At 60.1% G+C, this 92,305-nt stretch carries 79 protein-coding genes and 4 pseudogenes; 48 read left to right on the top strand and 35 right to left on the bottom strand.

The window, feature by feature from the left end; genetic code table 11:
- Positions 1–611: 611 nt before the first annotated feature.
- Positions 612–764 (bottom strand): annotated as a pseudogene (locus tag ACM5SV_RS34115) (MarR family transcriptional regulator); the annotation flags it as partial.
- Here ACM5SV_RS34115 and repC point away from each other — a divergent pair.
- Positions 764–955, top strand: a pseudogene (gene repC, locus ACM5SV_RS34110) (replication initiation protein RepC); the annotation flags it as partial. The pseudogenes ACM5SV_RS34115 and repC overlap by 1 nt on opposite strands.
- Before the next feature lie 469 nt (positions 956–1,424).
- On the opposite strand, the gene ACM5SV_RS34105 reads toward repC, so the two are convergent.
- The 4 genes and pseudogenes from ACM5SV_RS34105 to ACM5SV_RS34090 all read right to left on the bottom strand — a co-directional run bounded on the left by ACM5SV_RS34105 (position 1,425) and on the right by ACM5SV_RS34090 (position 4,105).
- The gene (locus ACM5SV_RS34105) at positions 1,425–1,721 is read right to left on the bottom strand and encodes a hypothetical protein (RefSeq protein ID WP_128450365.1); all 297 of its coding nucleotides are present in this window, start codon (positions 1,719–1,721) and stop codon (positions 1,425–1,427) included.
- Positions 1,722–1,849: 128 nt separating this feature from the next.
- Positions 1,850–2,185, bottom strand: a complete 336-nt coding sequence (locus ACM5SV_RS34100; protein WP_017997001.1) for a hypothetical protein — start codon at positions 2,183–2,185, stop codon at positions 1,850–1,852.
- A 243-nt stretch (positions 2,186–2,428) separates the two neighbouring features.
- Positions 2,429–2,605, bottom strand: a pseudogene (locus tag ACM5SV_RS34095) (IS630 family transposase); the annotation flags it as partial.
- A gap of 360 nt (positions 2,606–2,965) precedes the next feature.
- A complete protein-coding gene (locus ACM5SV_RS34090) occupies positions 2,966–4,105 on the bottom strand; it encodes a calcium:proton antiporter (protein ID WP_128450367.1) in 1,140 nt (379 codons plus the stop codon).
- Positions 4,106–5,073: 968 nt separating this feature from the next.
- On the opposite strand from ACM5SV_RS34090, the gene ACM5SV_RS34085 reads away from it, so the two are divergent.
- Positions 5,074–6,327 carry an MFS transporter gene (locus ACM5SV_RS34085; RefSeq protein ID WP_017997006.1) on the top strand — a complete coding sequence of 418 codons (1,254 nt, stop codon included), beginning with the start codon at positions 5,074–5,076 and terminating at the stop codon, positions 6,325–6,327.
- A 574-nt stretch (positions 6,328–6,901) separates the two neighbouring features.
- On the opposite strand, the gene ACM5SV_RS34080 is transcribed toward ACM5SV_RS34085, so the two are convergent.
- From ACM5SV_RS34080 to ACM5SV_RS34050, 7 genes are all read right to left on the bottom strand, one after another.
- Positions 6,902–7,066: a hypothetical protein gene (locus ACM5SV_RS34080; RefSeq protein WP_164902269.1), complete on the bottom strand. Its 165-nt coding sequence runs from the start codon at positions 7,064–7,066 to the stop codon at positions 6,902–6,904.
- A 318-nt stretch (positions 7,067–7,384) separates the two neighbouring features.
- Entirely contained in the window at positions 7,385–7,867 is a 483-nt protein-coding gene (locus ACM5SV_RS34075) for a MarR family winged helix-turn-helix transcriptional regulator (RefSeq protein ID WP_128450369.1), read from the bottom strand.
- Positions 7,868–7,995: 128 nt separating this feature from the next.
- Entirely contained in the window at positions 7,996–9,030 is a 1,035-nt protein-coding gene (locus ACM5SV_RS34070; protein WP_128402196.1) for a leucyl aminopeptidase, read from the bottom strand.
- A gap of 45 nt (positions 9,031–9,075) precedes the next feature.
- A complete protein-coding gene (locus tag ACM5SV_RS34065; RefSeq protein WP_128402195.1) occupies positions 9,076–9,717 on the bottom strand; it encodes an N-carbamoylsarcosine amidohydrolase in 642 nt (213 codons plus the stop codon).
- Between the two features lie 55 nt (positions 9,718–9,772).
- Positions 9,773–10,525, bottom strand: coding sequence for a hypothetical protein (locus ACM5SV_RS34060; RefSeq protein WP_003554953.1), 753 nt, complete (start codon positions 10,523–10,525; stop codon positions 9,773–9,775).
- Positions 10,526–10,614: 89 nt separating this feature from the next.
- Complete coding sequence (locus ACM5SV_RS34055) at positions 10,615–11,412, bottom strand: alpha/beta fold hydrolase (RefSeq protein WP_128450371.1); 798 nt, start codon at positions 11,410–11,412, stop codon at positions 10,615–10,617.
- The gene (locus tag ACM5SV_RS34050; RefSeq protein WP_222018123.1) at positions 11,409–12,545 is read right to left on the bottom strand and encodes an FAD-dependent monooxygenase; all 1,137 of its coding nucleotides are present in this window, start codon (positions 12,543–12,545) and stop codon (positions 11,409–11,411) included. Before ACM5SV_RS34050 ends, ACM5SV_RS34055 begins: the two co-directional genes overlap by 4 nt.
- 352 nt (positions 12,546–12,897) lie before the next feature.
- Here ACM5SV_RS34050 and ACM5SV_RS34045 point away from each other — a divergent pair, with 352 nt between their 5' ends.
- The 17 genes from ACM5SV_RS34045 (at position 12,898) to ACM5SV_RS33965 (ending at position 35,579) form a co-directional block, all read left to right on the top strand.
- On the top strand, positions 12,898–13,422 hold the full coding sequence (locus tag ACM5SV_RS34045) for a (2Fe-2S)-binding protein (protein WP_128450373.1): 525 nt from the start codon (positions 12,898–12,900) through the stop codon (positions 13,420–13,422).
- Positions 13,419–16,958: a molybdopterin cofactor-binding domain-containing protein gene (locus ACM5SV_RS34040; protein WP_419425490.1), complete on the top strand. Its 3,540-nt coding sequence runs from the start codon at positions 13,419–13,421 to the stop codon at positions 16,956–16,958. Before ACM5SV_RS34045 ends, ACM5SV_RS34040 begins: the two co-directional genes overlap by 4 nt.
- Positions 16,959–16,969: 11 nt before the next feature.
- A complete protein-coding gene (locus tag ACM5SV_RS34035; RefSeq protein ID WP_128450375.1) occupies positions 16,970–19,654 on the top strand; it encodes a carbohydrate-binding protein in 2,685 nt (894 codons plus the stop codon).
- 17 nt (positions 19,655–19,671) lie between these two features.
- Positions 19,672–21,909, top strand: a complete 2,238-nt coding sequence (locus tag ACM5SV_RS34030; protein WP_128450376.1) for an MGH1-like glycoside hydrolase domain-containing protein — start codon at positions 19,672–19,674, stop codon at positions 21,907–21,909.
- A gap of 364 nt (positions 21,910–22,273) precedes the next feature.
- Positions 22,274–23,350: an ABC transporter substrate-binding protein gene (locus ACM5SV_RS34025; protein ID WP_003554938.1), complete on the top strand. Its 1,077-nt coding sequence runs from the start codon at positions 22,274–22,276 to the stop codon at positions 23,348–23,350.
- Positions 23,340–24,254 carry an ABC transporter permease gene (locus ACM5SV_RS34020; protein WP_222018118.1) on the top strand — a complete coding sequence of 305 codons (915 nt, stop codon included), beginning with the start codon at positions 23,340–23,342 and terminating at the stop codon, positions 24,252–24,254. Before ACM5SV_RS34025 ends, ACM5SV_RS34020 begins: the two co-directional genes overlap by 11 nt.
- Before the next feature lie 10 nt (positions 24,255–24,264).
- Positions 24,265–25,044 carry an ABC transporter permease gene (locus ACM5SV_RS34015; protein WP_003554934.1) on the top strand — a complete coding sequence of 260 codons (780 nt, stop codon included), beginning with the start codon at positions 24,265–24,267 and terminating at the stop codon, positions 25,042–25,044.
- Positions 25,031–26,080: an ABC transporter ATP-binding protein gene (locus tag ACM5SV_RS34010; protein ID WP_113548372.1), complete on the top strand. Its 1,050-nt coding sequence runs from the start codon at positions 25,031–25,033 to the stop codon at positions 26,078–26,080. Before ACM5SV_RS34015 ends, ACM5SV_RS34010 begins: the two co-directional genes overlap by 14 nt.
- Positions 26,080–26,679 (top strand): cysteine hydrolase family protein, encoded by a 600-nt coding sequence (locus ACM5SV_RS34005; protein ID WP_128450377.1) that lies wholly within the window; start codon positions 26,080–26,082, stop codon positions 26,677–26,679. The genes ACM5SV_RS34010 and ACM5SV_RS34005 overlap by 1 nt, the downstream gene beginning before the upstream one ends.
- Positions 26,680–26,734: 55 nt before the next feature.
- Positions 26,735–27,214: a MarR family winged helix-turn-helix transcriptional regulator gene (locus ACM5SV_RS34000; protein WP_128450378.1), complete on the top strand. Its 480-nt coding sequence runs from the start codon at positions 26,735–26,737 to the stop codon at positions 27,212–27,214.
- A 33-nt stretch (positions 27,215–27,247) separates the two neighbouring features.
- Positions 27,248–29,590, top strand: coding sequence for a beta-glucosidase family protein (locus ACM5SV_RS33995; RefSeq protein ID WP_128450379.1), 2,343 nt, complete (start codon positions 27,248–27,250; stop codon positions 29,588–29,590).
- Between the two features lie 16 nt (positions 29,591–29,606).
- Positions 29,607–29,936 carry an XdhC family protein gene (locus tag ACM5SV_RS33990; RefSeq protein WP_012759937.1) on the top strand — a complete coding sequence of 110 codons (330 nt, stop codon included), beginning with the start codon at positions 29,607–29,609 and terminating at the stop codon, positions 29,934–29,936.
- Positions 29,936–30,631, top strand: a complete 696-nt coding sequence (locus tag ACM5SV_RS33985) for an XdhC family protein (RefSeq protein WP_128450380.1) — start codon at positions 29,936–29,938, stop codon at positions 30,629–30,631. Before ACM5SV_RS33990 ends, ACM5SV_RS33985 begins: the two co-directional genes overlap by 1 nt.
- A 142-nt stretch (positions 30,632–30,773) precedes the next feature.
- The gene (locus ACM5SV_RS33980) at positions 30,774–31,397 is read left to right on the top strand and encodes a nucleotidyltransferase family protein (protein WP_113548367.1); all 624 of its coding nucleotides are present in this window, start codon (positions 30,774–30,776) and stop codon (positions 31,395–31,397) included.
- Between the two features lie 534 nt (positions 31,398–31,931).
- Complete coding sequence (gene htpG, locus ACM5SV_RS33975; RefSeq protein WP_128450381.1) at positions 31,932–33,824, top strand: molecular chaperone HtpG; 1,893 nt, start codon at positions 31,932–31,934, stop codon at positions 33,822–33,824.
- Between the two features lie 409 nt (positions 33,825–34,233).
- Entirely contained in the window at positions 34,234–34,896 is a 663-nt protein-coding gene (locus tag ACM5SV_RS33970) for a transcriptional regulator (protein WP_128450382.1), read from the top strand.
- Between the two features lie 131 nt (positions 34,897–35,027).
- Positions 35,028–35,579 (top strand): hypothetical protein, encoded by a 552-nt coding sequence (locus ACM5SV_RS33965; RefSeq protein ID WP_128450383.1) that lies wholly within the window; start codon positions 35,028–35,030, stop codon positions 35,577–35,579.
- A 93-nt stretch (positions 35,580–35,672) separates the two neighbouring features.
- Here ACM5SV_RS33965 and ACM5SV_RS33960 read toward each other — a convergent pair whose 3' ends face one another.
- Complete coding sequence (locus tag ACM5SV_RS33960) at positions 35,673–36,395, bottom strand: GntR family transcriptional regulator (protein WP_128450384.1); 723 nt, start codon at positions 36,393–36,395, stop codon at positions 35,673–35,675.
- Positions 36,396–36,551: 156 nt separating this feature from the next.
- Here ACM5SV_RS33960 and ACM5SV_RS33955 point away from each other — a divergent pair, with 156 nt between their 5' ends.
- The 8 genes from ACM5SV_RS33955 to ACM5SV_RS33920 all read left to right on the top strand — a co-directional run bounded on the left by ACM5SV_RS33955 (position 36,552) and on the right by ACM5SV_RS33920 (position 46,141).
- Positions 36,552–37,367: an ABC transporter ATP-binding protein gene (locus ACM5SV_RS33955; RefSeq protein WP_128450385.1), complete on the top strand. Its 816-nt coding sequence runs from the start codon at positions 36,552–36,554 to the stop codon at positions 37,365–37,367.
- 13 nt (positions 37,368–37,380) lie between these two features.
- Positions 37,381–38,376, top strand: a complete 996-nt coding sequence (locus tag ACM5SV_RS33950) for an ABC transporter substrate-binding protein (protein WP_222018116.1) — start codon at positions 37,381–37,383, stop codon at positions 38,374–38,376.
- A 10-nt stretch (positions 38,377–38,386) separates the two neighbouring features.
- Positions 38,387–39,157, top strand: a complete 771-nt coding sequence (locus tag ACM5SV_RS33945; RefSeq protein WP_128450387.1) for an ABC transporter permease — start codon at positions 38,387–38,389, stop codon at positions 39,155–39,157.
- A 12-nt stretch (positions 39,158–39,169) separates the two neighbouring features.
- A complete protein-coding gene (locus ACM5SV_RS33940; protein ID WP_128450388.1) occupies positions 39,170–41,539 on the top strand; it encodes a hypothetical protein in 2,370 nt (789 codons plus the stop codon).
- A gap of 125 nt (positions 41,540–41,664) precedes the next feature.
- On the top strand, positions 41,665–42,324 hold the full coding sequence (locus tag ACM5SV_RS33935) for an ABC transporter ATP-binding protein (protein ID WP_026157679.1): 660 nt from the start codon (positions 41,665–41,667) through the stop codon (positions 42,322–42,324).
- The gene (locus tag ACM5SV_RS33930) at positions 42,321–44,723 is read left to right on the top strand and encodes an ABC transporter permease (protein ID WP_128450389.1); all 2,403 of its coding nucleotides are present in this window, start codon (positions 42,321–42,323) and stop codon (positions 44,721–44,723) included. Before ACM5SV_RS33935 ends, ACM5SV_RS33930 begins: the two co-directional genes overlap by 4 nt.
- The gene (locus ACM5SV_RS33925) at positions 44,713–45,783 is read left to right on the top strand and encodes a lipocalin-like domain-containing protein (RefSeq protein ID WP_128450390.1); all 1,071 of its coding nucleotides are present in this window, start codon (positions 44,713–44,715) and stop codon (positions 45,781–45,783) included. Before ACM5SV_RS33930 ends, ACM5SV_RS33925 begins: the two co-directional genes overlap by 11 nt.
- A gap of 139 nt (positions 45,784–45,922) precedes the next feature.
- Positions 45,923–46,141: a helix-turn-helix domain-containing protein gene (locus ACM5SV_RS33920; protein ID WP_128449644.1), complete on the top strand. Its 219-nt coding sequence runs from the start codon at positions 45,923–45,925 to the stop codon at positions 46,139–46,141.
- A 75-nt stretch (positions 46,142–46,216) separates the two neighbouring features.
- Here ACM5SV_RS33920 and ACM5SV_RS33915 read toward each other — a convergent pair whose 3' ends face one another.
- Positions 46,217–46,825: a J domain-containing protein gene (locus ACM5SV_RS33915; protein ID WP_419425489.1), complete on the bottom strand. Its 609-nt coding sequence runs from the start codon at positions 46,823–46,825 to the stop codon at positions 46,217–46,219.
- 391 nt (positions 46,826–47,216) lie between these two features.
- Here ACM5SV_RS33915 and rpsU point away from each other — a divergent pair, with 391 nt between their 5' ends.
- On the top strand, positions 47,217–47,456 hold the full coding sequence (rpsU, locus tag ACM5SV_RS33910) for a 30S ribosomal protein S21 (RefSeq protein WP_113546788.1): 240 nt from the start codon (positions 47,217–47,219) through the stop codon (positions 47,454–47,456).
- A 238-nt stretch (positions 47,457–47,694) separates the two neighbouring features.
- On the opposite strand, the gene hpaI is transcribed toward rpsU, so the two are convergent.
- The 8 genes from hpaI to ACM5SV_RS33870 form a co-directional block, all read right to left on the bottom strand.
- Positions 47,695–48,507: a 4-hydroxy-2-oxoheptanedioate aldolase gene (hpaI, locus tag ACM5SV_RS33905; protein WP_113546789.1), complete on the bottom strand. Its 813-nt coding sequence runs from the start codon at positions 48,505–48,507 to the stop codon at positions 47,695–47,697.
- A gap of 11 nt (positions 48,508–48,518) precedes the next feature.
- A complete protein-coding gene (hpaH, locus tag ACM5SV_RS33900; protein ID WP_003554880.1) occupies positions 48,519–49,322 on the bottom strand; it encodes a 2-oxo-hept-4-ene-1,7-dioate hydratase in 804 nt (267 codons plus the stop codon).
- 1 nt (position 49,323) lies between these two features.
- On the bottom strand, positions 49,324–50,193 hold the full coding sequence (locus ACM5SV_RS33895) for a fumarylacetoacetate hydrolase family protein (RefSeq protein WP_113546790.1): 870 nt from the start codon (positions 50,191–50,193) through the stop codon (positions 49,324–49,326).
- A gap of 20 nt (positions 50,194–50,213) precedes the next feature.
- A complete protein-coding gene (gabD, locus tag ACM5SV_RS33890) occupies positions 50,214–51,668 on the bottom strand; it encodes an NADP-dependent succinate-semialdehyde dehydrogenase (RefSeq protein WP_113546791.1) in 1,455 nt (484 codons plus the stop codon).
- Between the two features lie 23 nt (positions 51,669–51,691).
- On the bottom strand, positions 51,692–53,107 hold the full coding sequence (locus tag ACM5SV_RS33885; RefSeq protein ID WP_419425488.1) for a pyridoxal phosphate-dependent decarboxylase family protein: 1,416 nt from the start codon (positions 53,105–53,107) through the stop codon (positions 51,692–51,694).
- Between the two features lie 81 nt (positions 53,108–53,188).
- A complete protein-coding gene (gene hpaD, locus ACM5SV_RS33880; protein ID WP_222018140.1) occupies positions 53,189–54,169 on the bottom strand; it encodes a 3,4-dihydroxyphenylacetate 2,3-dioxygenase in 981 nt (326 codons plus the stop codon).
- Positions 54,170–54,207: 38 nt separating this feature from the next.
- Positions 54,208–55,725: a 5-carboxymethyl-2-hydroxymuconate semialdehyde dehydrogenase gene (gene hpaE / locus ACM5SV_RS33875; RefSeq protein ID WP_222018138.1), complete on the bottom strand. Its 1,518-nt coding sequence runs from the start codon at positions 55,723–55,725 to the stop codon at positions 54,208–54,210.
- A 43-nt stretch (positions 55,726–55,768) separates the two neighbouring features.
- Positions 55,769–56,161: a 5-carboxymethyl-2-hydroxymuconate Delta-isomerase gene (locus ACM5SV_RS33870; RefSeq protein WP_128449638.1), complete on the bottom strand. Its 393-nt coding sequence runs from the start codon at positions 56,159–56,161 to the stop codon at positions 55,769–55,771.
- A 122-nt stretch (positions 56,162–56,283) separates the two neighbouring features.
- Here ACM5SV_RS33870 and hpaR point away from each other — a divergent pair, with 122 nt between their 5' ends.
- Positions 56,284–56,757, top strand: coding sequence for a homoprotocatechuate degradation operon regulator HpaR (gene hpaR, locus ACM5SV_RS33865; protein WP_130677057.1), 474 nt, complete (start codon positions 56,284–56,286; stop codon positions 56,755–56,757).
- Positions 56,758–56,770: 13 nt separating this feature from the next.
- On the opposite strand, the gene ACM5SV_RS33860 is transcribed toward hpaR, so the two are convergent.
- Genes ACM5SV_RS33860 through ACM5SV_RS33835 form a run of 6 tightly spaced genes read right to left on the bottom strand, consistent with a single transcriptional unit; the run spans position 56,771 to position 63,155 of the window.
- Entirely contained in the window at positions 56,771–57,778 is a 1,008-nt protein-coding gene (locus ACM5SV_RS33860; RefSeq protein ID WP_222018136.1) for a phosphotransferase enzyme family protein, read from the bottom strand.
- Positions 57,779–57,786: 8 nt separating this feature from the next.
- Complete coding sequence (locus ACM5SV_RS33855) at positions 57,787–59,070, bottom strand: aspartate aminotransferase family protein (protein WP_222005547.1); 1,284 nt, start codon at positions 59,068–59,070, stop codon at positions 57,787–57,789.
- 1 nt (position 59,071) lies between these two features.
- A complete protein-coding gene (locus ACM5SV_RS33850) occupies positions 59,072–60,433 on the bottom strand; it encodes an aspartate aminotransferase family protein (protein ID WP_222005546.1) in 1,362 nt (453 codons plus the stop codon).
- A gap of 17 nt (positions 60,434–60,450) precedes the next feature.
- Positions 60,451–61,101, bottom strand: a complete 651-nt coding sequence (locus ACM5SV_RS33845; RefSeq protein ID WP_222018134.1) for an HAD family hydrolase — start codon at positions 61,099–61,101, stop codon at positions 60,451–60,453.
- On the bottom strand, positions 61,098–62,369 hold the full coding sequence (locus ACM5SV_RS33840; RefSeq protein ID WP_113546800.1) for a Tm-1-like ATP-binding domain-containing protein: 1,272 nt from the start codon (positions 62,367–62,369) through the stop codon (positions 61,098–61,100). Before ACM5SV_RS33840 ends, ACM5SV_RS33845 begins: the two co-directional genes overlap by 4 nt.
- Positions 62,370–63,155 carry an IclR family transcriptional regulator gene (locus tag ACM5SV_RS33835; RefSeq protein WP_221964928.1) on the bottom strand — a complete coding sequence of 262 codons (786 nt, stop codon included), beginning with the start codon at positions 63,153–63,155 and terminating at the stop codon, positions 62,370–62,372. It abuts the gene before it with no gap.
- 322 nt (positions 63,156–63,477) lie between these two features.
- Here ACM5SV_RS33835 and ACM5SV_RS33830 point away from each other — a divergent pair, with 322 nt between their 5' ends.
- Both ACM5SV_RS33830 and ACM5SV_RS33825 read left to right on the top strand, forming a co-directional pair.
- On the top strand, positions 63,478–64,929 hold the full coding sequence (locus ACM5SV_RS33830; protein ID WP_222018133.1) for an APC family permease: 1,452 nt from the start codon (positions 63,478–63,480) through the stop codon (positions 64,927–64,929).
- Positions 64,930–64,987: 58 nt separating this feature from the next.
- Complete coding sequence (locus tag ACM5SV_RS33825; RefSeq protein ID WP_222018131.1) at positions 64,988–66,466, top strand: aldehyde dehydrogenase; 1,479 nt, start codon at positions 64,988–64,990, stop codon at positions 66,464–66,466.
- A gap of 121 nt (positions 66,467–66,587) precedes the next feature.
- Here ACM5SV_RS33825 and ACM5SV_RS33820 read toward each other — a convergent pair whose 3' ends face one another.
- The gene (locus ACM5SV_RS33820) at positions 66,588–67,100 is read right to left on the bottom strand and encodes a flavin reductase (RefSeq protein ID WP_003550320.1); all 513 of its coding nucleotides are present in this window, start codon (positions 67,098–67,100) and stop codon (positions 66,588–66,590) included.
- A 9-nt stretch (positions 67,101–67,109) separates the two neighbouring features.
- Positions 67,110–68,672: a 4-hydroxyphenylacetate 3-hydroxylase N-terminal domain-containing protein gene (locus tag ACM5SV_RS33815; RefSeq protein WP_128406066.1), complete on the bottom strand. Its 1,563-nt coding sequence runs from the start codon at positions 68,670–68,672 to the stop codon at positions 67,110–67,112.
- A gap of 53 nt (positions 68,673–68,725) precedes the next feature.
- On the opposite strand from ACM5SV_RS33815, the gene ACM5SV_RS33810 reads away from it, so the two are divergent.
- The 11 genes from ACM5SV_RS33810 (at position 68,726) to ACM5SV_RS33760 (ending at position 80,323) form a co-directional block, all read left to right on the top strand.
- Positions 68,726–69,661, top strand: coding sequence for a helix-turn-helix domain-containing protein (locus tag ACM5SV_RS33810; RefSeq protein ID WP_113546804.1), 936 nt, complete (start codon positions 68,726–68,728; stop codon positions 69,659–69,661).
- Positions 69,662–69,831: 170 nt separating this feature from the next.
- Positions 69,832–70,776, top strand: a complete 945-nt coding sequence (locus tag ACM5SV_RS33805) for a helix-turn-helix domain-containing protein (RefSeq protein WP_409565786.1) — start codon at positions 69,832–69,834, stop codon at positions 70,774–70,776.
- 126 nt (positions 70,777–70,902) lie between these two features.
- Positions 70,903–72,309 (top strand): aldehyde dehydrogenase family protein, encoded by a 1,407-nt coding sequence (locus tag ACM5SV_RS33800; protein ID WP_113546806.1) that lies wholly within the window; start codon positions 70,903–70,905, stop codon positions 72,307–72,309.
- Between the two features lie 3 nt (positions 72,310–72,312).
- On the top strand, positions 72,313–73,908 hold the full coding sequence (locus ACM5SV_RS33795) for a GMC family oxidoreductase (RefSeq protein WP_128406065.1): 1,596 nt from the start codon (positions 72,313–72,315) through the stop codon (positions 73,906–73,908).
- A 69-nt stretch (positions 73,909–73,977) separates the two neighbouring features.
- The gene (locus ACM5SV_RS33790) at positions 73,978–75,234 is read left to right on the top strand and encodes an ABC transporter substrate-binding protein (RefSeq protein ID WP_113546808.1); all 1,257 of its coding nucleotides are present in this window, start codon (positions 73,978–73,980) and stop codon (positions 75,232–75,234) included.
- 84 nt (positions 75,235–75,318) lie between these two features.
- Entirely contained in the window at positions 75,319–76,185 is an 867-nt protein-coding gene (locus tag ACM5SV_RS33785) for a branched-chain amino acid ABC transporter permease (protein ID WP_113546809.1), read from the top strand.
- The gene (locus ACM5SV_RS33780) at positions 76,182–77,219 is read left to right on the top strand and encodes a branched-chain amino acid ABC transporter permease (RefSeq protein ID WP_197727276.1); all 1,038 of its coding nucleotides are present in this window, start codon (positions 76,182–76,184) and stop codon (positions 77,217–77,219) included. The genes ACM5SV_RS33785 and ACM5SV_RS33780 overlap by 4 nt, the downstream gene beginning before the upstream one ends.
- Positions 77,216–77,920: an ABC transporter ATP-binding protein gene (locus ACM5SV_RS33775; RefSeq protein ID WP_113546810.1), complete on the top strand. Its 705-nt coding sequence runs from the start codon at positions 77,216–77,218 to the stop codon at positions 77,918–77,920. The genes ACM5SV_RS33780 and ACM5SV_RS33775 overlap by 4 nt, the downstream gene beginning before the upstream one ends.
- Positions 77,920–78,639: an ABC transporter ATP-binding protein gene (locus ACM5SV_RS33770; protein ID WP_105008696.1), complete on the top strand. Its 720-nt coding sequence runs from the start codon at positions 77,920–77,922 to the stop codon at positions 78,637–78,639. The genes ACM5SV_RS33775 and ACM5SV_RS33770 overlap by 1 nt, the downstream gene beginning before the upstream one ends.
- A 15-nt stretch (positions 78,640–78,654) precedes the next feature.
- Positions 78,655–79,371, top strand: coding sequence for an SDR family NAD(P)-dependent oxidoreductase (locus ACM5SV_RS33765; RefSeq protein WP_222018127.1), 717 nt, complete (start codon positions 78,655–78,657; stop codon positions 79,369–79,371).
- A 10-nt stretch (positions 79,372–79,381) separates the two neighbouring features.
- Positions 79,382–80,323 (top strand): helix-turn-helix domain-containing protein, encoded by a 942-nt coding sequence (locus tag ACM5SV_RS33760; protein ID WP_221964949.1) that lies wholly within the window; start codon positions 79,382–79,384, stop codon positions 80,321–80,323.
- A gap of 21 nt (positions 80,324–80,344) precedes the next feature.
- On the opposite strand, the gene ACM5SV_RS33755 is transcribed toward ACM5SV_RS33760, so the two are convergent.
- The 4 genes from ACM5SV_RS33755 to ACM5SV_RS33740 form a co-directional block, all read right to left on the bottom strand.
- Complete coding sequence (locus tag ACM5SV_RS33755) at positions 80,345–80,734, bottom strand: nuclear transport factor 2 family protein (RefSeq protein ID WP_113546813.1); 390 nt, start codon at positions 80,732–80,734, stop codon at positions 80,345–80,347.
- A gap of 9 nt (positions 80,735–80,743) precedes the next feature.
- Positions 80,744–81,523 (bottom strand): MoaF C-terminal domain-containing protein, encoded by a 780-nt coding sequence (locus ACM5SV_RS33750; protein ID WP_024323626.1) that lies wholly within the window; start codon positions 81,521–81,523, stop codon positions 80,744–80,746.
- A 13-nt stretch (positions 81,524–81,536) separates the two neighbouring features.
- Positions 81,537–82,322, bottom strand: coding sequence for an SDR family NAD(P)-dependent oxidoreductase (locus ACM5SV_RS33745; protein ID WP_113546871.1), 786 nt, complete (start codon positions 82,320–82,322; stop codon positions 81,537–81,539).
- A gap of 500 nt (positions 82,323–82,822) precedes the next feature.
- Positions 82,823–84,055, bottom strand: coding sequence for an ROK family transcriptional regulator (locus ACM5SV_RS33740; protein WP_128406060.1), 1,233 nt, complete (start codon positions 84,053–84,055; stop codon positions 82,823–82,825).
- 283 nt (positions 84,056–84,338) lie between these two features.
- Between ACM5SV_RS33740 and ACM5SV_RS33735 the strand changes: the two genes are divergently transcribed.
- The 4 genes from ACM5SV_RS33735 (at position 84,339) to ACM5SV_RS33720 (ending at position 89,822) form a co-directional block, all read left to right on the top strand.
- Positions 84,339–86,927 (top strand): ATP-binding cassette domain-containing protein, encoded by a 2,589-nt coding sequence (locus tag ACM5SV_RS33735; RefSeq protein ID WP_221964951.1) that lies wholly within the window; start codon positions 84,339–84,341, stop codon positions 86,925–86,927.
- Positions 86,924–87,934, top strand: coding sequence for an ABC transporter permease (locus tag ACM5SV_RS33730; protein WP_128449624.1), 1,011 nt, complete (start codon positions 86,924–86,926; stop codon positions 87,932–87,934). The genes ACM5SV_RS33735 and ACM5SV_RS33730 overlap by 4 nt, the downstream gene beginning before the upstream one ends.
- A 51-nt stretch (positions 87,935–87,985) precedes the next feature.
- A complete protein-coding gene (locus tag ACM5SV_RS33725) occupies positions 87,986–88,990 on the top strand; it encodes a rhamnose ABC transporter substrate-binding protein (RefSeq protein ID WP_012759921.1) in 1,005 nt (334 codons plus the stop codon).
- A gap of 67 nt (positions 88,991–89,057) precedes the next feature.
- Complete coding sequence (locus ACM5SV_RS33720) at positions 89,058–89,822, top strand: glutamine amidotransferase (protein ID WP_128449623.1); 765 nt, start codon at positions 89,058–89,060, stop codon at positions 89,820–89,822.
- A 334-nt stretch (positions 89,823–90,156) separates the two neighbouring features.
- Here the strand turns inward: ACM5SV_RS33720 and ACM5SV_RS33715 are convergent, their stop codons facing one another.
- On the bottom strand, positions 90,157–90,402 hold the full coding sequence (locus ACM5SV_RS33715) for a hypothetical protein (RefSeq protein WP_012759919.1): 246 nt from the start codon (positions 90,400–90,402) through the stop codon (positions 90,157–90,159).
- A 723-nt stretch (positions 90,403–91,125) separates the two neighbouring features.
- On the opposite strand from ACM5SV_RS33715, the gene ACM5SV_RS33710 reads away from it, so the two are divergent.
- The gene (locus ACM5SV_RS33710) at positions 91,126–91,692 is read left to right on the top strand and encodes a sugar transferase (protein WP_113546817.1); all 567 of its coding nucleotides are present in this window, start codon (positions 91,126–91,128) and stop codon (positions 91,690–91,692) included.
- A 123-nt stretch (positions 91,693–91,815) separates the two neighbouring features.
- Positions 91,816–92,305 (top strand): annotated as a pseudogene (locus ACM5SV_RS33705) (polysaccharide biosynthesis protein); the annotation flags it as partial.

Here is a 92,305-nt window from a genome sequence, read left to right as displayed (position 1 = left end):
CAGAATCGAATCATGATTTGCCCCGGCTTGAGAATCCCCAGACTAGCAATCACTTCTCAAAGCGCGCGGTTATGCACACTTCTATGACCGCTCACCAAAACGCCGCCATGGATTTTGCCCCACGTACGGCGCGGTAGGCATAAGGGTGGCGGTCATCATTGTTACAGTTGGCGGGGACAGCTTTGACGGATTGTGGGCGCAGCATCGGCGCCGCGCCGTACGGGACGCGCGGGTGCTGTTTGCCAAGGCGGCGCACGCCCGATTTCCTCCTGTCCCATGAAAGGAACCGACCCTCGGTTCAGCAGGTAGAGGCGCTGTAGTCTGGTGGGAATGCGTCGGCCGGTCGGCGGGCTAGTCGAAGAGCTGCACGCGCTCAAGACCGAGGGAGAAATGCTGCGATCCGAGAACGAAGTGTCTTGCGGGAGGGCAATGCGCAGCTGCGCCTGGCTATCGTTCCGGTAATGCTGGCCAATTCCCTATCGGTAAGCATGACTCATATTGGGTCCACTGCTGGAGAAGCGTAACGCATCCTCTACCCGAAGATGGAGGATCAACAATCCACGACACACAAGAATCGACGACTCTGAAAACTCGTCATTCTAATTCGGTGGTCACTCAACTCCGAACGAGCTTAGCTTCTTTAGAAGAGCCTCCGAAATCTCGAACTGGCGCGCCGCTTCGCGTCCCATCGAGTTCTTGACGATCGTCTCGCTTAACATTCCACTTCTCACCAGAAGATCCACCGTCTCCTTGACGCCGCTGCGCCTGCGATGCATTGGGGCCGGAGAATGCCGCAGTGGCGATGGCGTGCATTCCCGAGCGATCAAACTTCATAAACTCGGCCGGCGGATATCTGCGCGATCTTACGAAGCGCGCGGAGCTCGGAGAGTTTTCGCTTGGGCCGATGCTCATGGCTCTGTCGAAGGCAAATGGCGAGGGGACGCGGAATGCGGGGGTAACGGAGGCCGAGACTATTTCTACTACAAGGGGCCACTTCAACGGTCGAAGCGTTCTGCTTGTCAAAATACCGGGCTCGCGGGCATCGCTCGTTCTGCATAGCCGCTGATTTCTCCTGCGAAATGCAGGAGGATACGCAACTGGATATGTGGATAGACGGCGGGAGCCGGATGAAGATGAAATGTCAAACATTATCAGCTGGTAGTTTCTTGAGAAACGAGGCGCTTCCGATGACGAAATACCAAACATCCGCTGTTCAGACCCTTTTGGGGGACATGATTTACTCATCCCCAGGTGTTCATCGAAGCTTCTCGGGCGATGTTTTTAGATGTGGAGGGGCGGCTGGTTCATCCAGGGGAATTTGGCGTTTGCCGTGAGGCCGTAGCCAAGCAGTTCATTCGCGCGTTTGTCCCTAGCAAACGGTCCGGACGATTTACAACGCCGCTCTTATTCTGGCCCCAAGCGGGCTATCCACGCTGAACCGCCAGAAAAAAAGCAACGATCAAGATCACGAAGAGCCCGGCCGCAGCCGCCGCTATCCCCACAAGAGCAAACCATGTCCGCATATCGAGAAAGCTTGGTCGCCGACCGTCAGCCGCCTTTGTGCCGAGAAATGCCAAAGCTCCGAGGACAACCGGCGTACCCCCTCCAATGACCATCGCTACTGCACCTTCCGGGGCAGTGGTTCGCCAGATCATCCCGAATACGCAAATGCCGGCAATCGTTCCAACGATGAGGGAGCCAAGAATGAGAAGAATGCGCATTGTGTGTCTTTCGCCAATGAAGGCGCTATTATTCACCGGGCAATTTTACATTCATATCGTAGGAGCAGCCAATGAGTGTTTGACGGTCCAGCCGAATGATTCCGACAAGTAGCCTTCTGACGCAGGGCTCAATAATGCAATCGTGGAATCGATATCATTATCAAAAGGAAAGCAATTGCGGCTGCGATTGTCACCGCAGCACTACAAAGAATAGAGCCCGCAATAACGCTCGGGCTATAATATCCCGGCATGAAAACCAACGCCACAATGAGCGCGCACGCTGTTGGGGCGAGAAAAATCCAAGGCTTGTATTGAAAATTCCCAATCCCCTCCAAAAGAACAAAAACGGAAGGGGCAAAAACTTGTGTCATGAAAGTCAGCGGGATAACCAGCAGCCATATGATCAGCGCGAGGAAGACTCCGTCTCTAAATGTCTTTTTGCGGGGTATGAGTGAATCGCGCATATTGTTTTAGGTTTAGCCTTGGTTTCCTCGAGCCGCGCGTGTCCTTTAAAAGGACCATTCGCGGTGTAGGGTTTGCTGGAGACGCGTCAAATACTCACCCGCTTGGTCCCGCATAACCGATAAGCAGGAACGGTATGAGGAGAGCCAATTGAATAGCACGTTTGGTCGATCTTAGAGGAGCTAGCCAGGCCGCACGATCACCACTTTGTCGCTCTGGGCAGGTCTCATACCAATCTGCATTGATCAGAACCGATGCACCCAGTCGCGCATTCCGATTGAGATGATCTTCCAGGGTTGGTCGATGAGCTTCTTTCAGGCCTTGCAGCGGTGACCGACGATGTCGTCATAGGACGTGAAGACCCGGTTTGATAGCCAGTTGTCGCGCATGAACTGCCAGACATTTTCGACGACGATCATCTCACCGTTCGCGATCGCTGCGTTTGGAGCACTTTTGGAGAGCTTCGTGGTTTCCGAGCTTCTGAAACTCGCGTCCTGGTCGGAGCGGCGGCCTAACCTTCTAGCACTACCGGACCAAGGATCAGGACGAGCTGGACGGGGTAATCGAGGACCGTCGCGGGCGGATCGTCGGAATTGAAGAGAAAGCATCAGTCACGGTCAAATCGGACGGCTTCAAAGGGTTGAGGCAACTACAGGAAGCTGGTGGGGAGCGCTTTATCCGTGGCCTGGTGCTTCACGATCATGATCGCGTGACCCCGTTCGGAGAGAAGTTGCACGCCGCCGTCCGGACCCTGATCGCGCAGCAAAGCTCGCGAAGCAGCCCTAGGGGATCGCCGAAACCAGCAGGAACACGGCAAATATCACTAGATGGATCGCCCCTTGTAGCACCGTCGTGCGGCCGGTCCCCAGGGTCAGGGTGCTCACGAACAAGGTAAGCACCAGCAGCGTCGTGTTCGCGGCCGAGATGCCTAGGGCCAGTTGCTGGTCAAGAACAAGCGAGACTACCGCGACAGAGGGTATGGTCAACCCTATACTCGCGATGGCCGATCCGAGAGCTAGGTTGATGCTATTCTGAAGCTGGTTCTTGAGGGCGGATTTCGCTGCGGCAATCCCTTCCGGCAAAAGCACGATCGCGGCGATGACCACGCCGACAAAGGTGTGCGGCAGTCCGGCAAGATCGATGGCCGCATCGAGGGAGGGCGACAAGGTCTTCGCTAGAAGAACGACGGCGACTAGCGAAACCAGCAACAGACCCAGGCATGCCAGGGCTTCCCGGTCTGAAGGCTTCGGGTGGTAGACCTCCGTCATGTCCTCACCGATCACATCTTCAGCGGGGCCATCCAAGAAGTAGGCGCGATGCTTGACCGTTTGCACGAAGACGAAGACGCCCCAAAGCATCAGAGAAACGATGCCGATGAACATCGCCTGGAGTGGAGAATAAGACGGGCCGAGAACTGTCAGCGTGTGATTTGGCAGGATCAACGCCAAGGCGGCGAGGGTGCCGAGCACCGCCAGGGCGGAGGACGCACCCTTAAGCTGGAACGACTGCTCGAAGTGCCGGCTTCCTCCCATGATCAGACAAAGCCCGACGACGCCATTGAGCACGATCATCACGGCGGCGAACACGGTATCCCGCGCGACGGAGCCGCTGCCTTCAGCCCCGGACACCATAATCGAGACGATCAATGCGACTTCGATGACCGTGACAGCGATTGCCAACAGGATCGAACCAAATGGCTCGCCGAGCTTAAGCGCGAGGACTTCCGCGTGGTGAACTGCGCTAAAGACGGTGGCGGCAAGCATGATACCGGCAAGAACAAGGACCACCGGACCGTCGGAGGGAACGAAGTGGAGAAACTTCACAGCGAGAAGCTGGGATGCCAAGAGCGGGGAGAGCCACGTCCACGTCGGGATTGCCGGGTGATGTGTCTCGCTTGCGACGCCGGCTTTCAGTACGTTCATGTGTGTTCCTGACTGGCGATTGAACGCGTGGCAGAAAGCCGGCGTGTCGGAAAATCAATGGCGCTCGAAATCATGTCATAAGCAAGCCTGGATCCTGAAATCGTGTTACCGTGCATGAAGCGATCCGTCCGAACCTTGCCCATACTCGTGACCGTGGAGACTGAGTTGGGTTCGATGGGCGTCGGTGTATAGTGTTCGCATGCCTGTTTGGAGCGGGTCTTGTCGGAATGTATAGCCGCAGCAAGCCGGGTCACGACCTCGAGTAGGACTCGCGAGACACGTCCTGGTTTCGACAGCCGTCGTTGGAACTCTCTCGCAGATTACCTACACCCTATGATCAACTGGGAGGTTGGCCGCCCGCGAACCATCGGCGCCGAGGGCTAATGGGGACTGCGGAAAGCGAGTTTGAAAAGGGTGCTCCGGATCAGGGGCAGACACCCTTTTCGTGCTGAGTTTTGCAGTCTCAGCGGAACGGAAATTAGCAGAGAGATTGCTGTCTACCATCGGACCGAAGTCCGACTCACCCGCAATAATTCGTCGATGGCAGTGCCGAGGGGACATCATCGATCAATGCGCCCCTCGATCCGAGGTGATTGCGGACGAGCAACTCGCCAGGGCGGGCTCTCGGTTGGCGGACGCGTGGAACAAGGCCTTTACATCGTATCCTTGAGGCGAGATTTGACCTTCGATCTCGGCCTCAGCCAGACGGAACTGGCGAGCCTGCAGCGCCTCTTTTTTAATGCTAAACCGTATAGCCCCGATACTGCTCGACGCGGAGCTCAAGCGGCTCGATGCCTCGCCGCCGGAGATTGCGACGATTGCGGCGCGATTTGATGGCGGGAGCTTGAGGATGGGCTCGTCAATCAGGTATTCAACGCACCGAAGCTCGTCATACGAGACGAATGCACTTGGCATTGGTCGAGAGCGTTCAGTTCATAATCGGACCCTGAGGAGTTCTCGCCGTGGCCATGTTTGAAAAGCGGATGACTGCGGCAGGTGGGCCCGATTCTGGCGACGTCGACTCTGGGTATGCCTGGTGGCGGCTGGTACTCACGTTGATCCTCGGCACCGTTGCCTGCGTCGGCAATTGGTCCGTCGTGGTGCTTCTTCCAACCCTGCAAGTCGAGTTCGACACGGTGCGTGGCGGTGCCTCGCTTCCCTATACCTGCACCATGCTTGGCTTTGCCTTTGGCGGGGTTGTAATGGGGCGTCTGGCCGATCGGGTCGGCATCGTCGTGCCAGTACTGATCGGCGCGTTCCTGCTTTGCGTTGGCTACATCCTGGCTGCTCTTACCACCAATATTTGGCAGTTCGCAGCCTTCTCGCTGGTAATCGGCCTTGGATCAGCTGCCGGCTTCGCGCCGCTGATATCCGACCTCTCTCTTTGGTTTAGCAGGCACCGGGCGCTCGCAGTCGCCTTTGCGGCCTCGGGCAGCTATCTTTCCGGGGCGGTTTGGCCGATGGCTATCGAGCATTTCCAGACGACCCAGGGCTGGCGCGCAACCCATGTCGGAATCGGCATTTTCATCCCACTGGTGATGGTGCCCATCGGTCTGCTGTTGAAGCGGCGTCTACAGACCGTAACCTATGTCCAGGCCGAGGCGGTAACCGAAGCAGCACGCAACGAACTGGGCCTAAGCCCGAACGCGTTGCAGGTCGTCCTTGTCGTCGCGGGCTTTGCGTGCTGCATGGCAATGTCAATGCCGCAGGTCCATATCGTCGCATATTGCGGGGATCTCGGCTACGGTGTGGCGGTGGGCACGCAGATCATCGCCTTGATGCTTGGACTGGGTGTCGTCAGCCGATTGGCGTCCGGGGCGGTCGCCGATCGGATCGGTGCCGGGCCGATGTTGATCCTCGGTTCCTCGATGCAGGCGGCAGCGCTGCTGCTATATCTGTATTTCAACAGCAAGTCGTCGCTCTATGTGATCTCCGGCCTGTTCGGGCTATTTCAGGGTGGCATAGTTCCGATGTATGCCGTGATCATTCGGAAATATCTGCCGCCACGTGAGGCGGGTATCCGCATCAGCCTGGTGTTGATGGCGACTGTTCTTGGCATGGCTTGTGGGGGCTTGGCCGCTGGTTATATTTTCGACGCCACCGGCTCTTACCGCCTGGCTTTCCTGCATGGCTTCCTTTGGAACTGCGTCAACCTTGCTTTGGTGAGCTGGTTGATCCTGTGGCCCAGGCTGCGGCGGAGGCAGCAGGCGTTGGCGACGTGAACAGGGGCGCTTTCTCGCCCCGAGACAAGCTCTCGATTTACTGCCCAACGCGCTAACCAAAGTTTCTCGATTCCACACTTTAAAACCCCACCCCCCTGATTTGTGGACACCGGACCCGCCCCGTAATCAAAGGGATGGTCAGATCACTAAGAGACACCTACTACCAAGGCCAGCATCATCCCGCTCCGAAGAGCGGCGCGAGATCGAATTGGGCACTGGCACTTACGGCCGTCTTCATCAGTCGGTGGGCGCTTGGCATCTATGACGGGATGGTGGCACCAATGCTGAAAGTGGGTTGGTTGACGGTACCACGAAATGGCCCCGACCGGCGACAATAGCTCGCGGCACTCCGATGACGGTCTCTTAGAGCAAGGGACTGGCAGTCCCGCGACGCTCGCAACCGTTCAGCTCCTCGGCGATTTCATCTGCGTCCGGCTTTCGAAGTTGCACCAGATCCTTGCCGTTCGTGGCGGCCGGAAGTCCTGTCAAGGTGTCCATGACTGTCCACGAGCCGCCATCGGGCTCGACCCGATAGCGGTCGCCACTCGTGACGCCACTGTGACGTGAATGGTGGTTAGAGCACATGGGATGAAAACAGGGCTATGACCACCAGCACGGTCATGCAGATGACAATAGACCAGAGGATCGCCTTGACGCGCGGGTTGGTGCGGATGCGCGTTGCAATGTCGGGCGTAGGTGGTAGCGGGCGTCCATGGGCAGAGCCGAGATATCGAGCCATCGCAATCTCCTTGTGTGCCGGGTGAACGCCGCCCACCTCCGCTTGTTCCCCGGCGGAGCTGAGCGACATGCGATTCATGTTAGAAAATGCTTAACTACATTTGGAAGACTTCTTCCGCGCTGTTTATCCTCTGATCACGGCGAAATCGGTCGGGATGCGGCGCGTGCGCATAGCAGACGGTCCTTGTTGGGCATACGCCCAGTGACTGAAGGACGCGGCCGTACCCCAGATCAAAGTTGTGAAGAAGGTCAACCACGATGATGCCGGTCATGAGGTCGATATTCCACGACACGCCATCATGGCAGGGCGCCAATCTCGTCACCGCTCTCCAACCTCATCGTCCGCGATTTTGCGAAGAAGATACAGCAGCGCAATTCTCTCGGCCGGATTGAGGGGAGAGATGGTTTTCTCGCTGATGAGATATGCGCGAGGATACATGTCCTGAAGCAGCGCCTCACCCTTCGGCAGGAGAGAAATGACGACCTTGCGGGCGTCGGCTCTGTCTTTGGACAGGTCGATCAATCCACGTGCTTTCAGACGCTCGACAATCCCGCGGATGGTCGCCTGATCGACCGACGTGGCCTTCACCAATTCGACCTGAGAGCTCGGTCCGAGATCGTGTAGCGCGCAGAGCGTGACGAACTGGACGGATGTCAGGTCTGGGTCACTGGCGTTGGCCTGGAAGATCGAGAGATGCCGCTGATAGGCTTTTCGCAGCAAGTGACCCACCTGCTCGGTAACATCATAGGCGGTTTCAGACACCGCGGCTTCACGTGGGCGTTCGATGTCTTTGACAGTCATGTTAGCGGGTCCATCGGTTGCGGCGTCTAGTGCGTCCATGCAGGAAACACCACAGCATGTTTCACCGGTCAAGGCATACGAGGCTCGGGCTGCTTGGCGTGTTTTCACGCCAAGCAGGTTGGTTGCGATTACGATTTGACGGTGTGCTTCATTTCCTTGACGGCGATATCGCCTTTCAGGACCATCGGCTCATCGTCGAGAAAGAGCGAGCAATTGCGCATCGGGATATCGAGATGGCAGGCCGTGTCGTTCGGGCCGCCCAATTCATTGTTCGGGCCGGTCGAGAACATGACATTGCCGTAGAACGAGCGGGCCTCCATGCCCATGCCGCCCGGAAATTCGCCGGGCACCATGCGATGCCACTTGGCGTTTTGATTAAGACCCCAGCCGACATGGCTCATGCCCATGCCACGCGGATCGTTGAAACCGTCCATGTAGGATTTGACTAGCTCGGCGTCGAGGCCACCGCGAATGTCGGTGATCCAACCGTTTTCAATGGTGTAGTAGATCGGATCGCGCACGTAGATGTTCTGCGGCAGCAGAATATCGCCCGGAGCAACGACGATCGTACCGTCGACGCCGTCATCGTCACCACCGGTGAAGACAAAGCCGGATGGCCAATGATCCCAGCGGCCCGGTTCGTCCGTGCACGCATATTCCGTGACGGCCGGATAGGTGTTGAGCTTGTAGGTGACATCCGTGCCATGGTCCGAGGTGATCCGCATCACCTTCGCCTTGGACAGCAGGTCTCCTGCAAATTCGACGCGCTCGCGCAGTTCCTTTGTCGGCAACATGCGGGCAAGAATTTCCGGCGGTTCGACGGCGGTCAGGATGCGCGTTCCGGCCGCCTGGATCGCCATCTGTTCCGGGCTGAAGAGCAGGAAGATGCAATCGATCAGCATGTCGGCGGCCTTCAGGGCCTCGACCGCGTCAGGCATGGCCGCTAGGCCTGTCTGGCCGACGGCCCATGCACCCGCCGGTGGCACCGGCGGTAAACGCATGTGATACATCTTGGCCCCAAGACGCATGCCCGCCGCCATGAAGGCGTCGGCATAATCGAGGCGCTCGTTGCCCTGGGTCAGGACGATGAGTTTTTCGCCCTCGTGGACGCCCGACATCTTCAACTGATGCAGGCAGATTTCGGTGAAGCTGAATTGATCCATGCTCGTTCCCCTATCTTACGTGAAGGCTTGGCTGTTTTTGCAAAGTTACGGACGGTCGGACTTGATCTTGGCGATTTCGGCAATGGCATCCTCCCTCGAAACGACATCGCCATACTTGCTGTCGATATCGAAGAGGTTGGCATTGTGCGGATCGGGGTGCCGGTCGCCGACGCAATCGCGCACGACGATCGTCCGAAAGCCGTGCTGGACGGCATCCACCGCACTTGCGCGAATGCAGCCGCTTGTCGAGCATCCAGCAAGAACGACGGTATCGATACCCTGCGTGTGAAGCAGAGAGGCGAGACTGGTGCCGAAAAAGGCGCTGGCATATTGCTTGACGATGACCAGCTCGCCCTTTTCCGGCTCGACGCCGTCGCAGAATTCGGCCAGCACGTTGCCCTCGACCATGGCCATCATGACCGGAGCCTTTTTCACCCACATGCCGCCATCGGCGCAGTTCTCGGCGAGATAGAGAATGCGGGTGTGGATGACAGGAATGCCTGCGGCGCGCGCCGCAGCCAGAAGTGCCGGTGTTTGTGCGACGGCATCGACGACACCCGGCGCATAGAGCGGCGCGCCTTCCACCGTATAGGCTTTCAGGAAGTCGATCACCAGAAGGGCCGGCCGCTGGCCGAAACCGATGCGGTTGCCCCAAACGCCCTGATAGTTGGTTTCAGCACTCTGCATAGGGCACTCCTTGTTTTCCTCCGCCGCAATGCGGCCGGAAACGACAAATTCAGGTTCAATAAGCGCCGGACAGAAGGGCACCGGCACCCGGCACGACGGCTTCCAGTCCTAGTGATTTCAGCATGCAATAGGTGGTTGCCACGGCAGCGGTGAGCACCGGTTTGCCGGTCATGGCCTCGACCTTGGCGATGACGGGCAGCGACGGCATCTGCACGCACGCCGAAAGCACGATGACATCGACATCAGAAAGATCGAGCGTCTGGACGATGGCCGGCAGGTTTTCCGGATCGTGGCGGGCAACATCCAGATTGTCGGGAATTTCAAGCGCCCGCCAATCCATCACTTCGAAGCCTTCCTCGCGAATATAGTTCACGACGAGTTCGGTCAGCGGCTTCATATAGGGCGCGACGACGGCGATCTTCTTCGCCTTCATCACCTTCAGGCCCTCGATCAGCGCGCCGGCGCTGGTGACGACCGGGATGTTCGTGTCGTTTTCCTGCGTGCGGCCGGTCAGGCGCTTTTCCGACTGGCGATGGTAGCCGAGGCCCATCGCCATGATGGCGACGAGGCAGGCATATCCCAGCACGTCGACGCGCGCATCGGACAGTTCGATGGCGCACCGATCGGATTCGGCGTCCATGGCGGCCAGTTCTTCCTTGACCACCTTCTTCATGCGCATGCGGCTGGAGTGGAAGGTGAAGCGCTCCGGGCGGATCAGTTGGCGAGCCATCAGCATCGCCGGAATTTCCGTCTCCATCGTTGTGTTGGAACTCGGCACGATCTGGCCGATACGATAGGGTTTCTGCACGGACGGCTCCTTTGATGAGTGAGCGGGCGCACATTGGGCGCTCTCGCTGCGGCAATAAAAATGGCGGGCCAAAGACCCGCCATTGGCGTTTATCGGGAGAGGAAATCTCCAAGCGCCTCGAAGAAGCCGTCGAGATCGTCCCAAGGGATCATGTGGCCGGCATTCGGGACGCGGCTGATCTCGATAGCGGGATTGAGCCCACGGATTTCCGCTACATCTTCCGGCGCAATCACGCCACCACGTCCCGCGACCATCAGCATCGACGGCTGCTTCAGTGTGGCGAAATCCGGGAAGATGTCGTCCTTGTGGAAGTCCTCGAAGGCGGTGACGATGGCAGGCTCGAAGCAGGTGTGCAACCATTCGGCACGCAACTGCAGCTGGCTTTCCGTCCATGTCGGGCAAAACGCCTTCATGCCCTCGGCATCGATGCCTGCCAGCGCGAGGCGAATGCTATCGACATACCACGGCAGCTTGCTCGGATAAGGCCGGCGGCCCGGCCCGGAGACGGGGGGATCGATAAGGGCGAGGCGGGAGAACTCGCCGCCGGTATTTGCCGCCCGCATGGCGATGCGCGCACCCATCGAATGGCCAAGCAGCGCAGGAGCGCCAACACCGAGCGCCTGGGCAAGGCCGATGACGTCGGCGGCCATGGCATCGAGACCGTAGTCGAGATCCGGACCGGTCGAGGACAGGCCGCGTCCCCGGACATCGAGAACGTAGACGTCATGGCGTTCGGCAAGGCGTTCGGCAACGAAGCCCCAGGTGATCGCCGGGCTGGTGATGCCGGGAATGAGGATGACCGGCCGACCCTTGCCGCCATAGCGGAGGTAATGCTGGCGAATGCCGTTGGCAGAGACATTCGCGCCGTAGAGAAGGGCCGCGCTCATGCGACGCTCTTGTCGAGGATAGGCTCGGCATAGACGTCGTAGCCGTAGACCCATGAAGGATCTTCCTGCGTCTGCAGGAACGTATTGGCGTTGGACACGGTCTGAACCTGCGTCGCGCGATCGCGTCGGCTGGCCTCATAGAGGCGGAAGGCGGTCGCGTAATCCTGCGATCCGGTTTCCTCCAGGCATCGCGCCAGCATGGCCGCATCCTCGATCGCCATGGCGGCACCCTGAGCCATATGCGGCTTCATCGGGTGGCAGGCATCGCCGAGCAGGACCAAGCGGCCCTGGCTCCAGAGCGGTAGCGGGTTACGGTTGAACAGTGGCCACTTGGTGACGTCGTCAGTGGCTTCGATCAGCGCCTGGATGACCGGATGGTATCCGGCAAAGGCTTCCAACATTTCTTCGCGGCTGCTCTGCACGAAAGCGCCGTCGAATTCCCAGGCGGGGTGCGGGACGCCGGTCACGTAGTAATATTCGTCGCGGCGGCTGGTGGTGTAATAGACCATCATGTGGCGATCCGGCCCCCACCACTTGACGCAATCCTCGAAGGTCAGGTCGAACTTCTTCAGCTTTTCCGCCGAGATCATCGCGCGATGACCGACCCAGCCGCTATAGTTCGGCTTTTCGGCGCCCAGCAATGTCTCGCGGACGCGCGAATTGATGCCGTCGGCACCTATCACGATCGTGGCGCGCGCCGAGGTGCCGTCCTGGAATTCGAGGTAGACATCCGAGCCATTGTCTTCGAGGCGGGTCAATCGCTTGTTGAACTGGACGGTGCCGGGAGTCATGGTGTCCATCTGCAAGGCAGAGAGATCGCCGCGATGGACGGTACAATAGGTCGCGCCATAACCTTCGAGCGGAATGCGGGAGAGATAGTCTCCCGTCAGGCCATCCCGGCTGAACCAATAGGCCGGCGTGCTGCTGATATCGATCAGCTTCTGGTCCATGCCGATGCGCTGGAAGATCTTCAGGACATTCGGTCCCATGTGGATGCCGGCGCCGAGGCGGGAAAAGCTCGGGGCCTGTTCAAAGATCTGGACGTTGAAGCCGGCATGCTGGAGCAGCGCCCCCGCTGCCGCGCCGCCGAGGCCGGCACCGATGATCGCGATCTTTTCATTTCCGGTGGACATGGCGACCCCTTTTTTCCGTTTTTCAACGTATCGCTCTGGCGATAGGCGAATTGGCTTACTTATAGCGTATACGCTTTAAAATGCAAGAGCGAGACAAGCATTCGTGGCGGGCTGGTTTAGTTGAATACTCCAGCGTAACGCGTTTTTCGACGTTTGCAACAACGAAATTCGACTTGCCAGCGGCCCATATGAAGCGTATACGCTATTTATATAAAAATGAGGGGCAGTAGATGCGTAATGTCGGTGACAGTCGCATCGTTATGATGCGCACGCGCCGCCAAGGCGCCCGCCGTATAGCGATCCGTCCAGTAGCAAAAGGCCTGGCTATTTGCGCGATGCTGGAGGAATTCCCGTGAAGCCTCCCGTTTCCGTTTCACTGAATGTCAACGACGCTCTTTGGCGCGTTAGCGCGAAACCGGAAACACCGCTTCTTTACATCTTGCGTAACGACCTGTGCCTGAATGGACCGAAATATGGCTGTGGCCTGGGCGAATGCGGCGCCTGCGCGGTTCTGGTTGACGGCCGTCCGGTGCGCTCTTGTACTGTGCCGCTTGGCGCGATCGGCAAACGACGCGTGATCACGCTTGAGGGGCTGGCGGTGGATGGGCTTCTGCACCCGGTACAGCAGGCTTTCATCGAAGAGGCGGCGGCGCAATGCGGGTATTGCCTCAACGGCATGATCATCGCCACGGTTGGACTGCTTCAGCGAAATACGGATCCCGACGAGAGCGATATTCGCGATGCTCTGCGGCACCATCTCTGCCGGTGCGGAACGCATGTTGAGATACTGGCCGCTGTGCGGCGCGCCGTAACCCTCACCAAAGCCGGCCGGCCAGTCGACCCGATGACCGACGACATGACGGAGGTTTCGCGATGAACCACCGCGAAGCACCCAAGTCCGCCTACATGGCAGCCGCGAGCACGCTTCTCATTGTCAATGACGCGTCGATGGGCGACGCCGCCGAGCTTTATATCGCTGTCGGGGTCGATAGCCGGGTGACAGCGTTCAACGGCCACGTCGATCTCGGGACAGGCATCCGCACGTCGCTGGCGCAAATCGTCGCCGAAGAGCTCAGCGTGCCGTTCGAACAGGTGGACATGGTTCTCGGCACGACGACCGCCGCGCCCAATCAGGGGGCGACCATTGCCAGCGAAACCATCCAGATCACCGCAGTGCCGCTGCGCCAGGCCGCCGCGACCGCCCGTCACCATCTTCTCGTCAAGGCCGCCGAGAAGGTCGGCGTGCCGATTGAGCGGCTGCGGCTGGAGGACGGCATTATCCGTGCCGACGGCGGCGAGAACTGGCAGCTGAACTTCGGCGATGTTGTCGTCGGCAGCCATGTCAGGCTGTCGATCGACAGCAATGCGGCGCTGAAGCCGGCGTCGGACTATAAACTGGTTGGCTCGTCGCGCCCGCGCGTAGATATTCCCGAGAAGGCAACCGGGCGCTGGACCTATGTCCACGATGTGCGCGTGCCTGGCATGCTGCACGGCCGCGTTATCCGCCCGCCATATGCCGGATTCGATCATGGCGAGCATGTCGGAAACAGCTTGATCTCGATCGACGAGACCTCGGTCGCGCATATCGACGGGCTGGTCGGCGTGGTCGCCATCGGTGATTTCGTCGGTGTTGTCGCGACCCGCGAGGAAATCGCCATCGAGGCGTCCGGGAGCCTGAAGGTCGTGTGGCGCGCGCCGCCCGAGTGGCCGGATCTGAACATGCCGGAGAAGGCGCTGCGTGCCAATCCGTCGACGCCACGCAAGCTTGCCGATCGCGGCAATGTCGACATGGCATTGGCCGGTAGCGCCCAGCCGATGAACCGCACCTATGTCTGGCCTTACCAGATGCACGGTTCGATCGGCCCGTCCTGCGCGGTGGCCGATTACAATGACGCCGGGCTGACCGTCTGGTCGGGAACCCAGAACCCTTATCCCATGCGCCGCGATCTGGCGCTGCTGCTCGACATGCCGGAAGAGCAGATTAGGGTCGAGCGGCTGGAGGCGGCCGGCTGTTACGGCCGCAACTGCGCCGATGACGTAACAGCCGACGCGGCGCTGCTGTCGCGGGCCGTCAAGGCACCCGTCCGGGTCCAGCTGACGCGCGAACAGGAACATGCCTGGGAGCCGAAGGGCGCCGCCCAGATCATGGATGTGCGCGGCGGTCTCGACCTGGAGGGCGGTCCGTCCGCCTATGATTTCGAAACGCGCTATCCCTCCAATCTGGCGCCAACCCTTCCCCTGATCCTCACCGGCAAGCTGCCGCCCGTTTCCGACGTCGTGCAGATGGGCGATCGTACCGCCATCCCACCCTATGCCTACGGCAACCTGCGCGTAACCGTGCACGACATGCCGCCGATCGCACGCGCCTCCTGGTTCCGTGGCGTGTCGGCGATGCCGAATACATTCGCCCACGAATGCTACGTCGACGAGCTGGCCGCCGCCGCCGGCGTCGATCCGGTCGAGTACCGGCTCCGTTATCTCCACGACCCACGCGCCGTCGACCTGGTGCACGCGCTTGCCGAACGGGCGAAGTGGGTGCCGCATACGACGTGGGGCACGCTCAGCGGCGAAGGCGATCTGCTCTACGGCCGTGGATTTGCCTATGCCGTCTACGTCCACGGGCCGTTTCCGGGCAAGGCCGCCGCCTGGGCGGCATGGGTTGCCGATGTCGCCGTCAACAAGAAGACCGGCGAGATCGCGGTTACCAAGGTGACATGCGCGCAGGACTCGGGAATGATGATCAATCCCGACGGAGTGCGCCACCAGATCCACGGCAACATCATTCAGTCCACCAGCCGGGTGCTGAAGGAAAAGGTCGAATTTTCCTCGACCGCGGTGCAGTCGAAGGAATGGGGCGGCTATCCGCTGATTACCTTCCCCGAGGTACCTGATATCGACGTGCTGATGGTGCCGCGCCAGGACGAGCCGCCGCTCGGCGTCGGAGAGTCCGCATCCGTTCCCAGCGCCTCGGCCATCGCCAATGCCGTCTACGATGCCACCGGCATTCGTTTCCGCGAACTGCCGCTGACGCCGGAACTGGTCCTTGCCGCGCTGAACGGCAAGACGAACGAAACGCCGGCCACCCCGGTCGCGAAAAAGCGGAGGTGGTGGAACGTCGGCCTGTCGGCGATCGGCGCCGTCGCCGCTCTGTCCGGTATCGTGACCATGGCATCGCCATGGCGCCCGGCGATCGGCACCATCCAGCAGCCGGACGCCAATGTCTACAGCGCCGCCACCATCGAGCGCGGCCGGCTGGCGGCGGCGGCCGGCGCCTGCAATGTCTGCCATGTCGGAAACGACGGAACACCCTTTGCCGGTGGCCGGCGCTTCGACACGCCATTCGGCGCAGTTTATGCCACCAACATCACGCCCGATGTCCAAAGCGGCATCGGCGCTTGGTCCTACCCGGCCTTCGAACGTGCCATGCGCGAGGGCATCAGCCGCGACGGCCATCACCTCTATCCCGCGCACCCCTACACCTCGTTCGCCGGCGCCGAGGATGCCGATCTTCAGGCGCTCTACGCCTACATGATGACGCAGGCGCCGGTCGCCGAAAAGGCGCCTGAGACGAAGCTCAAATTCCCCTACAGCATACGCGCGATGATGGCGGGCTGGAACGCGCTGTTCCTGAAGGCGCAGCCGTTCAAATATGTCGAGACCCGCGATGCGCAGTGGAACAGGGGGGCCTATCTCGTCGAGACCCTGGGCCACTGTTCGGCCTGCCACACGGACCGAAATGCGCTCGGCGCGGAAAAGAGCGGCAGCGCCCGGCTTTCCGGCGGCTTTGCCGATGGCTGGGAGGCGCCCGCCCTGAATGCGTTCGCCAACGGCCCGGTCGGCTGGACGGCAGACGCCTTCTATGACTACCTGCGCACCGGACATTCGCGCGATCACGGCAGTGCCGCCGGCCCGATGGCGCATGTCGTCGAGGTCATGCAGCCGCTGCCGGACAGTGATATCCGCGCCATGGCCACATATCTCGCAAGCCTCAACGAGGCCCCCGCCGATAGCAAGGTGCAGAGCCAGGCTGCCCTTTCCGCGAGCGAAGCGGCCAAGGCTTCCGCCGCGCGCATATCGCCGAAGGGCGAGCCGCTGTTTAATGGCGCCTGCGCCACATGCCACACTGGAAACACGATCCTGTCGTCGCTGGCGCTCAACAGCAATCTTCATGCGGAGACCCCGGACAATCTCATCCAGGCAATCCTGAAGGGTGTCGAGGCGCCGGCAATCCTGGCGCAGAACACCGGCCGTCAAGCCCCTGAAGTGATGTCGATGCCGGCTTTCCGCCAGACGCTGAACGACGGCCAGATCAAGGATCTCGCCGATTATCTGAGAGCGCGCTTCGCCCCCGACAAGCCGGCCTGGACGGAAACGACCAAAGCCATGCAACGCGTAACGGCAGCAAGCCACTAGGGAGAGACGAGTTGGAGCAGATCCGAACCGGACAGGATATCGGCCGCCGCGACTTGTTCGAGAACCCGACAGCCGCGTTTCGCCCGTCGGCCTACTGGTTCTGGCATTCGATCCCGACAGAGGACGTTTGCCATGCGCAGCTCGCCGATTTCAAACAGAAGGGGATCGGCACGATCCTGATCCAGGCCCGTCTCGCAATGTCGCGCGATGACTACCTGTCGCCGGCCTATCTGGACGCCTATCGTGTTGCGGCTGGGATTGCCGGCAAGCTGCGGCTGAAGCTCGGAATCTACGACGATTACAACTGGATCAGCGGTCACGCCGGCGGCCGGACGGTCGTGGACCGCGATGACCTGCGCGAGCGCCACCTGTTCTGGTCGTCCTCGGGAGAGGCGCGGGGCGACATCAGCGGCGTCCATCCGCCGTTCACCCGGACGATGGGCCCCGATATCGTCGCGTGGCAGTATGAGGGCAGCATCGTCGAGTGGTGCGAATGGACCGTCGAGGCAGCGCTACTGCATCCGTCGGCCGGCATCGACAGTCTCGATCAGGTGGTCGACGTCACGGCGCGGACATTCGTCGTCGAAAGCGACCGAACGTCGTGCACCTACCTGTTTGACGGCGTGCCCGATGGGGGGCAGGTGCTCACGGTGTTCGTCAGCGCCCGGTCGAGGACCTCGCGGCTGATCAATTATCTCCTGCCGGAGGCTGCGGAGCGGTTCGTCGAAGTCGGACTCGATCCGCTGATCGAGGCGCTTGGTGATCTCGTGCCCGATCCCGTCGGCTTCGTGTTCTACGACCAGCCGGCGGCGGGTTTCTACAAGTGGAGCCAGATCTCCGGTGACCTTGGCAACAGCCTGCTCTATGCGCCGACCCTGCCGGACGTCGTGTCGCGCGGCACAGGCGAAACCTTCGCCAGGGCCCTGCTGGCGCTGGTGCGTGGCGTCGGACCTGAAACCCTGCGGCTGCGCGCCCAATTCTACGCCGCCTATTCGGCCCTGATGAACGAGGCCTTCTCCGGCACGTTGCGCCGATGGGCCGAGGGTAGGGGGATCGTCCTTACCGGGCACGAGATCCTGCCGCATATCAGTTCCTGGTCGCTGAACGGCGGTTTTACCAGCATCGACCCCAGGGTGGCGCTTGCCGTGGATTTCTTCGGCATCGATGCCTACCGGCACGAGACGGCCGTTGATTGCAACAATTTCGTGGCGCAGCTGGCGCCGAAGCTCGGCGACTCCGTTGCCCGTTCGAATGGTCGCAGCCGATGCGTCGTCGAAACTTATGCCAGCGCCGAGCGAACGCCCGTGCGTGCCGCCGGGCAATGGGAACTGACGCTGGAGACGATGCGGGCGCAGGCCATCCGGCTTCACTGCCTCGGGACCCGGCAATTCCTCTGGCACGGCGTCTACCAGACGGACGGGCGCGACAACGATCCGACGCCGTTTTCCAATCCACGTTTCGATTTCGGGCCGGGCATCAATTTCGAGCCGTGGTGGAGCTACCACGATCTGTTTGCCGAGGAGACGGCACGGATTTCCGCCTTCATCGAGGGGGCCACGCCCCGCACGCCGGTTGCGATCCTTTATCCTCTTCATACAGGCTTCGCAGAAGGGCCGCGCCACAGCCATGCAACCCATATCGGCGCCTGGTGCGAAGGGCTCTTAGCAGAAGGCTGCGACTTCATGTTCGTCAGCGAGGCCGATTTGGCGACCGCTACGATCAAGAACGGCCGCCTGCGCGCGTCCGGCCTTGTTTTCGATGCTGTCGTTCTGCCGTCCGTCACCGTGCTCGAGACGACGAAGACCTTGCACATGCTCGCCGTCTTCAAGGCGGCGGGTGGTGCTGTCTGGTCTTCAGGCGAGCGGCTCTCCACCGTCTGCGATGGCGCAGCGGGGCGTGCCGTCGGCACGTCGATCCATCTCGAAGGAATGCCTGGCAAAGGCGACATCACCGCTCTGTTGCAGTCGCTTCGGTCATCGGGTCCAGATCTTGCCTGTCATTCCACGGGCAGACCCTGGCAATGGGTGGGGTATGAGGCCGCTGGTTGGTGGCGGGTCGTGTTGTTCAACGATGGCGCATCGCACCTCATCAGTGAGATTTCCTTCGGCGACGGTTTCGCGTGCGAGGTCTGGTCCGCGACGACGGGAGACGTGGGAAAGGCAACCGCCTTCAGCCACCTGACAGTCGCGCTCGCGCCCCAGGAGGTGCAATGCATTCGACTGGGCGAGACGACGCAGAAGACCACCGTGCAAGGCCATCTCGAGCACCAGCCGCTGCTTGCCGCGGCTCGTGCCATATCGCTTGTCGACGGCTGGAGCTTCGCGCCGGGCCCTGACGCGGGATTCGTGCCGATCTCGGTGGTTGCAGGGTGGGAAACGCAGGGTTTTGCCGGTTTCTCCGGTACCGGCATTTATCGGCTGGCGCTCGAAATCGGCGATGAGGCCGAGTGGGTCCTCGAATTGCCCGAGGTCCACACGGTGGTCGCGGCGCTGCTCGATGGCCGGCAGATCGATCGAAGAGGCTGGCGCCCCTACCGCTTTGCTCTGGGGCGGCTGCTTCCAGGCGTCCATTCGCTGGAACTGCGCGTCGCCAACACGGCCGCAAATCGCTACTACATCAACACGCCTTATCTCGGTGACACCGCCGACAAGAGCGGCTTGTCCGCCGCACCGAAGCTCATCCAGCTGGCAAACTGACCGGAAGTTACAGACCCATGCTACAACATTCGACGATACCCCTGATGCGTGCCTGGAACAGCTGGTCCAACCGGCCGGCCGAAACGGTCTTCCTGCCGCTCGGCGTGCGGATCACACCGGTTCTCTATTCGACCCGCAGCAAGACGACCTCCGCGATCGAGCCGCGACGCGATATGGTTCGCCTCGGCCGTCACACCATCGACGGCTCGCTGATCGAGCTGGAGACCGAGCTCAGCGGCACGACGGTCGCCTTTTCTACGACGAAGACAGACCCCTTCGCCATCCGCGGCAGCTGGAACGGCAAGGTATCGGCCGAGTGGGGACTGCGATTCTGGCTGACGCTGGCAATCTCCTCAGATGCCGGCGAGGTGGTGGTCCATGACGCGGGCCGCAACATCACGTTGGTGAAGGTCGGAACGCGCTTCGTGGCGGTCGCGACCGCCGAGGCGCCGGTGCACGTCACCGGCCACGAGACGATCGACGCGCTGCGGACCGACTTCGAGGAAAACGGTTATTTCTATACCGCCACCCGCAGGAGCGAAGCGCCGTTGATTGCCCTGCGTTTCAATCTTGAGATGATGCGCCAGGGCGCCTATGCCGCAGGCGTCGCCGATAGTGCCGAATTGGCGATCGCCAAGGCGCAGGCATGCCTTGCCGCCGGCGCGCCAGCTGCGATCGCCGATGCGCAGACCGGCATGTTCGAGGGCGCGCTCGATGCGATGCGTGACGTCGTCGCCTGGAACACCATCTGGGACGAAACCAACGCGCGTTCCTACACCGCGGTCACCCGCATCTGGAACCTCGGGAAATTTGCCGTCTGGTTCAACGACCAGATTTTCGCCGCCCTTCTTGCGGGCGTGTTCGACGCCGATCTGGCGCGCGAGAACATGGCGACCGCGATGGCCGGCGCAACCCCGCAGGGCAATATCGCCTGCATCGTCACCTCCAACGATGCCTGGGTCGATCGCAGCCAGCTGCCGTTCGGCGCACTGGTCGTCTGGCAGCTCTACCAGCGGACCGGCGAGCGGTCGATGATCCAGGCAAGTTACGAGGCGCTGGTGCGCAATCGGCGCTGGTGGCAGGACAACCGCGATCCGGACGGTTTCGGCCTGCTGTCCTGCGGCACCTCCGACGTGGGCGATGGCCTCTACAAGGGGACGGCCTTTGCCGCGCGCAACGAGACCGGCATGGACAATTCCGCGACCCATGACGAGGCGATCTACGATCCCGTCACCCGGACGCTGTCGACCTTCGATCTCGGCCTCAACTGCGCGGCCGCTCTCGATGCCGAGATGCTTTCGAAAATGGCCGCCGTGCTCGGCAAGCATGACGATGCCCGCGAATTCGCCGCTCTGGCCGAGCGTCACCGGACGCTGATCTCGCAGACGCTCTGGGACGAGAGCCGCGGCATCTTCGCCAATCGCCAGCGGCGCGGCGGTTTCGTGCGCTCGCTGTCGCCGACCAGCTTCTACCCGCTGCTGTGCGGCGCCGCGACGCCGGCGCAGGCGGAGCGTCTGCTCGAGCATCTGAGCGACGAGACGACCTTCGGCGGTGATTTCGTGCTGCCGAACGCAACGCGAGACGATCCGGCCTTCGCCGACAACGTCTACTGGCGCGGCCGCATCTGGCCGAACGTCAACTATATGGTCTGGCTCGGCCTGCGGCGCTACGGCTTCGTGGCGGCGGCGAGCAAGCTGGCAAGCCAGAGCTACGACCTGTTCATGAAGAATTGGCGCGAGCATCGTATCGCCTCCGAAAACTACAATGCCGTCACCGGCGAGGCGATGGACCAAGGCGATACCGATCCATTCTACATCTGGGCCGCCATGCTGCCGCTGATGGCTGCCAGTGAGATTGTTGACTTCGATCCGTGGACCGGATGGACGATGCGCCATGCCGGCCGGGATGTGGTGCTCGGACCTATGGTCTCGCCGTCGGGAACGCTCGAGCTGGTCGTCAAGTCCGGAACCCTGGTGATGACATTGAACGGGCGCGCAGCACTGAAGACAGATCTGCACACTACGCTGTCGCGCATCGTCTTCGCCAACGGGCGGGTGGCCTGCACGATTGCTCCGGTCTCCGAGGCAGGTTTCATCGAGTTGCCAGGCTTGGCATTGGGCGATGTTCTTGCCGCCCGTATCAACGGGCAGGACATCAACTATGTGTCGGGCGGCGACGGAATACGCGTCATGATTGCTGAACACGCGGAGGATCGCCGGCTCGACGTCTATTTTTCATCGTCAAGCGCTCACTAAAGCAAGGCAGTGCTTGACAGGTCTCGATTCCTCACAGATAGTTTGTGTACATATAAAATAAAAGACTGATGCTAAAGTCAGAGGGTTGAACGAACAGCTTGCAGGAGATCCGTGGATTCATGCCGGCCGCTCAGTGAAGTGATGTACTATTCTTACAGAAGTGGTGTGCCGCTGCGTCGCAGCGCGCGCTTCATTTCGCCGAGACGTCAGTGCTCCACGGACAATGCTCATCTGCTTTTAGTATGCATACAAATGATTAAGCGCGCTTTAGCACGTGTTTGTTTTCAAGCTAGCCGATCCGTTGAGGTCGATGACCGCGGGTCATGATGGTCCATAACTGTGTATCTTCAAGAGGGGTGCCACAATGACTGAACTCACCAGACGCAACACAATGAAGTTGATGTCCGCAGCACTGATTGCTGGCGTCAGCATCTCCACCTTGCCGCGCAAAGCCTTTTCGGCCGGATCCATCACGGTCCTCAACTGGCAGGGCTACGGCACCGACGAAGCCTGGTCGCTGAAGGCTTTCACCGAAAAGACGGGCATCACAGTCGTCCATGACTACTACAGCTCGGAATCGGAAATGCTGACCAAGATGCGCACGAATCCGGGCGCCTACGATCTTGTTATCCTCAACGCTGCGCGTTGCGCCCAGGCGGTTGCCGAAGACCTGCTGCAGCCGATCGATTTCAGCAAGGTTCCAAACGCGTCAACAGTCGACGAGACCCTGCGCGCCAACCCGAACTTCAGCAAGGACGGCAAGGGTTATGCCGTTCCGTGGGTCTGGGGCATGACCTCGCTTGCCATCCGTGAAGGCATGACCGTTCCCGACAGTTACGCGGTCCTCGCCGACCCGGCCTATAAGGGCCGTGTTGCCATGGACGACGACGCCATCATCAATGTCGGCGTTGGCGCGCTGATGAGCGGGCAGGACATCAACGATCCCAAGGATCTGGCTGCTGTTACGGCCGCGCTGAAATCGATCAAGCCGAACGTCAAGTTGCTGTGGTCGACGGAAGATCAGTGGAACAAGTCGTTCGCCGCCAAGGAATTCGACCTGTCGCTGTTCTGGTCGGGCGGCTCGGTGCGATCCAAGCGCGTTTCTAAACTTCCGGTTCAGTTCGTAGTGCCTAAGGAAGGCGGCGTCGGTTGGGTCGATGGTCTCGGTGTTCCGGCATCGGCTCCGAATCCAGAAGGTGCTCTTGCCTTCGTCAACTGGATGATCGATCCGATATTCTATGTCGAATGGGCAACCAAGATTGGAGCCCCCGCTTCTTCAAATTCGGCAGCCCTTTCAGCACTTCCTGCCGACGATCTCACCCGCCTGGTACACAAGACCGAATATTTGAAGACCACGTCCTTTGTCTCGGGCATTCCCGACGACCGGCGCGAAGCCTTCAACAATATCTGGCAGGAAGTGAAAGCCTTCTATGCAGAATGATCGTCTGATATCAGCGTCAGAGCGCGGACCTTCGGGTCCGCGCAGCCGGCGCCCACTCCCGCCATGGATTTCGACGACGGCGCTGCTGCTGCCGACCTATGGGTGGCTGACACTTGCCGTCTTTCTGCCGCTGCTGACCATGTTCGTGTTCAGCTTCATGTCGGCGACACCGATGGGCAAGACCCCGATCGTCTTTACGCTGAAGCAGTACCGCGCGTTCATCGATCAACCCTATCTGGTCGGGATCGGCATCACGTCGCTGCTGATCGGCTTCTGGACGACGCTGTTCTGCGCCGTGCTTGGTTTCCTGGCGGCCGTGGCGCTGGTCCGCTCGACCTTCGGCAAGACGCGCGAGATGTTGTTGATCCTCATTCTCCTGCCATTCTGGACCAACGGTCTTGTGCGCGTCTTTTCGTGGACCATGGTGCTGCGCGAAAACGGCTTTCTCGACAGTCTGCTGCATATGATTGTTCCGGACGCGGGTTCCATCGGCTTTCTCTACACGCGCTATGCCGTGGTGGTTGGTCTTGTTCACGGTTATCTGCCGTACATGATCCTGACCTGCTACATAGCGCTGGTGGCCATCGACGACGCGATCATTGAGGCTGCTTCAAGCCTCGGCGCGCGCTGGTGGACCATCCTGTTCAAGATTTTGATGCCGCTTGCGGCTCCCGGACTGATCTCCGGCGCCGTTTTGATCTTCATTCCGGTCATCGGTTCATTCATGGAACCGCGCATTCTGGGCGGTCGTGTCGGCGTGACCATGGGAACGGTGATCGAGGATCAGTTCACCCAGGCCTTCAACTGGCCTTTGGGCGCATCGTTGTCCTTTACGCTGCTGGCGGTCGTGCTCGCAATTTTCGCAACCTTCTCCGGTGTCCTGCGCCGCGGAACGGTCGCTTGAGGAAGGGATCATGAAAACGCTCGGTCCAATCTATCTCATCGCCATCCTCATCTTCCTCTACACGCCCATTCTCGTGATGATGGCGATGGGGTTCAACGCTTCGCCACTTTACGAACTGCCATTCCATTTCTCGCTGCAATGGTACGACGCGCTCTGGGACAACAGCATCCTTCTGACGGCGGGTCTGAACAGCCTGGTGATCGCGAGTATCACCGCGGTTCTGGCGACGGCTTTGGGCACCATGGCGTCCGTTGCGCTGTCGCGCCGGACCTTTCGCGGCAGAAGTCTCCTGCAACTGATGCTGCTGCCGCCGATTGCCATTCCCTGGCTGATCACCGGCACGGCCATGCTGATCTTCTTTTATTGGACCGGTATCGGGCGCGGCATGCATGCCCTGTTGATCGGCCATGTGGCACTCGCCATCCCCTACGTTGTTCTGGTCGTCGGCACGGGCTTCAAGACAATCCGCGCCGACCTTGAAGAAGCCGCGATGAGCCTTGGTTCGACGCCGGTTCACGCCTTCTTCTCGGTGACGCTACCGCTGCTTTATCCGAGCATCCTTGGCGCCGCGCTCTTCGCCTTCGCAGTGTCGCTCGACCAGTTCGTGATTTCCTACTTCCTCGCAACGCCCGGGTACACCACCCTGCCGGTGCAGATCTACTCCTCGATCCGCAAGGGCTTCACCCCTGAAATCAACGCGATCTCCACCGTGCTTCTGCTCGGCTCGATGACGATCATCCTGATTTTTGCGCGCTTCGCCAAGCCCGGAGACACAAGTGACAAACGTTAAAGTCAATTCCGTCGCCAAGACCTACGGCAGCACACCGGTCCTGTCCGATATCACCACCGAATTCCCTGAAGGCTCTTTCACCAGCCTTCTCGGCCCATCCGGCTCCGGCAAGACCACGCTGCTGCGCATCATCGCGGGCTTTATCAAGCCCGACCAGGGCGTCGTCACGATCGGCAACAATGATGTCACCGACATTCCGGTCTGGGGCCGTAACATCGGCATGATGTTCCAGTCCTACGCGCTGTTCCCGCATATGACGATTGCCCAGAACGTCGCCTTCGGTCTCGAACGCCGGGGCATCAAGGGCGCCGCCGCCCGCAAGGAAGTCGACCGCGCGCTGGAAATGGTGCATCTGCCTGGCTTTGCCGATCGCATGCCCAAGCAGCTGTCCGGGGGCCAGCAGCAGCGCGTTGCGCTGGCCCGCGCCATGGTCATCAAGCCGAGCGTGCTGCTCCTCGACGAGCCGCTGTCGGCGCTCGATCGGCGCCTGCGCCAGGAAATGCAGGTCGAACTGCTGCGCATCCAGCGCGAAAGCGGCCTGACGACGATCTTCGTCACCCACGACCAGGAAGAGGCGCTGACGCTGTCCGATAAGGTAGCGATCCTCGACAAGGGCCGCATCGTCCAGATCGGCGAGCCGGAAACCGTCTATGAGAGACCGCTGACGCGCTTTGCCGCCGAATTCCTCGGCGATTCCAACTTCCTCACCGGCACCGTGGAGAACGGCGCTGTGCGTCTCGCCGATGGGACGGTAGTTCAGACCACCGGCACGTTGCCATCAAGCGGCTCGAACGTCACGCTCGCGGTGCGCCCGGAGAAGATGTCGATCGCATCGGGTCCGACGGATGGCAACAGCCTGACGGCGCGCATCACCACCGTCATCTACGCAGGTCCCGTGCTGTCCTATCTGCTGGAGACGGCAGACGGTCTGCCGCTGAAGCTGTTTGCACAGAACCGCGATGGCAAGGTCCTGAGCGATGGCGACACCATCACCCTGACCTGGGCCGCGGAACACACCGTCCCGGTGGCCGACTGATGATGGCACCCGCGCCACTCTCCAGGAATGCGCTGCATGTCGTCATCGACATGCAGCGGCTCTTCGCCGAGCAAACGGCGTGGTATACGCCAGCGATCGAAGGCATCCTTCCCAATGTGGTGGCGCTGAGCAAAGCGCGGCCCGCTGAGACTGTCTTTGCTCGCTTCATGGTGCCACAAAATGCCGAAGGTGCAACGGGCCGCTGGAAGACCTACTATCGTCGCTGGTCATCGGTGACGCTGGATGAGCTCGATATCGCCATGCTGGATCTGGTCGCACCGCTTACAGCGATCGCCGCTCCAGGCTCCATCGTCGACAAAAAGACCTACTCGGTCTTTGGCTCGCCCGCGTTTACTGCGCGCTTGCAAGGATCGGCAACGGACACGCTGATTTTCTCGGGCGTCGAGACCGACGTCTGCGTCTACGCCAGCGTTCTTGATGCGGTCGACGCCGGCTACCGGGTCATCCTCGCCGAAGACGCACTGGCAAGCGGCGACTTGAAGGCGCACGCCATGGTCATCGAGATCCTGGCGCCAAGGCTTTCGGAGCAGATTGAAATTCTGACGACAGAAGCCATTCTGAAATTATGGCTAGAGTAAATTCGGCAGCGCCATTGCCGGTCACCACGACGAACAGGCAGATTTGAGAGATCCTATGGACGTTCCGTTCAAAGACAAAGGCGGCCGACAAAAGACCGCAACGACCGAGACGCCCGGCCAGCAGGCACAGTATGCGCTTGGCGAGCAGATCGGCTTCTATCTGCGCCAGGCCAACCAGCGGCACGTGGCGATCTTTGCGAGCCTGATGGCGGAGAAGCTGACCACCACCCAATGGGCGGCGCTGGTCAGGCTGAAGGACCTGCAGCCCTGTTCGCAGGGCAATCTCGGCCGCGAGACCGCCATGGATATGGCGACCATCAAGGGCGTCGTCGATCGACTGGTGAAGCGTGGCCTCGTTCACACCGCCCCCGACGCGACCGACGCGCGCCGGCTGGTGCTGACGCTGACGCCGGAAGGCGAGGTGACGGTCGCCCGCAACCTGTCGGTCGCGCTGCAGATCTCGCAGGAAACGCTGAGCACGCTGACGCTTGCCGAGCGGATGATGCTGATGGAACTCCTTCAGAAGATCTGTTGACACACGCCTGATCCGCAGTACCGGAGACCAATCATGTTCCAGCCGAGCGACGCTGACATTCGAGCGCTTGTCGATCAGATGACGGTGGCCGAAAAAGTCGATCTCCTGAGCGGGCGTGGCCTGTGGAAGACGGCATCGATCAGCAGGCTCGATGTTCCTTCGATCGTCATGACCGATGGGGCCTATGGGGTGCGCTACTCGACCACCCAGATCGACGCCGGCGACAACGACGAAGACAGTCTGCGGGCGTTCCTCGATCTCGTCGGGCAACAGGGCGACGGATCGGGCGGCATGTTCGGTGCCACCCGTCCAGCCACGTGCTTTCCCAACGGCAATCTGCTCGGCTGTTCCTGGGATATTGATCTTGCCTATCGCATGGGCGCTGCACTGGCGGCCGAGTGCCAGGATTTCGGGGTTCATCTGCTTTTGGGCCCCGGCATCAACATAAGGCGCACGCCGCTGGCCGGGCGGGCCTACGAATATTATTCCGAGGATCCTGTTATCAGCGGCGACATGGCGGCGGCCGTCGTCTGCGGATTGCAGGATAACGGCGTCGGCGCCTCGCTCAAGCATTTCGCCTGCAATAATTCCGAAATCGAGCGAACCACGACCAGTTCCGATGTCGATGAACGCGCCCTGCGCGAAATATACTTGGCAGGCTTCGAGCGGGCCATCGAAAAGAGCGCGCCGTGGACCGTGATGAGCGCTTATAATCCGCTGAACGGCATCCAGGCCGCCGAACATCATTGGCTGTTGCGAACCGTGCTGCGCGGTGAATGGGGCTATGACGGGCTTGTCCTGTCAGACTGGCACGCGATCAAGGATCGTGGCGCTGCACTCGATGCCGGCACCGAACTCGACATGCCGGAAAGCAAGCCCCGCAAAGCGCGTCTCCATGCGGCGATCAACGCCGGCGACGTGGCGCCCGAGGTGATCGATGCGGCTTGCGCCAATGTTCTGGCGTTCGTGCGCAAATGCAAGTCGAGCGAGCGGCGCGGCACGCCGGCGGATTTCGAGGCGCATCATGTGCTGGCGCGCGACATCGCGGCGGAATCGATCGTGCTGCTGCGCAATGAGGGCCAGGCGCTGCCGCTCGATCCCGGCGAGCCGGGTGAGCTTCTCATTGTCGGCGACGGCGCCGTCACTCCTGTTATCCAAGGCTCCGGCTCGGCCACCACCAATCCCTATCGCGTCGACAGTCCGTTCGTTCAGATTGCCGCGCGGGCAGGAGACAGCCTGAAGGTCCGGCATCTGCCCTTCTCGCCGGTCGCGCAGCCCGACGTGACTGCGTCGATCGAGGCGATCGTCGAAGCCGCGGAGCGTGCCGATGTAGTTGTCATGTTTGCGGAAAACGAGAAGAGCCGTCACGGCGAGGGCAACGACCGCGACACACTGAAGCTCGCCGCCAGCCACGATGCACTCATCACGGCGTTGTCGGCGACAGGTCGCAAGCTCGTCGTCGTGCTCTCGATGCCAGACACGGTCGAGATGCCGTGGATCGGGGATGTCGACGCCGTCCTGGCCAGTTTCTATGCCGGGCAGGGCGGTGGCGAAGCACTGGCCCGCATCCTGTTTGGCGAGCAGAACCCGTGCGGCAAGCTCTCCGCCAGCATGCCGGTTCGCATGCAGGATATTCCGGGCTGGCACACCTATCCGGGCGAGCATGGCCGGCATGTCTATAGCGAGGGCATTTTCGTCGGTTACCGGTTCTACGATCTGAAGGCGATGACTCCAGTCTTTCCGTTCGGACATGGGCTCAGCTACACCACGTTCGCCTATGAGGATCTCAGGCTCGATACGCACGAGATCACGCCCGGCGCCGGCTGCACCGCCGCCCTTACCATTCGCAACACAGGTACGGTTGCCGGCAAGGAAATCGTGCAACTCTATGTCCGGCCGATTAAGCCGGGTCTCAAACGACCCGTCCGTGAGCTCAAGTCTTTCACCAAGCTTCATCTGGCGCCAGGAGAAGCGAAGAGGGTAACGCTTGGCCTGGCGCAGCGCGATTTCCAGTATTTCGACACGTCGCGTTCGGCTTGGGTTCTCGATGCCGAGGCCTTTGTAATCGAAGCGGCTGCATCCTCCAGAGACATCCGCTTGTCGATCACCTTGCCATGCAGGTCAGAGGCTCCGGCGCTGCCGACGATTTCGGCCAATTCTCCGACAGCGCTTGTCTTTGCCCACCCGAACGCCGAGGCCGCTCTCGTTGGTTTCTTCGTCAGCAGGCTTTCGATCTCCGCTGCCGAAGCCATGGCCCTTCTTGCCAAGACAAAGGGCTCCTTTCTCGGCTTCTACGACACTTTGAGCTGGTATGTAGGAGACAGCGTCAAAGAGGCGGATATTGCCGAAGTCTTTTCAGAACTAAACCAACACTAGATTGAGGCCCGCAGGAATGACCATCCAGACGAACCTGACCGACCCGCTGCTGACGGCCGAGCACTGGATGGAAACGGGCCGTGCTGTTGCGATTGCGACGGTGATCGAGACGTGGGGTTCGGCGCCGCGTCCGGTTGGCAGTCATCTGGTGGTCGATGGTGATGGCAACTTCGAGGGTTCGGTTTCCGGTGGCTGCGTCGAGGGTGCGGTGGTTACCGCCGCTGCCGAGGTAATTGCCGCCGGCAAGGCGCAGATGCTGGAATTCGGCGTTGCGGACGAGACCGCCTGGCGCGCCGGGCTGTCGTGCGGTGGGCGCATCCGTGTCTTTGTCGAGAGGCTCGGCTGATGCTCCGCGACAGCCTGCAGCGTCTGAACGCCGCGCGCCGGAAGCGTCTCGCCGTCGTGCTGCTGACAGATTTTCGGGGAGAAGAGCATATCTTCCTGGAAGGGGATCCGGTCGAGCCGCCATTTGCCGCGCTCGTCGAAGGCGCCTTTCGGTCTGGCCGCTCGATGGCTTTCGACACGATAGATGCCAGCGGCTTCCTCAATGTCTACATACCTGCCCCGCGCATCGCCGTCATCGGCGCCGTCCATATCAGCCAGTATCTGACGCCGATGGCAAGGTTGGCCGGCTTCGATGTGCGCATCATCGATCCGCGCACAGCCTTTGCGACGCATGATCGCTTTCCCGATGCGCAGATGTGCACCGATTGGCCCGTCGATGCGTTGATGGCGGATCCACTCGACCGCTATACCGCCTTAGTCGCACTCACCCACGATCCCAAGATCGATGATTTTCCCTTGGCCGAGGCATTGCGCACAGGCTGCTTCTATATCGGCGCGCTCGGCAGCCGAAAGACCCACGCAGCGCGGACAGGCCGCCTTGCCGCATACGGCTTCGGTGCCGATGCGCTTTCGACGATCCACGCGCCGATCGGGCTCGACATCGGCGCATCCAATCCAGCTGAGATCGCCGTAGCGATCCTTGCTCAGGTCATCAAAGCGCTTCGCACGAGCAGCCGCCAGACGATGCCTGCGTAGCGCCTATGGAGAGGCTCACCCTCCGACGATGACGCAGATGGAAAATAGCTTGCCTGGACGCTAAGCTGCTGCACGTTCGCGACCTCGTAACCTGGAGCTCGTCGACGGAGGACGCTGCGGCGCTGGTGGGATCGGGAAAGAGATGGGAGCAAAGCCGAATGTATCAATCGTCGTGCTGGCGGCTGGCTTGGCAACGCGCATGGGCTCGAATGGCGGGCACAAGCTGTTGGCCATGTTTGACGGAATGCCGCTCGTGCGTCGCTCGGCTTTGGTCGCCAAGGCCAGTAGCGCCGTTTCCATCGTCGTCGTCGTCGGCCATCGGCAAGACGATATCCGGGACGTTCTCACCGGCCTGCCCCTGCATATTATCGTCAATCCAGACTACCGAGCGGGCATGTCGAGTTCACTGGCGGCCGGATTTGCCGCTGCTGTAGCCGACGGCGCCGATGGTGTTCTGATGTTGCTTGCCGATATGCCAGGCATTTCTACAGACAATCTGAATCAGCTGATTGACGCGTTCCAAGTCGCGGACGGCGCCGCAATCGTTTGCGCCGCCTCTGAGGGTATGCGAGGCAACCCGGTAATCTTGCCACGGTCCCTTAACGACAGCGTTCTGCGCTTGAGGGGCGATATCGGTGCCCGTGACCTGATCAGAACATCGGGGCTGCAGGTCATTGAGGTCGAGATAGGAACCGCGGCGCTAACCGATGTCGATACCGCCGAGGCGATTATCGCTGCCGGTGGCATTCCTGTTGAGGACTGCTAAGCGATGCCGCCGCTCGACCCAGCGGATTCTCACGGCTTCTGAGCGCCTGCGGTGAAGAGTCCACGTCACCGTGGTCATCCGTCATGCAGTCTTAGCCCGATGAGGACTGTCGTCAGGTTTGAATAATATCACCTTTATGTCGAAACCCGCGTGAAGATCACACACGCGAAATTGTTCATAGCTGTTGAACGAGATCGCCGGACTAGGTGAGCTCAGATTGTTGGAAGCTCTTCCACCTCTCCAGTTTTTTCATTACGAATTCCACAGTTGAAGCCTTGTGCAGCCAATCCCGCTTGCGTCCCGCAAGATCGCTCCCGATGTCGTCGGCGCTCAGTTCGCCCGCAAGATGCGAAAGACGTAGTCGTTAGTTCGAAACCTGCTCAAGAGCAGGGTTCTGGTGAACCTCTCGCGCTTTTGAAACCATTTGCAATCCCCGGCAATTGGCGCCAATCAATCGACCGCAACGGTGAAGCGCTTGAAATCCATCAGCGGAAAACCATCTGACGCGCGACTTCTGCAAAATGGGGATTATCGATGACGACATTCGACGAGCGGCAGCCTGAGCAACATGCATTCGAAGCGGATGTCAGTCGGCTCCTGCACATGATGGTGCATTCGGTTTATTCCGACAAAGATATCTTCCTCCGGGAATTGATCTCGAACGCGGCGGATGCCTGCGAAAAGCTGCGCTACGACTCGCTTTCCCAGCCGCAACTCTCGGCCGACGGCATACAGCCTGGAATTCTCGTGACCCTCAATGAAGAGGCGCTGACGCTTGTCGTCGAGGACAACGGCATCGGCATGAGCCGGAGCGAGATGATCGACGCGCTTGGCACGATCGCGCGCTCGGGGACAAAGGCATTCATGGAGCGGATTGAGGCTGCTAAGGCCGGCGAGAAGGCTGAACTGATCGGTCAATTCGGCGTCGGATTCTATTCCTCGTTCATGGTGGCAGACAAGGTCGATGTGATCTCGCGGCGTGCGGGTCAGGAGGAAGCCTGGAAGTGGTCGTCTGACGGCAAGGGAAGCTACGACATCGTCGCGGCCGATTCCGTCGAGGCGCCGACGAGCGGTACCCGCGTCGTTCTGCATCTCATGGAAGATGCAAAAAGATACACCAACAAGTGGACTGTCGAAAAGATCATTCGCGATCAGTCCGGCCACGTACCTGTTCCCATTCGCCTCGTCGATAAGGAAGCGGCCGAGCCGTCGCAGATCTCCGATGGTGCCGCGCTCTGGACCAAGCAGAAGAGCGAAATTTCCAAACAGGATTACGACGATTTCTACCGTGGCGTTTCGGGTCAATACGATGAGCCGCTGACCAACGTGCATTTCCGCGCCGAGGGCCGGCATGAATATACGACGCTGGCCTTCGTACCCGGTTCCCAGCCTTTCGATCTGTTTGATCCGGATCGTAAGGGTCGGATGAAGCTCTACGTGAAGCGCGTCTTCATCACCGATGACGCCGAGTTACTGCCGCGTTACCTCCGGTTCGTGCGCGGTATCGTCGATACGTCCGATCTGCCGCTCAACATTTCCCGTGAGATGATCCAGGAGAGCCCGGTTCTCACGGCGATCCGTAAAGGCGTAACCAGCCGGATCCTTACCGCATTGGAGAAAATGGCCGACAGCGAAACCGAGACGTTCGGCATATTCTGGGGCCTCTTCGGGGCAATCGTCAAGGAAGGTATCTACGAAGACTTCGAGCGCCGCCCGCAATTGCTCAAGCTGGCGCGTTTCCACACAACTGCTGTCGAAGGCGCGACACGGAGCCTGACGGAATACGTGGCAGCCATGAAGGAGGGGCAGTCGTCTATCTTTTACATCAGCGGCTCGAACCTGGAGCAGTTGAATGGTTCACCACAGCTCGAGGGCTTCCGGGCCAAGGGGATCGAAGTGCTGCTTTTGACCGATTCCGTAGACAGCTTCTGGCCCACCAATGTCTCTGATTTCGAGGGCAAGTTATTCAAATCGGTCACCCAGGGCCTTGCCGATTTGAATAACATCGCCGGCGAGGCAGGCATCGACGAGCAAAAACAGGAAGCCTCTTCCGAGGTTGCCGCTTTTATCGATTTCGCGCGCGGTGCTCTCGGCCAGGAGGTTGCCGATGTGCGTGTCTCCGGTCGATTGACGGAAAGTGCGGTCTGCCTGGTCGCTTCCGAGCACGGGCCTGATCGACAACTTGAGAAAATGCTCCAGGGGGCAGGGCGGCTGCAGACGGCTTCGAAGCCCGTCTTAGAAATCAACGCACAGAGCCAGCTCGTCAGAAGCATCGCATCGATGGACGATCATGCCTTTCGTGAGGATGCAGCTTGGCTCCTCCTCGATGAGGCCCGCATTCTTGATGGCGACAAGCCGGCGAACCCACGGGCATTTGCGGAGCGGCAGGCAAGACTGTTTGCCTTGGCGATGGGACACGGCAAATAAAGGCTCACTACGGATCTTGGCCCATTCGGGCCGAGATCCCTTATGCGTATAAAGACCAACTGCCCCGTTCCTGATCTCTTCGACCAGGCGGTCGAAAATTGGTACGCGAACCGAACTCCGGCGCAATTCCCGATAGTCGGCGATGTTATAGCCGTTATGGGACATCGGTGAGCTGTGGCATGTTGGAAGTGTGTCCTCTCTCGGAATCAGTATCAGCCCAGGGAGGGCGTTTGGAAGCGGCAACGTTCGCTCCATATGAGCCCACTGGAGCCTGTTGTCGTCTCAGCTCCCGTGGCTCTGGTGTCGCCAGGGTATGGACCAACGGCGCAATAGTCGTTATTCGCACGCCATGTTGCGATGCTGAAAACGTCGCTGAAACATCACCGCAGATACCCAAGGCTCTTTTAAAGTGAAAAAAGTGCAGCGCAGCTTTGCCGTCGAGTACAAATCAGGTCGGCGAAAACTCAACTCCAAACCGAGCTCGATCTGGGCAGACACGGATCTCAAGTCCGTTGCGCAAGATATGCAGGACGAGGCAATGCCATTTATGTCATTGTCTCCCCAGGCACGAAGCACCGCAATGCTTGTATCCGAAGAAGAACAGGCCGGGCCATTATTGACACTGCCGATCGAGCAAGAGACAAATGCATCGGCTTTACAGGAGACCATAATGGCCGACGAAAAAGATACGACAACCAATGCTAACACGCCGGCCGCCGCGGCGCTCGATGTACCGAAGAAGGTGCGCAAACCTCGCGCCAAGAAGGTGGTGGCTGAAACCGCCTCAGCCGCCGTTTCTTTGCAACCGGCAGCGGCTTCGGGTGCCAAAGCTGGAAAGCAGACGAGAGGACGCAAAGCAAAGCCTGACGAAGGGACGACGAGTGCCAAGCGTGTACCTGTCAAACGTGCTCCGAAGGCTGTGTCGATAGCGGCTGCACCGTCGGTGGCGGCAGTTGATGAGATCGCGGATCTTCTGCAGCTCGAAGAGGAAAACCAGAGACTGCGCAAGCTGCTGGCGGAGAAGCTCCGCGCTGAAAATGCCGATCTGCGAAAGCGACTCAACCTCGGTTGATCGGCAGCAGACGGTCAAGCGCTGGCCGCATTCTCATGCTTATTGAAGTTTAGATATTGGCGGCGGTTCGTTCTGCCGCCAACGTTTTTGCTCGCAGTTTGCATACGCAGTAGAATTCGAGGTCGAATAAAATGGCGTCTCCATGGAAACTTCTTGCTGGGCTGGTGTCACGGCGACGCCCGCAGAAGCAAGAACACGGCTCGACCGATGATGTGAAGCCGGACGTATCAGCCGTCGCCGAGCCGACTGAAACGGCAACCGACAACCGGTCGAAAGCCGCAGACCGCGCGGCCAGCGAAAAGCCGGTCACTCACGAACAACACAAGGCGGTGTCGCATCATGCCGAAGAAGCGGTAAGCAGTGTTGATGACACGGCAGATGTCGAAAGCGCCATGCTGGAGAATGCGGTTGATCCGGCCTTATCCAATGAGGCCGACGCAGCCAGGCACCCCTCACCAAAGGCATTGCCAGTAGGCGAAGTTCCAACGCGAAAGCGCAGCAGGCGGAGCAACAAAGCGAAAACGATTGCTGTCGTTCTTCCACCTTCTCCAGGCGCTACCGCTGTTTCTGACGACGCAGTCAGTCTGGATGGAGAAATCAGGCTGCTCCGGGATCAGCTGGCGACGAAGCTTAGGCTGCAAAACGCACAACTGAAGAGGATGCTGGATCGGTTCGAGCGGTGAAATTGTCATTTCCTTCGTACCCATCGCGGCCATATTGCCTGGCTAGGAACGGGTATGAGCTGGGTTTCCCATCAAGAGCAAAGACTCGAACTCTCAGCGGTCGGGCGTTCGACTGCCGAGGACAAACTGGTACCGCTCTGGTCGAATAAAAAATTCAGACTTTTCGGCGCAAGCGCCGGTTTCGAAATAGGAACTCCGTTCCAGCACAAGCAGGACCGCATTTTCAGCGGCTCCAATCAGCGATGTTATCCGAGGCGAGACAGCACGCGCCCCGATCGCAATCTCAGCGGAGACAATGTCGGCGCCGGCTTTGTCTTTCAGTAGTGCATAAGTTGGTTGCCGTTCGGCGATCTCTCGCTCCAGCTCTGACATGAACGCCGGCAAGAAGCTTCGGCCCAATGCAATCGGCTCGTCATTCACCACATGAAGCCGTTCCAGAAGTGCGCATGTCGTTCCGAACAGCGGGATGAAAGCAGATGGTGTTTCAATTGCGGTCAACTCGACGATCCGCATCGTAGCATCGAAGCCTTGGACTTTCAGCGATTCATGAAAGCTACGCAGTGTATCAATTTGATGGCGCACCTGCTTGCCGGCCACGAAAGTGCCTTTGCCTTTCCGGCGTTCGATCAGCCCATCCCTATCGAGTTGTTGGAGCGCCAGCCGCACGGTGACGCGACTGACTGTGAAGCGTTCCATAATTTGCGATTCCGACGGGAGCCGTCCGGACGGCTCGTAGGCGCCTTCGGTGATCTCGGCACGAAGCCGATCGGCGATCTGCAGATACATAGGCACCGGGTTATTGCGGATGAGACTCATCTATTTTCCATAGGGTCGAAAACACCACGAAGCAGCGAAGCTTTGGAATAGCGTTCCCTTTTGCTGCCACACAAGGGGAACTCTTCACGTTGATGACCTGTATTATAATGTATTAGAAATTGGGACAACTCCAATCCAGGATCGTCCTAACGCAACATGGCATCTCCAGTTATCCCAAGGCAGGTTTCATCCGGCGCCGCCTTCTCGGTGGACCGCATGGCTTTCGCCTATCCCGAAAGCCGACGCGCCGTATTCGAACGGTTTTCACTGAAGGCTCGGCCGGGAGAATTCGTGGCGATCCTGGGTCCGTCCGGTTGCGGCAAGTCGACGCTCCTTAATCTTCTCTCCGGCTTCCTGCGCCCGCAATCGGGGCATATCACCATCGACGGTGTGCCTGTTGTCCCTGAGCATCCGGTCCTCGGATATGTATTTCAGTCGCCAAACCTCTTCCCTTGGTTGACTGCCCTGGAAAATGTTCGCTTCGGCCTGCGCATGAATTGCCGTGGATCTGCGCAGGAGCAGAGAGACGTCGCGCTGAATTTTCTTCGACTTGTCGGTCTGGAAGAGCAGGCACATGAGCCACCTCACCGATTGTCGGGCGGCCAGCGTCAGCGGGTTGCGCTGGCGCGCTCACTGGCGCTCGAGCCGCGCCTCCTGCTCATGGACGAACCATTCGCAGCGCTCGACGCCCTGACGCGTGCATCCCTCAATGACGAATTGCTGCGCATCTGGTCGGGCTTGGGGAAGACCGTACTGTTCATCACCCATGACATCGACGAAGCGATCTATCTTGCCGACAGGGTTCTCGTCCTTGGGCTACCGCCGACAGGCATCACCGCCGAAGTGGCAATCGATTTGCCGCGTCCTCGCGATCAGCGTGGCACGAGAGCCAATCCTTTATTCGCTCAACTGCGCGAACAGCTCTCGGAGGAAATCGCCAAAGTCATGACCAGCAATCTACCCGTTACCTGAAGGGGAGCATCCGATGAAACACATTCTACCTGCAGTTCTTCTGGCCCTCGCAGCCGTTTTGCCTGCCCATGCCGAGGACCCGCGGCCGCTTCGCATTGGCTGGGTCCAGGCTATGGCGAATGCACCTGCCCTGATCGCCGAGGAGAAAGGTTATTTTCGCGACGAGGGGTTGAACGTCGAGCTCAAGGGTTTCGGCGATGGTCCCGTCATCCAGCAGGCGGTGGCTGGAGGCGAAATCGATGCGGCCTATATCGGTGCGCCCCCGGTCTATCAATGGGCGGCGCGCGGTCTCGAGGCGAAAATCATCGCCAAGGTCAACTATGGTCAGGCAGCGGTGATCGCGAAGACTGACGGCCCGATCCACGCCCTTTCCGACCTCAAGGGCAAGAGGCTTGCCGCCGTCAACAGGGGCAGCGGCATGGACGTGCTGCTGCGTGGCTACGTTCTCAAAGAGGCCGCCGGCCTCAGCCCGGACGCAGATCTTGCGCTGTCGCAAATGCCCGTGGGCAACATGAACGCTGCCCTCGACACCGGCGTCGTCGATGCAGCCTTTTTGTGGGAGCCCTTCATCAGCCAATCGGTGCTCCGCGGTACAGGTCGCGTCGTCTTCGACGTGAACGGAGCTTTGCCCGGCTATCCCTGGTACGTCATAGCAGCGCCTGCCAAGACGCTGAAGGAACGCCCGGACGATCTCGTGAAACTGTTGCGAGCGAATTCGAAGGCCATTGCGTTTTTGCGGGAGCATCCCGAAGAGGCCGACAGGATCATCGCCCAAAGCTTTAAGCTGGAATCCCTGACGGCCGCGGACGGACGTATCGTTCCGCCGGAAGCGATCGTCACCGAGGCGAGGAAGCGCCTTGGGTGGTCGGCGGAAATCGAGCCCTCCGACCGTGCCTTCATCCAGCGGCTCATCGACTACTCCGTCGCCCTCGGCTTTCTCGAAAAGCGCTTGAATGTCGACGACATCATTGACGACAGCTTCGCCGCAAAAGCGGCCGCTCAACGATGAGATCCGATCGATGAAGAAGTTGGCAGCGCGGCTGCGTTTTCCGCAACCGTCCTGGCGCTGGGCAGCGCTTCCGTTCCTCCTTGTCGTGTGGTGCATCGCGGCAAGCCGCGTTCCCTCCTATGTGCTGCCGCAGCCGTGGGACGTGGCGGCCGAGGGGGTTCGCTGGATCCGGTCGGGCGAGTTGGGTCGCCAGGTCATGGCGAGCTTGTTGCGCGAATTCGGCGGCTTCGGCGCGGCCGTCGTGGCCGCTGTGCTCATCGGCGTGTCTGCCGGACTTTGGCGGCCGTTTCGCGAATTCGTCCAGCCGCTGCTCGGTCTCTTCATGGCCATCCCTCCGATCGCCTGGGCGCCGTTGTCGCTGATCTTCTTCGGCCTCGGATATCTCTCCATTGCCGTCGTCATATTCATCGCATCGGCCTTTCCGATGGCCCAGACGATTCAGGAAGGCGTGCTTTCCACCCGCAGCGGCGAGGTGCGTGCAGCGCGCATGCTGGGTGCCAAAAGGCTGCAACTGCTGGCCCATGTATATCTTCCCGCCTCTCTCCCGTTCCTCACTGCCGCATTGCGCATCGGTTTTGCCCAGGCGTGGCGCGCGCTTGTTGCAGCCGAGATGATCGGCGCATCTCAAGGCATCGGCTGGATGGTCGCCATGGGCGGGCAGGTTGGCAATTCGGCGCAGGTGCTTCTCGGCATCGCGCTGATAGGACTTACCGCGTGGCTGATGGAGAGCCTCGTATTTCGACGGATAGAGCGCCGCTACGAAGGCTGGCGCGGACAATAACGGACGTTCCCCATGACAGAGATTTTGCCAGAAAAGACGATTCAAGCCAGCGCCCATTCTCCGATGGGCCTTGCCGATCATTTCGATACTCTGCCCTTCCTCGGCCGTCTAAGCTGTCAGAGGCAGACGCTGACGGCGGGTGAGTGGACCGAATTGGAGCTCGTTTATGAGGTCGGAGCTGTCGGCCTCGCAGACGGTGCGTGGCTGAAGCTTGCCTTCAAGTTCTATTCCGATTGGGCGCTGTTCCAGACAACGGAGCCGACGGGCGCCAACTATATTTCCGCCGAATACCACGCCGGTCCTCTGGTTGCGGGGCAAAGCCCAGGTACCGTTCAAGCACTGAAGGTGCGTTTCGATCAGAAGGGACACGAACGTCCCTTCCAGAAGGCGGTCATCATCGACGTCGTCGACGGCTATCTCAACCCCGGCGACAGGATCGTCATCCGTCTGGGCGATCGGCGGCAGGGCGGCGCCGGCACACGTGTGCAGACTTTCGTGGAGAAGGTGTTCCGTTTCCGGCTGTTCGTCGACCCGCTGGGCAGCTCAAAATTTGCGGAGGTGCCAGGCGACTGCAAATTGGAGATCGCGGCCGGGCAGCCGCATGCCCTTCAGGTCATCGCGCCGCGGCTGGTTGCCAGCGGTCAATTCTTCGACGCTATCGTGCGCGTCGACGATATATGGGGAAACACTTGCCAGGGTCGAGACCTGCATGGTGCGCTCGTCATTACTGCCCCGGATGGCGGGCAACGAACGGAGCTAGTGGCATTCGCCGCGGAAGGCTGGACATTTGCGCGGATTTCCGGCCTTTCCTTCGCTGCTGCCGGCGAGTGGAAATTGGAAGCATGGCTGAATGACGAACCCGGCGTCGCACCGGGCATCGCCTATGTACAGAGCGAAGAGGGTGCCTTGCGCCCTCTCTATGCCGATCTTCACGTCCATTCCGACGACACCGTTGGCACCAATGATGCCACCTACAATCTCACCTACGGGCGCGACATCGCCGGACTTGACGTGGTGGGCTACACCGTCAACGATTTCAACATCACCGAGACGAACTGGGACGCAGCCGTCAAGACCATCCACGAACTCAACGAGCCCGGTCGCTTCGTCTGCTATCCAGGCACCGAATGGTGCGGCAACTCCGCTGCCGGTGGCGACCGAAACGTCGTCTTCCTGCGCGACGGCAAGCCCAGGTTTCCGTTCGACGAGCAGGGACGCTCCCTGCGCTCTTTCGAATGGAATGAGACGACGGCGGGAGCGATCCGTCCTGGGATATGGCCGGTTGACCGGCTCTATGGAGCCTATGCGGATGATCCGGAAGGCCATTTGCTAATCCCACATGTGGGTGGCCGGCGCTGCATTCTCGACTGGAACCATCCGGAGCTGGAACGCCTCATCGAGATTGGCTCCGCCTGGGGACAATTTCATTGGCTCTACGTCGAAGCTCTAGCTCGCGGACACAGAGTTGGCGCTTCCGCCGCTAGCGACGAACATCAGGGCCGATGCGGCGGTGGTGCGCCGGCCACCGGAACCTTCGGTGCACGTGGGGGGCTCACCGGCGTCATCGCCGACGGTTTCGACCGTGCTGGCGTTGGCGCTGCACTTCGGGCGAGGCGCACTTTTGCCACGACTGGTGAACGGAGTTTTGCGGTTCTGTCCCAAGGCAAACATTTCATGGGCGAGGTGTTTGACGCCGAGCTCAATCAGCCGCTCTCTTACCGCCTGCTCGGCCACGCCGGCTGGGAGGAAGTTCAGCTTTTCGACGGCGACCGCATGGTGTGGCGACGTGATCTGCATGCCGAAGCGGGCCTCAGTGAGCGCAGTGTGCGGATCCGTTTCGGCGGCGCGCGGATAAAGGATCGCTATCGCGCGGCCTATTGGAGCGGCGAAGTGGCTGTCACCGGTGCAGCGCTTCTGGATGTGCGCGGCATCGGTTTCGATCATCCCGAACAAAGCGTTTGGCGCACTGGGCTCGGCACCCTCGGCTTCAGGACGGCAACACATGGCGACGTCGACGGAATCGAACTTAAGCTTTCCGACCTGCGCGACGCGCGCATCGTCGTAGCCGCGAAGCTCCATGGCTACAGCAAGATCGGGGATCCGCTCCAGCCGCCGCCACATGTCCATGCTCCCGAGGTGTTTTTAGAGGCATGCGGAAGCGAGCTGATCGCAAAGGGCTCGATCTCGGTCGATCTTCAGGGTGTCGAGCTTCGACTTCTGTTGGAGCGCGTCACCGATCGCCCTCTTCCACGCGATCTCTCAGGCGAGATACCGCTTCCAGGACTTGGATTGAGCCACGGCCGCGAACACCCGCTTTTCCTGACGGCGAGACAGAGGGATCAATCCCGCATTTGGACGTCAGCGCTGTTCATGACAGCTTGAACTGAGCGTAAGCTGATGCGGGCCGCTGTTTTTGTGCTGCCGCACGGATCTTGCGATCCATCTCGAAAGTTCTTAGGTCACCGGAGGTTTTGCATTCTGCAAACTCCGTGTTCGAGAAGACCGAGATGATCCTCACCCTCGCAGGCGTTAGAAAATCCTATTCCACTGCGGAGAGCCCGATTGAAATCCTGAAGGGCGTCGATCTGGAAGTCGCTGCGGGCGAAAGTGTTGCTCTAACCGGAGAGTCTGGCAGTGGCAAAAGCACATTGCTGCATCTGGCAGGCGGGCTCGACCGTGCAGACAGCGGCTCGGTCGTGATGGATGGCAGCGATCTGGGGCTATTTGCTGAAAGCGAACGGGCCCGATACAGGAGAACGAAGGTCGGCCTCGTTTTTCAACAGTTTAACCTCATCCCATCACTGAGCGTCGCAGCCAACATCTCGTTCCACGCCAAGCTTGCAAACCGGTACGATCACGCTTGGGAAAGGCAGTTGATCGAGGAATTGGGGTTGGAAGAATACACCGCCCGATATCCCGAGCAACTTTCCGGAGGCCAACAGCAGCGCGTTGCAATCGGGCGAACCTTGGCTGCTCGACCTCCTCTCGTCCTTGCGGACGAGCCAACGGGCAACCTGGATGAGCAAACAGGCGATGCCGTCCTCGATCTGATGCTCAACCTGGCCCGGACGGTGGGATCGGCTCTGCTTCTCGTCACCCACTCCACGAGGCTTGCAGCGCGTCTGGACCGAACAGTGGTCCTTCGCGGTGGGAAGATTGCAGAATGAACTTCGTCGCATTCGCAGCCCTGCTGTCACACTGGCGTCGGAGACCTCTCCAGCTTCTGACGCTGGTCATGGGGATTGCGCTGGCGACGGCTCTCTGGTCCGGCGTTCAGGCTATCAACGCCGAGGCGAGGGCGAGCTATGCGCGGGCGGCTTCGGTTCTGGAGCAAGGCAACCTCCGGGAGATCGTCGCCAAGGACGGTGACGGCATAGCGAGCGAGGTCTATGGCAGCCTGCGTCGAGCGGGTCTGAATGTTTCGCCCGTGATCGAGGGCAACTACCGCTTCGGAAGCACAAGAATAAGATTGGTTGGTATCGAACCTCTGACGATGCCAAGGGACACCCGGAACCAGACCGTCGCCAGCAGTCTAGACCTATCCGGCTTCTTTTCAGCCAGTGGACAGTTGCTTGTGTCGAGCGCGACTGCCGAGCGGCTCCGTGGCAGTACCGACATGAGCGTCAAAATCGATGGCAAAGTTCCCGACGGTGCTGCCTTCGTCGACATATCGGTCGCCGACAGGTTGCTCGACAAGCACGGGAAGATCGACCGCCTGGTGGTCGCGGCCGATCAAAGGATCACCGCGGAAGCAATCGATCAGGCGGGATTGACGATCCGCGAACCGGGTGAACAACCAGACGTCGCTCGCCTCACAGACAGCTTCCACCTCAACCTTACGGCTTTCGGCTTCCTTTCGTTCATCGTCGGGCTCTTCATCGTGTATTCGGCCACGGGCCTGACCTTCGAACAGCGTCGAGGCACTTTTCGTACACTTAGATCTCTTGGTGTCTCGCTTCGAGCATTGATCACGGTGCTCTTGATCGAGCTTTCGATGCTGGCGCTGATATCGGGCTTGATCGGCGTCATGCTCGGCTACGTCATAGCATGGCTCCTGATGCCGGGTGTCGCCGCGACCCTCAGGGGCCTCTACGGTGCCAATGTGTCAGGCTCGCTATCCATTCGGCCGGAGTGGTGGTTGGCTGGACTGGCGATTGCTCTCGGAGGAACCGCTGTCTCGTCTGCCCAGAGCCTGTGGCGGGTATGGAAGCTGCCGATTTTAGCTGCCGCCCAGCCGCGAGCATGGGCAAGAGAGTCGGCCAGATCGCTTGCCTTTCAAGCGGGAACGGGCGGAGTTCTGCTGATCTTGGCTGCTATCCTGGCGATAGCTGCGTCCGGGCTGGTGGCGGGTTTTGCGACACTTGGCTGCCTGCTTCTTGGAACAGCTCTGGTGCTACCTGGACTTCTTGCGGTCATCCTGACCAAAGCGCAGCATTTGGCACGAACCGTCCTCATGGAATGGTTCTGGGCCGACACCCGCATACAGCTTCCCGGCTTGTCGCTGGCTTTGATGGCTCTGCTGCTGGCATTGTCGGCAAACATCGGTGTCGGCACGATGGTATCGAGCTTCCGGCTGACTTTCATCGGATGGCTGGATCAACGCCTGGCCGCCGAGCTTTACGTCACTGCCAAGGATGAGGAGGAAGCTGCGCGTCTCCGCGTCTGGCTTCCACCACGCTCAAGGGCGGTCTTGCCCATCTGGAGCGTCGACGCCGAGGTGCTTGGCGAACAGACCCAGATCTTTGGCGTTGCGGACGATTCGACCTACCGGGAGCAGTGGCCGTTGATCGCTTCCGAAAACGACGTTTGGGCAAGGATCGCCGCCGGGCAGGGTGCTCTGATCAACGAACAGATGTGGCGTCGCGGCAAAGCCAAGATCGGCCAACCGTTGGTCATGCCTGGAGGCTGGAGCGCAACTGTGGTCGGCGTGTACTCGGACTATGGAAATCCGAATGGGCAAGTGATAGTCGGGGTCAAAACGCTCGTCGATCATTACCGCGATGTCCCGAAACTTCGCTACGGTGTCCGAGTTGCTCCCGAGCAAGCCCAAGATCTCAAGCGTCGGCTGGTCGAGGAGTTTGGCCTTCCGGATACCGCGATCGTTGACCAGGCCTCACTTAAGCGGCAATCGAGAGCCATCTTCGATCAGACGTTCAAGGTGACCGGCGCGTTGAACGTCCTCACCCTTGCTGTGGCAGGATTTGCCATGTTCTCAAGTCTCCTGACGCTGTCTGGTATTCGGCTTCCGCAACTCGCGCCAGTATGGGCAATGGGTGTACGGCGACGGGATCTGGCGCTCTACGAAGTTGCCCGGACACTTGCACTCTGGCTGGCGACATTTATGGCTGCGATCCCGGTTGGTCTTACCCTGGCGTGGGTCCTGCTTGCGATCGTGAACGTGGAGGCTTTTGGTTGGCGATTGCCAATGATGGTGTTTCCAATGGACTGGTTTTGGCTGGGAGCAATCGCTCTTGCTGCTGCATTGCTGTCGGTGCTGGTGCCGGTTCGGCGTCTGGCCTCGATCAATCCTGCGGACCTGCTGGGGATTTTCGCCAATGAACGGTAGAAAGTCGGCATCTGTCCTGATAGCGGCGGCTATGATCTGCGCGAGCGGTCAGGCATTTGCGCAAGGCTTCGCCGGATTGGGATCGGATGCGCAAGGTTTTGCGATCCCGGAGCGGGGTTCTGTTCTTTCTTTCCCCACCGATCATGGCGCTCATCCTGATTATCGCATTGAGTGGTGGTATGTGACCGCCAATCTCAAAGACGAGGATGGCAGGCAATATGGAGCGCAGTGGACGCTGTTTCGCTCTGCGCTGGCTCCGGGAGACAAGGCAGGTTTCGCGGATCCGCAGATCTGGGCTGGGCACGCGGCGATCACCACCCAAGGTCATCAGTACGTCGCCGAGCGCTTGGGGCGGGGAGGCGTCGGGCAGGCAGGCGTTGCCGCAAGACCATTTCGGGCTTGGATCGACGACTGGCGGTTGGAGGGTAGCGAGCGAACCGGCTCGGACGCCTTTGGCAACCTTTCAGTCTCTGCGGGCGGGCTGGACTTCAGCTACACCTTAGACCTCAAGGCCGACGGCCCGCTCGTTCTTCAGGGGGAAAACGGCTTTTCCGTGAAGTCGGCGAACGGGCAGGCGAGCTACTATTACTCGCAGCCTTTCTATGAGGTGGCGGGAACGATCATGACATCCGGAGCGCCGGTTAAGGTCACTGGCAAAGCCTGGCTGGATCGGGAGTGGTCGTCGCAGCCGCTTGCGTCCAATCAGACGGGGTGGGATTGGTTCTCACTGCATCTGAATTCCGGCGACAAGCTGATGGCTTTTCGCCTTCGTGATGACAAGGACGGGTTTATCTCCGCGAACTGGATATCGGCGGATGGACGAACGACACTTTTGTCGAAAGACGACGTCCAACTGGAGCCGACGCGGAAGGCAACGGTCGATGGGCGCCGGATGCCGGTTGAGTGGCGCATACGCGTGCCGAGTAAGTCACTTGATATTACGACGAAACCGCTGAACGAGCAGTCCTGGATGGCGACCTCTACGCCTTATTGGGAGGGGCCGATCAACTTCACAGGCTCCACGTCGGGTGTCGGATATCTTGAAATGACCGGCTATTAGCTGCTACGTCTCACACGTAGGTAACAGCTCCTACGTCGAACGGTGCGAACCGGCGGAAATCGCCCGGACCCGGGCAGTGCGTTGGAACTATGAAACTGTTTGGTACGTTTTCCGGCCCGCCAAAAGGAGCTTTAACGACATGAACATGGCCTCGAAGATTGTGAAATCCCTTGTTGCTCTGTCCGTCGGCGGCTTGCTTGCGGAAGCTCGCGCGGCTCGCGGCTATTCGCTGGATGACGTTGCAGAAACCACTGGTCTGACTGTGGCCGAAGTGACAGCTCTGGAGAACGACACGGATTTCGACGCGTCAAGGATACGAAGGACCGCGGCCGCTCTAGGGGTTTTAGACAAGATTTGAGACGTGCGTCGCGCACTACACAGCTTTTTCACGGCAGCGTCTTATCTGTTGACCCGCAGAGACTGTGTCTCCGATTTAGCAGAACCCGTTCAACTTGAGGATTTTATGGGCGTCGATTGCCGCTTGGAGCTCAGCTTCCGAGTTTCGATCTCCTCGGTTGGCGTCTGGATGATGTAGCTTGAGCATCTGCTTATAGCGGCGCCTGATCTCCTCGGGCGCCGCGTCCTGCAAAAGGCCGAGCGTTTCGAAGGCTTTCGCTTCCAATACCTTGAGCTTACGTCGCTGGAGATCAGCTTTCGTTGCTTGATGTTGGGCAGCACTCTTGCGTGCATTAAGGGCTTTTGCCGTGCCCGAGCGGACGGTCGAAGGAAGCGGCATCTCTGTCGCATGATCAACGCGGGTACCCCACGTCTTACGGGCGCCGCTTGCTGCCTCACTCTGATAGCGGGCGGTCACCGGATCGGACAGATTGCTCGCGAAATTATATCCCTTATTGTATTCTCTCGCATGTTGCGGGCAGAACAGCAGGTACAAACCCTCCGCATCTCGCCCAACGGGCGCACGATTGGTGCCGCCGCTTTCGCAACCGTCCCACTGGCATTTCGACTGGGAAGGCTCGGTGGGAAGAGCTGATTTTTTGCCCGTTGGCCTCAGGCCGACGAAAATTTTCGAATCAAACGTCATCGCGCGTTATAGGGCGGTTTTCATCGAACCGGCAAGCTGCCACGCGGTCGGTCGGCCCGGCTATAATCTCCTAATCCGGTCAAATTGGGCAATGCTGCGGCTGCCCTTCGAGCAATCGTGGTGATCATCAACAGGGCGCAAATAGGAAACTGGTAAATCATCTCGTTCGATTTCACGCGGGCAACTCAGTCCAATTGGGGAGGTTTTCAGTCATCCTTTAGCTGCGAAACCTGCGACCCTTAAATGGCTGGCAGAGCATACCTCTAGCCCCATTCGCGATCGTGCCCATGAAACAGTGACGACAGAGAATTTAGGCAATCGGCCTTCCAAGGCTTGATCATCAACGCGCGTGGATCTAATGAGGCGCGTTAGCGATCCTAGGAGTTTTAGAATGCAGGTTCTGGTACGTGACAACAACGTTGAGCAAGCGCTCCGTTTTTTGAAAAAGAAGTTGCAGCGCGAGGGCGTATTCCGGGAGGCCCGACTTCGGGAGCGTTTTGAAAAGCCCTCCGAAAAACGTGCTCGTGAGAAGGCCGAGGGCATCAGGCGTGTCCGTAAACTCGCTCGCAAAAAGCTTGAGCGGGAAAGCGGTATTTCGGCCCCCAAGAAAGTAAGAGCTTCTGGTCGCTAAAGGGGATCGAATGACGGATGTTCTGTCCGTCGGGGATAGGACTTCTTGTGTCCGAGACATTCCTTTCCCACTCGCCGTACCGAGTTGAAACTGATCGAAAGCATCGACGCCCCTGGCGCCCTTTTATCAAGCGGGGTGTGCAACCCGACACGGCGGCTGATTGCAGAACAGCTCGCCGCGCTTCAGGGGCCGATCCAGAGGATAGCGCCGTCAGCCAATCTGAAAGTTGCGAGGCGCTTTAGTAGACCTTTGCCGTGTCCGAACTTCCGGTGCCGGCGGCATTTGCCTTTTGAAAATCGGACAACAGGCGCGAGGCGCCGTTCGCCAGCAGGCTGACATCGTTTCCAATGGCGACGAAACTGGCGCCGAGTTCCAGGTAGCGCTTGGCCAGCGCCTGATCGGCGGTCAGGATACCCGCGGCCTTGCCGTGCGCCTGGATACGGATCAGCGCCGCTTCCACCGCCTGCTGCACCTCGACATCGCCGGGCCTGCCGAGATGGCCCATGTCGGCGGCAAGATCGGCTGGTCCGATAAAAACGCCGTCGATGCCGTCGGTGGTGGCGATGTCATCGAGTGCTGCCAGTCCGGCGCGACTTTCGATCTGCAGCAGCAGGCAAATCTCCTCATTGGCCGTCTGCAGGTAATCGGGCATGCGATTGAACGCCGAGGCGCGGGCGAGGGCGGCGCCCACCCCACGCATACCATGCGGCGGATAACGCACAGCGCGCACCATCGCCTTCGCCTGATCGCCGCTCTCGACCATTGGCACCAACACGGTTTGCGCGCCGATATCGAGGATCTGCTTTAAGAGCCAGGCCTCGCCGATCGGCGCCCGTATGATCGGATGGCTCGGCGAACCCTTGAGCGCCTGCAATTGCGCCATCATCAGAGGGATATCGTTCGGCGCATGCTCGCCGTCGATCAACAGCCAATCATAGCCCGCATCACCCAGTATTTCAGCCGTATAGGGATTGGCGAGCGCGAGCCACAGTCCGATCTGCGGACGCTTCTCCATCAAGGCCCCTTTGAAGGTGTTTTTTGGCGCCGGCATGGGCATCCCTCCTATGCGAAATAGCTGCTGACGGTGCCGTAGGATCCGAAATCGGCAACGATCGTATCGTTGTGGCGTGCTTCGATCGGGCGAATGAAGGAGCCGGCAAGGACGATCTGGCCCGCCTCGATGCCATCACCATATTCAGCCAACCGATTGGCAAGCCAGGCAACGCCGCGCGCCGGCTGGTTGAGCACTCCGGCACCAAGACCGGTTTCCTCGACCTCGGCGTTGCGACTGACAATTGCGCCCATCCAGCGCATGTCGACAGTGTCGGGTCGCGCCATGCGCCCGCCGAGCACGATACCGGCATTGGCCGCATTGTCGGAAATCGTGTCGACGATGGTGCGAGCCTTCTTTGTTCCGGGATCGACCCTGAGGATGCGCGTATCGAGGATTTCCAGGGCTGGGGTGATATAGTCCGTGGCGTTCAGCACGTCGAACACGGTGACGCCGGGGCCTTTCAGCGGAGCCTTCATGATGAAGGCGATCTCAGCCTCGATCCGCGGCTGGATGAAGCGGTCGGCAGGGACCGTCGCGCCGTCCTCGAACAGCATGTCATCGAACAGCACGCCGGAATCCGGCGTGTCGATGTTCAAGGCATATTGCATCGCCTTTGAGGTCAGCCCGATTTTCCACCCGATCACTTTGCGCCCGGCAGCGATCTTCTTCGTGACCCAGGCCGACTGCACGGCATAGGCGTCGTCCATGGTCATATGCGGATATTTGAGCGACAGAAGCCCCGTCTGTTCGCGCGTCCGCTCGGCGATGTCGAGACGCTCTGCCGCCTGCCTGATCTCATCTGAAGTCAGCATCTCACACCTCGTCAGCGATCGCGTTGCGCAAGATGCCGATACCATCGGCCTCGACCTCGACGACATCGCCGGGCTTCAGCCAGATCGGCGGATCGAAGCGGGCACCCGCGCCGGTTGGCGTGCCGGTGACGATCACATCGCCGGGAACCAGCGTAGTGAAGGTCGAGATGTAGTTGATGATCTTGCGGAAGGAAAAGATCATCCGGCTGGTGCGGTCGCTCTGGCGGACTTCGCCGTTGACGCGGGTTTCGAGCCTGATGTCGGCGATCTGTGCCTCGTGCGTGAACGGGATCAGCCAGGGGCCAATCGAGCCGGTGCGGTCGAAATTCTTACCCTGGGTGACGTTGAACTTGGCATGGCGGACCCAGTCGCGGATTGTGCCTTCATTGCAGAGCGACAGCGCCGCGATGTGGGACAATGCTTCAGCCTCGGGAATGCGCCGGCCGCCCTTGCCGATGACGATGACGATTTCGCCTTCATAGTCGAGCTCCGGGCTTTCCGGCGGTCGGATCAGCGGCTGATCGTGGCCGGTAAACGAGCGCGGGAAGCGGATGAACAGGGAGGGATTGGAAGGCGCGGCCTGCCCATCCTTGTATTCCTCGTTGCGGTCGGGGAAGTTTACGCCGACGCAGATGATCTTCTCCGGGCCGGGAACAGGGATTTCATAACGGATGTCCGACACGGGAAAATCGGGCTCCAAGCTCGCCGCTTCCTCAGCGAGCTTCAGCAGCACGCCGTCGGCTATCACCTCGCGCAGCGTTGGCCACTTCGTGCCGTGGCGGGCGGAAAGGTCAATAATTCCATCTCCCGCAAGAAGGCCGTATCCACTGTGGCCGTTGCGGGTAAAGCTGACAAACTTCGGGTGCGACATCGCTTTTCTTCCTGTTCAGTTCAGCCGATGCCGCCGAGGCAGACATATTTGACTTCGGTGAATTCCTCGATGCCGTATTTCGAGCCCTCGCGGCCGAGACCCGACAGTTTGACGCCGCCAAACGGCGCTTCTGCCGTTGAGATCAGCCCGGTGTTGACGCCGACCATGCCGTATTCCAGTGCCTCGGCCACGCGAAATACCCGAGCCAGATCCTTGGCGTAGAAGTAGGAGGCAAGGCCGAACTCGGTATCGTTCGCCTGCTCGATGACGTCGGCCTCGTCCTTGAAGCGGAACAGCGGCGCCAGCGGCCCGAAGGTTTCTTCGCGCGCCACCGCCATGTCCTTGGTGACATCGCCCAGGATGGTCGCTTCGAAGAAGGTGCCGCCAAGCGCATGTGGCTTGCCACCCTGCAGGATACGCGCACCCTTGCCCAAGGCATCGGCGATATGCTCCTCGACCTTGGCAAGGGCCGCCTTGTCGATCAGCGGTCCGAGGATGACGCCTTCGTCAAAGCCGTTGCCGGTTTTCAGCCGGCCGACGGCCGCCACCAGCTTCGCAGCGAAGGCGTCATAGACGCCGTCCTGCACGTAAATGCGGTTGGCGCAAACACAGGTCTGGCCGTTGTTGCGGTATTTGGCAATCAGCGCGCCTTCGACCGCAGCATCGAGATCGGCATCGTCAAAGACAATAAACGGCGCATTGCCGCCGAGTTCCAGACCGAGTTTCTTGATGGTCGGGGCGCTCTGCTTGTAAAGCTCGGTGCCGATTTCGGTGGAGCCGGTGAATGTCAGCTTGCGCACGACCGGGTTCGAGGTCATTTCGGCGCCGATCGCCGCGGCCGAGCCGGTGATGACGCTGAAAAGGCCCTTTGGCAGGCCGGCGCGTTCGGCGAGAACCGCAATGGCGATCGCCGAAAACGGTGTCTGAGAGGCCGGCTTCAAGACCAGGGCGCAGCCGGCGGCGAAAGCCGGGCCCGCCTTGCGGGTGATCATCGCGTTCGGGAAGTTCCACGGCGTGATCGCCGCGACGACGCCGATCGGCTGCTTCATCACCATGATGCGCTTGTCGGGCTGGTGGCCGGGGATCAAGTCGCCATAGATGCGACGACCCTCCTCGGCGAACCATTCGATGAAGCTTGCGCCATAGACGATCTCGCCAGTCGCCTCGGCCAGCGGCTTGCCCTGTTCGAGCGTCAGGATGCGGCCGAGGTCTTCCTTGTTCTCGATCATCAGATCGAACCACTTGCGAAGGACGGCGCAGCGGTCCTTCGCGGTGCGGGCAGCCCAACTCTTCTGCGCCAGGCGGGCGGCCTCGATGGCCGTCCTGGTCTCGGCGGCACCAAGCTTTGGCACGAGACCGATGATCTCACCGGTCGCCGGGTTGTTCACCTCGATCGCGTTTTTCGGATCCGCCTCGATCCACATCTCGCCGACAAGCGCTGCTTGGCGGAATAGCGAAGGGTCTTTCAGAAGCATTGTGTTGGTCCTGTCTTTTGAGTCTAGCCAGCGTTCGGCATTCTCGCCGCGACTTCGGAAATGACGTCAAAGGCGGTGTCAACGTCACTTTCCGTCATCTCGAACTGACCCGCCTGAAAGCGGATCGCTACCCGACCGTCCACCCGGGTTTGGGTCAGATAGATGCGACCGTCGTCATTGATCGCGTTCACCAAAGCAAGGTTATGGGCGTCGAGATCTTTTGCGCCAAGGTGACGAAATGAAAACAGTGAGAAGGCTGGCTCGGTGACGATCTCGAAATTGTCGCCAGCACGTAGGCGTTTGCAGAGTTTTGCAGACCAACCCACGTGGTTGCGGATCATTGTTCTCAGGCCGTCCAGTCCGTGAAACCGCAGTAAAAACCATAACTTCAGAGCCCGGAAGCGGCGGCCGAGCGGGACCGTCCATTCCGAATAGTTGATGATGCCGTCGCGACCGTGGGTTTTCAGATATTCCGGCTGAATGGCAAGCGTGCGCACGAGGTCGGCTGGATTTCGAATGAAATGGGCCGAACAATCGAACTGCGCGCCCAGCCATTTGTGCGGGTTGAAGACCACGGAATCTGCCTCTTCGACACCCGCCCACAAATGGCGGAATTCTTCGCAGATCATCGCCGATCCTGCCCATGCCGCATCGACATGGACACAGAGGCCGTGTCGATGAGCGATCCGCACCACATCGGCAATGTTGTCGCAGGCACCGGTGCTGGTGCCGCCCGTGCAGGCGATGATGCCGGCCGGCACATACCCGGCCTCCGTGTCCTTTACGATTGCCGCTTCCAAAGCGTCGCAGTCCATGCCCCGCAATGCGCCGCGAGCGGGAATACGCACGAGATTATTCTCGCCGATGCCGGATACCCAGATCGCCCGGTCTATGGACGTGTGCACCTGATCAGAAGAATAAATGCGTAGTTGCGGATTTCCGCTAAGGCCCGCCTTGTTACCATTCCAGTCGAGGGCGCGTTCGCGCATGACGAGCACCGCCGAAAGCGTGGCAGAGGAGGCAGAGTCCTGAATGACGCCGGCAAAACCCTCCGGCAGTCCGATCGCCTGCCGCAGCCAATCGAGAACTCTTGTCTCGAGCTCGGTCGCTGCCGGAGAGGTTTGCCAGAGCATGCATTGCGCCGCCATTGCCGTCACAAGATATTCCGCAACGACCGACACGGGCGCCGCGTTGGCAGGAAAATAAGCAAAAAAGCGCGGATGTTGCCAATGCGTCATCCCTGGCAGGATGATATTTTCGAAATCGGCGAAGATGGCGTCCATGTCTTCGCCGGTTTGCGGTGGCTGCATCGGCAACCGCGCGGCGATCTCACCGGGGGCGGTCTGCGCACGCACAGGCCTGTCACGAAGAGATGCCCTGTAGGCGACGCCCCAGTCCGCGGCCTTGCGCGACCATTCGGCAAAATCTGTCCCGTTCATTGATCGCTCCGCTAGGACCAATTTACACGTCTGAGCGCGGCTTTGGCCGCGATCAGAACAAATGAGTATTCTGCCTGCCGGTCAGGGCGCGACGATCGGCTGGGCCTTGAGGATCGAATCTACCACACGGGCGCCAGCAAACAGGCTTCCTTCCTCGAACCAGGATTTCGGCGCCGGAGCACCCCATAGCGTCTGGCGCTGCGGATCCTTGAGATCCCATTTGATCGGTTCCAGGTCGGGATCAACCGTCTGATAATCCGAGCAGTAGATCTCGATGCGGTGGCCATCGGGATCGCGGATGTAGAGGAAGAAGGCATTGGAAATGCCGTGCCGGCCCGGTCCGCGCTCGATATTGGGCAGCCAACCGGTGGTCGCCATCAAATCCAGCAGGTCGATGATATTGAGCGGCGTCGGAACCCAGAACGCGGTGTGATGCAACCGCGGGCCGCGACCATTGGTAAACGCAATGTCGTGGACGCCACCCTTGCGGTGCGTCCATGCAGCCCAGAGCTTGCCGGTCTCCTCGTCGGCGGTGTATTCCGTCACCCGGAAGCCGATCTCATTGTAGAAGGCGACGCTTTCGTCGACATTCGGTGAGAAGCAGTTGAAGTGATCGATGCGGAGCGGTTTCACGCCTCTGTAGAGGGCATATTTCTGGTGGATCGGCGGCAGGCGATCCATCTTGGAATAAAATTCCAACGGAATGCCGTGCGGATCGCGCGTGCGGAACGTGCGCGACTGGTAGGGCCGCTCGACCCATTCGACCGGCAGGTCCTTGCCCTTGAAGAAATGCTCCGCCTTATTGAGGTCCTCGTCGGAGAACACCTTGAAGCCGAGATCGCGTGCTTCGGCGGCGGCTTCTTTCTTCAGGACGATGCAGTGATGCCCTCGTTCCTCGAGCGCACGCAGATAGATCGTGTCTGCCGTCTCGTCGGTCACCTGCAAGCCGAGAGTATCGACGTAGAAGGCGCGCGATTTCGCAAGGTCGGTCACGGCAAGCTCGACATGGCTGAGGCGCACGATGTTGAAAGCCGGATAAAGATTGGGTGTGGGCAGGGGCATGGGGTTCTCCTCCAAATTCAATAGGGTGTCCGGTGCACTCAGCCGCCGAGTTTCTGGATCGCATGCGCCTTGGTGGCGAAAGCAACGTTCTTGGTCTCCATGTAGAAATCGAAGGACCAATCGCCGCCGTCACGGCCGATGCCGGAATTCTTGACGCCGCCGAAAGGGGTCGGCAGGTGGCGCACATTTTCCGAGTTCACCCAGATCATTCCGGCGTCCAGCGCATCGGTGAAGCGGAAAGCGCGGGTGACGTCCGAGGTCCAGAGGTAGCCGGTGAGGCCGTATTGCACATCGTTGGCAAGCGCCAGCGCATCGGCCTCGTCCTTGAAGGAGATCGCGGTCAGAACCGGTCCGAAGATTTCTTCCTGCGCGATACGCATTTGGTTGTTGGCGCCGGTGAAGAGGGTGGGGGATACGTAACATCCGCCACCCGGCCCATCGAATTTCTCACCGCCAGCGGCAAGCGTGGCACCGTCCTCTTTGCCGATCGTGATATATTCCAGCACCTTCTTTTCATGGACGGGGTGGATCAGCGGACCGACCACAGTTTCTGGATCAAGGGGGTGGCCGACCTTGATGCGCTTGGCCTTCTCGGCGACCATCGCCGTGAAGCGGTCGTAGATGTTTTCCTCCACCAGCAAGCGGGAAGACGAGGTGCAGCGCTCGCCATTCAGCGAATAGATCATGAAGACGGCAGCATCGGCGGCACGTTCAAGATCGGCATCGGCAAAAACGATGACGGGATTCTTGCCGCCGAGTTCGAAATGTACCCGCTTCAGCGTGTCGGCGCCTTGTTTCATGATCATCGAGCCGGTGCGGCTTTCGCCGACGAAGCCGATCGCTCTGATGGCGGGATGCTCGGTCAGCGCCTTGCCGGCGTCCTCGCCGAGGCCGTTGACGAGATTCCAGACACCCTTCGGCAAGCCCGCCTCTTCGGCAATCTCGACCAGCAGCCGTGCCGTCAGCGGTGAAAACTCCGCCGGCTTGTGGACGATGGTGCAGCCGGCAGCGAGCGCTGGTGCTATCTTCCAGGTCGACAGCATGAAGGGTGTATTCCATGGCGTAATGACGCCGACTGGTCCGATCGGTGCACGGCTGGTGAAGTTGACTTGACCATCGGCACGCAGCGTTTTGCCGTCACGGGCTTCCACGGCGCGGTCAGCGAAGAAGCGGAAGTTCTCGGCTCCGCGAAGAGCTGCCTTCGCCATGAATTTGAGCGATTGACCGGTATCCATGCATTCGACGAACGCGATCTCTTCGGAACGCGCTACGATCGCGTCGGCAATCTTATGAAGAAGTTTCTTGCGCGCGTCGCCCGACATCGCGGCCCAGGCAGGAAAGGCAGCTTTTGCGGCTTGTGCCGCCCGGTCCACATCCGCCGCCTTGCCGTGTGCCACCTTTGCCAAGACCTTCAGATCGACCGGAGAGATGATGTCGAACGTGGTGCCATCGGCTGCAGGGATTGCTTCGCCAGCGATATGGTTCAGGACGCCGTCTTTGCGAAAGCGAGCCAAATAGGCTTCGGCCTTTGCGATGTTTTCTTCCAGTGTCGACATGCTTTTCTCCGATGTGTCCTGCTTGCGGTCAATCACTGCGGCGCTAACCGTTTGTCTTGCGCAGGCGCGGGTGGATGGCGTTTTTCTTCCAGCTCAGCGCCGGGTCGATTTCGCGGATTTCGAGGGTGAGGGCGAAGTGCGGCGTCTCGAACAGCTTGCGGAGGTGTTTCGTGACGGCGGCAAAGATCGCTTCGCCGGTCCTTCGCTTGTCCTCCTGGCTACGACCTTCGCCGATACGAAAGGACATATCGATGAAGGCGTTTTCATCGAGCAGATCGGCAATCGCATAGGCTTCGCACCGGATGGCGCGCACCCGCACGGCACCGGTCTCGAACAGACCCGTGCCGAGAATCTCGGCGTGGATCACACGGCACAGCGCGTCGAAGTCCACTTTTCCGTCGAGATTAGCCGAATAATCCATGGTGAAATGCGGCATCGTTCCTCCCCGCGCCACGACCTCAGTATATTTAACATGTTAAATATTTTGTCGGCTCTGTCAAGGGCATCGTGTCTGCCGGCCACGTTGCGCGGCTCAAGAAATTGATCCATAGAACCCTTATGACCAAACAATCCCCTGACGATAACGGCATCATGCAGGATGCCCTGCTGCCCCGCGATACGCGCCGCTCGCTGCCGATTGCGTTGCTTCGGGCGCGTGAAGCGGTGATGGGGCACTTCCGGCCCATGCTGGCGCTGCATGATGTGACGGAACAGCAATGGCGCGTCATTCGCATTCTGGCGGAAGCCGGAACACTGGATGCATCGGAGATGGCGGAACGGGCCTTTATTCTTGCTCCGAGCTTGACGCGGATCATTCGCTCTCTCGAGGAGCGCGGCTTCATCACCAAGAGCAAGGATGCTGAAGACGGCCGCCGGATATTGTTGCAGATCACCGCCGCAGGGCTGAAGATCATCAACGAGGTCAGTCCCGACAGCCGGACGATTTATACCGCGCTTGAGCAGCGGTTCGGCCGCGAGCGTATCGATACCTTGCTCGACATGCTCGACGAATTGGCGACGCTGAACAAATAGCACGGCCTCGCTCCTATCTGCTGGCGCCGAGGCCATCTGCCAGCGCCAGAGCGTCTGCTACATAACGCTGAAGCCGCTCTGCCGCATCCGGCGCGTCAATTCGCTGACCGATCCAGCCGATATACGTGATGCTGCGCAGAACCATGAAGAGTGGCAGGGTTTCAATGGCGCTGTCCGGCAGCGACCGCACGCCGCGGTATCCCGCGATCAAAGCTGCTTTGATGAGTTCGTAGTGCGGCTCGTCGCGATTCTTGAACAAGGCTGTGGCGATGTCGAACATTCGCCAGCCGTAGCCGGCATCGTCAAAGTCGATCAATTCGACATGATCGCCGTCTATGAGCACGTTTTCCCGAACGAGATCGGCGTGGATGAGACCATAGTCGAGATGGCGGAGTGCAGCGGTTTTCTCCCGCAGCAAAAGCCTGAGATCCGATAATTGCATCGCCTGATTCGGCGACAGTCCCGCACAATCCCAGAATCGGCCCCAAAGCGGCTGCCTGCCAAGCAAACCATTGCCGTCCCATGCCGGGCGGCGGAAGTCGGCCGGTGGTCTCCAGGCATCGGTGGCGGTGTGTAGCCGGGCCATGGCTTCGCCCAGCAAGCGGAAAATCACGGCGAGGCGCTCACTGGAATGCACGAGAAGGACGCCCGATTGGCCGAGTGGGCTGCCGGTCATCCAGCTGACGATGTCGGCGTATTGGTCACCGAACTCAGGATTTGCGGCAAGCGCAACGATTTGGCGTCCATCCGGCGTGGAAACAGGTGCCGGAACACGCAAGCCAGCCTCGCGCAGGGCTGCCATCCAGGAGAGTTCCGAAACCAAAGCAATTTCGTTGTGATAGCCGGGCCGGTGCAGCCGCAGGGCTGCAGGCTCGCCGTTCTTGAGCGTCACCCGGAACACCGCATTCTCCCGGTATTTCAGGAGTTGGGGTGTCTGGGCGCCCAGCTCCCAGCTGCCAAGGGCTTCGCATGCGCGCGCACTCAGCGCCTCCATGAAAGGGATGGATTCGTGTTCCGACATGGCCACCGTCACAATCCGGACAAAACGTCGTCGAGCGTGGAAAGCATCAAATCGGCATTCTCCTTCGAAAATGGCATGGGTGGTCGGATCTTGGTCGCGCATTGATGCACCCCGATCTTGCCCATTAGGACGCCGCGCGCCCGCATGTCATTGATGACCTTCGTGGCGATGTCCGGCGCCGGGGTCTTTTTCTCACGGTCGAGAACCAGCTCCGCCCCGAAGAACAGGCCGCTGCCACGCACGTTGCCGATGACGTCATGTTTTTCGGACAGGCGTTTGAGGCCGTCTTGCGCATAGGCGCCGACGGCACGGGCGTTTTCCATCAGTCCTTCATCTTCGATCACGTCGAGAACCGCCAGGGCCGCAGCACAGGAAACCGGATTGCCGCCAAAGGTATTGAAATAGCGAAAGGCCTTGCGGAAGGCGTTCAGCGTGTCGGCATTGGCGACGACGCCGCCGACCGGATGGCCGTTGGCCATCGGCTTGCCGAGCGTCACCACGTCGGGCACGAAGCCTGCGCGCTGGTGGCCCCACATATGGCCGCCAGTGCGCCCGAAACCCGGCTGCACCTCGTCGGATATGACAAGCCCTCCCGCCTTGCGCACGGCGGTGATTGCCTTGTCGAGAAAGCCCGGCGACAGGTCGGGAAATCCCTCATTGGCAAAGAACGGGCAGATGATGAGCGCCGAAAAGCCGTGCGGGCTACTCTGCAGCGAGGCGATCGCTTTTTCCACTTCAGCGGCGAAAGCCTCCGCAAAGGCTTCGCCGGGCATACCACCCATCGGCCGATAGCTGTCGGGCGCCGGCACGTGGCGAACATGGCCGCCGAAACCGCCGACCGGGGGCATGCGGGTAGAGAGCTGCGACACGGCCGCGGTATTGCCGTGGTAGGTGTGGTTGGTCGCGATAACACCGGTCTTTCCCGTAACCGCCTGCGCCATACGCAACGCGATGTCGTTGGCTTCACTGCCGGTACAGGTCATGATCGCCGTATCGAGGCTCTTGTCGAATGTTGCCGTCAGCCGCTCGACATAGTCGAGGATGCCTTCATGCAGATAGCGCGTGTGGGTGTTCAGCGTCGACGCTTGCCGGGTGATCGCGTCGACCACGCGTGGGTGGCAGTGGCCGACGTGCGGCACATTGTTATAGCAATCGAGATATTTCCGGCCGTCGGCATCCCACAGCCAGACACCTTCTCCACGCACCAGTTGCACCGGTTCGTCATAAAAGGTGGACATGTTTCGGCCAAGAAGCCGCTGGCGGCGGGCGAGAAGTGCTGCGTTTTCCACCATGTCATTTGCCTCCCGCGGCAGCTGTCAGGCCTGCCTCGAGTGCGGCGAGGATCCGATCTACATCGGCCGTGGTGATGATAAGCGGCGGCGAGATGATGACGTTGGAGCCGGAGGTACGCACCATCACGCCGGCGTCGTAGGCCGCGTCTTGCAGGCGCTGGACCACATCCTTCGGCGCGCCGGTCTTTGCCGCGCGGTCCGTCACCAGTTCCAGCGCGCACATCAGCCCTTTGCCGCGCACGTCGCCGATCAGTTCGTGTTTTTCCTTCAGTCTGTTCAGACCGGTCAGCAGTTCGTTGCCGCGCGCGCCTGCATTGGCGGCCACGTTGAGGCGCTTGGTTTCCTTGAGCGTCGCCAGCGCCGCCGCTGCACCCACAGGGTGGCCGGAATAGGTGTAGCCATGGCCGATGGTGCCGACGGTGTTCTTGTTGGCCTCGAAGGCTTCCGCGATCTTGTCGGAGATCATTACGGCACCGAAGGGATAATAGCCGTTGGTAATCGCCTTGGCGGTCGACATCAGGTCGGGCTTGGTGCCCCAAAGGCGTGATCCCGTCCAGGCGCCGGTGCGGCCAAAGGCCGTGATGACCTCGTCGGCGATCAGAAGAATGCCATTCTTGTCGCAGATGGCACGCATCAGCGGCATGAAGGTTTCGTGCGGCACCATGATGCCGCCGGCACCCAGAACTGGCTCCATGATGAAGGCGGCGATGGTGTCGGCGCCCTGGAAGGCGATCTCGTCTTCGAACTGACGACCGATGGCCGCGGCGATTTCCGCCGGATCGTCGGTGCCGAAAGGATTGCGGTAGCCATAGGGAGCCGCCAGGTGCGAAACGCCCGGGAGCAGCGGCTCGTAGTTGCGACGGTTGTTGGCATTACCGTTGACGGACGCGCCGCCGAAATGGGTCCCATGATAGCCTTTCTTCAGCGCCACGAATTTGGTGCGCTCCGCCTGGCCATTGACCTTGTGGTACTGGCGGGCAAGCCGCAGGCAGGTCTCCACGGAATCCGAGCCGCCCGAGGTGAAGAAGGATCGGCTGAGGCCGTCTTCCTTGAACCACTCAGCCAGTTCGTAAGACAGTTCGATCAGCGGCGGATTGGTGGTGCCGCGAAAGGCGGAATAATAAGGGAGTTCCTCGAGCTGGTCACGGATGGCCTGTTTGATCGGATCGCAGGAATAGCCGAGGTTGACGTTCCAGAGCCCCCCGACGCCATCGAGCACCGTCTTGCCGTCGATATCAGTGATTTCAACACCGGAAGCCGCCCTGATGATGCGCGGCGGATTGGCCAACATGTCGGCCGGGTGCGCCATCGGGTGCCAGACATGACGGGCGTTGTTTTCGGTCAGAAAATTGGTTTCGCGCATATCGCAGTCCTCGTCGTTCAAAGTCCAAGCATGGAAAGGGCGCGGGCATAGCCGTCCGCGGGCCAGGTAACGTCGAAATGGACGTTGGGAAGCTTGACGACGTCGGCGCCCTCGATGTTCTTCAACTGATCGTCGACGAAGACGCAGGCTTCGCGCGGAAGCCCGACCTCGGCGATCACCTGTTCATAGGCGCGCGGATCCGGTTTCAGGATCTTGGTGTAGGTGGCATCGACGATGACGTCGAAGAGATCGATCAGCGGGAAACGCTTGCGAAATTCGACACCGTAGAAAAGATCGAGTTCATTCGAAAGGATGGCGAGCCGCAGGCCGGCGGCCTTGGCGCGGGTGATGGCGTCTGCCGCCTCCGGACGCAGCACGAGATCGGCATCGGCGCCGCGCGCCCGCTGGACGAAGGTCTTCATGTCGGTCCAATCCTCACCGACCAGCCGGCCGACTTCCGCGGTCCGTGTCATCCAGTAGTCGCGTTCGGTGATCTCACGGTTCTGCATCGATACCCAGAGTGGATCAGTCGTTGTATCGAACGGACCGCGCCAGGTGAGTGTGCCGGCGGCAAGGCCAAGCGCCCGCTCGGTGACGTCGTGCGTTTCGAACAGCGTGCGGGTGACGACGCCGCCGAAATCGAGGATGAGTGCGCGATCGCCTGTCATGGCCTGCCTTCCGGGATGATGCCCTGTGCAACCCACGCATCGAATACGGCAAGGGCCTTTGTGGAGAATTGGGGGGAGTTGATGTGGCCATCGACCTCATGCAAGTCGACGGATTGGGGGAGGGCTAGGCGCATCGCGTCGATAAAGGCTGAAAGGCCTACCGGATCATGCAATGGTTCGCCTGGCTGGTCCCATTCCTGTATGCCTTCGAGCGGCAGGATCAGGGCAACCGGCGCCTGTGCGCCGCCAAGTTTTTCTCCGATCAGCGCAGCCGTCGCCCGGCGTCCTTCCGGCGAGGTGGTGACGGAGCCGATCAGCCGGTTGTGTGCGTGATAAGGTCGGTCGGCAAGTGCCGCCGGCAGCGGCTGCCACGCGGGCAGGTCAACCATATCGACGGCGCCGGGTGCAACGATCTGCGGTATGCCTGCGCGGCCCGCATTTTCCATGCGGTCCGGACCAGAGGTGACCACGGTGCCATTCTGGTGGTTGACGACCTCCTGCATGCAGAAGTCGAACACCGCGGCAAAGCCTTTCTGCGCGGCAATCGCCTCGAAGGCCCGTCCGCCCATGCCGGTCGAGTGGAATACTGCGACCTCATAGCCGCGTTTTTCGAGTTCCGGCTTCAGGTGTTTCATGTATTTGAGGCAGGTGGAACCGAGTGAGGTCATTCCGATCAACGGCCGCTCCGCCTTGGGCTTCACGCAGGAACGGGCGGCTCCGACGACGGCACCGCAGGCCTGGGAAAGCACGGCGCGGCAGATATCGTTCAATCCGTAAAGTCCGCCGGCCCACAGTATCATCATCAAGTCCGGGGCGATGCGCTCCGGCGGCACGAGATGCGAATAGGCAATTGTCGAGACCACGAATTTGGGAACGCCGAGCGGCAGGGCAGCCGCCACGTCAAGCGCCAGGTCCGTGCCCATCGAGCCGCCGAGAACAATGATGCCATCCGCCTTTCCGGTCGCGTGCAACGTTCCGACGAGAGCCGCGGCGCCGGTTGACATCAGCCTCATGGCTGAATTTTCGTCGCCGCTGCCGATGATCGCTTCGATCGATGTTCCCGCCGATTTGGCGATGTCGTGCCGGGAGTAATCAGGCGTGTAAGGCGGATCTGACAGGATACTGACGTCGACCAAAATCGGTTTTGCGCCAGCATCGCGGATGATGCCCGCCATGAACTGAAGCTCGTCGGATTTGGTGTCGCCGGTTCCAATCAGAAGGATGCTGAGTGGACGTGATTGTTCTGGCGACGGCTCTGCTGGGCTCATTCAACCGGTCCTCTTTGTTTGCATTTTTGTTCCCGAAGGCCGCTCCGGCCCGTAGTATTTTTCTGAGATGCGTTTGGCTGTGTCGACGACGGCTGCGCCGAAGTTTGCCAGTGTGGCGGCGCGCGCGCGCGCCAGCGGCGCCGCGATGGTGATGGAGCCGATCGGTTGACCGGCCGGCGAAAGAATGGGAGCTCCGGTGCTGACGACGCCGACCTCGAGACCCTGGCTGCTGATCGAAAATCCGCGCGCGACCGTTTCGTCTATCATTTTGCGGACGGCGGCCGGATCGGTCACGGTGTGCTCGGTAAAAGCGTCCAGTGGCTGCAACAGGGCCGACTCGATGTATTTCTTATCGGAGAAAGCCAGATAGGCGAGGCCCGACGCCGTAGCGTGGAAAGGCAGGCGCGTGCCGATCTCGACGATGACCCGGTGCGCGCGCGGTGAGTCCTCGACGTGGATCGTTGAAAGTGTGCTGCCGCTGAATTCGGCGAGATGAACAGTTTCCTCAGACTTTTCAGCGAGCTCCCTTACGAAGGGGATGGCGACCCGCAGGAACGGATAACGCGCCTCGCGAATCCGCGCCAGGCGAACCGGCGCTGAACCGATCCGGTATCTGCGCGTGTCCGGATCCTGCTCAACGAAGCCATGCTTTTCCAATTCGACAAGCAGGCGGCGGGCCGTCGCCTTGTCGAGGTCGCAGAGACGGGCGATATCCGTCAATCCCGCTTCGTGGTTGAGTTGCGACAGGCTGTCCAGCAAGGACAGTGCTTTTCCGACGGTGCTCATGCGGTCTCCTCTTTTTGTCCGGTCGCCGTTCGATACCGGTTGGTGTTACGGGCACCTGTCTGGGTCATCATCGTCGATGTCCGGTCCTCCATGCCGGCCAAACTACTTAACATGCGAAATAACTTGACAGGTGTAGCCGTTATTTGCAAGTCTATATTTGAAGCAGTGGTTCAATATATGAACCATATGCGCTGACCTGCGCGCGGCCAAGAGCAAAAGAAAAAACGCGGCAGATTAGTCCGGTTCGAAATGACGGCGATTTGGGAGGACGCGTTTTCCCGGAGCGCAATCGGATAGTTGCAACAAGGGGAACTTGAGCAAAATGGACAATCAATTCTCAACAGGCGCAGGTGAAAACCAGCTGCGCAAGAACAGTCTCGGCGTCGGCGCCGTGACATTTCTGGTGGTTTCGGCCGCAGCGCCGCTGACGGCGGTCGCTGGCGGCGTGCCTCTGTCGATGATGCTCGGCAATGGGCCGGGCATCCCGCTGACCTTTCTGCTGGTCACGGCGATCCTCGTACTGTTTGCGGTCGGCTACGTCGCCATGGCGCGCCACATCCGCAATGCCGGTGCCTTTTATGCCTATACCGCCCAGGGTCTCGGCGGCATGATGGGCGGTGCAGCCGCCCTCATTGCCATCCTTGCCTACAATGCCATGCAGATTGGCGTTTTCGGTCTCTTCGGTGCGGCAACCGCAGGGTTCTTCGCGGGCATCGGCCTTGAATTCCCATGGTGGGTCTGGACCTATATCGGCATCGCCGTCGTCGCGGTCTTCGGCTATCGGCGCGTTGATCTGTCGGCTAAGATATTGACGGTCCTCGTCATTCTTGAATATGTCGTCGTGCTGGTCATCGACGCCGCTATCTTGCTCAAGGGCGGTGACAGCGGCATCTCAGCCGTACCCTTCACGCCCGCCGCCTTGATGAGCGGAACGCCGGCAATCGGCATTCTCTTCTGCTTTGCAGCGTTCATCGGCTTCGAAGCAACCACGATATACAGCGAGGAAGCCCGCGAGCCGCACAAGACCGTGCCGCGCGCGACCTATATCTCTGTCCTTATTATCGGCCTCTTCTACATGCTGAGCTCGTGGCTGATGGTCAACGGCGCCGGCGCCGATAAGCTCGTTCCCGAACTGCAGGGCCTCGCCGATCCTACGACCTTCCTCTTCGGCCTTGCCGAACGCTATGTCGGTCACTGGATCGTCCCGGTCATGAACGTACTCTTCATCACCAGCCTGTTTGCCGGCGTGCTCGCCTTCCACAATGGCGTCGCCCGCTACATGTATGTCGCCGGCCGCGAAGGTCTGCTGCCGAAGTCTGTTGGGGTCACCCACCCTGTCTTCCAGAGCCCGCATGTCGGTTCGGTGATCCAGACGATTGTTGCCGCTCTCGTCATCGCGCTCTTCGCCTTTACGGGGCAGGATCCCGTGCTTGCCCTCTTTTCGTGGCTCACCAATGTCGGCACGCTTGCCATCATTCTGCTGATGGCCTTCACCGCATTCGCCATCGTCGCCTTCTTCAGCCGCAATCCCGGCCTCGAGCGCAATGTTCTCGTGACCAAGATCTTGCCGGTGATCACCGGCATCATCCTGCTGGGTCTAGTCTACTATATCACGGTGAATTTCGGCGCGATCGCCGGCGCAAGCGGTGTGCTCGCGGTGCTTCTGCCGGGTCTGGTGGTGATTGCCGCCATTGTCGGCTTGATGGCAGCTGCCCGTTTGAAGTCGGAAGATGCTGCCGGTTTTGCCCGGCTCGGCGCCGGACAGGAAGCCTGACATATCTGGATCATGATGGCGGACGCCGGTCCGCCATCTCTTTCGTAAGGAGATTGAGATGCAGGACAAGATCGACCAACTCCGCTCGAGCGTCGTCTCGCCGCAATCGCTGTTCATTGGCGGCGAGTGGCGTACACCTTTAAGCGGCGCGACAATGGATGTCATCTCGCCGATCGACGGATCGAAATTGACGACTATCGGCGATGCCGGGGCGGCGGATGTCGATCTCGCCGTTAGGGCTGCGCGCACCGCTTTCGAGAACGGCGCGTGGTCGAAGGCAGCGCCCGGCGAGCGCAAGAAAATCCTGTTCCGGATCGCCGAACTGATCGAGCGTGATACGCTGGAATTGGCGGTTCTCGGCGTGCGCGACAACGGTACGGAAATCAGCATGGCCCTGAAAGCCGAGCCAGGCAGCGCCGCCGCCACCTTCCGCTATTACGCCGAAGCCCTCGACAAGGTCTACGGCGAAATTGCACCCACCTCCGAAAGCGTTCTCGGCCTCATTCACCGCGAGCCCGTCGGCGTCGTCGCCGCTATCGTGCCGTGGAATTTCCCAATGATGATCGGCGCCTGGAAGATCGCGCCGGCGCTGGCAGCCGGCAACTCCGTCGTGCTGAAGCCCGCCGAAGGCGCATCGCTCAGCCTTTTGAAACTGGCGGCACTGTGTGCTGAAGCCGGCCTGCCGGAGGGAGCGCTCAATGTCGTCACCGGCAGCGGCACGGTCGCCGGCGAGGCGATCGGCCTGCATGGCGATATCGATGTTCTCGTCTTCACCGGCTCCGGCGGCGTCGGCCGCCGGCTGCTCGAATATTCGGCGCGCTCCAACCTGAAGCGGGTCTATCTCGAACTGGGCGGCAAATCGCCCAACATCGTCTTCGCGGATGCGCCGGACCTCGAACAGGCCGCCAAGGTCTCGGCATTCGGCATCTTCAGAAACTCGGGACAGGTCTGCGTTGCCGGGTCGAGACTCCTGGTCGAGCGGTCGATCCACGAAGCCTTCGCAGAACGGATTTCAGCTATTGCCGCGAGGATAAAGGTTGGTGATCCGCTGTTGCTCTCGACGGAATCCGGCGCCATCTCCAGCGAGATACAGCTCGAGAAGGACCTCGGTTTCGCCGATCAGGCGTTGTCCGAAGGCGCAAGACTGAGAACCGGCGGCGGGCGCATTCTTCAAGACACCGGCGGTTTCTATATGCAGCCAACCGTGTTCGAGGTGACGCCGCAGATGACGCTGGCCAAAGAGGAGGTTTTCGGGCCGATCCTCTCCATCATTCCCTTCGATGACGAGACGGATGCGCTCAACATTGCCAATGCCACGCCTTATGGCCTCGCTTCAGCCGTTTGGACCAGCAACCTGTCTCGCGCCCATCGCATGGTGCGAGGGGTCAAGGCCGGCGTCGTCCACGTCAATACCTATGGCGGCGCCGACAACACCGTGCCGCTCGGCGGCATCCGCCAGTCGGGCAACGGCCACGACAAGTCGCTACACGCCATGGACAAGTATCACAATCTGAAGACGGCGTGGATCCAGCTCTAGCTTGGTCGAACACTATGCTGAGAGCAGGGGTCGCAGTTGAAATTTGGGACGCATCTGAAGTCAAAGCTCCCGCGCGCAGCCCATCCGCTGCCAGCAGCAACGCGGCTGACAGCGAATGCCTTCAACCTCCGAAGCTGCCAATTTGCGTCGGGACATGAACGTAATTCCGGTCAAAATACAGTAACGCGTTGCCATCGGGGCGGGATCGGATGCCGGCGATCCGCCCGATGAAAATGTGATGGCTGCCGACAAGTCTTGCCTCGGACAGCTCGCAATCAAACGAGACGATCGCATCCGCGAGAGCATCCGTACCTGAAGGCATTGCGACCCAATCCGCAGAGGCGTAACGCGCCTCCATATCGGCGGTTGCTCCGGCGAATTTCCCGGCTAGCTCTCTGTGGTCGTGACTTAATACGTTCACGCAGAACCGGTGGTTTTCCAGAAACAGGGCAGTTTGGGCGGATCGGCTATTCATGCAGACGAGCAGCGTCGGCGGCTCATCCGTGACGCTGCACATGGCCGTGGCGGTGAACCCGCCGCGACCGGCGGGACCATTGGTGGTGATGACGTTGACCGGCGCGCAAACGCGCGCCATGGCGTTGCGGAACTCGGTTTTGGAAAAGGCTTCCTCCATGGTCGCCTCCTATTCAGCAGCGGACTTGAACTGGTCTGCATTGCCGATCGGCGGCAACCAGGTGTCACCGGTCCAGCCGTTTTCGTCGTAGTCGCTCATGCAGGTATCGACCAAGGCCTCCATTTCGCGCAACCGTCCGCCACGCTCGGCCCCCTTCAGCACCTGAAGCCGGACTTCTTCCGGCGCGCCGGCATAGTTCAGCTCGTAGAGCGCATGCCGTCCGCCGAACTCGGTTCCGGTTGCGTCCCACAACAGCTTCATGATCTTGATGCGTTCGATATGGCCCATGTCGTTGGAGCCGCGCACATACTGGCCGAGATAGCGGTTGATCTCCGGATTGCCGAAATCCTTGGCCGAGGAAGGCAAATAGATCAATCCCGAGGCGACGACCTTGCGGACCGTCTCGATGACGCGAGGATAGGCTTCCGACATGAAGGTGCGATAGGCGAGAGCCGCCTCCAGATTGGGCAGCACTGCGCCGTTCGCCCAGGGGATCGGATTGTAGGCCATGGCGTTGGAGAAGCTCCAGAACATGTGGCGCAACGCGATGACTTCGCCAAGTGCTGCCTGATTGCCGCGGAAGGCATCGCCGCCGGTCGCCCGCAAAGCCTTGGCGAGCAGACCGGCCAGGAAGTCGAGTTTGACGGCGAAACGCGTGCAGCCCTGGAAGCAATAGCCGTGCATGAAGCCGGAAGCGGGATGGAAGGACAGGATCTTCGGCGCATCGCGCAGGACCAGCACATCCTCCCAGGGGATGAAGACGTTGTCCAGAACCAGGATGGCATCGTTCTCATCGAAGCGGGAAGAGAGCGGGTAGTCGAATGGCGTGCCGACACGATTTGCCGTTTCCTCATAGGAGACGCGGCAGAACATCTTGATGCCGGGCGCATTCATCGGGACGATGAACATCACCGACAGCGACGGGTCTTCCGTGACCGTCGCCGAGCTTTGCGCCAGGAAATTGTAGTGCGTCAAAGCGGAGGACGTCGCCACCACCTTGGCGCCCGAGACGTAGATGCCGGCGTCGGTTTCCTTGGTGATATGAACAAATACGTCTTTTACGGCATCCGCCGGCTTGTGGCGGTCGATCGGCGGGTTGACGATCGCGTGGTTCATGAAGAGAGCCGCTTCCTGGGCACGCTTGTGCCAGGCGAGTGCGTTGTCCTTGAAGGGACCGTACCAGTCGGCATTGGCGCCGAGCGTATTCATCAATGCTGCTTTGTAGTCGGCGGTTCGGCCCATCCATCCATAGGACATGCGGGCCCAGTCGGCGATCGCACCCTGTTGAGCGACGAGATCGGCGGAGGACTTTGCAACACGGAAATATTTGTGGGTGTAGCCCCCAGAGCCGGTGTCGGTGGGCGATGTCAACCGTTCCTTGGTCTTTTCCGCATGCAGCGCATCGTAAAGCCTGGCGAGCGAGCGGGCGGAATTGCGCATCGAGGGATGCGCGGTCACGTCCTTGACACGCTCACCATTGATGTACACCTCGCGCCCATCACGCAGGGATGCCAGATATTCTTCACCGGTGAAGGGCCGCTTGGTATCGGCCCGGAAATCTTCTGATCGCATGTCGTCCTCCCTTGATGTGAGACAAATGCTAGTCCTTGCGTTCGCTTTCCACCATGGACAGAATAGGGAAATCACTTGTACTTTTTACGGCGGCCAGCATGAACGACATCGTCCCAAGTTTCTTTGTCTACGGCGAACCGGATCGCCCTTTGGAGATCGGATTTCTTCATGTCGAAACGGTGATGGCGCGCGCAAATCTCCATTCCGGCCAGGTTCGAGCCCATAAGCATGATCGGATGATGCAGGTCACTTTCTGGACCAGCGGCAACGGATCCTATTTCATAGAAGATCAACGTTTGGACTTTTTGGCGCCTGCCGTCAGCTTTGTGCCGAGCGGCGTCATCCACGGCTTCAACGTCGATCCGCTTGTTTCAGACGCGGTCGTCGTGTCGATCGCAGACAGTCTGCTGCCGTCGATCGCCGGTCAGACGACGCTGCCGCTGGATCGCCCGGTGATGGTGACGGGGCAGGGCGCGGAAGCGTTCTGGGAGAGGCTTCGGCGGACTATGCAACTAATTCTGGAGGAGTACTCCGAGGGGAGAGGCCAGGCCGATACGATCCTTTCACCATTGGTTGCCGCCATGCTGACCCAGATCGGACGCCTGGCGTCCGACGCGCCGATGCTGGCACAATCGCCACAACGCCTGCTTGCTGGTGACCTTCGACGGCTGATCGACCGGCATTTTCGTGAGAACTGGCCGGTTGCGCGCTACGTTTCGAGCCTCGGCACCACGCCGCATCTTCTTGCCAAGGCCGGGCACATGGCTTTCGGCCAGGGCGTCAAGGACATGATCGCCGAGCGCCGCCTGCTCGAGGCCAAACGTCTGTTGCTTTTCACCATCCGATCGCTCGAGGACATAGCTTACGAGGTGGGCTTGAAGGATGCCGCTTATTTTTCGCGCTTTTTCCGCGCGCGGACCGGTATGCCGCCCAGTGAATGGCGGCGGCAAAACATAGCTGGTGAGAAGAGTCGGGATGACGGATTCTAGTTAACATGTGAAATATATTGACAGAGCGATCTATCTTCGACACTCTTTCAGTTTACCGGTCTCAGGTGTTGCCGCCTTTTTGCGCTTGTGGGAGAGTCGCGCGAGACGGACATGTCGTTGACTGACACTGTTGGGAGGCAGAGTTGGAGCTCTTGAACAATCAGGCCCTGATGCAACACGCATGGGCAACCGTTCCCTATGATCAATGGACCAGTGATCTCCAATCGATCTGCGGCAACTTCAATCCGAAAGCAATGGAGAGCGGCAAGGCCGTAACGGGGGCAGCCCGGCGTATCGATGTCTGCGGTATGGAGTTCGCCCATGTTTCCAATGATCTCGATCGCGTCCATCGAGATTGGGATGACATTCGCCGAGACGCCAACGAACACCTTTTTCTCATCGTGCAGCTCGAAGGGTCCTGTGGTCTCGAGCACGTCGGACTCCAGGCAGTCCTGGATGTCGGTGATTGCATTCTCGTCGACTCGACCCGGCCCACGACATTCCATTTCGGCGGGCAATTCAGCAATCATCTGTCGCTGCATTTGCCACGCCAGATCATGTATGCCGAAAGCCCGATCGATTTCGACATCGCCCGCAAACTCGAGGCCTTTGACCCGATGGCAATGATGCTGCGTGCGCTGGTGGCGAAGATCATGTCCAATTCGGCATCGGATGCCGCGTCCGCCAATCTGCGGCACCTGATGTTCAATGCGACGCGACAGGCCTTCGTCTCAAACGGCGACGCCATGTCCGCTCTCAACGACAGCGCTTCGCGGCGGCTGGAAATGGTCGACATACTGATCGACCGACACCTGACCGAGAGCGATCTCAGCGCCAAGTGGCTGGCGACACGGATCGGGGTATCCATCCGCACGTTGCAGCAGGATTTTCAAGGTATCGGCATGACCTGCACCACGGTCATCCGTGACAAGCGGTTGCGCCTGGTGCGCGAAAAGATTGCGCAGATCAAAGATCAAAGAAGCCCAAGGACGATCGCGGAAGTCGCCTATTCGGCCGGCTTCAATGATATTTCCTATTTCAATCGCAGCTTCAAGGATCTGTTCGACTGCGCGCCGACCGATCTGCTCAGGCCGGTGACATCAACCGCACAATAGTGCGGTTTGAATAGTTGATGAGCCGACGGCCTGTTGCGTTTGAAACCAAGTCGCGGCGCGCTCCTGCCCAAGACGGCTTTCTTCTGCCCCGTCATACTCCTTCCAAAGCTCAGGGAGGAGCCAATCGTGAAGCAGTACAGTCTGTTCATCGGCGGAGCACGCATCGAGACCGCAACCTATGCCGACGTTCGCAACCCATCGACCCGCGAAGTCGTCGGTCAGATGCCGCTGGCGACTCCGGCGGATCTCGATCATGCCGTTGCCGCAGCCTCAGTCGCCTTTCGCACTTGGAGCCAGGCGTCGGAAGAAGAGCGCCAGGCCGCCTGTCGCGCCATTGCCGAAAAGATTGCAGCCAATGGCGAGGAACTTGCACGCCTTTTGACGCTGGAGCAGGGCAAGCCTCTCAATGGTCTCGGTTCCCGGTTTGAAATTGGTGGTGCACTTGCGTGGACACGCCATACGGCAGAGCTGAATCTACCCATCGAAATTCTGCAGGACGACAATGAAGGACGTGTCGAATTGCATCGCAAGCCGATTGGCGTCGTCGGTTCGATCACACCCTGGAACTGGCCGGTGATGATCGCTTGCTGGCATATCGTGCCAGCGGTGCGCGCCGGCAATACGGTCATCATCAAGCCCTCGCCGCTGACGCCACTTTCGACAATCCGTCTTGTCGAGATCATGAATGAAGTGCTGCCGCCCGGCGTCGTCAATGTCATCACCGGCGAAAACAGCATTGGTGCAGCACTTTCCGCCCATGACGGCATCGCCAAGATGACCTTCACAGGCTCGACCGAGACCGGCAAGAAGGTCATGGCTTCGGCTGTCGCGACGTTGAAACGCCTGACGCTCGAGCTTGGCGGCAATGATGCCGGTATCGTTCTTCCCGATGCCGACCCTGCACAGATCGCCGAGGGCCTGTTCTGGGGAGCCTTCATCAACAACGGCCAGACCTGCGCAGCGCTGAAACGCCTTTATGTGCACGACAGCATCTATGAAGACGTCTGCGCACGGCTTGCCGACTACGCCGGCAGGATCGTGATCGGCGACGGCCTTGACGAAACCAGCATTCTTGGCCCGGTCCAGAACGAAATGCAGTTCAACAAAGTTCGCGAACTTGTCGATGATGCGCGCGCCAATGGCGGCCGAATTCTCGCCGGCGGCACGCCGATCGATCGGCCGGGTTACTTCTATCCGATCACGCTTGTTGCCGACGTCGACCATGGTGTTCGTCTCGTCGACGAAGAGCAGTTCGGGCCGGCACTGCCGATCATTCGTTACACCGATATCGATGAGGTCATCGCCCGCGCCAACACCAATCCCGCCGGGCTTGGCGGCTCTGTCTGGTCGGCGGACGCCGAAAAGGCCAAGCGCTATGCAATGCAGCTCGAATGCGGCTCGGTATGGATCAACAAGCACGGAACGATCCAGCCGAACGCCCCCTTCGGCGGCGTCAAACAATCGGGCATCGGTGTCGAGTTCGGCGCCGAAGGGCTGAAGGAATTCACCACAATCCAGACGGTGTTGAGCTGAGCCATGGCGAACTTCGACTATATCATCGTCGGTGGCGGATCGTCCGGCTGTGTGTTGGCAAACCGGCTCTCCGAGAACCCGGAAAATAAAGTCCTGCTGATCGAATCCGGTCGGCGCGACGCCGACCCCTGGATCCATGTTCCAGCCACCTTCTTTAAGGTTCTCGGCAAGGGTGTCGACATTCACCCCTATGCCTCCGAGCCGGAGAAGGGCCTCAACGGCCGCCCTTGCATTACCCCGCAGGGAAACGTGCTCGGCGGCGGCAGTTCCGTCAATGCGATGATCTACATCCGTGGCCACAGGAACGACTACGATACCTGGTCGCAGATGGGGTGTCACGGCTGGTCCTACGACGATGTGCTGCCGGCTTTCCGATCGCTTGAGAATAACGAGAGCCTCAGTGGCGAATTTCATGGCCGCAGCGGCGGCCTGCACGTCTCGAACCCTCGTCACCGCCATCCGCTGAGCGAAGCCTTCATTCAGGCAGCCAGGGAAGTCGGCATTCCGTATAATCCGGACTTCAACGGTGCGGACCAGGAAGGCGTCGGGTTCTACCAGAGTACGACTTACCGGGGGCGACGTTGGAGTTCCGCGCAGGCGTTCCTGCGCGACGCGGAGATAAGGCCGAACGTCACGGTCCTGACCGAACGCAAGGTCGCTCGCATCCTGTTCGAAGGCCGGCGGGCGACGGGTGTGACGTTGCAGGACGGCACCATATTCACCGCTTCCAAGGAAATCGCCCTGACGGCGGGGGCAATCGCGACACCCAAGATCCTGCAGCTTTCGGGCATTGGCGAGGCCGAGCATCTCCGATCTCACGGCATCAATGTGGTGGCCGACCTGCCGGGCGTCGGCGCAAACTATCAGGATCATCTTGAAGCGCCGGTTCAAGGCGAGACCCACGAGCCGATCTCCATCCTCGGGCATGACAGTGGGATTCGCGCCGCCGGACACATGGCGCGCTACCTGCTGTCGCATCGTGGTCTGCTTTCATCGAACGTCGTCGAATGCGGTGGTTTCGTCGATACGGCCGGCACCGGCCAGCCGGATGTTCAGTTCCATGTCCTGCCGGTTCTTGTGGGCTTCGTCGACCGCGATCCCGAACCCGGTCATGGTCTCAGCATCGGCCCCTGTTACCTTCGGCCGCGCTCGCGCGGCACCATTCGTCTCAGAAGCGCCGACCCGAATGACAGGGCGGAGTTCAACGCCAATCTCCTCTCGGACCCGGCTGACCTCGATACTCTGGTGCGCGGTGTCGAGACAGCCATCCGCATTCTGGATGCGCCAGCACTTGCGAAGCTTATCAAGCGACGCGTCCTGCCGAAACCGGGGGTCGAAAGTGATCCCGCGGCATTGCGCGACTACATCCGCCAGACCGCCAAGACCGTTTTCCATCCAGCGGGCACGGCGCGCATGGGGCGAGCAGACGATCCGATGGCGGTTGTCGGGGCCGATCTGAAGGTGCGCGGCGTCGAGGGTCTGAGGGTATGCGACGCGTCGGTGATGCCGACGCTGGTATCGGGCAACACCAATGCTCCGGTGATGATGATTGCAGCCCGCGCGGCCGCCTTCATGACAGGCAAGGCGATCGCTGGCTGAGGCAGAGATTCCACGATGGAAGACGTTCGCGGGGAGTGCGGACAATAACGGAAACTGGAGGAGGAAACGATGAGAATAGATATGAGGGGGCTAGTGGTCGGCCTCGGCCTGACGCTGCTTTCGGCGTTCAGTGCTCATGCCGCTGCATCCTGCGGCGACAATACCGGCAAAGCCGCGACCGGCGAACCGATTGTCATCGGTGCGATCACCGGCAAAACCGGTCCGGACGATTTTTCGAATTCGACCAGGGCCGCCAAGGCCTATTTCGACTGCTTGAACGCCAATGGCGGCATCAAGGGGCGGCCGGTCAAATATCTGGTCGAAGACGATCAGTGGAATCCTGAGACGGCCGCTCAGCTGGCCGCCAAGCTCGTCAACGACGAGAAGGCGGTGCTGATGGTCGGCAATTCGAGCTTTGTCGAATGTGGCGCAAACGCGGATTTCTACAAGAAATCCGGCATTGTCGTCGTCGCTGGCGTCGGCGTTCCTCGCGAATGCTTCTTTGCCGAAAACTACGCCGCGACGAATGCCGGACCGCGCGTCTCTACGCTGGGCGCCATGGGCTACGCATTGGATCAGCTCAAGGCAAAGTCGGTGGTCTGTATCGGTCCGAACATCCCGAATGTCGGTACATGGTCCTGCGACGGCATTAAGTCTCTGGCCAAGGAAAAAGGCTTCACGGCGGAAACGATCCTGATGGATCCCGGTACGGCTGACTCGACCTCGATCATCCTGCAGGCGGCGGCTTCCAAGCCTGATGTCATTATCCTCGGCCTTCCCAAGGGCGTCACAATCCCGCTTCTGACCGCGGCCGAAGAACAGGGGCTCAACCAGACCATCAAGTTCCTCAGTGCCGCATCGGCTTATGACCTTTCGGTGCCCGGTACAATTGGCGCAGGCTGGGATGGAAACTTCTACGTCAACATGGAGTTCAACGATCTCGAAGCCGCGACGCCCGACAATCAGAACTGGCTTGCCGTCATGGACAAATATGGCCAGCCTTCCGATCCGCGCGACACGTTCGCCCAGGCCGGATATCTTGCCGCCCGGATTGCCGAGAAGGCACTGATGTCACTTGATCCCAAGGACATCAGCCGTGAAAGCACCAGTGCCGCCATTCGGCAGGTCAAGGGCTTTGCCAGCGATATTTTCTGCGCGCCTTGGTATTTCGGCGATGGTCAGCCGCGCCACAATGCAAATTCAACGACGCGCATGGCAGTCAGCGAAGGCGGCAAGTGGAAGGTGATTTCCGATTGCGCGCCATCGCCTGATCCGGAGTTGGCCGACGTCCGCGCCTTTGAAAAGAGCGCCGGAATAGCTCCGTAAATTGAGGCATCACGCATCGTCCCGTGGTCCGAGCCACGGGATACGCTGCCCGCCGTCTCTTCGGCCGCACATCGGAATCCGCTCATGACCTTTTTACCATTTCTGATATCGGGTCTCGGAATTGGGGCCGTCTATGCCCTCTCAGGCGTCGGCCTTGTCATCCTCTTTCGGGCAACCGGGGTCCTTAACTTCGCTTTCGGCGCCTTTGGTGCCATCGGCGCGCACTGCGCCTGGCAGCTTCTCGAATGGAAAATGCCGCTTTCCGTTGCCATCCTCGCGGCCGTCGTCGTGTCCACGGCCATCAGCTATCTCTACGGGCGGATCTTTGCACCTATGCTATCGCATCGCGATACGGTCGTGCGTGCCGTCGGGACCTTGGCGCCGGCCTTGGTGCTGATCGCCCTGATGGGAATTATCTGGGGTGAGCTGCCGCGTCGCCTGCAGTTTCCGACCGACCAGATGTTCGTTTCCCTCTTCGGTGTTCGCCTGACCTATACGCGCATCATCGCCATCCTGCTTGCTGTGGTGATGGTTGGCTCGATCACGCTGCTGCTCAATCGAACGCGCCTGGGCCTTGACATGCGAGCCTTGGCCAACGACCGCGACCTGAGCGCAATTCTGGGTGTTCGCATTCTCTACACAGAGACGGCGGCATGGGTCATTACCGGCATTTTTTCCGGTTTCGCCGGCCTGCTGCTTGCCGACCTCGTCCGCCTCCAGGGTACGTTCCTGACTTTGCTGGTGATCCCAGCGATCGCGGCGGCAATTCTCGGCCAGTTGCGCTCGCTTTGGGAAACGGCTGTCGCTGGGCTTCTGATCGGCATTGCCGAAGCTGCGCTCACCCCGGTCGGCTGGATCTCACCCTATCGCGCGGCCGCACCTTTCATTATCGCGCTCGTCGCGGTCACGATCTTGGGGAGCACGGCCAAGGCCGTGTTGAAGGACCGATGATGACTTCGCAGCAGACGATACAGGCACTACCGGAGCGCGTTCCGGTGGCCCGGTTTCCCAAACAGCTTCTTCAAGTTCCCGCGACGATGGCTCTGTTTGCTGCCGTGGTCACGTGTCTTGCCAATTCCTACTGGCTCTCGGCCGCAACGTCGGCGGTGGCGCTGTCGCTCTCGGTGGCAGGGCTGGCGATCCTCTATGGGCAACTCGGCCTCGTCTCGCTCTGCCAATTCGCGCTCGTCGGGGTTGGCGGTTGGGTAACGCTTCGTGTCGGCCACGCCTTTCACCCGCCGTTCGAAATCAGCCTTCTGGCCGGAGGCATCGTCGCTTCCGTGGTCGGCCTTGCCTTCGGCTTGCCGGCGCTGCGCTTGAGGGGGCTTTATCTTGCCCTTGTCACGCTGATGCTCGCGGGCGCGTTTCAGATCATCATCAGCGCCTGGGGCTTTCCCGACGGCGGCAACGGTTTTCTCGGCCGCGCCGACGGTTCCGGCCGTGCCATGCTCCCCCGGCCGGAAATCGCAGAGGGAGCCGTCGGCTATTTCCTCTATGTTTGCCTTGCCGCGACGATCGCTCTGCTGATCGCCCAATGGCACAAGCTGGGACGACCCGGCCGCGCCTGGGCTCTGATCCGCAAGGGTGAGACGGTCGCCATTGCAAGCGGCGTCAATGTGCTGACCTACAAGGCATGGGCATTCGCGCTCAGCGGCTTCCTCGCGGGCGTTTCTGGTGCACTGCTTGCCGGAAATGTCGGTCAGCTCGATGGTCGTGCGTTTGGCGCCTTCGAAAGCCTGAACCTCTTCGCCCTGGCGATCGTCGGAGGCGTCTACAACTGGTACGGAGCGCTGATTGCCGGGCTGCTGCTGCGGGCGGTGCCGGCGCTGCTGACCGATCTCGGGATCGATGGATATGTGACCATCGGTATTTTCGGCGTCGCTCTGTTCCAGGCATTGGCGACGGCACCATCCGGCATCGCCGGACAGATCGCCTCGCTGATCGCCCGGCTGCGATTCGGTTCGGCAAAGGAGAGGGCGCGATGATCGCCATCGACAACCTTGTCGTCCAGTTCGGCGGCGTCAAGCCGATCAACGAATTGACTGCGACCCTCGCTGCGCCAATCGCCGGTCTGATTGGCCCGAACGGTGCGGGTAAAACAACCCTGCTCAATGTTCTCTCCGGTTTCGTCAGGCCGGCTCGTGGCAGCGTCGCACTGAATGGCGAACAACTGCTGGACCTTGCACCGCTCCAGCGCGTGCGCGCCGGCCTTCGCCGGTCTTTCCAGACAGAGCAGGTCGTCGAGGATCTGACGGTGTCGGGCAATCTCGCCGCGATCGCGGATCATGTAGTGGCGCCGCTAAATCGGGCCGCGGCCATCGATGCCGCTCTTGCTTTTGTCGGCCTCCGAACGGTGACCGATAAGCTCGGCCAGTCGCTCAATCTGTTCCAGCGCCGTCTGGTCGAGCTCGGCAAATGCGTGATCGGCAATCCCAGGCTCATCCTGCTCGATGAACCTGCCGCCGGCCTGACGGAAGAGGAGGGCGGCATGTTTCGCGAACTCGTTTTGCGCATCCCCGTCGAAGTCGGAGCGCAAGTGTTGGTGATCGATCACGACGTCGAGCTCATTCGGGCGATGTGCAGCGAGACGATGGTGCTCGATTATGGAAAGCTACTGGCGCTGGGGCCGACGGAAGCGGTGCTTGCCGACCCGAACGTGCGCCGCGCCTATCTGGGGGAATTCTGATGGCAGCGATCTCATCCGTGGTTGTTGAAAACCTCGCCGTCGAGCGCGGTGGCAAACGGGTCATCCACGATGTCTCCTTTGCCATCAAAAGCGGAGAAATCACCGCGTTGCTGGGTGCCAACGGCGCCGGTAAGTCGAGCACCGTTATGGCGCTTGCTGGCGTCCTACCTATCGCTGGCGGCAGAATGCGGCTCGACGCGACGTCGCTCACCGGGCTTTCTCCCGATCGCATCCGCCGGGCCGGCCTGGCGCTGGTGCCGGAGGGCCATCGGGTGCTGGGCCAGCTGTCGGTGGAAGACAACATTCTCGTTGCTGCCTTCGATGGATCGCCTTCCGCCCGCCGCGAGGGACTCGAAAGAGCCTATGAAATATTTCCCGAACTTGCCCAGCGCAAACGCCAACTGGCTTCCGATCTCTCGGGGGGCCAGAAGCAGATGGTCGCGATGGCGCAGGCGTTTATCGCCAAGCCAGGCTTCATGGTGGTCGATGAGCTTTCGCTTGGGCTGGCGCCAGCTGTGGTCAAGCGGCTGGCGGAAGCACTAAAGATAGCGGCCCAAAACGGCATCGGCGTGCTCCTGATCGAACAGTTCGCCAACCTTGCTCTCGATCTGGCCAATCACGCGATGGTCATGGAGCGCGGCCGGCTGGTCTATGACGGTGCTTCCGCGACGTTGAGGGCCAATCCCGAAATCCTGCATGGCGCCTATCTCGCCAGCTGATCTCAAGGAGAGACGATGACCTTTGCCAACGATCTTTTTACCGGCCGCACGGTCGTTATCCCCGGCGGAACATCGGGCATTGGGGCTGCGACGGCTGAGCGTTTTGCTGCGCTCGGTGCCCGGGTCGTCTGCTGCGGCCTTGACGCCGCCGGCGGACCACGCAGCGAGCGGATCGAGAGCCGGGACATCAACGTCCTTCAGCCCGGCGCTCTCGACGATTTCTTCGCGAGCCTCAATCAGATTGATGTGCTCGTGAATTGCACCGGTGTCAGCCGCGATCGCGACGAATGGAAGAAAGAGAAGTTCGATGAGGTCATTGCAATCAACCTGACGTCGGTCATGGATTGTTGTCGCTTGGGCCGCGGCCGGATGAAATCCGGTTCGTCCATCATCAACATTGCGTCCATGTATTCGACGTTCGGCGCGGCCGATCGGCCAGGTTATTCGGCCAGCAAGGGAGCGATCGTACAACTGACAAAGTCGTTGGCGCAGGGACTTGCGGCGGAGAATATCCGCGTCAACGCTGTCGCGCCAGGCTGGATCGTAACGCCGCTGAGCCGGGCGTTGTTTGCCGATGAAGTCGTTTCGGCGCCGATCAGAAACCGCATACCGGCGGGACGATGGGGCGAGGCGGCGGAAGTCGCCGAGGCGATCGTCTTCCTGTCGTCCGAGGCAGCACGCTACATAACCGGCGTCTGCCTGCCGGTCGACGGCGGCTACCTGACCTCATGAGGAAGACAGCATGGAACCGGTTTTCTCGTCCGTTAAAGTTGCAGGGGGAAGGGATTTTCCGAGCGTTGCCCGCAGCTTGTTCGGCAATGTGCGGCTCGATTTTCAATCGGGTGACGAAGATCAAAGCCGGCTGTTGTCGGCAATGCTCGGCACCTGCCGCTTGACGCTGCTGGAAGCCGATACGCACACTGTTTTTGGCGAGCGCGTGACCCTCGGCTCGGACTCTCCCGATGCCATCAAATTGGTTTTCCAGACACATGGCTTTTCGTCCCTCAACCAAAATGGCCGTAGCGTTCCAGTCGGCGCCGGCGCGAGCATCATGTATGATCCAAGCCGTCCCTATGTGCTGACCAACAGAACGGCTGTCCGCCTGCTTCTCTTGCAATTGCCGCGTCGCGCGCTTCCAGTTCAAGCGGTCAACCGGCTGATGGAGCCGTTTGTCGCCATGCCTGAACATGCGGGGATGCAGCGCATCCTGCTTTCGCTGATGGATTCGACAATCCGGGAGATTGGCAAGTTGGACGATACCGCGCGTGCCAGCCTCGGCCAGACGATGATCGAGCTCGTTCGCACCATGATCGGCGTCGATCCGCAGCGGGAACGATCAAGCGCCCATTCCCTTGACCTGCTGCGACGGCGTGTGAAGGACTTTGTCTCGGACCACATCTCGCGGCCCGATCTCGATGTCGGCATGATCGCGCGCCGCATGGGTTGTTCCATTCGCTACATCTATCGTGCATTTGAGGCCGAGGGCACGACGCCGGCCGACTATATCTGGAGCCTGCGGCTGGAAAGGGCCGCGTCCAGACTACGGGACGCTGCATGCCGCCCGGGCGAAATATCGGAGATTGCCTTTGCGCTTGGGTTTTCTTCGAGCGCGCATTTCTCCCGGGCGTTTCGTGGCCGCTATGCGCTTTCGCCCTCCGATTGGAGAAAGGGCGGCCCGGCGTGAATCCGCGAGGCCGCCACGCGTTTATCGCATTGCGTCCGCTACACGCAGCGTGTCGGTGAATTGTTCGAAGCGCCGGATCTTGCCGTCTGCGACGCTCCAGACGTGAACGACACGCGCCTTGAAGGACTTGCCGGTCTGTCTGTAAGTCCCGGCATAATCACCGATTCCGATCACATCGCTGCCTGCATCCAGCAGCCGTTCCAGGCCGAACGTGTAGCCGTCGAAGGCTTCTCCGAGTGCGAAGAAAACGTTTTTGAAAACCTCTTGCGGACCGACATAGGTGCCGGCACAGGGAAAGCCATCCATCTCCGTCCATCGGCAATCGGCGGCGATGTCGGCAAGCATGCCGTCCATATCCCGGCGCGCGTTGGCGTCGTAGTGTGCCTTCACGATTTCATAGGCTGTGCGCATCGTTTTGCCTCAAACTGGTTCCTGCCCGGGGAGATAGTAGGTCATCGACGCCTTGCGGATGAAGGCGCCGGCCGGGCTGTTCTGGATATGGCCATCACCAGTGATGCCAAGGAATTTGCCTGTCGAACGCATATCCTTGAAATTGTAGAAGAATGTCGAGGCGACAGCGATCTTGAATTCGCGGAAGGTGAAGATGTACTGATCATCGTCGAACTTGTAGGTGGTCGTCAGGTCGACGTCACCGTGCCCGCGTTGCACGCCGACAAGGCATTGCCATGCATAGCGTTGCGACGAGAGATAGGTATGTTCGTAGACGTGGTTCGGGCTATAGGTGAAATGCGCCCTTAGCCCGATCAGATCCCGGCTTTCGGCGGGCACCGGTCCGCTGACTGCGCCGCCTTCGAGAATGCCGGGTCGGAAAATCTGCGCCACCTGCGGCTCTCCGACGGATTGCTCCTTTTCGCGAACAATCGAATAGATCGAGAGGACGCGGCGGCTGGAAACGTTCAGGATCAAGGTCTCGGCTTCTTTGGGTCGACCCGCGAAAATGACTTCGACGAAGAAGGTGTCGGGCGCAACCTCGATGACTTCGACCTTGTCGGTTGCGCTGTCATCGCCGTCCGACCATTGCACATTGTCATCGTGGAAGGTGAGTTGAAGCTTGCGTCCGTCGTCAAAGGCGATCGCGTGGGATGAGCCGGAAAGGGCATTCGTCGCTGGCAGTCGGTTCGCGTCGATCCCGTATGCGAACTGATCGTAGGTTTTCCAGTCTTTCGGATTCTGGTTCATCATTGTCTCCTCCTCAGGTGAATGCGAGCGTGGGCAGATCGACAGTCCCGGCTCCGCCGTCGACGGTCAGGATGGCGCCGTTGACCATTGCGGCTTCCGCCGAGGCCAGGAAGCAGACTGCATTGGCGACATCTTCAGGCGTTGCGGGACGGCCAAGCGGCACGTCCTTCGTCACAAGGGCATAAGCGTCCTCGATGCTCTTCAGCTTGAATTTTTCCATGATGAATTCCATCTGCTCGTCGGCCATCGCCGTCGTCACCCAGCCGGGGCAAACGGTGTTGGTCCTCACGCCGAGGCGGCCGTAATCCCGAGCCAGCGACTTCGCCAGGCCGATACAAGCATGTTTCATGGTGACGTAGCCTGCGGCATCCGGACCGGCAAAAAGCCCCGCGATCGAGGCAAGCACGACAATATTGCCTTTGCTCTCGATCAAATGCGGCAGCGTTTCGCGCGCACTGACGAAGGCCGTGTTGAGGTTGAGCCTGGTCGCCAGATCCCAAGTCTCGTCTGACATGTTGACAGTAGGGCCGACACCATGGCCGCCGGCATTGGCCACGAGAATATCCAGGCTGCCGAACTGCTCGGCGACGGCAAGGGCGGCAGCCTTCATACTGGCGCCGTCGGCTGCATCGGCGACAACGACCGTGGCTCCGATCTCTTCGGCAACTGCGTGGAGTGGATCGGGACGTCGCCCCACGAGCGTGACATTCCCACCTTCCAATCGAATCCGGCGGGCGACCGCCGCACCGATTCCCGTTCCCCCGCCCGTAATCAAGGCAGTCTTGTTCTTGAAGCGCATGATGTCTCCTCTCACCTTGAGGAATATCATGGCCCAAAGCGGCGGAGCCGTCGTGTCCACTTCTGCAGTAAGTTTTGACTGAGAGTGCACAGCCTTGGAATGCGGGCTGCATGGCCGAGGCATTCGCCGGATGTCAGAGCACAAGCATGAAGCTCACGACCTTGCGACGATCCCCTGGAGGTTTCGGCGACTGATGATCAAGTAAGGCCGATACGATCGGCACCTTCTAATCGAAAGGCGGGCTAAGATGTACATGCTGCCACGCACGAAGGATAATCTTCATTGCCTTGACACATCCGCGATGGGAAGTGTGTTTCGCGCCCGCCCTCATCCGATTCCCGGTGGAAGAATAAGCGCCGGGAAACTGACCGGCGAAAGTCTTGTGCCTGCTTCTCATCAAGCCGAATGCAAAAAGTAATGGCGTATCCTGTTTCGCCCCGCCCGCCGCAGCGCCAGGTATTCGTTTCTACCCCTGGAAGCCAAAGGCACGATCAACTTTCCTAAGAGCCAATCAAAAGTGGCTTCTTATCGTTGCCTTTTTTCATGAGAACGCCGGTATCCGGACCGAACATCAGGTAGAGCGGAAGTATGCTCGCTCCGAGCGCGGAACCCCGGGCTCCCAGGGCACCGGCGGTGATCGTGGGTGCGATCAAGCCGGGGGGGACCATCTCTGAAAAACATTGCCGGACGCGGGCAACGGTTTCCATCAGCAGTGGAGCGGGGAGAAGCCCGTCGATGACAACCGCTTCGACATCGATGACGGCAATGCTTCCGATAATCGCCTGGGCAAGAGCATCCGCGCAGTCGTCCTGCCACTCGGAAACAAATGTGCGCGCGGCTGGCGGCATCGGGTCGAGATCACGGACCCGCCTGATGTCTATACCGTTGGTCCTGAGATGATGGACGAGGGTATAGATTGAGGCACGATGAAGCAGGACTTCGAATTTTCCAGCCGGCTTGGGAACGGAGCTTAGCGTCGAATGTGTCACCGGGAACGGCCCGTAAGCTGCGGTATTGCCGTTCGGACCAGTCTGCAGGGTCCCATCGAGGACAAGGCCGCCGCCGACGAATGTGCTGAGTGAGATGTGGAGGAAGTCAGAAAATTTCTTACCCAGCCCGTACACCAATTCCGCGACGGCAGCTGCCGACGCGTCATTCTCGATCATGACAGGAAGATTGTGGGTGTCGGCAAAATGGCCCTTCAGGTCAAAGGACCGCCAGGCCAGTTGGACATCACCGGGAAATCCAAGCTCCTCGTCCCATCCACCAATGAAATAAGGGGCGGAAATCCCGATGCCGATCAGGCGCGAGCTATGAACAGCGCCAAGCTGTGACTTGAAACGCCCGATGGCGGCGGCGCCTAGACGCTTTATGCTGTCGGGATCCGGATGATCGTAGTCGTGGGTCTCGAACGCGCAGATTTGCCCCGCAAAGTCGATTAGGATGGCATCCATCGCTCTGCGGCCGATATGAAAGCCGATCGAATAAGCGCCGGTGCTGGCAAGTCCGTACATTGCAGACGGCTGGCCCTTGCCCCCGAAGCGTTTGCCATTTTCGACCAGATAGCCACCCGCGACAAGAGCCTCAACGATCGCCGCAACAGCTGGTGGGGTAAGATGTGCGAACCGCGCGATCTCCGCCTTCGATGCTTGGCCAAAGCGTCGCACTGCGTCCAGAACAACGCGCTCGTTGTAGTGGCGAAGCTGGACGGAATTACTGCCTTTTCCTGCCATGCGATCCAACCGTGAAAGGACCATTCAAAAGCACGTTGCTTTAAGTGCCAGCACCGGTAACGCGACCGCTGAATTTACGCAACTATCGCGCAGGCCAGGACGCTGTCTCTAGAGGCCATCTTTAAAATGTGGGTTGACCACAATCAAGCATTATTATAGTAAACTGCTTTAATAAATGCCCGATGGGAGTTGGGTGGAGTTGTCTGCCCTAGGGGGTCGGAGGAGGCACCAGGAATGGCTCGCTGCGCGTGGTTGGAAATTCTCGTCATTCCGGATGCGCCGGATGCTTGATGTTTCAGGCAGACCAAAAGGTGCTGGGACGAGGGCGACCGGCCAAGTCGTCGCGTCGCTCGAGGGCGTCACGAAGGTTTTTGGTGGCACCGTCGCTGTCGCAAATGTGTCGATTGAACTGCGGGCAGGAGAGGTGCTTGCCCTGCTTGGAGAGAACGGTGCAGGCAAAAGCACATGCGTCAAGCTTCTGGCCGGCGTCCATCGGCCAGATGGCGGCCAGGTCGTCATGCTGGGCAAGCCCGTTGCGTTCGCGTCTCCACTGGAGGCGCAGCGTGCCGGTGTCGCCGTCATGCATCAGCATCCAGGTCTTTTTCCCGATCTCAGCATCGCCGAAAATCTCTTCATCGGGCAGACCGGGTTACGCTGGAAACTTGACCACAGGCAGATGCAAAGCGAGGCTGCGCGCCTTCTGACGCTCGTCGGCCTCGACGTGGATGTCACAGCCCCTTTGGGGCGGCTGCGGACATCCGAGCAGCAGCTCGTCGAAATTGCCCGTGCGCTTTCGCTCGACGCACGCGTTTTGATCATGGACGAACCAACAGCAGCCTTGTCGCAGAGAGAGGTGGAACGGCTGTTTACGGTTGTGGACAATCTCCGCCCGCAAGGGGTGGCGATGATGTTCGTTGGCCATCGCATGGACGAGATCTATCGCGTCGCCGATCGTATCGCCGTCCTGCGTGATGGTCGCCATGTCGGAACGGAGATTGCGGCGGATCTATCCCGTGAACGTGCCGTTCAGATGATGGTCGGGCGTTCCCTGGATGGGCTCTATCCTCGCAACAACACGGCGCCTGGCGATGTGGTTCTTGACGTCAGGGGACTGTCCTGTGACGGTTCGTTCCAGGATGTGTCGTTTCAACTGAGAGCTGGCGAAATCCTGGGGTTCGGCGGATTGGTCGGCAGTGGCCGGACCGAGATCGCCCGGGTCCTGTTTGGCATCGATCAGCCGACAGGGGGGACGATTGCAATCGATGGCAAAACAATGCGCTTTGCCTCGCCGAAAGATGCCATGGGCAACGGCATAGCCTATGTTTCCGAAGACCGGATCGGGCAGAGCCTGGTTATGGACTTCCCTATTCTGAACAACGCGTCGTTGACTGTGCTCGACAAGGCGACCCGAGGCGGGTTGATGTCGCGCGAAAAGGAAATTGGCATTGCAAAGCCGTTTCTTGACCGTCTTCGGCTGCGTTTCAAGTCCTTCGATCAGCCGGTCGGCGCGCTGTCCGGCGGCAACCAGCAAAAAGTCGTTCTGGCAAAATGGCTAGCGACCAATCCTCGCATCCTAATCCTCGACGAGCCGACGCAAGGCATCGACGTTCAGACCAAGGCCGATGTCCATGCGATGATGACCGATCTCGCCGCCAAAGGCATGGCGATCATCCTGATCTCATCCGAACTGCCGGAACTGCTTGGCATGGCCGACCGCATGATCGTGCTGAGGGAAGGCTCGGTCACGGCCGAGTTTCGGCACGATGAGGCCACGCAGGAAAAGGTGATCGGTGCAGCGACCGACGCGATCGTGAAGAAGATGGATGGCGAGATCGTTGCCCAGCCGGTCCCGCATCTGGACGAAAACTCGGTGATCCCGGAAAGAGCAGCGCAGGGCACATGGCGGCGGGTTCTGGCCCGCCGGGAATTGGGGCTCTTTGCGGCCATTGCGGCTGTCGTCATTCCCATTTCGATATTGAACATACGCATGCTGAGCGGCGCAAACCTGTCCGCCCTGGCAATGGACGCCGGCCTTCTGATGATCGTCGCCGTCGCCCAGATGCTTGTCGTGATCACCCGCAGCATCGATCTTTCCGTGGCCGCGATCATCGGTCTTGCAGCCTATGGAGCGGCCTCGACGATCCATCTGCATCCCGAGATCGGCGTGGTGGGTGGTGTCGCCCTGGCTTGCACGATCGGGCTCGCCGCAGGCTTCCTGAACGGGCTCATCGTGACCTACGGTCGCGTGCCGGCCATCGTCGTCACGCTCGGCACCATGTCGATCTTCCGGGGCATCAACAGCCTTTGGGCCGGCGGAACGCAAGTGAGCGCCGACCAGGTGCCGCAAGCCTGGCTTGATATGACGGCAGCGAATATTTTCGGAGTTCCGGCTGTGCTCCTGATCGCCATCGCCACCCTGCTCGTCGTTGCCTATATCCTCCGCAATACCTCGATCGGCAGGGAACTGTTTGCCATCGGTTCCAATCCCGGTGGAGCGAGCCTCATCGGCATTCCCTCGCGTGCGCGCATCCTGATGGCCTTTTCAGCAGCCGGGCTTCTGGCCGGGTTCGATGGTGCGCTCTGGGCGTCCCGCTATGCCACGGTCGATGCACGCGTTGCCTACGGTTTCGAGTTGACCGTGATTGCGGCTGTCGTCGTCGGGGGCATTGCCGTTCGTGGCGGCTCCGGCACGGTGCTGGGCGTCGCGGCCGGCGCCCTGATGCTGCTCATCATCAACAACGGGCTGACGCTCGTGCGTGTCGATCCCCTTTGGCTGCAAGGGGTCTATGGCCTCGTCATTCTCGCCGCCATCGGCATCGACGCGCTCGTCGCCCGCCGCGCCGCCGGCAAGTGCAAGGGAGCACATCGATGAGCGGAAACTCTGAGCGCAATCCCGACTTCGTCACCCGCTTTGCCAACTGGGACAATTTCCTGGCGGTGCTGACGATCGCCGTTGTCGCCTACGCTCTCTTGGGCGTGCCGAACTTCGCTTCCGTCTTCAATATTTCGCAGGCTGTTGCCGGCATTTCAGAGCGCGCGCTCATCGTATTGCCAATGGTGCTGCTGATCATCGCGCGCGAAATCGACCTGTCCGTCGGCAGTATATTGGCTCTCACCAGCGTGATCTTCGGCTTGCTCGTCCAGCACGGCGCGCCACTCCTGCTGGCCATTCCGGTCACGCTGGTCGCCGGCGGAATTTGCGGCGGTTTTAACGGCGTGCTAGTCACGAAGCTCGGGCTTCCATCGCTTGTCGTCACGCTCGGAACCATGGCCCTGTTTCGCGGCATTGCCTACATTCTCCTCGGCTCGGACTCGATCAACGACTTTCCCGACAGCTTCCTTGATTTCGGTATCGATACTGTTGGCACATCGCCGGTGCCGCTGACCATCCTTCCCTTTCTGCTGCTTGCCCCGGTTTTCGCCATAGCGCTTCAAAAGATGCCGCTCGGCCGACGCATCTATGCGATCGGCGGAAGTCCCGACGCTGCGAGCTATTCCGGCATTCGTCTCGCCCGAACGGTGTTTGGCTTGTTCGTCACATCAGGGGTGGTTTGTGCGGCGGCTGGCATGGTCTACGCGGCGCGGCTTGCAAATGCTCGCGCCAACAACGCAGTCGGTATCGAGCTCGACGTTATCACCATCGCGCTTCTGGGCGGGATCAGCGTCTTCGGCGGGCGTGGCCGGCTGACCGGCGTGCTGTGGGCACTTCTGCTGGTCGCCACCATTCGCAACGTCCTTGGGCTGCTGCAGATCGGCGGCGACGCGCAGGGGACGGTCATCGGCCTTCTGCTCATCGTTTCGCTGTTGGCCAGCAATGCGGCGGAACGCGTCTTCGCCAGCGTTCGAACGCGATATTTCAAAGTCAAAACAGGCGAGTAGTTCCGGGGCTAGCCTGCTTCACCGAACCGGATATCTTGAGGAGGAACCGACATGACATCGCATCTTTTCAAAACTCTACTTGTCGCGGGCAGCTTGATCGCCAGCATCGCGGCGGCAAACGCGCAGGAATGCGCCAAGGAACCGGTCACGGTCGGCTTCCTGCCGAAGCTCGACACAGACCCCTATTTCCAGGTTGCACAAACAGGTGCGGAAGAGGCTGCAAAGGAGATCGGCGGCAAGGCGATCAAGCAGGCTCCGTCGCAGGCAACCGCCGAGGCGCAGATCGATTTCATCAACAATCTAGTTTCGCAGAAAGTCGGTGTCATCGCGATCTCCGCCAACGACGCCAATGCCGTGGCCCCCGCCTTGCGCCGCGCGGCCAAGCAGGGTGTGAAAGTCGTATCCTATGATTCCGACGTATCGACTGCCGCCCGTTCCGTCTTCCTCAATCAGGCGGCCGGCGACAGCCTGGCCGAAATGATGCTGGAATCGATGGGGCAGATGATCAACTATGACGGCGAGTTTGCGATCCTGTCCTCGACCCCGACGGCCACGAACCAGAATGCCTGGATCGACTTCATGAAGAAGACGATGGCGGGCGACAAGAAATACTCCAAGATGAAGCTCGTTCAGGTCGCCTATGGCCAGGAGAGCGAGCAGGTCAATCAGCAGCAGGCGCTGGCCTTGGCGCAGGCATTTCCGAACCTCAAGGGCATCATCATCCCGGCCGGCATCGGCTTGCCCGCAGCTGCCCGTGCAATGGACCAGGCGGGCCTTCTCGGCAAGGTCAAGCTGACCGGTCTGGCGCCGGCAACCCTCATTAAGAAGTATATCCAGAACGGCTCCGTTCAGGATATCTGGTGGAACGTCAAGGATCTCGGCTACCTCACCTACTATGCGGCCCAGGCTGTCGCGCAGTGCAAATTGACGGGCAAGGAGGGCGAGACCTTCGAAGCAGGCAGGCTCGGTTCCTACAAGGTTGGAGCTAACGGCGAAGTTCTTCTTGGACCTGCGGATATCGTGACGCCGGCAAACGTCGAAGAATTCAAGTTCTGAAATCCGTCGACGTGATGGGTGGCGCCGCAGTGGCACCACCCAATTCAACTGACATCGGGAGACCACCATGAAGCCAGTTCTGCTTGCCGGCGAGACATTTCACGTCACCTCCTTTGCCTCCAAGGGATATGAAGTTGGAGCGTCTGCGCGATATTCGAACGGTGCCGAGCGCTATATTCAGGGCCTTGCGGCGCATGGCGTCGTGGTCGTCCAGATCGGCGGCGAGCGTTGCGAAAGCGAATTTCCGACGACGATGGACGGACTTGACGCCTATTCCACGGTCGTGTTGTCCGACGTGGGCGCGCTGTCGCTTCTCTACACCCCGCAGACGAGGGCAGGCCGCCGCTCGGTGAACCGCCTCGAGCTTCTGAGGGAGTGGGTGGATAAAGGTGGGGCGCTGATGATGGCAGGCGGATATTGCAGTTTTCAAGGCATCGATGGTCTTGCCATGTTCCGCGGCACGGCGGTGGAGGAATGCCTGCCTATCGAGTGTTTTCCCGGACCGGATGGCTTGGAGGCGCCAGAGGGCCTGGATCCGGTCATTCATGAAATCAGTCATCCGATACTGGCAGGAGTGCCATCGCCGATACCTTATGTCCTTGGCATGAACCGCGTTGCCGCACGCGGCGACATGGAGACGAAAACACTGATCCATTGCGGCCATCGCACCGGACAAATGCCGCTCCTATCGGTTCGCGACTACGGCGCCGGTCGGACTCTAGCTTGGACGACCGACATCGGTCCTCACTGGCTGTCCCAGGACTTCATGCAATGGCCCGGTTACGATCTGCTGATGGCCAACATGATCCGCTGGCTCGCTCGAGAAATTTAGGGTGATGGTTCGAACGACGGCGAGCGCCGAAAATCTCCCGCAGTTTCTTTGAAGCAAGGTGCGGTCACTCGTCAGGGACGCCCTGCCTGAGCTCGGCTTTACTCGTCCACGGAGGACATCCGCACTCCGGACAGAATCGGCGTCCACCATGATCGACAGGGCCGCCTTCGCTCTCGAACTGACCGGCCGGCCATATGGCGAAGTAGGTGAATGCGGCGGGTCCCCTGCCGTTAGTCGGTACAGTGACAGATGCCGACCCGCGTTGGGCACAGTGATGGCAATGCGCACATTTCCGCAGAGGCAGGATTCTGCCAGGACGCCCATCAACCGTTGCCTATTCGTCGTCGACGACTTCGGTATCGGGGCGGTCGCCGCCATCGGCATGTTCCGTCTGCCACCGACCATCGGCGAGCTGATATGAAATTTCGGCATCGCGGCCTTCAATGTGCTGGCGCTGGGCCGCCGACTTGGCGGCAGCGAGCGCGCTATCGTGGTCCGAATAGGTCTCCGACCAGACGTCTCCCAGGCGGTAGGCGAAGCCGCCGTCATGCTCGCCGACATGGTAGGTGATAGTCGTCATGCTGTTCCCCTCATTGGCGTCGATATAAATTAGGGCGCAGCGCCAACATTCCAATCGCGCGGCCATAGGCCGTCGGCGACAATTATGCCGCGCTACGGTGAGCTGAGACATGCGTCAAGATGGCAGCGCAATGTAGAAAAACCGATGTCCGAAAGGACTTGAGCTCTGTCGCGTTCGAAAGGACGCGGATGGCGATGTTAGTAGCCGACGTCCGATAGCCTCCGCGCCAGGTCGGGTTCATACTCTATTCAGCGACGATCGCTGCCTCATCCGTTACTTTGCAAGCGCTGGCATTGCTCTCATCCTACTCAATCGTAGGAGAACCGCGAAGGCGGCCAGGCTCAGCACAGGGACGAGAAAACAGCAAATCACCTATAAGGGGATCGGCGCTCTCGGCGCCATCAGCGCGCAGTATCGATGCGCTGGTTGCAAGGCGGGTGCGGCAAACGCGATCGCGGTCAAGCTCGCGACCGGTGAGACGTCGATTGATCTCGATCCCGCCCTGATCGAAGATTCGTTCGTGACGGACCGGTTGGCGCAAAATGGTGAACGATTTTCGCGAATTGCTTGAGGCGATCTGCCTGCGCGGTCAAGATTTGCCGATCCTCGTCCGTCCGCCACCGGAGAATGATGGCAGTTGACGCGAAACGGTTTTTGACGATACGGCAACGCGACAGGGCGAATGGCGGAAAGACCGCCGATAAGGCGAAAGAGCTGCGGAGCATGGATTTGAAACGGGCGGTGGATTTTTTCCTGGCTTTGATTGCGGCGGCGATCCTGCTCGTTCCAATCCTTGTCGTCGCTCTTTGTGTTCGCCTTACCTCGCCGGGACCGATCTTCTATTGGTCAAAACGTGTCGGCCGTTTCAATCAGATCTTCCTGATGCCGAAATTTCGCAGCATGCGCGTCGACACACCGACGGTTGCCACGCATCTGCTCGAAAATCCAGATCGGTTTCTGACACCCATCGGCTCGTTTCTGCGCAAATCCAGCCTCGACGAACTGCCACAGCTCTGGTGCATTCTCGAGGGGAAGATGAGTTTCGTCGGGCCACGGCCGGCACTCTACAATCAATATGATCTGATAGAGTTGCGCACCGCCCATGGTGTCGACAAGCTCCTGCCCGGATTGACGGGATGGGCGCAGATCAATGGCCGTGACGAATTGCCGATTCCAGAGAAGGTAAAATTCGATGTCGAATATCTCGAACGTCGCTCGTTCGGCTTCGACATAAACATCCTGTTTATGACTGCCGAGAAGGTCATCCGCCGTAAGGGCATACGGCATTAGGTTACCTACTTCTGATAGATAAGTCGGTGCAGAAGACCTTGATTTCCGATTATTTCAGTTGCGCTCGTTGCAGAAAGCGACAAGAAGGTGGTTGTCTATTGATCTGCGAGACGCTGGTAAGCAATGCCTGAAAATACCCCCACTGAGACGCCGCGCTCGGGATGGTTCTTAATGCCGCTGCAAGCGCTTGTCGCCCCTCTGCTGGCGATGCCGCGTGTTGCCAAACGCGCCCTGGCTTTGCTGGTGGATTCCAGCTTTTGTGTTCTGACCATCTGGCTCGCCTATTGCTTCCGCCTCAACGAATGGACGGTGCTGACCGGCGTGCAATGGTTGCCGGTCGTCGTTTCGTTGTGCATGGCCCTTCCCATCTTCATCGTCATGGGCATGTACCGGGCGATCTTCCGTTATGCCAATATGGCTGCTTTCATTACTGTTCTGAAGGCCATTGCGATCTACGGCTTCGCCTTCATGACGATATTTACTGCCCTCAGCGTCCCCGGTGTTCCCAGAACCGTCGGTATCCTCCAGCCCTTCCTGCTGTTGATTGCGATCGGGCTGTCGAGGTTGAGTATCCGCTACTGGCTCGGGGATGCCTACCAGCGCATCCTTCACA

Origin of the sequence: Rhizobium sp. CRRU65, assembly GCF_048551595.1 — a bacterium.
Lineage (GTDB): Bacteria > Pseudomonadota > Alphaproteobacteria > Rhizobiales > Rhizobiaceae > Rhizobium > Rhizobium leguminosarum_J.
Note: the sequence above shows the minus strand (reverse complement) of the source record. Positions and strands in the feature narration are given on the sequence as shown.

Coding starts and splice junctions, on each gene's coding strand:
- ACM5SV_RS33820 (WP_003550320.1), bottom strand. CDS start 67,100: ATGGAGGAAGCCTTTTCCAAAACCGAGTTCCGCAACGCCATGGCGCGC.
- ACM5SV_RS33720 (WP_128449623.1), top strand. CDS start 89,058: ATGAAGCCAGTTCTGCTTGCCGGCGAGACATTTCACGTCACCTCCTTT.
- ACM5SV_RS34090 (WP_128450367.1), bottom strand. CDS start 4,105: ATGAACGTACTGAAAGCCGGCGTCGCAAGCGAGACACATCACCCGGCA.
- ACM5SV_RS33715 (WP_012759919.1), bottom strand. CDS start 90,402: ATGACGACTATCACCTACCATGTCGGCGAGCATGACGGCGGCTTCGCC.
- ACM5SV_RS34075 (WP_128450369.1), bottom strand. CDS start 7,867: ATGACTGTCAAAGACATCGAACGCCCACGTGAAGCCGCGGTGTCTGAA.
- ACM5SV_RS33855 (WP_222005547.1), bottom strand. CDS start 59,070: ATGGTGGAAAACGCAGCACTTCTCGCCCGCCGCCAGCGGCTTCTTGGC.
- ACM5SV_RS33830 (WP_222018133.1), top strand. CDS start 63,478: ATGGACAATCAATTCTCAACAGGCGCAGGTGAAAACCAGCTGCGCAAG.
- ACM5SV_RS34005 (WP_128450377.1), top strand. CDS start 26,080: ATGATGGCACCCGCGCCACTCTCCAGGAATGCGCTGCATGTCGTCATC.
- ACM5SV_RS33735 (WP_221964951.1), top strand. CDS start 84,339: ATGCTTGATGTTTCAGGCAGACCAAAAGGTGCTGGGACGAGGGCGACC.
- ACM5SV_RS33945 (WP_128450387.1), top strand. CDS start 38,387: ATGAAGAAGTTGGCAGCGCGGCTGCGTTTTCCGCAACCGTCCTGGCGC.
- ACM5SV_RS33965 (WP_128450383.1), top strand. CDS start 35,028: ATGGCGTCTCCATGGAAACTTCTTGCTGGGCTGGTGTCACGGCGACGC.
- ACM5SV_RS33885 (WP_419425488.1), bottom strand. CDS start 53,107: ATGAACGGGACAGATTTTGCCGAATGGTCGCGCAAGGCCGCGGACTGG.
- ACM5SV_RS33850 (WP_222005546.1), bottom strand. CDS start 60,433: ATGCGCGAAACCAATTTTCTGACCGAAAACAACGCCCGTCATGTCTGG.
- ACM5SV_RS34025 (WP_003554938.1), top strand. CDS start 22,274: ATGACTGAACTCACCAGACGCAACACAATGAAGTTGATGTCCGCAGCA.
- ACM5SV_RS34020 (WP_222018118.1), top strand. CDS start 23,340: ATGCAGAATGATCGTCTGATATCAGCGTCAGAGCGCGGACCTTCGGGT.
- ACM5SV_RS33845 (WP_222018134.1), bottom strand. CDS start 61,101: ATGACAGGCGATCGCGCACTCATCCTCGATTTCGGCGGCGTCGTCACC.
- ACM5SV_RS33835 (WP_221964928.1), bottom strand. CDS start 63,155: ATGAGCACCGTCGGAAAAGCACTGTCCTTGCTGGACAGCCTGTCGCAA.
- ACM5SV_RS33840 (WP_113546800.1), bottom strand. CDS start 62,369: ATGAGCCCAGCAGAGCCGTCGCCAGAACAATCACGTCCACTCAGCATC.
- ACM5SV_RS33925 (WP_128450390.1), top strand. CDS start 44,713: ATGAACGGTAGAAAGTCGGCATCTGTCCTGATAGCGGCGGCTATGATC.
- ACM5SV_RS33790 (WP_113546808.1), top strand. CDS start 73,978: ATGAGAATAGATATGAGGGGGCTAGTGGTCGGCCTCGGCCTGACGCTG.
- ACM5SV_RS34105 (WP_128450365.1), bottom strand. CDS start 1,721: ATGCGCATTCTTCTCATTCTTGGCTCCCTCATCGTTGGAACGATTGCC.
- ACM5SV_RS33740 (WP_128406060.1), bottom strand. CDS start 84,055: ATGGCAGGAAAAGGCAGTAATTCCGTCCAGCTTCGCCACTACAACGAG.
- ACM5SV_RS33725 (WP_012759921.1), top strand. CDS start 87,986: ATGACATCGCATCTTTTCAAAACTCTACTTGTCGCGGGCAGCTTGATC.
- ACM5SV_RS33795 (WP_128406065.1), top strand. CDS start 72,313: ATGGCGAACTTCGACTATATCATCGTCGGTGGCGGATCGTCCGGCTGT.
- ACM5SV_RS33870 (WP_128449638.1), bottom strand. CDS start 56,161: ATGCCGCATTTCACCATGGATTATTCGGCTAATCTCGACGGAAAAGTG.
- htpG (WP_128450381.1), top strand. CDS start 31,932: ATGACGACATTCGACGAGCGGCAGCCTGAGCAACATGCATTCGAAGCG.
- ACM5SV_RS33985 (WP_128450380.1), top strand. CDS start 29,936: ATGCTCCGCGACAGCCTGCAGCGTCTGAACGCCGCGCGCCGGAAGCGT.
- ACM5SV_RS33750 (WP_024323626.1), bottom strand. CDS start 81,523: ATGAACCAGAATCCGAAAGACTGGAAAACCTACGATCAGTTCGCATAC.
- ACM5SV_RS34070 (WP_128402196.1), bottom strand. CDS start 9,030: ATGGATCAATTCAGCTTCACCGAAATCTGCCTGCATCAGTTGAAGATG.
- ACM5SV_RS34030 (WP_128450376.1), top strand. CDS start 19,672: ATGCTACAACATTCGACGATACCCCTGATGCGTGCCTGGAACAGCTGG.
- ACM5SV_RS33805 (WP_409565786.1), top strand. CDS start 69,832: ATGCAACACGCATGGGCAACCGTTCCCTATGATCAATGGACCAGTGAT.
- ACM5SV_RS33755 (WP_113546813.1), bottom strand. CDS start 80,734: ATGCGCACAGCCTATGAAATCGTGAAGGCACACTACGACGCCAACGCG.
- ACM5SV_RS34100 (WP_017997001.1), bottom strand. CDS start 2,185: ATGCGCGATTCACTCATACCCCGCAAAAAGACATTTAGAGACGGAGTC.
- ACM5SV_RS33825 (WP_222018131.1), top strand. CDS start 64,988: ATGCAGGACAAGATCGACCAACTCCGCTCGAGCGTCGTCTCGCCGCAA.
- hpaE (WP_222018138.1), bottom strand. CDS start 55,725: ATGTCGACACTGGAAGAAAACATCGCAAAGGCCGAAGCCTATTTGGCT.
- ACM5SV_RS33730 (WP_128449624.1), top strand. CDS start 86,924: ATGAGCGGAAACTCTGAGCGCAATCCCGACTTCGTCACCCGCTTTGCC.
- ACM5SV_RS34050 (WP_222018123.1), bottom strand. CDS start 12,545: ATGTCCACCGGAAATGAAAAGATCGCGATCATCGGTGCCGGCCTCGGC.
- ACM5SV_RS33915 (WP_419425489.1), bottom strand. CDS start 46,825: ATGACGTTTGATTCGAAAATTTTCGTCGGCCTGAGGCCAACGGGCAAA.
- ACM5SV_RS33765 (WP_222018127.1), top strand. CDS start 78,655: ATGACCTTTGCCAACGATCTTTTTACCGGCCGCACGGTCGTTATCCCC.
- ACM5SV_RS33940 (WP_128450388.1), top strand. CDS start 39,170: ATGACAGAGATTTTGCCAGAAAAGACGATTCAAGCCAGCGCCCATTCT.
- ACM5SV_RS33770 (WP_105008696.1), top strand. CDS start 77,920: ATGGCAGCGATCTCATCCGTGGTTGTTGAAAACCTCGCCGTCGAGCGC.
- ACM5SV_RS33950 (WP_222018116.1), top strand. CDS start 37,381: ATGAAACACATTCTACCTGCAGTTCTTCTGGCCCTCGCAGCCGTTTTG.
- ACM5SV_RS34065 (WP_128402195.1), bottom strand. CDS start 9,717: ATGCAGAGTGCTGAAACCAACTATCAGGGCGTTTGGGGCAACCGCATC.
- ACM5SV_RS33995 (WP_128450379.1), top strand. CDS start 27,248: ATGTTCCAGCCGAGCGACGCTGACATTCGAGCGCTTGTCGATCAGATG.
- ACM5SV_RS33810 (WP_113546804.1), top strand. CDS start 68,726: ATGGACAGAATAGGGAAATCACTTGTACTTTTTACGGCGGCCAGCATG.
- ACM5SV_RS34040 (WP_419425490.1), top strand. CDS start 13,419: ATGAACCACCGCGAAGCACCCAAGTCCGCCTACATGGCAGCCGCGAGC.
- ACM5SV_RS33815 (WP_128406066.1), bottom strand. CDS start 68,672: ATGCGATCAGAAGATTTCCGGGCCGATACCAAGCGGCCCTTCACCGGT.
- ACM5SV_RS33990 (WP_012759937.1), top strand. CDS start 29,607: ATGACCATCCAGACGAACCTGACCGACCCGCTGCTGACGGCCGAGCAC.
- ACM5SV_RS33960 (WP_128450384.1), bottom strand. CDS start 36,395: ATGAGTCTCATCCGCAATAACCCGGTGCCTATGTATCTGCAGATCGCC.
- hpaI (WP_113546789.1), bottom strand. CDS start 48,507: ATGCCGGCGCCAAAAAACACCTTCAAAGGGGCCTTGATGGAGAAGCGT.
- gabD (WP_113546791.1), bottom strand. CDS start 51,668: ATGCTTCTGAAAGACCCTTCGCTATTCCGCCAAGCAGCGCTTGTCGGC.
- rpsU (WP_113546788.1), top strand. CDS start 47,217: ATGCAGGTTCTGGTACGTGACAACAACGTTGAGCAAGCGCTCCGTTTT.
- ACM5SV_RS33930 (WP_128450389.1), top strand. CDS start 42,321: ATGAACTTCGTCGCATTCGCAGCCCTGCTGTCACACTGGCGTCGGAGA.
- ACM5SV_RS33935 (WP_026157679.1), top strand. CDS start 41,665: ATGATCCTCACCCTCGCAGGCGTTAGAAAATCCTATTCCACTGCGGAG.
- ACM5SV_RS33980 (WP_113548367.1), top strand. CDS start 30,774: ATGGGAGCAAAGCCGAATGTATCAATCGTCGTGCTGGCGGCTGGCTTG.
- hpaD (WP_222018140.1), bottom strand. CDS start 54,169: ATGCCCCTGCCCACACCCAATCTTTATCCGGCTTTCAACATCGTGCGC.
- ACM5SV_RS33920 (WP_128449644.1), top strand. CDS start 45,923: ATGAACATGGCCTCGAAGATTGTGAAATCCCTTGTTGCTCTGTCCGTC.
- ACM5SV_RS33780 (WP_197727276.1), top strand. CDS start 76,182: ATGATGACTTCGCAGCAGACGATACAGGCACTACCGGAGCGCGTTCCG.
- ACM5SV_RS34055 (WP_128450371.1), bottom strand. CDS start 11,412: ATGAGCGCGGCCCTTCTCTACGGCGCGAATGTCTCTGCCAACGGCATT.
- ACM5SV_RS33745 (WP_113546871.1), bottom strand. CDS start 82,322: ATGCGCTTCAAGAACAAGACTGCCTTGATTACGGGCGGGGGAACGGGA.
- ACM5SV_RS33860 (WP_222018136.1), bottom strand. CDS start 57,778: ATGTCGGAACACGAATCCATCCCTTTCATGGAGGCGCTGAGTGCGCGC.
- ACM5SV_RS34080 (WP_164902269.1), bottom strand. CDS start 7,066: ATGGCTCGATATCTCGGCTCTGCCCATGGACGCCCGCTACCACCTACG.
- ACM5SV_RS33955 (WP_128450385.1), top strand. CDS start 36,552: ATGGCATCTCCAGTTATCCCAAGGCAGGTTTCATCCGGCGCCGCCTTC.
- ACM5SV_RS34085 (WP_017997006.1), top strand. CDS start 5,074: ATGTTTGAAAAGCGGATGACTGCGGCAGGTGGGCCCGATTCTGGCGAC.
- ACM5SV_RS33710 (WP_113546817.1), top strand. CDS start 91,126: ATGGATTTGAAACGGGCGGTGGATTTTTTCCTGGCTTTGATTGCGGCG.
- ACM5SV_RS34015 (WP_003554934.1), top strand. CDS start 24,265: ATGAAAACGCTCGGTCCAATCTATCTCATCGCCATCCTCATCTTCCTC.
- ACM5SV_RS33785 (WP_113546809.1), top strand. CDS start 75,319: ATGACCTTTTTACCATTTCTGATATCGGGTCTCGGAATTGGGGCCGTC.
- ACM5SV_RS34000 (WP_128450378.1), top strand. CDS start 26,735: ATGGACGTTCCGTTCAAAGACAAAGGCGGCCGACAAAAGACCGCAACG.
- ACM5SV_RS33760 (WP_221964949.1), top strand. CDS start 79,382: ATGGAACCGGTTTTCTCGTCCGTTAAAGTTGCAGGGGGAAGGGATTTT.
- hpaR (WP_130677057.1), top strand. CDS start 56,284: ATGACCAAACAATCCCCTGACGATAACGGCATCATGCAGGATGCCCTG.
- ACM5SV_RS33775 (WP_113546810.1), top strand. CDS start 77,216: ATGATCGCCATCGACAACCTTGTCGTCCAGTTCGGCGGCGTCAAGCCG.
- hpaH (WP_003554880.1), bottom strand. CDS start 49,322: ATGCTGACTTCAGATGAGATCAGGCAGGCGGCAGAGCGTCTCGACATC.
- ACM5SV_RS33895 (WP_113546790.1), bottom strand. CDS start 50,193: ATGTCGCACCCGAAGTTTGTCAGCTTTACCCGCAACGGCCACAGTGGA.